We start from the raw sequence: 111,149 nt of genomic DNA on the forward strand, positions 1-111,149 counted from the left end.
CCGGCACCCCCTACAACGAAACAACCGCCTGGCCACAACACACCGAAACCCTCGCAGCTTGACACCCTTAGCTCATGGGATGTCTGTCGAGCTGCCGCGAAGGCCGGGGAAGGTCAGTCTTCGGTTTCGGGGCGGTGGCCGGCTTGGATGGCGGTCCAGCGGCGTTTGCAGTACCAGAGGCCGATCAGGCCGAGGCCGATGCCGGCGACGGGGACCCAGAGCCACCAGTCGAGGCCGTTGGCGTCGAGGCGGTCGCGGAAGATGAACAGGACGACGAGGGCGACGGCCCACAGGACGATGCCGGTGATCACGCTGGGGATGCCGGACAGGTCGAGCGGCTTGACCTCGGCGTGGACCAGCTCGCCGCGGGCCAGCTGACTGGTCGGGTCGGTGCGCTTCTTGGATGCCCCCTGATCCTCCGTCACGCCACTACCTTAGGGCATGCCTCCTGATCCCACGCCTACTGCGCGGCACTCGGCACGGCACCTCGCCGCACCGAGCACCTGCTCGCTACGACGTGGGATCAGGAGACATACCCTAGCTTCGTTTCCGATTAGTGCTCGCAACTGCCCGGCAGGACCTGGCACGATGCGGTCATGAGCTCGTCCCAGGCCGCGACGGCCCGCTCCGGTTCCGGTCCTCTCGACTCGTTCTTCAAGATCACAGAACGCGGATCCACGCTCGGCCGTGAGGTGCGCGGCGGGCTGGTCACCTTCTTCACGATGGCCTACATCGTGGTGCTGAACCCGCTGATCATCGGCACCGTGAAGGACGGCGCCGGTCAGTTCATCGGCGGCGGCACCGATCCGGCGGCGGCGATCGCGAAGGTCGCGGTGGCGACCGCGCTGGTGGCCGGCGTGGTGACGATCCTGATGGGCCTGTTCGCGAACTTCCCGCTGGCGCTGGCCACCGGCCTGGGCCTGAACGCGTTCATCGCGTTCTCGGTCGCGACCAAGATGACCTGGGCGGACGCGATGGGCCTGGTGGTCCTCGAGGGCCTGATCATCCTGGTGCTCGTGCTGACCGGCTTCCGCAAGGCGGTCTTCGAGGCCGTGCCGCTGCAGCTGAAGATCGCGATCAGCGTCGGCATCGGCCTGTTCATCACGTTCATCGGCGTGGTCGACGCGGGCTTCGTACGGCGTCCCGCGGCGCCGGGCGGTCCGCCGGTCGAACTCGGTGTCGGCGGCAACCTGCACGGCTGGCCCGTCCTGGTGTTCGTGGTCGGCCTGCTGCTGATCGTCACGCTGTACGCCCGGAAGGTGAAGGGCGCGATCCTGATCGGCATCCTGGTCTCGACCGTGCTGGCGATCGTGATCGAGTCGATCGCGAGCATCGGCGCCCGCACCGACAAGAACCCGGGCGGCTGGGGCCTGAGCGTGCCGAAGCTGCCGGACCAGTGGTTCACCACACCGAACCTGGACACGATCGGCGAGTTCAACCTGTTCGGCTCGTTCGAGAAGATCGGGGCGGTGTCGGCGCTGCTGCTGATCTTCACGCTGATGCTCGCGGACTTCTTCGACACGATGGGCACGATGACGGCGATCGGCGCCGAGGCCGGCCTGAACGACAAGGACGGCATCCCGCCGAACTCGCAGCGGATCCTGGTCGTGGACAGTCTGGCGGCAGCCGCCGGCGGCGCGGCGTCGGTGTCCAGCAACACGTCGTACATCGAATCCGCGTCGGGTGTCGGCGAGGGTGCGCGGACCGGGCTGGCGAGCGTGGTGACCGGGATCTGCTTCCTGATCTCGATGGTGGTCGCGCCGCTGGTGACGCTGGTTCCGTACGAGGCGGCGACGCCGGCGCTGATCCTGGTCGGGTTCCTGATGATGACGCAGGTGAAGGGCATCGACTTCGACGACCTCGAGGTCGCGTTCCCGGCGTTCCTGACGATCGTGCTGATGCCGTTCACGTACTCGATCTCGGCCGGTATCGGCGCGGGCTTCGTCTCGTACGCCGTGCTCAAGACCGTCCGCGGCAAGGCTCGCGAGGTGCACCCGCTGATGTGGGTGGTGTCGGCGCTGTTCGTGGTCTACTTCGCGATCGGCCCGCTGACCGACTGGCTGACCTGACGCAGCTCGAGGTACTCGGCGCGCGCGGTGAACAGGTCGCGCAGCTCGGCGCCGACGGTGTCGAGGAACTCGGTGCGGTACGTCGAATCGGTGAGCAGCGCGATCGAGTAGTACAGGCCGGTGAAGTTCGCGATGCCGACGGCGACCTTGATCAGCGAGGCGCTGAGGACGAGCGGGTGGTCCAGCAGCGTGAGGTGGTACGACCAGGAGCCGTCGTCGACGCCCCACTGTTCGTAGATGTGTTCGCTGATCGCGAGCATGCCGAAGGCAACGAAGAACAGTCCGACGCCGGCGCTCACCACCAGGACCTGCATCCACTGCCGGATCACCAGGCTGACGCTGACGTTGAAGCGCTGGATCCGGCGCAGCGACGGACCGGACCCGGCGGTGCGCTCGATCGCGTCCACCTCGAGCGGCAGCCGGATCAGCAGGAACACCGTGCTCAGCAGGGTGAAGGCGATCACCGAGAAGACGATGAAGGCGGCGGGCATTCCCGCGAACACCTGCCACATGTCCGCGGTCATGAACAGCACCAGTGAGAAGACCAGCAGGAGCGGCAACGCCCGGATGAAGCTGGCGACCGAGTTGGCCAGCTCGCGGGCCAGCTGACGCATTCCCCAGACGACGGTCGCGATGAAGCCGTAGCCGACCACGACGTACACGGCTCCCAGCAGCACCAGATTGCCGCCGGCGACGCCGAAGAACTGCTTGAGCTGCCCCTGGGTGACCACCGGCAGCAGTGCGGGCAGCAGCACGAACACCGCCAGTTCCGGGATCCCGAACCGGGTCGGCAACGACCAGAACGGCCGGCCGCGCAACCCGTTCAGCAGGCCGAAGCCGACGACGAGCGCGACCAGGCCGCCGATCGCGGCCAGCAGGTTCTGCCACCACAGCCAGTCCAGCGAGGTGGCGCCGAGCATCTCCGCCAGGAAGACCAGCACGAGCAGCGGCGCGGCCCGCGTGTAGATGTCGTGCGTGGGCGAGAAGTCCTCGATGAACAGCGGCAGTCCCGCCCGCCGGAACCGCTGCTCGTACCGCTCCAGCTCGGCCGTCGTCCCCATGACCGCGAACTCTAGGCCATGGCCGTGGCAGGCCTGGGAATACCAGCCGGTGGAAACCGGTTTTAGTTAGCAAAGGTAATGAGTTAAGGTAACGACATGCCCGAAGTCGTAGCGCAGCAGGTGAAGAGTGACGTCGGGCTGGCGAGTGCGCTGCGGTCGTCGACCCTGCGGCTGTCCCGGCAGATCCGGCGGCAGCGCGAGCCCGGTCACGACCTCACCGCGAACCAGCTGAGCGTGCTCGGCGCACTGGCCAAGCACGAGGCGATGACGATCGGCGAGTTGGCCGCGCACGAGCAGGTGAAGCCGCCGTCGATGACGCGGATCGTGACGAACATGGAGGAGGCGGGCCTGGTGGTCCGCCGGCCGCATCCGACCGACAAGCGCCAGATCATGGTCGAGCTCACCGCAAGGGCCGACGAGCTGATCCTGGCGAACCGCCGGCGCCGCGACGAGTGGCTGCAGACCAAGCTGAAGCAATTGACCCCCGAGGAGCGCGACATCCTGCGCAAGGCAGCACCCGTACTGGAACGACTGGCGGCTCGATGAGCCCCACGTTCCGTGCGTTCAAAGTCCGAAATTTCCGTCTGTACGCGTCCGGCGCGATCGTCTCGAACGTCGGCACCTGGATGCAGCGCGTCGCCCAGGACTGGCTGGTCCTGGAGCTGACCCACTCCGGGACGGCGCTCGGTATCGTCACCGGCCTCCAGTTCCTTCCCGCCCTCCTGCTCGGCCCGTACGCCGGGCTGGTCGCCGACCGCTTCCCGAAGCGGCAGGTGCTGACCGTGACCCAGATCGCGATGGCGAGCGTTGCGCTGGTGCTCGGCGGCCTGACGATCGCCGGCGTGGTCCAGCCGTGGCACGTGTATCTGCTGGCTCTGCTGTTCGGTGTAGGCACGGCCTTCGACGCACCGACCCGGCAGGCGTTCGTGGTCGAGATGGTCGGCCGCGACGAACTGTCGAACGCGGTGGGCCTCAACTCCGCGTCCTTCAACGCGGCGCGGCTGCTGGGCCCGGCGCTGGCCGGCCTGCTGATCAACTGGATCGGCACCGGGCCGGTGATCCTGATCAACGGGTTCACCTACTCCGCCGTGATCCTGTCGCTGCGCCTGATGCGGGTGGGCGAGCTGCACACGCCGAAACCCGCGGCCCGGGACAAGGGCATGATCCGCGACGGCATGCGGTACCTGTGGCGCCGGCCGGATCTGATGATGGTGCTGGTGGCGGTGTTCTTCGCCGGCACGTTCGGCCTGAACTTCCAGCTGACCTCGGCCCTGATGGCGACGGAGGTCTTCCACAAGGGCGCGGGGGAGTACGGCATCCTCGGTTCGGTGCTTGCGATCGGCTCGCTGGCCGGTGCCTTGCTGGCCGCCCGCCGGGTCCGGATCCGCGCTCGCCTGGTGATCGGTGCGGCCCTGGCCTTCGGGGTCGCCGAGGTCGTCAGTGCGCTGATGCCGAGCTACCTGGGCTTCGCGCTGGTGCTGCCGTTGGTCGGCCTCGCCTCGCTGACCATGCTGACGTCCGCGAACGCGACGATGCAGCTGAGCATCGAGCCGACGATGCGCGGCCGCGTGATGGCGCTGTACATGACCGTTCTGATGGGCGGCACGCCGATCGGGTCGCCGTTCATCGGCTGGGTCGGGCAGGAGTTCGGCGCCCGCTACTCGCTGATCGTCGGCGGCGGGCTGACCGTGCTCGGAACCGTCGGCTCGGTGCTGTACTTCTCCCGCCGGCGCGGCCTCGCGATCCGGCCGCGGCTGCTGCCGCGCCCGCACCTCGAGGTGCTGCCGCAGACCGAGCTGCTCGGCGAGAAGGCGGTCCTCGACGGCTCCCCCGAGGTGGAGCCCAAGAAGGTGGGCCCGCAGGTCGCCTAGGGCCTGATCCGGGTCAGCAACCGGGTCGCGAAGAAGAGCGCGTCGACGTCCGTGTGCCGCCGGCTCACCATCGCCGCCGGGTCGTGCCCCGGCTTCGGGCGCAGGTCGGGGGTCGCGGCGGTCGCGATCCGGAGGAATCCGCGCGCGCCGAAGCGGCTCTGCTCCGGCATCCACTCGACGTCGACGATCTCGCCGAGCGGCACCGGCCAGAGGTCGCCGTGCGCCTTCTTCTTGCGGCTCGCGAACCGGCGGTAGGTGAACGTGAGGCGCCCGTTCGCCACCACCAGGGTCGCGTCATGGCCCTCGAACTGGTCCGGTGCGGCCGGCGGCGCGACCAGCCACGCGGAGGCGGCGGTCGCGGGTACGTCGCGCCGTACCAGCACCTGGGCGACGTCGCGGGCGATGTTGTCGGCGAGGTCGCGCTCGGCGCCCGGGAAGTCGTAGACGTCGATCAGCCGGGTCACCGACTGCAGCGGGTCGGCGCCGTCGCGCAGGACGAGCCGGAGCCCGGTCTCGGTCACCTCGACCGACCGCAGCGCCTCGACCGGCACGACCCGCTCGTCCAGCCGGGCCCGGACCGCGGCGGCGAGCGGATGGAGCCCGCCCTGCGTACCGTCGTACCGGATCCGCAGAGTGCCGAGGCCGTCCCAGACGACCGTGCCGTGCGTGCTCGTCAGCTCACCACTCACCACGGGTCCTATCTTTCACCGTGGGCGGGTCCAGCGCAGTCCTTGCGGGTGAGAGGGCGCCTGAGGACTCTGCGCCTACTCCGCCGAGCACCTGCTCGCGACGGCGCAGAGTCCTCAGGCACCCTCTAGGGTCACAATGAGGCGTGACCCATTACGACCTCGTCATCACCGGGACCGGCTCCGGCAACACCATCGTCAACCGGCGGTTCGCCGACTGGAAGGTGGCGATCGTCGAGCGCGGCACGTTCGGCGGCACCTGCCTGAACGTCGGCTGCATCCCGACGAAGATGTTCGTGCACGCCGCCGACGTGGCCGCGACCCCGTCGGTGAGCTCGCGGTACGGCGTCGACGAGCAGCTGCTCGGCGTCCGCTGGCCCGAGGTCCGGGACCGGATCTTCGGCCGTATCGACCCGATCGCGGCCGGCGGCTCGGAGTACCGGCATCACAACCCGGACAACGCCAACGTCACCGTGTACGACGGCACCGGGCGGTTCACCGGGTTCAAGGAGCTGACCGTCGACTCCAAGGACGGGTCGTCGAGCGTGTTCAGCGCGGACCGGTTCGTGATCGCGAGCGGCAGCCGGCCGATCGTCCCGCCGATCCCGGGGCTGGCGGACACCGGGTTCCACACGTCGAACACGATCATGCGGCTCGAGCAGTTGCCGCGCCGGCTGGCGATCATCGGCAGCGGGTTCGTGGCCGCCGAGTTCGCGCACGTGTTCGCGTCGTTCGGCGTCGAGGTCACGGTGATCGCCCGCTCGAAGGAGCTGCTCCGGACCGAGGACGCGGAGATCGCCGCGCGCTACACGGAGATCGCGCAGGCGAAGTACGACGTCCGTCTCAACCACGAGACCATCCGGGTCGCGCGCCGCGACGACGGCACGATCCTGCTCGGGATGCTGCACCCGGACGGCTCCGACGAGCTGGAGGTCGACGAGCTGCTGGTCGCCGTCGGCCGGGAGCCGAACTCGGACCTGCTGAACCTGGACGCGACGGGTGTCGAGGTGGACCACGAGGGGCGCGTCGTGGTGGACGCGTACCAGCAGACCACCGTCGACGGCATCTACGCGCTCGGCGACGTGACGAACCCGCACCAGCTGAAGCACGTCGCGAACCACGAGGCCCGGGTGGTTAAGCACAACCTGCTCAACCCCGACGACCGGATCGAGGCCGACCACCGGTTCGTCCCGCACGCGGTGTTCAGCTCGCCGCAGATCGCCTCCGTCGGACTCACCGAGGAGCAGGCGCGGGACCGCGGGATCCCTTATGTGGCAGCGGTTCAGCGGTACGGCGACATCGCCTACGGCTGGGCGATGGAGGACACCACCGGCTTCGCGAAGGTGCTCGCCGACCCGCAGACCGGGCAGATCATCGGCTGCCACGTCATCGGCCCGCAGGCGCCGACCGTGATCCAGCCGGTGATCCAGGCGATGAGCTTCGGCCTGGACGCGTACACGATGGCGCGCGGCCAGTACTGGATCCACCCGGCGATGCCCGAACTGATCGAGAACGCCCTGCTGAAGCTGGATCTACGGCCGGAACGCTGAGATCACGTCGGCCACTGTGTCGAGCGTGTCGAGGTCGGGGAGGCTGATCATCACCTCGGTCACCCCGGCCTCGGACAGTTCGCGGAAGCGGCCGATCTGATCGGCGACGGTGCCTGCGTTCACGTGTTCCGCGTACTTCGCGGGGTTCACGTTCCGCGGCCGGAGCTTGCGAATCAGCTGGTCGAGCTGTGCGTGGTCTTTGCCTACGAGCGTGGTGGACAGATGCGTCAGCTCGGCCCGGCTGTCCTGGAGGTAGCCGGCGGCCTTGCGGACCGCGGCGGCGTCGCCGAACACGTTCACCGCGTCGGCGTAGCGCGCGGCCAGCCGCAGGGTTCGTGGGCCGCTGCCGCCGACCAGCACCGGCAGGTGTTCCTGCAGCGGACGCGGATAACACGTCGTGTCAGGTACGTCGAGAACCTTGCCGCGGAACGGTTTGTTGCCTGGGCCCCATAAGACCGGCAGCAACTGCAACGCGTCTTCGAGCAGCGCGTAGCGGTCGGCGACCGGCGGGAACGGCCAGCCGTAGGCCTTGTGCTCGGCCTCGAACCACGCGAGCCCGACGCCGCAGACCGCCCGCCCACCGCTCAGCACGTCGAGCGTCGCCGCGATCTTCCCGAGGTGCGCGACATTGCGGTACGTGATGCCCGAGACCAGCGTGCCCAACCGGACACGCGTCGTACAGGCGGCGAGGTAGCCGAGTGTCGTCCAGCTCTCCAGGAAGTCCTCCCAGGCCCGCCCCACCTGCGGGATCTGCCGGAAATGGTCCATCACGTAGATGGCGTCGAACCCGGCCGCCTCGGCCCGCTCCGCCACGTTACGAACCCACGCGGCCGTCCCCGCGCGCCCCGCCGGATGCGTGTAACTGCTCAGCTGCAGCCCGAAGCGCAACCCGACCGGCGCCTCCGACTGCCGGGCCTGCGCCGCGGTCGACTCGACGAACACGTTCGGCACCACTCGTGCGGCGGTCGGCTCCAGTACGTCGTCGTACCCCTCCGTCGGCAACTCCTTCTTCACCGTGCCCCATGACCGCAGCTGCGCCGTCAGGGCGTCGGCAGGGATGCGCTTGTCCCGTTGACGATTCCGCCGTCGACACTCCTCAGCAGGTGTATCGAACGCCACCGCAACACAAGCCATCCCGGCATCCCGAGCCAGCGCCAGCCAGGACCTTCGCCGGTCCGCGTCCAGCCCCAAGGTGTCGACGACAGTCGTGAGGCCCCGTCCGATACGGTGCCGCACCACCACGTCCAGTACGGCGAACGCATCCGCGCTCGCCGCGATGTCGTCCTCGCCGGCCCCGACCAACGCCCGCAACCGGTCACTGGACACGATCAGGTCGGCGGCGAAGTGCTCCGCCGCCCAGGTCGACTTCCCCGAGGCCCCCGGACCGGCCAGGATCACCACACACGGCGACGGCAGCTTGAGCTCGGACACAAAAGCAGTTTCCACCACGGATACGCTTTTCGGATGCGATTGTTCGTGGCCGTCGTGCCACCCAGCGAAGTAGTGGAGGATCTGAGCGAGTTCGTCGAACCGCGCCGGCAGCATCCGGACGACGACATCCGATGGGCGTCGGACGAGCACTGGCACCTGACGCTGGCGTTCCTCGGCGAGGTGCCGGACTGGAAGACCGAGGAGCTCGAGGAGCGGCTGGAGCGGGCCGCGAAGCGGCAGAAACCGTTCGCGCTGCAGCTCGCCGGAGCCGGCGCGTTCCCCGGGGTCCCGGACGCCCGGGTGCTGTACGCCGGGGTGCGCGACGAGACCGAGTCGCTCAAACACCTGTCGATGACCACCCGGGCGGCCGCCAACCGGGCCGGCGTCACCGTCGAGGGGCGCAAGTTCAACCCGCACCTGACGCTCGCGCGGCTGCGGCGGCCCGTCGACGTCACCAAATGGGTGCGGATCTTCGACACCTACGAGAGCCCGGTCTGGACCGCGGGCAGTCTCCAGCTGATCGAGTCCAGGCTCGGCCAAGGCCCGGGCCACAGTGCGGCGTACGTCACGGTAGGCGAATGGGACTTCTTAGGTTAACCTCATGAAGGTTAGCCGTACCTAATGTACTGAGAGAGTCCCGCCATGCTCGCGAACTACCTGATCGGACTCCGTGAAGGACTCGAGGCCTCGCTGGTCGTCAGCATCCTCGCCACCTTCCTGGTCAAGTCGGGCCACCGCGATCGACTCAAACTGGTCTGGATCGGTGTCGCCTCGGCGCTAGCCGTGGCGGTCGCCGCCTGGGGTCTGCTCCAGTTCGTCACCGCACTGACCGCGAAGTCCTTCACCACCCAGGAGACTGTCGGCGGCGTGATGTCGATCCTCGCGGTCGGCTTCGTCACCTGGATGATCTTCTGGATGCGCAAGGCGTCCCGGAGCATCGCCAGAGAGCTCCGGGAGCGGATGGGCCAGGCGCTCGAGATGGGGTCGCGCGCGGTCGTGATCCTGGCGTTCCTGGCGGTGTTCCGGGAGAGCATCGAGACCGCGTTCATCGTGTACGCGTCGGCCGCCACCGCGACCACCGCCGTCCCGTTCGTCGGCGTCCTGCTCGGACTCGCGACCGCGGTGCTGCTCGGCGTCGCGATCTACAAGGGCGCGGTGAAGATCAACCTGGCCGTGTTCTTCAAGTGGACCGGCGCGGTGCTGATCCTGGTCGCGGCCGGGATCTTCGCCTACGGCTTCCACGACCTGCAGGAGGCGAACATCCTGCCCGGCCTGCACACGCTGGCCTTCGACATCTCCCACGTGATCCCGCCGGACAGCTGGTACGGCGTCCTGCTCAAGGGCATCTTCAACTTCAACCCGGCCCCGACCGTGGTGGAGGCGACCGCGTGGGTCGTCTATCTCGTCCCGGTGATGGTGCTCTACTTCCGCCCGGTGAAGAGCTCCGCACCGCCCGCCGTACCGGCGACGACCGCTCACAAAGCGGCCTGAATCCCCAGGAGAACCATGCGCACCACTGTGGCCCGCCGGGCCTGTGTCATCGGTGTCGTCCTCGGCCTCGCGGCGCTGACCGCGTGTGCGAAGGAGGCGCCCGCGGCCAAGGACGACGGCACCGGCCCGGTGTCGGTCAAGGCGTCCGACTCCGGCTGTGACCTGAGCCGCCGGGACGTGAAGTCCGGCACCAGCACGTTCTCGGTGGAGAACGCGGGCAGCAAGGTCACCGAGTTCTACGTGTACGCCGACGGCGACCGGGTGATGGGCGAGGTGGAGAACATCGGGCCGGGCCTCAAGCGCGACCTGATCGTCGAGCTGCCGACCGGCAAGTACCAGGCCGTCTGCAAGCCCGGCATGGTCGGCGACGGGATCCGCGGCGACCTCACCGTCACCGGCGACGCGCCCGCGCAGGTCGACACCGACGCCGCGCTGAAGCAGGCGACCGAGAGCTACCAGCGGTACGTGAACTCGCAGACGGTCGCGCTGGAGCAGAAGACCACCGAGTTCGTCGCCGCGGTGAAGGCCGGCGACGTGGCGAAGGCGAAGGCGCTGTTCCCGGTGTCGCGCACGTACTGGGAGCGGATCGAGCCGGTGGCCGAGTCCTTCGGCGACCTGGACCCGAAGATCGACGCGCGCGTCAACGACGTCGAGCCGGGCACCGAGTGGACCGGGTACCACCGGATCGAGCAGGCGCTGTGGGTCGCGAACTCGACCAAGGGCATGGAGAAGTACGCCGACCAGCTGCTCACCGATGTGAAGACGGTGGTCGCGAAGGCGAAGACCGTGAAGCTCACGCCGCTGCAGCTGGCCAACGGCGCCAAGGAACTGCTCGACGAGGTCGCCACCGGCAAGGTCACCGGCGAGGAGGACCGCTACTCGCACACCGACCTGTGGGACTTCCAGGCGAACGTCGAGGGTTCGCAGGCCGCGATCCAGGCGCTCCGCCCGGCCCTGCAGAAGCGCGACGCTGCGCTCGTCACCCAGCTGGACACGCAGTTCAAGGCAGTCTTCGCGTCGCTGGACAAGTACCGCGAAGGCGACGGCTTCAAGCCGTACACGGCCACCGAGCCCGAGAAGAAGGCCCTCGGCGCGGTCGTCGACGGCCTCGCCGAGCCGGTCAGCAAGGTCGCGGCGGTACTGGCCAAGAAATGAGCGAACGCAAGGGATTGTCTCGACGCGGCCTGTTCGGGGCCGCGGGTGCCGCTGTCGCCACCGGAGTCGCGGGGTACGTCGCCCACTCGGCACTGACCGGTGAAGAGTCGCAGGCGGCGGACGACAACGGACCGGTGGAGTTCCACGGACCGCACCAGGCCGGTATCACCACGCCTGTGCAGGACCGGCTGCACTTCGCCGCCTTCGACGTGACCGCGACCAAGCGGGACGACCTGATCGCCCTGCTGAAGGAATGGACCGCCGCGGCCGCGCTGCTCACGGCCGGCCGCGACATCGGGCAGTACGGCGCGGTGAACGGGCCGGGTGAGGCGCCGCCGGAGGACACCGGCGAGGCGGTCGGCCTGCCGCCGGCCCGGCTGACGCTCACGATCGGGTTCGGGCCGTCGCTGTTCGACAAGCGGTTCGGCCTGGCGTCGAAGCGTCCCCAGGCGCTCGTCGACCTGCCGCACTTCATCGGCGACGACCTGGACCCGGCACGGTCCGGCGGCGACATCGCCGTCCAGGCGTGCTCGGACGACCCGCAGGTCGCCGTCCACGCGATCCGGAACCTCGCGCGGATCGGGTTCGGGCGGGTCGCCGTCCGGTACTCGCAGCTCGGATTCGGCCGGACGTCGTCGACGTCGCGGGCGCAGGCGACGCCGCGGAACCTGTTCGGGTTCAAGGACGGGACCAACAATCTGAAGCTCGAGGAAGCCGACAAGCTCGAGCAGCAGCTGTGGGTCCAGCCCGAGGACGGCCCGGACTGGATGGTCGGCGGCGCGTACCTGGTGTCGCGGCGGATCCGGATGAACATCGAGATCTGGGACCGTACGTCGCTCGGCGAGCAGGAGACGATCATCGGCCGCGGCAAGGGCACCGGCGCGCCGCTGGGCAAGGCGGACGAGTTCGACGCGATCGACTTCACCGCGAAGAACGCCGACGGCGCACCGAAGATGCCGATGGACTCGCACGTACGGCTCGCGCATCCGCAGTTCAACAAGGGCGCCGAGCTGCTCCGCCGCGGCTACAACTTCGTCGACGGCTCGGACGGCCTCGGCCGGCTCGATGCGGGCCTGTTCTTCCTCGCCTACCAGCGCGACCCCCGCAAGCAGTTCATCCCGATCCAGAACCAACTGGCCAAGAACGACACGATGAACGAGTACATCCACCACGTGGGCTCCGGCATCTTCGCCTGCCCAGCAGGTGTGACACCCGGCTCATACTGGGGCGAGAAGCTGTTCTCCTGAACCGGTCGGTCACTAGATTGTGGCGGTGAGCAACCAACAGGGCGGTTACCCGGGTCAGCAGCCGCCGTACGGGGGACAGGCCCCGCAGCAGCCGCCGTACCCTCAGCAGTACGGGCAGCAGCAGTACGGCGGCTACCCGCCGCCACCTCCGCCGTCGCGCAAGACGGGGCCGATCGTGGTCGCGATCGTCGGTGCGCTGATGCTCATCGGCGCCGGCGTGTTCGTGGTCACCCGGTTCACCGGCGGCTCGGACGACGCCGCCGACGGTTCGGCCAAGCCGGTCGCGCCGTCGGCGAAGCCCACGGACCGACAGGCGAGCGAGGCCCCGACGGAGGAGCCGAGCACCGGGGGCAGCCCTACCGCTGGTGAGAGCCCCAGCGCCAGTGGCAGCGCCAGCGCACCGGCTGCGCCCTGCAACGGGTGCATCCCGGACGCCACGGTCACCTCACTCGTCACGGCGTTCAAGTCCAAGGGCTACCTGTGCAAGCTGGACCGCCGCTGGGAGTGCAACAAGGGCACCGTGGACGTCTACATCAGTCCTCACTACTCGAACAAGAACTACGCCGAGTACGTCGACGTGAGCGGCAGCAGCAGCGCCCGCGTGCAGAACTGCCCGCAGTGCATCACCGGCGCCGTCGCCTCGCTGAAACAAGGCCTGCCCGGAGCACTGGCGCTGTTCGTCAAAGACGCGTCCGTGCGCCAGCAGATCGTCACGTTCGCGATGCAGGGCGCAGGGATCCCCACCTCCGGACCCAGCTCGACCCGCGACGCCAAGATCGGCGGCTACCGCCTGTCGACCCAGGGCTACAGCGGCGCAACCGTCGGCAAGAACGGCAAGTACGCCAGCTTCTACTCGACCTCGGTCTCCATCCGGGGACTCTCCGAGTACTGAGGCCGGACGGCCAGCAGGTTCAGGACGATGCACGAGAAGACGACCGCATCGTCCTGGTTGAGCAGTTCGGCCCGGGTGCGGACCAGTCCGCGATCGGGCTTCGACTTGCTCGGCCGTGCTTCCAGTACCTCGGTACGCAACCGCAGTACGTCGCCCGGGCGGACCGGCGCGAGCCATCGGAGCTCGTCGACACCCGGTCCGCCGAGGCTGGCGACCTTGGACAGGTACTGGTCGGCGTACAGCCGCATCATCAGCCCGGCGGTGTGCCAGCCGCTCGCGACAAGCCCCTTGAACGGGCCGTCCGCGGCTGCCACGGGGTCGACGTGGAAGTACTGCGGGTCGAACTGCTCCGCGAACTCGATGACGGCGGCCTGGTCGACGGTGAGCGTGGCCGGGTGCTCCGTACGAGCACCCGGCACGTAGTCCTCGAAGTGCATGTGCCCTATTTGACCGCGCCGGCGGTTACCCCGGCGACGAAGTGTCGTTGGGCCAGGAGGAAGCCGATGACGACGGGGACGCTGACGACCAGGGCTGCGGCCATGATCTGGTTCCAGTAGATGTTGGTCTGCGTGGAGTACTGGCGCAGGCCCACCGACAAGGTGCGGTTGGCCTCGGTGGTCATCACGGACGCGAACAGGACCTCGCCCCACGCGGTCATGAACGAGTAGATCGCAACGGCGATCACGCCGGGCCGGGCCGCGGGCAGGACGACCCGCCACAGCGCGCCCATCGGACCGCAGCCGTCCACCAGCGCGGCCTCGTCCAGCTCGCGCGGGATGCTGTCGAAGTATCCGGCCAGCATCCAGATCGAGAACGGCAGGCTGAACGTCAGGTACGTGATGATCAGCCCGAGCCGCGTCCCGACCAGCTGCACCCCGAACTGGTTGTTGATGTTCACGAAGATCAGGAACAACGGCAGCAGGAACAGCACGCCCGGAAACATCTGCGTGGACAGCACCGTCGTGGTGAACACGGTCCGGCCCCGGAACGTGAACCGCGACACCGCGAAAGCGGCCAGGATCGCGATCGCCACCGAGAACACCGTCGCGGCCACCGAGACGATCGTCGAGTTCACGAAGTACTTCGCCAGCGGCACCGTCTTCCACATGTCCACGAACGGCGCCAGTGTGAGGTTCGACGGCCACCAGGTGAACGCGCCCTGCACGTCCTTCAACGGCTTCAGCGACGACGTCGCCATCACGTAGAGCGGGACCAGGACGAACAGCCCGAGCACCGTCAGCGTGACGCCGCGGTAGATCTTGAAACCTCTGGTCTCACGCACGGCGCGACCTCCTTCCGGTGACGAGCAGGTACGCGCCGGTGACGATCATCAAGAAGATCAGCAGCAGCACGGACATCGCCGCACCGGTGCCGAAGTTCCAGGTCAGGAACGACGCGTTGTAGATGTGGAAGGTGATCAGGTCACCGGCCGGCGGCTGCGCCGTACCGAACAGCACGTACGGCGTGTTGAAGTCGCTGAACGTCCACAGGAACAAGACCAGCACGAGTACCAGGTTGACCGGCCGCAGCGACGGCAACGTGATGTTGCGCCACTGCCGGATGTTGCCGGCGCCGTCCACCGACGCGGCCTCGTACAGGTCCCGCGGGATGCTCTGCATACCGGCCATCAGCGTCAGGAACGCGAACGTCCACAGCTTCCAGCCGGCCACCGTGATCAGCGAGATCAGCGCGTTGCCGCCGATCAGCCAGAACGTCCTGCCGTCACTGAGATGCAGCTGCTCCAGGACGTGGTTCACCGCGCCGGTGTCGCGCTGGAGCATGAAGTTCCAGGTCAGGATGCCGGCGTACGCCGGGAGCGCGTACGGCACCAGGAACAGTGTGCGGACCAGTCCCCGGCCGCGGAACTCCGGCTGCAGGGCGACCGCGGCGGCCATGCCGAGCACCCACGAGAACGCGACCGTGACGAGCGAGAAGACGACCGTGACGCCGAAGGACTTCAGCAGCCCCTCACCGACGGCGTTGTTGAAGTCGAGCGCGACCTTGTAGTTGCCGAGCCCGGCGCTGGGCGCGGAGGACCAGTTCGCGATGAAGAACTTGGTCAGTTTGACGAAGCTCATCCAGATCCCGACCAGCATCGGGATGATGTGGATGAACAGTTCCAGCAGCACGGCCGGGGCGAGCAGCGCGTACGGCAGCCAGCGGTTCAGGCCCGGCCGGTGCTCGAGGCGGCTGCGGTTCCTGGCCGGCTTGGCCGGCGCCGGAGCGGCGGTTTCTGTGGCGACGGACATCCGGGGGTGTCGCCTCCTGTCTGTCGGATCGGTCGCTGACATATGCGTTGCGTCCGAAGAACTGCGCAGACGTCTGTGCAGTTCTTCGGACGCAAGCGCTGGGGGCAGGTCAGCTACTCGCGGCGACCTGGTCCTCGGCGGTCTTCAGGGCCGCCTTGACGTCGTCGGCGGTCACCGTCCCGCCGGTCGCGATCTTGGCGAACATCGCGTTCATCGCCTTGCCGACGGTGCTCTCGAACTGGTCCTCGGCCGGCACCAGCGGCAGCGGCTTGGACTTGGTGTTGTAGACGTCCTGGAACGTCGCCGCCTCGGCCGCGTCGGTGGTGAACACCGGCTTGGCGTCCTTCAGCACCGGCAGCGAGGAGAACGGCTTGCCCAGCGTGGTCTGGGTCTGCGCGTCGGTCATGTACTTGACGAACTTCAGCGCCGCGTCCTTGTGCTTGGTGTTCTTGAAGACCGACAGGTTGATGCCGGCCACGTGGCTGGCCACCTGCTCGCCGCCGGCCGGAGCCGGGAACGGTACGACGCCGTACTCGCCGGCCTTCATGCCGTTGGCGACGATCGAGGAGTCGGCGTTGTTCTGGTTGATGACCATCGCGACCTTCTTGGTGGCGAAGTCGTTCACCGACTTGGTGCCGTTGTCGTACTGCGCGTTCGAGGGGTTCGCGACCTTGTCCTTCTGCATCAGGTCGAGGTACCGCAGCACGCCCTGCACGTTGCCGTCACCGGTGAAGGTCGGCTTGCCGTCGCCGTTGAACCAGTCGGCCTTGTTCTGTGCGGCGTTGATGAACGCGAAGTGCACGTTCTCGGTGTAACTGCCGGCGGCCAGCGCCATACCCCACTGGTTCTTCGCCGGGTTGGTCAGCTTCTTCGCGGCCGCGACCATCTCTTCCCAGGTCTTCGGCGGCTGCAGGCCGGCCGCGGCGAACATCGCCTTGTTGTAGTACAGGCCGTAGGCCAGACCGTAGAGCGGGACCGAGGTCGGGTCGGTGCCTTCCTTGCCGCCGGTCGCCAGAGCCGTCGGCACGAACTTGTCCTTGCCGCCGATCGCGGTCATCGCGTCGCCGTCGAACGGCAGGAACGCGTCGGTGGCCTGCAGCGAGGCCGCCCAGGTGTTGCCGATGTTGACCACGTCCGGCGCCTGGCCGGAGGTGATCGCGGTCTGGATCCGGGTCTGCAGGTCGTTCCAGCCGATCACCTCGAGGTTGACCTTGATGCCGGTGTCCTGGGTGAACTTCTGCAGGACCGGGGTCAGCACCTCCTTGTCGTTGTCCAGGCTGGTGCCCTGGTTGCTGGCCCAGTAGGTCAGCGTCTGGTCACCACCGGAACCGCCACCGGACGCATCGTCCGAATCGCCGCCCCCGCAGGCGGCCAGGCTGATTCCCAGGGCGGTCGCCGCCACCGCGGCTACAAGCGAACGCAGTCTCACGTCGGACTCCCTCGTCCCGTCTCGAGCCCCCGCGGACCTGCGGGGGCGGATCGGCCCCATACTGGCCTAACCGGTTAAGTTCCGAAACCCTAACCGGTTCAGTTCAGCGGTCTTCGTTACGACCTCGTGACCCCACAAACCTTCACCCAGTCCCCGGCAAGCGCAATCCAACACTCTCTGAATCCGCCCGATTTCACACAGTCTTCAAACTGCGCCCCCGCCCCTACCGCACCCACCCGCAGCCGCCTCTGCCGCGTTTCAGGGGTTGACCCCTCGGCTTGTGGGTTGGCCCCTCGGAATCTGGTGGCCGAACCCACCGACTCGGGGGTTGACCCCGCAGCGGGGGCGCTGGGCCGGGTGGGGTGGGAGGGCGGGTCAGGAGGGGGCGGGGCCGGAGGATTCGCGGTGGCGGAGTTCGCCGGGCGGCGCCTCCTCGTGGAGGGCGGTGTCCGCGGTGATGGTGCGCAGCAGCAGGTCCGCGGCGGCGCGGCCGCGCTCCATCGTCTTCTGGTCGACCGCGGTGATCCCGGGCCGGGCGAGCTCGCACAGCGGCGAGTCGTCCCAGGCGACGATCGAGACCTCGCCCGGCACCGCCGTCCCGAGATCCATCGCGACCCGGAGCGCCGCGACCGCCATCAGGTCGTTGCCGAGCACGATCGCGGTCGGCGGGTTCGGGCCGGTCAGCAGCCGGCGGGTGAGTTCCGCGCCGTCGTCGTACCGGTAGGTGCCCTCGATGTGCCGCACCGTGATCCCGTGCCGCTCGGCCTGCTGGAGCAGCGTCTGCACCCGCAGCCGCTCGTGGATGAACGTGAACGGCCCGCTGATGTGCGCGATGTCGGTGTGCCCGAGCCCGGCCAGGTGGTCGAGCAGCAGCGCGACGGTCTCGTCGGGCGAGCTGATCAGCCGGCCGACCGAGTCGTCGGGCGCGTTCGAGCTGACCACGACGCACGGCATCCCGAGGTCCTTCAGCAGCTGGATGCGCTGGTCGTCCTCGAGTTCGTCGAACAGGATGAACCCGTCCACGCGACCCTGCCGCGACCAGCGCCGCAGGACGTCGAGATCCTCGCCGTGCTCGCCGGTGAGCCGGAGCAGCAGCGACGAGTCGACCTCGTTGAGGTACTGCTCGATGCCGACCAGTGTGCGCATGTAGAACGCCTCGGTCGAGATCAGCGTGGGGTCCCTGGCGATCACGATCCCGATCGTCCGGGTCCGGCTCGCCGACAGCGCGACGGCGGCGGAGTTCGGGTGGAAGCCCAGCTCCTCGGCCAGGTCGAGCACCCGCTGCCGGGTCTCCTCGCTGACGCCGGCGCGGCCGTTCAGCGCGTACGAGACCGAGGCCTTCGAGATGTGCAGGCGACGCGCCAGGTCGCTGATCGTGACCCGGTGGCTGCGGCGCGTGCCGCCCCCGGGGCCGTCGCCGTCGGCGTCGTCGCCGTCCGCAACGGATCCGCTCGTCGTCATCGCCCGGCCACCCCTCGCGCAGACGGAAAAGTGTTCATGTCAGACGGGAGGTTAGCAGCGGCATTTCGGGGCTGGTCTGTGTCCCGGGAATTGGATAGCGTTTTCCCATGCTGCCCAACGAGCCGTTGCGACTGGATTTCCTGCCGTGGGAGTACGCCCGGAAGGCCTCGGAGCCGGAGCGTGAGCGGCAGGCCGAACGGCAGGCGCGGCTCGGCGGGGCGGTCGAGCTCGCCGCCGACGTGTACGTCGCGGAGTCGGCCGCGGTGTACTGCGACGAGCTACGGATGGGGGACCGCTCGTACATCGCCGCGCACGCCTACGTCACCGGTCACATCGCGCTCGGCGCGGACTCCACGATCAACCCGTTCGCCGCGGTCCGCGGCAAGGTGACGATCGGCGACGGCGTCCGGATCGGGGCGCACACGTCGCTGCTCGCGTTCAACCACGGCACCGCGCCCGGTGAGCCGATCTTCAAGCAGCCGCACACCGCCGTCGGCATCACGATCGGCGACGACGTCTGGATCGGCTCCAACGTCACGATCCTGGACGGCGTCACGGTCGGGCCGCACACGATCATCGGCGCCGGCGCGGTCGTCACGAAGAACATCCCGGCGAACTCGGTCGCGGCCGGGAACCCCGCCCGAATCCTCCGCTCGCGGACAGGAGCGTCCATGTCAGGTGATCTGCCCACCCTGCTGAAGGAGTTCGCCGCCAAGGCCCGGGAGCAGGTCGACGACGTGCTCGTGCGGTGCTGGGACGGCGCCCGGTTCGTCGACCGGCCCGGCATCGACCGGGAGCCGGAGATCCGCCCGTGGTGCGACGCCGTCGAGATCGCGGACCTGCTGGTACGCCGTACCCCGGCCGGCCACACCCGCGACGACCTCGTCCGGCGGCTCCGCGCGCGCCAGGACCCGGCGACCGGACTGGTATCGCCCGGAGACCTGTCCGACGACGGTCTGGGCAAGCCGTCGGATGCCGAACTCGCTGTCCTGGAAGGCCCCGCGAGCTATCACGTCCTGTGTGTCGGCTACGCGCTCCAGGTCCTCGGCAGCAGCTTCGAGCACCCGATCACCACCGACTTCACCCTCGACCAGCTCGACGACTTGCCCTGGGCAAGGAGAGCCTGGTCCGCCGGGTCCGGTATCGACGGCCTCGGTACGGCGCTCGCCTTCAATCCGAAGCCCGGCGAACTCGAGCTCCTGATGGGCTGGCTGCACACCCGCGTCGATCCCGAGACCGGCGCGTGGGGCTCATCGCATCCCGACGACGGGCTGCTGCAGGTCGTGAACGGTTTCTACCGCCTCACGCGCGGCACGTACGCGCAGTTCGGCCTTCCGCTGCCGTACCCCGAGCAGGCCATCGCCACGGTCCTTGCGCACAGCAACGACCGGCGGATGTTCACCGGCGACAACTACAATGCCTGCAACGTTCTCGACGTCATCCACCCGTTGTGGCTGGCCCGCAAACAGACGGTGTACCGCGAGCAGGACGGCCGTCGCTGGGCCGAGGAGCAGCTGCGCGCGATCCTCCCGCGCTGGGTCGACGGCGCCGGATTCGCCTTCGCCCCCGACGGCACCGACGACCGCGCGATCCCCGGCCTGCAGGGCACCGAGATGTGGCTCGCGATCATCTGGCTGCTGTCCGACTACCTCGGCCACTCCGACGCCCTCGGCTACCGCCCACGTGGCGTACACCGCCCGGAGCCGCTGGTCAGCCTGCGCTGAACCCGGGTTGCGGCAGTCCGCGGAGGCCGCGCTGCGGGAGATCGAGCAGCGGGTCGACCCCCACGGGACTCCGGCCGGGAACTTCCCCATACCCTGACCACGTGGACCCCCGCACGCGCCGACTGGTGACCTCGCTCGTACTGGCCGCCCTGGTCGTCATCGTCGTGGTGGCTGCCCTCGTCCGATAACGTCGCCGCATGACGCCCCCCGCCGGTGAACGTTCGTCGTACCTGATGCGGGCCGGTCTGGTCCGTAACGTGCGGTCCGGGGAGCACCTGACCACGTTCGTGGTGTCCGGGGTGGCGACGGTACTGGTGACCCGGCTGATCCTCAGCCTCAGCGGGTACCCGCAGATCGGCGGCAAGGGCCTGCACATCGCGCACGTCCTGCCCGGCGGGCTGCTGATGCTGATCGCGATCTCGCTGCTGCTCGGGTACGTCGGGCCGGTGGTGCGGCCGGCCGCGGCGACGGTCGGCGGGATCGGGTTCGGGCTGTTCATCGACGAGGTCGGGAAATTCGTCACCTCGGACAACAACTACTTCTACAAGCCGACCGCCGCGATCGTGTACGTCGTCTTCGTGCTGATCGTGCTCGGCACCCGCTTCCTCAGCACCCGCCGGCCGATCGACCCGAGGGAGGAGCTCGCGAACGTCGTCGACCACGCCGTCGAAGGTGTCGCGGGCGGTCTGTCCCGGCGCCGCCGGGCCGAGGCGGCGGAGCTGCTCCGCACCGTCCCAGCGCAGATCGAGGGGCGCCGGCAGACGTCCGAGCTGCTGGCCGCCTGTCCGCCTGACGAGGTGGAGCTGGCCGCTCCGGTGGACGCCGCCTGGCGGGCGCTGCAGCGCGGCTTCGAGCGGCTCGCCACACACCCGAAGGCGCCGCCGATCGCCGTCGCCGCACTGGCGATCCAGTTCTTCGCCGCGCTCGTCATCGCCGCGGTGCTGGGTGACGGTCTCGACAACCTCCCGGTGCTCGGCGTGACCGTCGGCAGTTTGCTGTCGGCAACGTTCACCGTGCGCGGCGCGCTGGCGTTGCGGAAGGGAAATCGGGCGCGCGCTGTCCGCTTGTTCGAGCTGGCGGTGCTGGTGTCGTTGCTGATGACGCAGGTCTTCCAGTTCGCAGCCACGCAGTTCGCGGCGGCCGGCGGGATGCTGCTGGACCTGGTGATGCTCGGGCTGCTGCGGGCGGAGCGGGAGCGGATGCGGCGCGAGCTGGACAACGCCACCAAGGCTAGGACGCTCCGACTGCCACCCGATCTCGATCTGCCGCCGTTCCCGGAGGATCCGTCGGACCCGGTGTAGCCCGCCACGTCTCGTGCCGGCCGATCAGCACCGGTGACATCGTCGCGATCAGGTAGATCACACCCCCGGCGAGCAGCGCGGGCGCGAGACCGATGGCCGTCACGGCAGCCCCGGCGACTACGCCGCCCAGCGGTACGCCGGTCCAGCAGGCCGCGTTCGACAGCGAGTTGACCCGTCCGAGCAGGTGGCCTGGGATGCGTTCGATCTGGATCGCGCCGAGCACCGGGTTGATGAAGCCCGCGCCGATGCCGCCGACGGCGTACACCGCCATCAGGGTCCAGATCGGTACGTCGGTGGCCATCGCCACGAAGCGCGGGGCCCCGGCGATCAGGAACGCGACCGTGAAGACCAGTTTGCGCGGGATGCGGTCACCGACGGCCGACGCGAGCAGGGCGAACAGGGTTGCGGTCACTCCGAACGAGGTGAGGATCAGACTGGTGTGACCTGGACCGTAGCCGTGCTCCTTGATCCAGACGGGCAGCAGTACGGTGCTGGTCGCAGCGTCGAGCAGGTTGGTCACCGCGATCATGACGACCAGCGGCAGCAGGAGCCTGTCAGTGCGCAGGAACGTCCAGCCCTCCAGGAGTTGGCGGCCGTAGCCCTGCTCCTTCGGCGCGGACGTGGCGGACCTGGGGACCCAGCGAGTGATCAGTACGGCGCAGACGCCGAACGACACCGCGTCGATCCACAGGGCGTTGACCGCTCCGACCAGGGTGATGAGGCCGCCGGCCAGTGCGTACGCAAAGAAGCCCGCCAGACGTTCCGTCGTACTCTCCAGACCCGTCACGCGCTCCAACGGGACCCTGGCCGCTCGGGCGATGTCGGGGATCAGCGTGGCCTTGGCGGCGTCGCCCGGTCCGCGGAGCGCTCCGGCGATCGCGACCAGCACCAGCAGCGTCGGGAAGTGCAGGAAGCCGAGCGTGTGGAGCAGAGGGACAAGAGCCACCACCGCCGTACTCGCTGTGTCTGCCACGACGCTGATCCGGCGGGCGCCGACCTTGTCGATCAGCGGGCCGCCCATCGCCTTCACCACGACCAGCGGCGCCATCTCGGCCATCGCCACGAGACCGGTCTTCACTGGTGACCCTGTGGTGATCAGTACGAACCACGGGATCGCGATCGCGCTGACCCGGGTCCCGCAGATCGACACGACGTTCGCCACCAGGAACGCAGCCAACGGCGCCCGGTTGCCCTTCTCGCCCATCATTGCCGCACCCCGTGTGCTTACTGGCGCGTTTCGCGCGGGAACGCCTGGATCTGGACCGTGACCTGCTCGGCGCCCTCCGGCAGCGGAGCGGTGAGGTCCGGGGTCTTGTACTTCTCCAGGACCGCCATGACCTCGCGCATCATCGTCGCCAGCTGGTCGGGCCGCAGGTGGAAGAAGTAGTCCGAGAGCATGCTGGCGTCGCGCCAGTCCTCGGGCATCGTCTGCATCGCGTCGATGAACCCGAAGATGTTCTCCGCGTACGTCTGGCCGACGCCGTGCAGGAAGCCCAGCGCCAACTCAGGCTCCTGGTCCAGCAACTCGGCCGCATTGAACTCGGTGCCCTGGTGCGCCGACTTCCACCAGCGGTCGCGGGCGTTGCCGCGGCTGTCGTCCTCGACCACCAGCCCCGCGTCGGCGAGCTGCCGGAGGTGGTAGCTGGTCGCACCCGTGTTCACGCCGAGCCGCCCGGCCAGGGTCGTGGCGGTCTGCGGCCCGTACACGCGGAGCAGACCGAGGATCCGGTTCCGCATCGGGTGCGCCAGCGCGCGCACGAGGTGCCGATCCAGTTGGACGGTGCGGGCCGGCTCCACGCTCTCGTTCTGGTCGCTCATGGCTCAGAGCATAGGACTGCAAAGACTCTTTGCAAAGTGTTTTTGCAAACCAGTTCTGCAGTCTGGTTGTCCACAGCTTCCAAATCGCCGCGCCGGACCGGGCGCGATCAGGGCATCTTCTCTGTCGACCACGAACCCGACGTGCCTACTTGAGGAAAGAGAGATGTCCCGATGATCCGCGTGATGTTCGACGACGCCGACTACTGCGACGTGCCCGCCGACCTGATGACCTTCACCGACGGCGCGGTGATCTTCTGGCTCAAGGGCGAGGAAGTAGGCCGCCATCGCCAGGCCCGCATCCGCTCCCTGGAGCCCGTCAACCCGCACTCGATGACCCGCAAGATCCAGAAGGCCCGCAGAACCCACCCCAACGCCTTCCGCCCGTGGTCCCCCGAAGACGAGCAAACCCTGATCGAGATGCACAACAACGGCGCCCCCATCGACGACCTCAGCGAAGCCCTCGGCCGCCAGGAAGGCGGCATCATCACCCGCCTGAGAAACCTGGGCCTCCTCGACGAAGATTCAGACCCAGCCACCCCCACACCCACCCCGTGACCCCCACGCTCCGTCCCGAAGCCCGCCGTCACATCAAGCGCCACGGACACGCCGTGGTTGCCGCTTGGCGTCCTGTCTGCGGCGGGTCGGAAAACCCCTGTCGCCGCAGACCCGCGACGAATATGGTCGCGTTCATGACCGACGGCGACTGGCGAGACGGTGGTTTCAGACAGCGTCGTCCCTCCGCGGAGACCCTCGCCTGGGTTGCGGCGTCGATGGGCCGAGGCAGCCGCGTCGTCGGTTATCGCCGATTGACCGGTGGCGTCTGCTCCGCCGTGAATCGCCTGACTGTTGAGCGAGGTGGAACGCGAACGTTCGTCGTGCTGCGGCAGTACCCGGCCGGCCTCGACCTGCAGGAACCCTTGAAGAAGGAGATCGCCAACCTGGGTGTGGTGGCCGGAAGCGGGCTCCCGGTTCCGAGCATCCTGGCCACTGATGTTGCCGGTGCTTCGACAGGCGGCGCGCCATCGTTGCTGATGACACGGCTGCCGGGCCATATTCACCTCAGTCCAGCGGAGCCTCGGTCGTGGCTGACGAGGATCGCGGAGATCGCCGTACTGTTGCATTCCCTCGATCTCCCCGCGAGGACGTTCAGACCATGGACAGATTCCTGGATCGCACCTCTGGACGGGTTTCGGGTTCCGGTCGACGCACAGAAGCCGGCGGTGTGGAAGGCGGCATTCGACGCCATGGCCGCGCCGCCACCAAACGACACCGCCGTCTTTCTGCACTGCGATTTCCTGCCGGTCAACATGCTCTGGTCACGCGGAAGAATCACCGGCCTGACCGACTGGAACTCCATCCATCGGGGATCGCGCGCGATCGACATCGGGCACTGCAGGCGATACCTGGCGGTGCTCTACTCGCCCGAGTGGTCGGACCAGCTTCGGTCGCTCTACGAGTCGATCGCCGGGGCGACTCTCGATCCGTGGTGGGACCTGTATGCCCTGCTGCACTACGACGGCAGCGGCTCGAAGTGGATCCGCGATCAGGTCGCCGGGCGCCGACCCGTCGACGTGCCCGGCATGACCTCCCGGGTCGAGCTCGCCATCGAAACAGCCCTGCGGCGCCTCGGCTAACCGCGGGTTCGGTGCTGGCCACCCTTTCCAGTTCTGGCACGCCGCACAGACCCTGCACGAAGGCCGGTCGCACTCACCCCCATGCCCACAGGCTGGGCCCGTCTCCGCAGAACGGTGGGTTGAGCCTGCTATGGCCAGGTGGTGTGCGCTAGGCGCGGCAGGAGGAGAACTCCCAGCGCCATCCCGAGCAAGCACGGCAGGCCGTGATTGTCATGGAGTACCGTGCCGATCACGGCCAGCACCGGCACCACGAACGCCGACCTCCGCAGGTTCCTCGGGAACTCGACGCCGTACCGGCGGGACGCAACCATCACCGTCACCGCCAGCGCACCGAGCAGACCAGCGCTACACATCGAGTTGCCCGCGCCGACAGGGTTCAGCCAGACGTAACTCACAAACTGACCAAACAAGCCGCAGCCGAAGTACAGCAGCAGCCAACGGCCCGTCCGAACACCCGCTCGGCAGCCGTACCCACCACCGCCAGCCAGACCAGATTGACGACCAGACCGGCCGTCCAGCCGTCCTGGAAGAACATCCCGGTGACCAGCCGATACCACTCACCGTCGTCGATCCGCGCCGCGTCCCGAACCACCTGGTCGTACAACGGCCGATGGACGAGCTGGGCAACGCCGCACCCCAGCGTCACCAGAAACACCGCACCAGTCAGAAACGGCCGCCGCGCCCCGGCGCTGAGCGCCGCCAGCGGATGCGGCGCGACGCGTCCGTGGTCACGCCCCAAAACCTAACGTGACCAGAGGTCTACCACGACCGCGTCCACCTGCGAGCCACGCCCGCTGAAGATCAGCCACGACCGCCCACTCGCCCCACCGCCCCGAACCTGGCCAGCAAGCGCCCCCCGCACCTCGTCATCCACGGTCGACCCGAGGCCGGCCAGCGGAGAGCCTGCGCCCCGACCTGCGCGTCCGACCTGCGCGCGGTCGACGTCGGCGTACGACGTGGACGGGCGCGGCCGGCGTACGACGCGGGCGCGCGCAGCGGCGTACGACGTGACGGGCGACGGTGGGCGGGCGACGGTGAGCGGACGACCCGAGCGGACGATGTGGGGTGCGACCTGCGCATACGACCCGGGCGTACGACTCGGGCGTACGACTCGGGCGTACGACGCGGGCGTACGACGTGGGCCGTCCGAGGTGGTCGGGCGACCTGGGGGTGCGACCTACGCACACGACGCAGGTGCACGGCGTGGGCGTCCGAGGTGGGCGTCCGACGTGCGCGTCCGACGTGCGCGTACGACGTGCGCGTACGAGGTGGGCGGCAGACTTGGCCGTCCGACGTGCGCGTACGACGCGGCCGACCGACGCGGCCGATCGACGCGGCCGATCGACGCGGCCGACCGACGTGGACGGGCGACGCGGCCGACCGACGTGGACGGGCGACGTGCGCGCGACCTGCGCGTCCGACCTGCGCGTTCGACGCGGGGCTTGGGAAGCGGGCGTACGACGTGCGCGCACGACGTGACGGGCGACGGTGGGCGGGCGACGGTGGGCGGGCGACCCGAGCGGACGATGTGGGGTGCGACCTGCGCATACGACCCGGGCGTACGACCTGCGCGTTCGACGCGGGGCTTACGAAGCGGGCGTAGGACGTGCGCGTACGACGTGGGCCGTCCGAGGTGGGCGTCCGACGTGGCCGTCCGACGTGCGCGTACAACGCGGCCGACCGACGCGGACGGGCGACGTGCGCGCGACCTGCGCGCGACTGCGCGTCCGACCTGCGCGTCCGACCTGCGCGTCCGGCCTGCACGTCCGGCGTGGGCGTCCCGCGTGGGCGGGCGACCCGAGCGGCGACCGGGGGTGCGACCTACGCATACGACCCGGTGCACGGCGTGGGTGTGCGACCTGTGGGGCGACCTGGGCGGGCGGCCTGGCTGTGCGAGGTGGGTGTGCGAGGTGGGTGTGCGAGGTGGGTGTGCGAGGTGGGTGTGCGAGGTGGGTGTGCGAGGTGGGTGTGCGAGGTGGGTGTGCGAGGTGGGCGGGCGACCCGCGCGTCTGCGCCTTGCGTGCTGTGGGGAGGAGGGGGTTTGTGATGCGGTAATTGCGGTGCGTTGGCGAAGGGTGGGGCTTAGATTGCGTGGGATGACTGCGGACGACGATGTGCTCTCAAGCCTTTCGTTTCTTGGTGTGCCGCGGGGGCCGATGGTTCGTGTGCATGGCGGGTTTGCCAATCGGATGTATCGGCTCGAGACCGACCAAGGGTCGTTTGCGGTGAAGGAGCTGAATCGGGTCGATCGGCGCTGGGTTTATCGCGTCGAGGACGTGTTCAGGTTCGAGCGGGCGGCGTTTGCTGCTGGTGTCCCGATGCCTGAGCCGATCTGGGCCGGCAGTGACCTGCTCGTACACCGGTGGGTCGAGGGGGAGAAGGTGCCTGAAGAGCCGGTGGCGGTGGCTTTTGCGTTCGAGGTCGGGGAGGTTCTCGCGCTCATCCATTCGCTCGACGTCGAGTGGACCCGCGGGGTGGTCGACGAGCCGGCGCCGCGGGACTGGCCGGAGCTTGCCGAGCGGGCGGTGGCGACCGGGCAGCCGTGGGCGGATGAGCTTGCCTCCCGTGTCGAGACGTTTGGTGCGATTGCCCAGTTCGTCGACGCGTGCGAACGGCCTGGTCCTGTTGTGTTGAGCCACAGGGATGTTCAGCCGTGGAACCTGCTTGCTCGCGACGGGCGGCCGGTGGTGCTCGACTGGGAGCTGTCGGGAATGGTCGATCTGTCCGGTGAGCTCGGCTCGACCGCGCTCAGCCTCTCGAAGGGGCGTGGATTCGACGGCGTCGAGCCCGAGGTCTTCCGTGCGGTGCTCGATGGGTACGTCGCAGGGGGTGGGGTGCTGCCGCCGCCGGGGCCGAGCTGGTTCGCGTACACGATCGACGGCTGGTTGGGGCATACGCGGTGGAACATCCTGCGCTGCCTCGCCGGCGTCGAGGCGACCACCGGCCCGGAGTTGGCGCTGTCCCACGAGTCCGTGCGCAACGGTGTGCGTGGTCTACCTGACCTGTTCAGCCGGCTCCCGGAGCTGCAGAAACTCCTCGCCTGACCTGTTCGCGCCCGACGGTCGTCTGGCAGCAGCCGAGCCCACGCCGTCCCCCAGTCGCGTTGTCTCGTGAGTCAACGGTGAGCGTGGGCATCGTGAGCTGGTCGGCCGGCCTGTGGAGTTGGGCGCGTTGTTCGGGTGAGTCGCTTGCACCGTGGCTGTTGTCCGGTGGCCGGCCGCGGTGGTTGTCGGGCCTGGGCGGGCTGTCGCGTGAGGTTGTGGGCAGGGGTGTGGCCGTCGCAAGCTGACGGCTCCCTGCTGTCTGGTGGCAGGACCGCGGTCGGTGCAGGCCCCGCGGCGTGCTCTCTCGTGAGGGCTGCGGTGTTCGTGGTCGTCGCGAGCTGTTCGGCTGGGCTTGCGCGGCTAGAGCGGTTGGCTGGGGCCTCTGCTGCGTCGAACTGTCTAGCGGCGGGCCTAGGTGGGCGTCGGCCTTGGCGGCGTGTTGTCGTGCGCGTAGGTGGGTGGCGATGCAGGTGGTCGTCGCGGGCTGTTGAACTGGGCCGCCCATGGCCTGTGGCTGGCTGGCATGTGGCAGGAGGGCGCGCCGTCGGCAGCAGTGTTGCGTGCTGTTCGGCTGGTTGCGGTGGGGGGCTGGCAGGCCGTTTAGGGGGACAGGTGGCGGGCGATGACGTCTACGCAGCGCCGGAACTGGGCTGGGGTCGCCGGGTTTTTCCAGGCGAGGAGTTCCAGGGTCCAGTCGATGGCGAAGGCGGCGGTCAGGGTGGGGTTGGCCGGGTCGGGGGTGATGACGCGGGCGTAGCCGCGGCGGAGGAGGTCTGGGCGATCGTGGAGCGGGGCGCCGGCAGAGACCTCCCAGCGGGCCAGGTCGAAGGCGGGGGAGGCGGGGCCGGCGAACTCCCAGTCGATGACGCCGGTGAGGGTGCCGTCGTGGATCAGGAGGTTCTTGGGCAGGAAGTCGCCTTGGGCAAGTGAGACGGCAGGCGGCGGAGTGGTCGTCACGACCCGGCGCAGGAAGTCGGCGCCGCGTTCGACAACCTGCGCTGCCGATGAGTCCAGGGTGTCGGTGACGATCCGCAGGATCCGGGGGACGGCGGTCTCCTCGGGCAGCCGCAGGGCGTGCTGGATACCGCGGCCGGCGTCCGGCGTGACGCTGTGTACCCGCGCCAGAATCTCACCAGCGTCCACGGTCAGGCGCTCCACATCAGCCGCGGGCAGCCCGCCCATGAGCTCGTCGAGGGAACGGCCAGGCAGGTACTGCTGGATCGAGAAGGACAGCAGCTCCCCGTCGTGGTCGACGTGCTCGAGGCCGAGCACCTCTGCAGTCGGAACGCCCACAGCGCGCGCTCGCCCCATCAAGTGCGCCTCGTCGATGAACCACGGCGTACTCTGACGCGCGATCCGGACGACCACCGGGCCATCGGCGGCCAGGTCGGCGCGGTAGGTCTCGTTCATCCCCCCGCCGGAGAGCGGCACAAGACACTCGACTTCGCGGCCAGAGACCGACCGAACCACCGAGTCGATGATCGCGCGAGGCGTCGTCACCATCGGCCAAGTCTCACGCAACTCCGACGGCCGGGCATCCGCATTTCGGTCACCCGGAGTAGGCAGTCGGTAGGAGACCCTTTTGTGATCGACCCGAGTGGTCGGCGACAATGGCGCGATGCAGCCAGAGGTGCGGTCGGACGAGCCGGCGCGGCCGGAGGAGTCCGGAGCGCTGGGGGTGATCCGCGCCGCCCTGCTCGATCGGAGCGGTCTGGTGCGCGCGCTGGCCTCGGGGCGGCGGCGAGGGCTGGAGGCGCCGTCGTACCTCCGCGTCGAGGTGCGGTACGTCGATCTGAAGGGGCAGCGGCACCTGCAGATCACCGAGTTCGACGAGCGTCAGGCCCACACGCGGAACGTGCCTGAGGCCGAGCTGGAGAAGGCCGTCGACGAGCTGCTCGACCTGCCGTACGGGTCGTGGCACGTCGAGACGACGACGGAGACGCTGCGGCTGCGCTACACCAAGAAGGGCAAGGAGCTGCTGCACCGGCAGCAGGACCACCGGGAGCAGGCGACCAGCCACGACCGGGTGAAGCGCCGGGTGCTCGACCCGGCCGCGCCGTTTCTGATCGAGCTCGGGATCAGCGACCACCAGGGCCGGGTGAAGCCGTCGCGGCAGGCGAAGTACAAGCAGATCGAGGAGTTCTGCAAGCTGCTCGCACCCGCGCTAGAGGAGGCGGTCTCGGCCGGGCGGATCGCGAAGAACAGGCCGCTGCAGGTCGTCGACCTCGGCTGCGGAAACGCGTACCTCACGCTGGCGGCGTACCACCTGCTCACCGCCGCCGGGCACGACGTCCGGATGACCGGTATCGACCACAACCCGGCGGCCCGGAAGCGGAACACCCGAGTGGTCGAGGCGCTCGGCTGGCAGGAGCACCTGCGGTTCCTCGACGCGACGATCGAGGGCGCGGAGCTGGACGTCCGGCCGGACGTGGTGCTGGCGCTGCATGCCTGCGACACCGCGACCGATGACGCGCTCGCGCGGGCCGTCGGCTGGGAGGCTTCGCTGGTGCTGGCAGCTCCGTGTTGCCATCACGACATCCAAAAGCAGCTCAAGAGCGTCACACCACCGGCGCCTTATGCGCTGATGACGAGATATGGCATCGTTCGTGAGCGGTTCGCCGACGTCCTGACGGATTCCCTGCGGGCGGCGGTGCTGCGACAGGTCGGTTACCGGGTGGAGGTCGTGCAGTTCGTGGACAGTCAGCACACGCCGCGCAATCTGCTGCTCCGCGCTGCGCGGACCGGTGCCAAGCCGACCGCCGACCTGCGCGCCGAGTACCAGGCGATGGTGACCGAGTGGCACGTCACTCCCCGCCTGGCCGAACTGCTCCTTCCACAGACGGATCAGCCGGCGAAGCCCGGCGCCGAGGTGGTGTCGTGAGGCAGCTGCGCACCGCGTTCGCGCTGCTGGCGGCGACGCTCTGCACCCTCACGGGTGTGGCGCTGCCCACATCGACAGCGAGCGCGAGGTCGGCCGCGGGCCCGACGACGCCGGCGCCGAAGAAGCTGTTCACGATCCGGGACAGCCGGATCGAGGAGTCGTCGGGGCTGGCGAAGAGCGTCAACCACCCGGGCGTCTATTGGACCGTGAACGACTCCGGTGACACCGGGCGGGTCTTCGCCGTCGACACCACGGGGAAGGTGAAGGCCGTGCTCCGGTTCGGCGCGAAGGTGGTCGATGTCGAGGCGCTCGGCGTGGACCGGGACGGCACGATCTACATCGCGGACATCGGGGACAACAAGGCGAACCGGGACCAGATCGAGATCTACACGATCCCGGAGCCCGAGACGCTCGAGGACGAGTCGAACGTCAAGTACCACCGGTACGACTTCAAGTACCCGGACGGCGCCCACGACGCCGAGACCCTGCTGATCGAGCCGGGCACCAGCCAGCTGTACATCGTGACGAAGGCGCTGAAGGGCACCGGGGCCATCTACGCGGCGCCGCCCGCCCCGTCCCGCGAGGGCACGAACGACCTCACCAAGCTCGCCCCGGCGCCGGCGGGCGTGATCACCGACGGCACGTTCATGCCGGACGGCCAACGCGTCGTACTGCGGACGTACGCCGACGTCACGACGGTGGCCTGGGGCGAGACGCCGAACGCCATCGCCCGCGGCACCGCGCCGCTGGGGCAGGGGGAGACGGTCGCGGTCGGCCCCACCGACGAGACCGTCCTGGTCGGCAGCGAAGGTTCGAACTCGGCCGTCTACCAGGTCCAGGTCCCCGCGAAAGCCGCCGCTTCCAAGCCGCCCGCGGCCGGCGCCACCCCGAAGCCCGGCAGCGCGACCGAGAGCAACAGCTCCAGCTCGGGCAAGGGCAACAACTTCCGCTGGATCATCGTCGGCGCCGCGCTCTTCGCGCTGATCATCACCGTCGTCACGTTCCCGCCCGGCCGCCGCGAGCGCCAGGACCGCCAGGCCGAGAACGCCCGCCTGACGGGCCAGTCGCCTTCCACCTCCCGCCGCCGGCAACACTCCTGACGCCAGCGCACAACCGCCGCCCCCTGACGGGAGCGGCGGCTGTGAAGGGCAGTGCGGTTACTTGAGGTTCTCGACCACGTAGTCGATCGCCTGGGTCAGCTTCTCGACGTCGTCCGGGTCCACCGCGGGGAACATCGCGACGCGGAGCTGGTTGCGGCCGAGCTTGCGGTACGGCTCGGTGTCGACGATGCCGTTCGCGCGCAGCGTCTTCGCCACCGCGGTGGCGTCGATCGCGTCGTCGAGGTCGATGGTGCCGACCACGAGCGAGCGGGCGTCGGGGTCGGTGACGTACGGCGTGGCGTACTCCGACTTCTCGGCCCAGGTGTACAGCCGGTTGCTGGAGTCCGTCGTCCGGGCGACGCTCCACTCCAGACCGCCCTGGCTGTTGATCCAGTCGGTCTGCTCCGCCATCAGGAACAGCGTGGCCAGCGACGGGGTGTTGTAGGTCTGGTTCTTGCTGGAGTTGTCGACCGCGGTCGCCAGGTCCAGGAACGCCGGGATCCAGCGGCCGGACGCAGCGATCTCCTCGACGCGCGCGAGCGCCGTCGGGCTCATCAGCGCGATCCACAGGCCGCCGTCGGACGCGAAGCCCTTCTGCGGCGCGAAGTAGTAGACGTCGGCCTCGTTGAGGTCGACCGGCAGGCCGGCCGCGCCCGAGGTGGCGTCGATCGCGACCAGCGCGCCCTCGTCGGCGCCCGCCGGGCGCTTGACCGGGGCCATCACGCCGGTGGAGGTCTCGTTGTGCGGCCACGCGTACAGGTCGACGCCGGCCTCGGCCACCGCGACCGAGCGGCTGCCGGGCTCTGCCTTGACGATCGTCGGGTCGGCCAGGTGCGGCGCCAGCTGGGCGGCCTTGGCGAACTTCGACGAGAACTCGCCGAAGCTCAGGTGCTGGCTCTTCTCCCGGATCAGCCCGAAGGTCGCGACGTCCCAGAACGCGGTCGAGCCGCCGTTGCCGAGCACGACCTGGTACCCGTCGGGCAGTTGGAAGAGCTCGGCCACGCCCTCCTGGACGCGCTTCACCAGGTTCTTCACCGGCGCCTGCCGGTGCGAGGTGCCGAGCAGCTTCGCGCCCTCGGTCGCCAGTGCGGCGACGGCTTCCGGACGCACCTTCGACGGGCCGGCGCCGAAGCGGCCGTCGGCGGGCTTGAGCTCTGCAGGAATTTGAATCTCGCTGGTCACCAGCGCGTTCCCTTCGTCGTCTGCCAACTAGTAGGCCGACGACGCTGTCAGCGCACCCCATCTTCGCACACCGCCCCCAGCCCGCCCCGCCAAGGTCCACTTTGTGCATCGGATCCGCGCGCCGGGCGCCCCGCCGTACGGATCCGATGCACAAAGACGGGCTGAAAGACGGGCTGGGGCCGCGGGTTACTCGTGCTTGCGGTCGATGGTCTGGGTGCCGGTGAGGAGGGCTACCGGGCCGTCGGGGGTGTCGGTCCACTCGCCGCACGCGCCGCCGCCCTCGGCCACCTCGAGCGTCAGTTCGGTGCCGTCCATCCGCAGCGCCGGGTGGTAGTACTGCGCGACGCGCTCGGCCTCGCCCTCGATGTAGTGACCGATGAGCGCGCGCCGGAAACGGTCGGTCGTCGTGTTCGGGTTGCTGCCGTGCACCAGCGCGCCGTGGAAGAACAGCACGTCGCCCGGTTCCATCACCACCGGTACGGCGGCCTCGGCCGTCGGCAGCGGGACGGTGACATCGGTGAAGCTGACCGTGGTGTCGGCCTTCTCCGTGCACAGGATCGGCCACCGGTGCGACCCGGGGACGACCTCCAGGCAGCCGTTCGCCTCGTCGACCCGGTCGAGCGCCATCCAGGCCGCGACGCAGGTCCCGGGATCTGCCTTCAGGTAGAAGTTGTCCTGGTGCAGAGCCTGCCCGCGCGAGCCCGGCGGCTTGAAGTAGATCATCGTCTGCACCGCGTACGGCGACCTGCCGAGCAGCGTCGTCATCACGTCGTCGATGCGCGGGTCGATCATCCACTGCAGCGACTCGTCGTCCCACCGGTGCATCTGCGCCATCCGCGGGTACCGCTTGAGCGGGTCCCGGTCGGTGGACGTGTGGCCCGCGAAGTCGTGCGCCCGCGGCCCGTGCTGCCGGACGTCCATGTAGTGGTCCCGCAGTCGCTCGGCCTCGGCGGCGGAGAACAGTCCCCGCACCAGCGTGTACCCGGTCCGCTCGAACTCCGCCCGATGCACCTCGGCGACGTTGTATGAAACGCTCATGCACGACTCCCGCGAAGCTGTCCTAGGATTCCGTCGGCTCCAATTTTCCTGCCGAAGCATGACGCGCGGCCACGGACGATCCACGCGAGGAGTTGAACTTTTGTCGCATCGGCTGCGGATCGAGCGGATGACGGCGCCGACCTTCTGGCGCTGCGAGGCGAGCTGGTCCTGGACGTCGCGCCCGCTGTCCGACCACCTGCTCTGGTGTGTGATGGACGGGCGTGGCGAGCTCGAACTCGCCGGCCGGCGGCGCGAGCTGCGCCCGGGCGTGTGCGCGGTCTTCGAGCCGGGCGACGCGCCGCGGGCAACGCACGACCCGCACCGGCGGCTGCTCGTCTTCGGCATGCACTTCGACGTCAAGCCTGAGCCGGGCGTGACACTCGAGCCGCGCTGGGGCGAGGTGAAGGACCGCGAGTTCCTCGGCGTCCTCGCCCGGACCAGCGACGCGTCGTACCGCCGAGGGGACGCGCCGGGCCTGCACCAGGCCGAACTGTGCCTGGAGCAACTGGTCGCGCTGGTCCGGGACGCCGTCCAGCACCCGGGCCGCAGCACCGCCGACGCCCCGGTCGACGAGATCGCCAGGCAGTTGCGGCAGGACCCGGGTCGCGACTGGACCGTCGCCGAGATGGCACGCCGCGCGTCGCTCAGCAGGGCCCAGTTCACGCGTCGTTTCGTCACGCAGCTCGGGATGTCACCCGCGCAGTACCTGATCCAGGCGCGGATCGACCGCGCGCACCAGTTGCTCACCGAGAGCGGCATGACCGTCACCGAAACGGCCGCCGCCCTCGGCTACACAGACGTTCCCTACTTCAGCCGCCAGTACAAGCAGCGCACCGGCCGCACCCCGAGTCAGGACCGCTAGGCCCAGGAAGGGTTCCAGCCCTCGACCGAGTCGGCCGGACGGGTCGCCGGGCCCGAGTAGATCGCGGACGGGCGGATCAGCCGGCCGGTGCGCTTCTGCTCCAGCACGTGCGCGCTCCAGCCAGCGGTCCGCGCGCAGGTGAACATCGAGGTGAACATCGGCGGCGGCACCTCCGCGAAGTCCAGGACGATCGCCGCCCAGAACTCCACGTTGGTCTCGAGCACCCGGTCCGGTCGCCGCTCGCGCAGCTCGGCCAGCGCGGCCTGCTCCAGCGCCTCGGCCACTTCGTAGCGCGGCGCCGCCAGTTCACGCGCCGTACGCCGGAGCACCCGGGCGCGCGGGTCCTCGGCGCGGTACACGCGGTGCCCGAAGCCCATCAGCCGCTCGCCCGCGTCCAGCAGACCCTTCACGTAGGCGCGGGCGTCGCCGCTGCGCTCCACGCCCTCGATCATCGTCAGCACCCGCGCCGGCGCGCCGCCGTGCAGCGGCCCGGACATCGCGCCGACCGCACCGGACAGCGCCGCGGCGACGTCTGCCCCGGTCGAGGCGATCACCCGCGCGGTGAACGTCGACGCGTTCATGCCGTGCTCGGCCGCGGACGTCCAGTACGCGTCGACCGCCCGCACGTGCTTCGGGTCCGGCTCGCCGCGCCAGCGGATCATGAACCGCTCGGTGATCGTGGTCGCCTTGTCCACCTCGCGTTGCGGCACCATCGGCTGCCCGATGCCGCGCGCCGCCTGCGCGACGTACGACAGCGCCATCACCGCCGCGCGGGACAGGTCCTCGCGGGCCTGGACGTCGTCGATGTCGTACAGCGGCCGCAGTCCCCAGGCAGGTGCGAGCATCGCCAGCGCGGACTGTACGTCGACCCGCACGTCACCGGTGTGCACCGGCAGCGGGAACGGCTCGGCCGGCGGCAGACCCGGCGTGAACGCGCCGTCGACCAGCAGGCCCCAGACGTTCTCGAACGGCACCCGGCCGACCAGGTCCTCGATGTCCACGCCGCGGTAGCGGAGCGCCGAACCTTCCTTGTCCGGCTCGGCGATCTGCGTGTCGAACGCGACCACACCCTCCAGCCCGTGCTGCACCTCGGTCCTCGGATCAGACATGCGACTCCCTCGTCCTCGTATCAGGAGACGGACTCACCAGGAGAGCCCGCGCCCTGGGCGCTCAGGCAGCATATGTCTCAGTGTCGATGCTCGGACAGATTTGTGACCGGTTCGGCCGTCCAGGCCCTAGTCTCGGCTCATGACAAAGCCCCTCCCCGCCCTCGGGCTCGTGATCGGCGTCGTCGCTACCTACATAGCCCTGGGCGCCTCGTCCTACGCGACGCCCCGGTTGATCCGGCGCCTGCAGACGTTCCGCGACAACCTGGGCGATTCGCTGCCCTGGCTCGTGCTGCTGGTCGTCATCGCGGTCGTGCTCGGCCTGCTGATGACGGCGCCGGCCATCGGCGCGGGTGTGACGACCGGGTCCGGGTTGCTGCTCACCGCGGTCGGGGTGGCCACGATGCTGCTGCCGATGCGGCAGTCGTTCGACCTGATGAAGCTCTTCGAGTTCCCGGGGGCCCCGCGCTTCGGCGCGTCGTACTTCCTCTTCGACGGGTCCATGATTCTGCTCGGCATACCGCTGTTGCTGGTCGGCATCCGGCGCTGGACGCAGGAGTCCAAGCAAGCCAGGCTTCCCAAGCCGCCAGGGCTTCAGGACACGTACCCCACCCAGCAGTGGGGCGGCTACCCGGGCCAGCAGCCATATCAGCCGCCACAGCACCCGGGCCAGCAGCAACCACCGCGATAACTTTCCCGGCGGAGCCCGCATCTGGCTCTGCATGGAAACGCTGATCGCCTACACCTTCGCGAACGACAGCACGGCGCGGGCCGCTGCCGGTCGTGCGCGCGTGGAGGCGTACTACGGCGCTCTCTTGCGGAACGAGGCCAAACACCAGGGGTACGACGGCCGCACGGTCGGACTGCACATGTGGGACCGCCATGACGGCTCCTGCCTCTGGCCGTCGTGGCACGACACCGGGGACACCCGCGTGGCCAGTGTGCACGCGCCGCTCGGCTATCAACGGCTGATCGGCGACGTCGAGCCGTACGACGGCCCGGCGCACCTCGCGAAGGCGGTACGGCGTACTCCGGCAAGCTTCCTCGACCTGGCGCCGCCGTTCACGATGGCCGTCCTGGATCCCGCTGCGGAACGCCTCGACCTGTTCACCGACTCGATCGGTGTCGGACGGCTGTTCCAGCTGCGAGTGCGCGACGGATGGGTCTGGAGCAATCGGCCCGTCGCAGCCCTGCTCTTCGCGGGCGTGCCCGCCGCGGCAGCGCCCAGGGGCTGGACCTTTGCCGCGGCCTGCGGCTGGTTCATGGACGACAGCACGCCGTACGACGGAGTGCTGACCGTTCCCGGCGCAACACACATCGTTGCCGACGGCCACCGTCAGCAGCGCACCGTCAGCCGGATCGAGACCACCAGTGTCTGGTCGACGGACAACGCGCACACCGCGGAGGAGACGGCGGCCGCCCTGCAGGACGTGGCGCGATCGGTCGGTCGGCTGTGGCCGGGCAGGCCGACGGTCGACCTGAGCGGCGGCCGTGACTCGCGGGTGGTCGCGGGCGCTTTCCTGGCGGCAGGCGTCGACCTGAAGCTGAACAGCTACGACGCGGTCCCCGGCGAACTGGACGTCGCGGAGTCCCTGGTCCAGTTGCTGCCGCGGCCCGTCGAGCACGTGGTGAGCCGGAAGACACCGGGTCAACCTGTGCCGGCCAAGCCGACCGCCGCACCGCCGTCGCTGGAGATGGTCGATCGAGCGCTGCGCTGGCACCGGTACGCCGAGGGGCTGCGGCCGGCCAGCTACCTCTTCCACACGCCGCCGGCATCGCTCGCGGGCGTCGCCCACCTCGCGATCGGCGGCGCGGGTGGCGAGGTGGCGCACGGCCACTTCTACCCACGCGACGTCCTGCAGCTCGACGCGCTACCGCTGCAATCCAAGCTGCATGCCTTCAGCAACCATCTGCAGGCCCGGCTGGTGCCGGCCGCGGGACCTGCGGGCGATGCACGCTCAGCCGTCGCCGAGCAGGTCGACCGGGTCCTGCGGGCCGCGGTCCACGGCGGCATCGAGAACGCGACGATGCTCGACTACTTCTACGTCGTCGAACGCCTGCGCCGCTGGGGTACGACGGGGGAGCGCACCGGCGTCGTCTCGCCGCTCCTGATTCCGTCGTTCGTCCGGTCGGCCTTCGCGCTCGACCCCGCGCACCGCGTCGAGAACGCCTTGCACCGCGAGCTCGTCCGACGGCTGGTACCCGCGTGGAGCGACGTACCGTTCTTCGCACCGCGTCCGACGGTCAGCACGCGCAGAAGCCCGGCGAAGGTTCGCTGCCTCGCCGACGCAGCTGACCGCGACCTGATCGAGCAGTTGCTCCGCGACGTCGAAGGATTCGAGTCGCTCGACACGCTGTGGGCCGCGTCCGTCGCCGGGGCCAGCTCGGCGGCAGGCGAGGCGACGCTCCGTCAGGCGCTCTGGCGGGCCGCCTTCGACCAGCACGTGGCCGAGGTGAACCGGCACCTACCGAACGCACCCACCAAAGCTCCAGCAGTCACGCCCAAGCCGCCCGCGCCGCGTCGTCGCGGCCCGCTGGTGCGCGCGGTCGGACGCAGCAGGTTGTGGAGGGCCTATCGGCGAATCCAGCGCGGCCGTCAGTAGGCTCGACGTGTGGACCTTGCGGAGATGCGGGAGACGTACGGACTCGGCGAGCTGCTCGAGAGTCAGGTTGCTGCCGACCCGGTCGTGCAGTTCCAGACCTGGCTGGAGCAGGCCAGGGCGGTCGGCATCGCAGAGCCGAACGCGATGGTGCTCGCGACGGCCGACACGGACGGACGTCCGTCGGCGCGGACCGTGCTGCTGAAGCGCGTCGACGAGCGCGGGTTCGTCTTCTACACCAACCAGCAGTCCCGCAAGGCCGATGACCTGGCCGCGAACCCGCACTGCGCTTTGGTGTTCCCGTGGCACGCGATGGAGCGGCAGGTCCGGATCGAGGGCACCGTCTCCAAGCTGCCCGGTGACGAGGTCGACGAGTACTTCGCGAGCCGTCCGCGCGAGTCACAGCTCGGCGCTTGGGCGTCCCAGCAGAGCCAGCCGGTGGAGTCCCGCGAGGAGCTCGACCTGCAGTACGCGTCGTACGAGCGGCAGTGGCCAGAGGGCACCGTGATCTCCACGCCGTACTTCTGGGGCGGCTACCTGGTCGCCCCGGAGGCGTTCGAGTTCTGGCAGGGCCGCACCGGCCGGCTGCACGATCGCCTCGCCTACCGCCGTACCAGCTCGTCCTCGTGGGAGCTGCTCAGGCTCCAGCCCTGAGGCTCCTCGCGGAAACCGTGCCGCGACCACCACTGCGCGAACGGCCGCGGCGCCCACCAGTTCGCCCGGCCGAGCAGCCGCATCGTCGCCGGCACCAGCAGCGCCCGCACGATGGTCGCGTCCAGCGCGATCGCGATCACCAGCCCGACCCCGATCATCTTCACGAACACGATGCCCGAGGTGGAGAACGCGGCCACCACGATGATCAGCAGCAACGCCGCGCTGGTGATGATCCCGCCGGTCCGCTGCAGCCCGAGCGCGACGGCCTGGGTGTTGTCGCCGGTCCGGTCGTACTCCTCCCGGATCCGGCTGAGCAGGAACACCTCGTAGTCCATCGACAGCCCGAACAGGACCGCGAACAGCAGCACCGGGTTGGTCGCGTCCAGGAACCCGGCCGGCGTGAAGTCGAGCAGGCCGGACAGATGCCCGTCCTGGAAGATCCACACCATTGCGCCGAACGCCGCGGACAGCGACAGCACATTCATCAGCAGCGCCTTCGCCGGCAGCACGAACGATCCGAACGCAACGAACAGCAGCGCGAACGTCACCACCACGATGAAGCCGGCCATGTACGGCGCGCGCGCCTTCAGCACGTCGAGCAGGTCGATCACCGCGGCCGTCTCTCCGCCCACCTCGACCCCAGTGTCAACAGGCGCCGGCACCGCCCTTACCCCGTGCACGACGTCCCGCGCCGGCAGCTCCTGCGCGGTGTAGTGCGTGTGCACCACAACCGACGCGACCCCGTCCTGGTAACCACCCAGCCGTACATTCTCCACGTCCCGCACCTGCCGCAACGACGCGATGTACGGCGCCAACGCCGCGGCCGGATCGCTCGGTGGGGAGGAGAACCGCACCGCCGCGTAGATGTCCGACCCGCCGGCGCCCGGGAAGTCGCGCTGCAGCGCCTCGGTGACCGTTCGCGAGGTGGCGCCGGCCGGCAACGACCGGTGATCCACGCCGCCGAGCTGTGCGCTCAGGAACGGAATGCCCAGCACCAGAAGCACCGGCACGAGGATCAGCACGTAGCGCACCGGCCGCCGCATCACGCTGTGCGCCAGCCGGTACCAGGCGCCGTGCTCGGCGGCCGCGCGACGGGTCTTGAAGATCCGCAGGTGGTTGACCCGGTGGCCGAGGACCGCGAGCAACGCCGGCAACGCGGTCAGGGCCGCGAGCATCGCGATCGCCACCGCGGCCGCGCCGCCGTACGCCATCGACTTCAGGAACATCACCGGGAACAGCACCAGGCTGCTGATCGCCACCCCGACGGTCACACCGGAGAACGCCACCGTCCGCCCGGCGGTCGCCATCGTCGCGGTCAGCGCCGTCTCCACGTCGTTGCCGCGAGCAAGCTCCTCGCGGAACCGGGTGACGATGAACAACGCGTAGTCGATGGCCAGCCCGAGACCGATCATCGTGACGATGTTGATCGAGAAGATCGACACGTCGGTGATCGCGGACAGGCCGCGCAGCAGCACGAACGCGCCGAGGATCGCGAGCGCGCCGACGAACAGCGGCAGTGCGGCGGCGACCAGGCCGCCGAACACGACCACCAGCAGCACCAGCACGATCGGCGTCGAGATCGACTCGGCCTTCACGATGTCGTGCTCGGTCTGCGTGTTCACCTCGTCGAAGACCGCGACCTCGCCGCCGACCTTCGTGTCCAGGCCGGCGGGGCCCGTCCGGACCTGCGCGGCGATCCGGTGGAACGTCTCGAGCCGGTCTTCCGGTGTCGCGCCGGCCAGCGTGAGCACGGCGTACGTGCTGTGCTGGTCCTTGGAGACGAAGACCGGCGACTTGGTGGCCCAGTACGTCGAGACCTCGGTCACGTCGGCGGCCGGCAGCCCGGACAGGTGCTGCTCGACCGCTTGCCGGAACGCGGGATCGGCCACGGTCGACGACGGGCTGCGGTAGAGCACGACCACGTCGGTACCGGTGCGGCCGACATTCTGCTCGATGGTCCTGACGGCGTTCGCGGCCTCGGTGTCCGGCGCGTCGAATCCGCCGTTGGCCAGCGAGCCGAACACGCCGGTGCCCCAGGCGAGGCCGAGGACGACGAACAGGCCGGTCAGCGCGAGCACCAGACGGCGCCGCCGGTAGGCGAAATGGCCGAGCGTCTCGAACACGGAACTGTCCCCCAGGGCGTAGATTGAGCGGCAGGAGCTTGAGTGAACAGCGTTAACTGTTAACGGTGTTCACTCTATGCTCGTCCCCTACGGTGATGTCAAGGAGAGTTCTGACGGTGGACAGCCGGGATCGGCGACGCGCGGCGACGGTGGCGGAGATCAAGGCGGCGGCGCGCCGGCTCTTGGTGTCCGGCGGTACGGCGGCGGTCGGCCTGCGCGCCGTGGCGCGTGAGCTCGGCCTCACGCCGCCGGCGCTGTACCGGTACTTCCCGAGCCACGAGGCCCTGATCAGCGCGCTGATCGCCGAGCTGTACGACGAGCTGACCGCGGCGCTGATGGACCTGCAGTCCACGGACGGCGAAGTGGATCTCGGCGCCCGGCTGTACCTGCTCGCCAACGGCCTGCGGGACTGGGGGCTCGCGCACCCGGCCGAGTTCGCGCTGCTGTTCGGGACGGCGGTGCCGAGCCCGGACGCGGAGGACCACGAGGAGACTCCCGGCCATCAGGCGGCGATGCGCTTCGGGTCGGTGTTCAAGGAGCTGGTGGCGCAGATCTGGCACTGGAAGCCGTTCCCGTACCCGCCCGACGAGGTGCTCGGGTCCGAGCTGGTCGCGCAGCTCACCCGGGAGTCGGAGCACTTCGGCGGGATGCCGGCCGGCGCGATCTACCTGTCGCTGACCTACTGGACGCGGCTGTACGGCCTGATCTGCATGGAGATCTTCGGCCAGCTGCACTGGGTGCTGCCCGACGCGGCGGCGTACTTCGAGGCGCAGCTGTTCGAGATCGGCCAGGCGCTCGGGCTGGACTGCCCGGCCCCCGAGTAGCGGTCCGGACAGAAAGAAGCCCGCGAGCGCTTCCAGGGACACGACCGGGTGGCCGAACTCTGGGTCAGGCGGACTGACCTGACTGCCCGCGGGCCCGGTGGCGGCGTTGGATTGGCCGACCACATGCCCACTAACTTGTGGTTGGCGGTTAGCCCGCCGCCACCTCACGAGTCCGATAGCAATTCATGCGTTGGACCACCTCCCTTCGCGTGTACTGCGAACCTACTGCCACGCGGTTCGCCCTTCAACCGTTTTTCGCCCAGGGATGAACCACAATCAGGACATGATCAGACTCGGACTGTCGGCGATCGTGCTGTTGATCGGAACCGCCTGGTTGGCGTGGGCGTCGTACCGCCGGGCTGTGAACGCGGAGCAGGCGCTGACCGAGCTGAACGCCGAGCACCGGGCGCTGATGCACGAGGTCAGGGCGCTGGAGCGGGCGGTCGCGGCTGCGGAGCAGGGCCTGCGTACGCTCAGCTCGCATCCGTCGGTGCCCCGCGACGTCGCGGTCACCGCCGACCTGACCCTCGCCGATGTCCGGCGACTGGTGGAAGAACACAAGGAGCTAGACGACTGATGGCAAAGCTGGGGAACGCTGCTGCGGCGATCAAGCCCAAGGGGGGCGGCAGCGGCAAGGTCAAGGTGGTGGGATTCCTGATCCTCGCCGTGATCGTGGTCATCGTGCTGTTCAACATCTTCAACTTCGCCAACACCGACGCGAACCGGATCGGGCTGCACTACGGCGGCGGCGTGATCGAGGACAAGAAGTTCAAGTCGGTCGTTCCGCCCGGCTCCACGAACAAGCTGATCGGCCCGGGCGACACCTTGTACACGTACCCGATCGACCAGCGCTCGTACATCATCGGCGGCGACGGCGCCGACACCGACGCGGCCGACGAGGTCACCGTGGTCAGTAAGGACAACGTCCGCCTGGGCGTCCGTGTCCAGGTCTACTTCACGCTGAACCGCGACAAGGACGTGCTGAAGTCGTTCCACGAGCGGATCGGCCTGAAGACGGACGCGTACGAGGAGGAGGGCTGGAACGACATGCTGCAGAGCTACTTCCGCCCGCAGATCGACCGGGCGCTGTCCGCGGTCGCGACCAACTACGGTTGGGCGGAGCTCTACAACAACGAGAAGATGAAGTCGCAGTTCCAGTCCGCGGCGGCCAGGGAGTTCACCCGGCTGCTGCCGGCCGCGGTCGGCGGCGACTACTTCTGCGGCCCGGGGTACAACGGCAACAACGACTGCGGTGAGCTGTCGTTCACGGTGCAGAAGCCGATGCCGCTGGACAAGGGCATCATCGACGGCCTGGAGGCCAAGCAGCGCGCCGAACTGGCCCGGGCCACACAGGAGCAGAAGAACCAGCAGGTGAACGTCGAACTGCAGTCGGTCCAGCAGCAGGTCAAGCTTCTCGGGGCGAACGGCTACCTGCTGAAGTCCGCGATCGAGTCGGGCAGCGTCCAGTTCATGGTCATCCCGCAGAACGGCAACATCAGCATCCCGGTGCCGACCACGACCAGCCAGCAGCCGACCACGCAGCCCTCGCAGCCGACCCCGCAGCCCTCGCAGCCTGCGCGGTGACACGATGAGTGCGCTGCCGTCCCATCTCGAGCTGGTGCAGGGCGTCGTCCTGCCGAAGCCGGTCGGCGCGCACCCGGTGCTCGACTTCGTCAACACCCGGTCCGAGTGGACAGGCAGTGGCCCCGCCCGGACCGAGTGGCTGACGTCGTACGAGACCTTCCTGATCTGGAACGCCTACGTCGGCCTGCTGTCAGCGGCGACCGTGCTCCGCCTGACCGAGCAGGCCGGGGCGGGCGAGGCGGCGCGGCGGCTGCAGGCCACGCTCGACTTCCGCGCCGAGCTGTACGACGTCCTCACCGGGCAGGCGACCGATCACGCCTTCGAGGCTGCGGCCCGGCTGATCGAGAAGGCCTCCGGCCGACGGCACCTCGCGCGCTCCGAGGACGGCACACAGATCGTAGGTTGGGAGCTGCCCGAGGATCTGGAGCTCCCGCTGCACAACCTCGCGGTCCTGGCCGGTGAGCTGCTCACTGGTCCGGACCGCGCGCACGTCCGTACCTGCCCTTCGTGCGGGTGGCTGTTCCTGGACCCGCGGGGCCGTCGCCGCTGGTGCTCGATGGCGACCTGCGGCAACCGCGCGAAGGTCCGCGCCCACGCCGCTCGCACAGCAGCTAGTTGAACGCCGCCGGGTCGACCGTGATCCACGTGTGCTTCGCGCGGGCCAGGACGCGGCCGTCCGCGTCGTACAGGGTGCTGGCGGTGTAGGTCTTGCGGCCGTCCTCGCCGAGGTAGCGGCCCAGCGCGACGCACTCCTCGCCGGCTTCCGGGCGGGCGTCGATGCAGGCGGTGAGCTGGCCGAGCACGGACGGGCGTCCTTCGAGATCGATCGTCCAGCCGCCCGGGCAGTCCAGCGCCGCCCACAGGAACACCTCGTCGACCAGGCCATCGGTGGCCAGATCCGCCGCGGGCGTCCAGGTGCACGCCGTCCGGCCGTCGCCGATCGGTCCGGGCTTCAGCTGCAGGCCCTGCCGGTTGGACGGCCCGCAGACGAAGCAGGTCGGGAACGGGTGGCCGTGCAGCCCGCGGTACGACGCCTCGGCCGCGCGGGCCTCGTCGGGCAGCACCGGATCGATCGTCGCGTCCGCGAGGAAGTCGCTGTCGACCGGTACCGCTTCCGCGACCACGGCGTCACCGTCCGTGAGCTTGCCGGCCGTCAGTTCCAGGTCCTTCTCCAGCGGCGGCGGCATCCGCAGAGTCACCTTCGGGACCGACTCCGCCCCGAGCTCCGCTGCGAATGCGGTCCCGACCCGGCCGGCGACGTACCCGCCGTTGCCCGACCGCTCCGGCCCCTGGAACCGCCGCTCGACCCGCACCAAAGTCATGGCTCGCGAGCATAAGGCACTCACAGTTTTCACTCGTTCGCGCACGGGCTGTGGTGGAGGTGTGAAGGAAGAGGTCGGTGGGAAGAAAAGGGTTTCAGAGAAATCTGAGGATTTCTCGGGACAAGTGAGCTGAGCCCTCCAGTTCAAACGACCGTTTGAACTATGCTGACTGCAGGCTACTGCGCGTGAGCAGGTGGGGTGCCTGCGCGAGCGGTAGCCGGGGGGAAGGAGAACTCTGTGGAGACACCGGTCGAGACGACCAGGGAGAGGTTGCTCAACGTCGCCGAGCAACGGTTCGGTGAGGGGGGCTACGAGGGAACGTCGCTGCGGGCCATCACGGTCGCGGCAGCCGCGAACATCGCGGCGGTCAACTATCACTTCGGTTCGAAGGAAGCCCTGCTGCGCGCCGCAGTGGCCCGGGCGATGGCGCCGGTCAACGCCGAACGCCGGCGCCGGCTGGACCAGTTGGAGGCCGGTGGGTCGCCGGCGCCGGAGGCCCTGATCCGGGCCTTCGTCGAACCCGGCCTGGAACTGGTGCTGCGCCGCGGCGAGCGCGGCGCCGTGGTCGCGCGGTTCATCGGCCGGATCGCCTTCGATCCGAGCCGGCGGATCCGGGAGCTGTACGCGGCCGAGTCGGAGCCGATCGAGAGCAGGTACCTGGCGGCCCTGCAGCAGGCACTGCCGCAGGCGTCACCCGACGCCGTCGCCTTCGGGTACGTGAACATGCTCGGCCTGCTCGCGCTGCACCAGTCACAGGCCCTGTCCCCGACGCCGGGTGCCGCCGGCCCCGAGGATCCGGGCAAGCTCGCGGAGAACCTGGTCACCTTCCTGGTGGCCGCGTTCGACCACGGCCTGGGTTCCTGACACCGAAATCGACGGGACCACGTGCGCACTGGTCCGGGTGAGTTTGTCCGGGTTTTGCTCATGGATGTTCGGACTGCCGGGTAACGCTGCATAATGGCGCTCCGTGGACCCCTGTGAAGTCGTGGTTGCCGTCGACCTCGGTGGAACCCGGATGAAGTGCGGCCTGGTCGCCGCGGACGGTGCCGTGCTGCACCGCGAGACCAGGCCGACGCCCCGGGCCGACGTCCGTGACGGCGGCCGCGCCGTGCTCGACGCCCTGCTGGAGACCGTCGTCGAGCTCAGCCAGAAAGCGAACGCGGAGGGGCATCGCGTGCGCGCCATCGGTGTCGTCGTGCCCGGTGTGATCGACGCCGAGCACGGCACCGTGGGCGCCGAGAACCTGGAGTGGGTCGGGACACCGGTGCTCGCCGAGCTGAAGGCGGCGGTCCGGTCGACGGGCGGCGACGACGTACCGATCGTGCTGGCCCACGACGTCCGCGCCGGCGGGTACGCCGAGCTGCGCCAGGGCGCCCTGGCCGGTACCACGAACTCGATGTTCCTGCCGCTCGGCACCGGGATCGCGGCCGCGATGATCGTCGACGGCTCGCTGGTCAGCGGCGACGGGTACGCCGGTGAACTCGGTCACTCGAAGTTCATCCACGGCGACGCCGCCGAGCTCTGCGCCTGCGGTCAGTGGGGCTGTCTCGAGACGGTCGCGTCCGCCGCGGCCCTGGCCCGGCGGTACGCGGCCCGCACCGGGAGGACCGTCGACGGCGCCCGCGAGGTGATGGAGCTGCTCGCGGCCGGGGACCCGGACGCAGCGCAGGTCTGGCAGGACGCTCTGGCTGCGCTCGTCGACGCGCTGGTTCTCTACACGACCCTGGTCGCGCCGACCCGGATCGCGATCGGCGGCGGTCTGGTGGGCGCCGGCGAGACGCTGCTGCAGCCGCTGCGCGAGGGTGTGCACGCGCGCCTGACGTTCCAGCGCGAGCCCGAGATCGTGGCGGCGGTGCTGGGCGAGGAAGCCGGCATGCTCGGCGCGGCGTTGATGGCCTGGGACCGCGCCGAGGAGGCTTCGTGACCACGTACCGCGTAGGCCGGGTGGTGACCCCGGACGACGTTCTGGAGAACGCCTGGATCCAGGTGGACGGCGAGGACATCCGCGCGTTCGGCCGCCGGTCCGAGGGGATGCCGGCCGACGGCAAGCGGCCCGAGGACCTCGGCGACGTGACCGTCGTCCCGGGGTTCGTGGACATCCACACGCACGGCGGCGGCGGGTCGACGTACTCGACCACCGATCCCGAGGAGGCGCGCAAGGTCGCGGCCTTCCACGCCAAGCACGGGACGACGACCACGCTCGCCAGCCTGGTCACGGCGCCGCTCGACGAGCTGGTCGCGCAGACCGACTGTCTGGCGGAGCTGATCGCCGACGGTGTGATCGCGGGCGTCCACCTCGAGGGACCGTTCCTGTCCGAGGCGCGCTGCGGTGCGCACGAGCCGACGCTGCTGCGGCCGCCGCTCGAGGACGACGTCGCGAAGGTGCTGAGCGACGCGGTGAAGATGGTGACGATCGCGCCGGAGCTCGAGAACGGGCTGGACGCGATCCGCCAGGTCGTCGACGCGGGGGCGGTCGCCGCGCTCGGGCACACCGACGCGACGTACGAGCAGATGGTGGCCGGCGCCGACGCCGGCGCCACCGTGGCCACCCACCTGTTCAACGGGATGCGGCCGTTCCACCACCGCGACCCCGGCCCGGTCGGCGCCGCGCTGAACGACGAGCGGCTGCTGCTCGAGGTGATCAACGACGGGATGCACCTCGATCCGCAGGTCGTCCGGGTCGCGCTCGCGGCCGCCGGGGTGAACCGGATCGCGCTGATCACCGACGCGATGGTCGCGACCGGGATGCCGAACGGACGGTACAAGCTCGGCAGCCTCGAGGTCGACGTCACCGACGGCCTCGCGACGCTCGCGCACGGCAGCCACTCGATCGCCGGCAGCACGCTGACCATGGACGTCGCGTTCCGGAACGCGGTCAAGGCCGGGGTCTCGCTGGTGGACGCGTCGCGGATGGCGTCGACGACGCCGGCGCAGACGTTCGGCTGGTACGACGTGGGCTCGATCGAGACCGGGAAGCGGGCCGACCTGGTGCTGCTCGACGACGAGTACGCCGTCCAGAAGGTGATGCGGGCCGGGTCGTGGCTGGACTGATCGGCACCGTCACCCTCAACCTCGCGCTGGACGTCACCTACGAGGTCGACGAGCTGCGGGTCGGCGGCAGCCACCGGGTGGACCGGATCCGCAGGCGTGCGGGCGGGAAGGGCGTGAACGTCGCACGCGTCGCGGCGACCCTCGGGCACCAGGTGCTGGTGCTCGGATTCGTCGGCGGCGTCACCGGTGAGCTGGTCGCCGAGGAGCTGTTCGACGCCGGCCTGACCGCGCTGCTCACCCCGATCGCCGGCGAGACCCGCCGTACCGTTGCCATCGTCAACGACGTGGACGGGGACGCGACGATCTTCAACGAGTCCGGGCCGTCGGTGAGCGCGGACGAGTGGCGCGCGTTCGGCGACCGGATGCCGTGGGGCCGCCTCGGCGTGCTCGCCTGCTCGGGCAGCCTGCCGCCGGGACTGCCCGCCGACGCGTACGCAGAGATCGCGGTGCGCGCCCGGCATCACGACGTCCTGACGGTGATCGACGCCGGCGGTGAGGCGCTGAGCGCCGCGGCCCGCGCCGGGGCGATCGTGCGCGCGAACGCGGCCGAACTGCGTGCCGCCGTCGGTGACGTCGAGGTCGAGGAGGGCGCGTCGGAGCTGGTCGCGCTCGGCGCGACCGCGGCCGTGATCACCGACGGCCCCCGCGGCATGGTTGCTGCGAGCAACGAGGGTGTCTGGCGGGCGCTGCCGGTGGAGACCGTCCGCGGCAATCCGACCGGCGCCGGCGACGCGTGTACGGCGGTCGTCGCCGCGGCGATCGCGGAGTCGCCCGAGCCCGACTGGTCCATCGTCCTCAAGTCCGCGGTGGCCGCGTCCGCCGCTGCGGTTCTGACGCCCGTTGCCGGAGACATCGATCTCGCCGCCTACCGGCGTTGGCAGCCTCAAGTGACTGTGAATGTAGGGGGTGTCTGATGTCCCCGCGCCTACTGCGCGGCACTCGGCACGGCACCTCGCCGCACGGGCACGTCCTCGCTACGGCGTGAAACCATCAGACACCCCCTAGGAGAACTCATGCCATTGGTATCCGGTGCCGAGGTCGTGCTGGCCGCCGCCAAGGCCGGTCGTGGGGTCGGTGCGTTCAACGTGATCCAGCTGGAGCACGCGACCGCGCTGATCGCGGGCGCCGAGCAGGTCGGCGCGCCGGTGATCCTGCAGATCAGCGAGAACGCGGTGAAGTACCACGGCGCGCTGAAGCCGATCGGTGTCGCGACGCTCGCCGCGGCCGCGGCGTCCTCGGTGCCCGTCGTCGTGCACCTGGACCACGCGATGGACCGCGACCTGGTCACGGAAGCCGTGCAGCTCGGTTTCACGTCGGTGATGTACGACGCGTCGAAGCTCGAGTACGCCGACAACGTCGCCGCGACCAGCGAGGTCACCGCCTTCTGCCACGACCACGGGGTGTTCGTCGAAGCCGAGATCGGTGAGGTCGGCGGCAAGGACGGCGTCCACGCGCCCGGCGCCCGCACCCGTCCCGACGAGGCTGTCGCCTTCGCCGAGGCCACCGGCGTCGACGCGCTCGCGGTCGCCGTCGGCTCCTCCCACGCCATGACCGAGCGCACCGCGACCCTGGACTTCGACCTCATCACCCAGCTGAAGGAGGCCGTGGCGGTGCCGCTGGTGCTGCACGGTTCGTCGGGCGTGGCCGACGCCGATCTCACCCGGGCAGTCGAGGCCGGGATGACCAAGGTCAACATCGCCACCCACCTCAACAACGTCTTCACCGGCGTCGTCCGCGACGTCCTCGCTGACAACCCCAAGCTGGTCGACACCCGCAAGTACCTCGGCCCCGCCCGCGACGCGGTAGCAGCCGAGGTCGCCCGCCTCCTCGCCGTACTGAAAGCGGTCTGACCCCCCGCCCCACCACGAGGGGATATCCCCTCGTGGTGGGGGTTCTCGGCTGGTGTGCCAGGGGAGAACCCCCAACTGGAGCAGATATCCCCTCGTGGTGGGCGGGGCTGGAGGCGTGTTGGGCGGCGCTAGAGGGTCGCGCTGCCGCGGGTCCAGTGGGCGCGGAGTTCGTCGCGGGCGCGCTGCACCTCCGCGCGGGCGGCCGGGTCGGGGACCTCGAAGTCCTCGATCAGGCGGGTGAGCGCGAGCTCCAGCGCCGCGACCAGCGCGTCTTCCTCGGTGAGGTCGGCCTCGGCCACGCCGCGCAGGCCGGCCGCCAGCGCGCTGAGCCCGGCCCGCTCCTGGTCGGTGAACCGCACCTGGATCTCGGTCCTGGTGTCCACGCTGTCCTCCTCGACGGTTGGTACAGTCATGGTGCAGTGCAACGACCGTGTTGCACAAGAGTGAGGGGCCGCGGATGACGGTGGCGGTGGACGAGACGCTCCGGACGGCGACCATCGCCGTACTGGCCGAGCACGGCTGGTCCGGCGTGACCCTGGAGCGGGTCGCGGAGAAGGTCGGGCGGTCCCGGGTCACGCTCTGGCGCCAGGGGCTGACCGTCGAGACCCTGCTGGACTCGCTGCTCGACGCGCTGGCCGACGACTACCGGGACACGATGTGGCCGGTGCTGGCCGGCTCCGGGACCGGGCGTGAGGGCCTGGTCCGGACGCTGGAGGCGTTGTTCGACGTGATCGACCGGCACCTGCCGCTGATGCTGTCGTCGGACCTGGTCTTCCACCAGGAGCAGGCGCGCAACGGGCCGGTCTCGTTCCTCGATCCGTTCGAGCGGTTCCTCCGCGAGGGCGAGATCGACGGCACGCTGCACCCGCACGGGCGGGTCAGCGACGTCGCCGAGGTGCTGATGGTGTCGGCGGCCTTCACCTACGTGCACATGCGCGGGCGGCACCACTGGTCGCGGTCCCGGGCCCGGCGCCTGACGCTCGACCTGGTGCTCCGCGGAGTCGTCGAAGCGTGAAACATGCCTGTTGCATTTTCTGCAACGAGCATGTTTCACTGGCGGCATCGACAACCGTTTCTCGCTGGAGGCCGCCATGACACTTCCGTACGCCGAACCGCTGATTCGCCTCGAGCCGCAGCCGCGGGTGATCCCGGAACCGCCCCGCGTCGGTGAACCCGGCGGCCCGCACTGCGGTCTGTGCGACTGGCTCGCCGACTTCGAGCACTCCGAGCACGAGCCGCCGATCTGGTACGACGACAACTGGGCCCTGTGCCGCGCGACCGGAGTCACCATTCCCGGGCTGGTGTGGCTGGCCAGCCGCGGCCACCACGACTCGTTCGCCGACCTGCCCGACGACGTCGCGCAGAGCTACGGCCCGGTCGTCGCCCGGATCGAGCGGGCGATCCTGTCCGTCGGCGACATCGCCCGCGTCCACGTCTACCGCTGGGGCGACGGCTCCGCGCACTTCCACGTCTGGTTCTACCCGCGCCCGCTCGGCATGCTGGAGGCACGCCGTGAGATGCTCCCGCTGTGGGCGGACCTGATGCCCGAAGCTCCGAAGGAGGTCGTCGCCGATGCCGAAGCCAAGATCGCGGCGGCGATGGCGGCAGGCATCTGACGTGAACAACGCCCAGCACGAGGAGCGCCCGGGGCAGGCCAGGTCCGGCGCGGAGCGGCAGGCGTCCCCGGCCGGCGCCGGGTTGGCGCGGCGGTTGGGGCTCGGCGACGCGGTGCTGATCGGGCTGGGGTCGATGGTGGGGGCCGGGGTGTTCGCCGTCTGGTCACCCGCTGCTCGTGCGGCCGGCTCCGGCCTGCTGGTCGGGCTCGTGATCGCCGCGGTTGTTGCCTACTGCAACGCGGTGTCGTCGGCGCAACTGGCGGCGGTCTACCCGGTCTCGGGCGGGACGTACGTGTACGGCCGCGAACGCCTCGGCGAGTGGTGGGGGTTCGCGGCCGGCTGGTGCTTCGTGATCGGGAAGACCGCCTCGTGCGCCGCGATGGCACTCACCTTCGCTACTTACGTTACGGACATCAACTGGTTGCGGCGGCTGATCGCCCTGGCGGCTGTCCTCGCCCTGGCGGCGGTCAACTACCGGGGCGTGACCAGGACGGCGCGCCTCACCAGGATCCTCGTCACCTGCACCCTCGCCATCCTCGCGCTCGTGCTGGTAATCCTGTTCACCGCTGCACCGCAGCAGCACGCGACGACCGGCGCCACGCCGTACGGCGTCCTGCAGTCGGCGGGCCTGCTGTTCTTCGCGTTCGCCGGCTACGCGCGGATCGCGACCATGGGGGAGGAGGTCCGCGAACCGGCGCGCACCATCCCGCGCGCGATCACGATCGCACTCGTCATTGCCATCGGCATCTATCTCGCGGTCGCGCTGGCGCTGCTCCGCTCCGGCGACCCCGCGTCGACCGCGGCGCCCCTCGCGGCCGCGGTCGACGGGGCCGGTGCGGTCTGGGCGGTACCGGTCGTCCGGATCGGTGCCGCGCTCGCCAGTCTCGGCGCCCTGCTCGCCCTGATCGCCGGCGTCGGCCGCACCACGCTCGCCATGGCCCGCAACCGCGACCTGCCGTCCTGGCTGGCCGCGGTCCATCCCCGCTACCAGGTCCCGCACCACGCCGAGCTCGCGCTCGCCGTGGTGGTCGGGATCCTGGTGCTCACCACCGATCTCCGGGGCGTGATCGGCTTCTCGTCCTTCGGCGTCCTGCTCTACTACGCGATCGCGAACGCCTCCGCCTTCACCCAGCCGGCCGAACAGCGCCGCTGGCCGCGCGCCGTCAACGTGCTCGGCCTGACCGGCTGCGTCGTGCTCGCGGTCACGCTGCCCTGGACGTCGGCGTTCGTCGCCGCCGCCTTCCTGGCCGCGGCCCTGGTGGTACGGCGGTTCACGACAGGTCGCGCCGGATCCGCCAGAAGCTGAACCCGCACAGCAGCAGCGCCAGCCCCAGGAACAACCCGAACTCACGCCACTGCAGCGCCCAGAACTTGTCAGCAGTGAAGTACTTGATGTGCTGGTGGTATCCCTCGTCCGCCAGCCGCTGGAAGCAGGCGCCCTGCTCTGCCGGACTTCCGCCGGGGGCGTTCGGGTCGCGCGGCGCACACTTGATCGCCCACGCCGGCAGCGTGCTGATCTCCTTTCCTGAGCTGTCCACGGTCTTGTCGGAGAACTTCCAGGCGCCCGTGGATCCGCTGGCTACCTCCAACTGTTTGAGCACCGGATTGTTCCGATCACCGGACAGCATGAAGCCGCGCACGTTGTCCTTGGTGAGGGTGATGTCCTGCTCGGTCGGTGCCATCAGGAGCGGCCGGACGAAGGGCGGCGTGAGCACCTGGACGAGGATCACCACGGTCAGCGTGACGGCGAGCGCGACGAGGGTACGGCGTACCGCCAGACCGATGGCGACGCCGAGCGCGAACGCGAACGCGGCGTACCCGACCGGCACGAGCCCGCGCGCGGCGAAGACAGGTGGGAACATCCGCGGCAGGTAGTCGTTGGAGTCCTGGCCGGCGTTGACGGCGGCGTCGATCGGGTCGGACCACCGGGTCACCGCGAGACTGAGCAGACCCGTGATCACCATTGCTGCCAGGCCGGTGAAACCGAGCTTGCCTGCCAGCCAGCGCGACCGGGAGATGCTCTGCCCCCACACCAGTCGGTGGGTGCCGGTTTCCAGCTCCCGGGCAATCATCGGTGCGCCCCAGAACGCGCCGATGACCGGCGGCACGGCGTACAGCAGAACCATCCCGATGCGATACAGCCACATCCGGAGCGGCTGGTACGAGAGGTTGTTGATGAAGCTGTCGGTCACGCGGTGGTAGTCGTCGGCGAGAGACCCACCGGTCGCGACCAGCACGGCGGTGGTCGCGAGGATCACTGCCGCGACCACCAGGAACTGCACGCGGAACTGCCGCCAGGTCAACCAGATCATCGCTGCACCTCCAGCGCCGGGCGCTCGGGCTGGACGTCGCGGCCCATGTAGGCCAGCACCAGGTCCTCGAGCGTGAGTTGGGTGACCGTCCAGGCCGGATCGAGGATCGGCTTGTCGGTCCGGATCAGGTACGTCGACTGCCGGTCGGTGTGGCTCGCGGTCACGACGTGCTGATCGCGCGGCAGGTCCTTCTGGTCGCGCCGCGGCCCGGTCAACCGGAAGTGGGTCGCGAGCAGCGTGTCGATCTCACCGCTGACCTGGACGCGGGACTCCACCAGCACGACCAGGTAGTCGCAGGCCCGCTCCACGTCCGAGACGAGATGCGAGGACAGGACGACGCTCAACTCCTGCTCGGCGACCGCCTCCATCAGGTCCTGGAGGAACTCGCGCCGGGCCAGCGGATCGAGCGCGGCCACCGGCTCGTCGAGGATGAGCAACTCGGGACGCTTGGCCAGGCCGAGCGTCAGCGCGAGCTGCGCGCGCTGACCACCCGACAGCCGCCCCGCCCGCTGCTTCGGGTCGAGCTTGAGGTGCTGGATCCGTTGCTGTGCAAGGGATTCGTCCCAGCCGGGGTTGAGTCGCGCGCCGAGCCGCAGATGGTCCGCGACACTCAGACGGCTGTACGTCGGCGTGTCCTGCGCGACGTACCCGACCTTCGCCTGCTGCGTCCCCGCAGCCGCCCCCAGCACCTCCACGGATCCCGCGCTGGGCGTCAACATCCCCACCGCCAGATTCAGCAAGGTGCTCTTACCGGCCCCGTTCGGCCCGACCAGCCCGACGACATGCCCGGCCGGCACCTCCAACTCACAATCGGTCAGCGCCCAGCGCCGCCCGTATTTCTTCCCCAACCCGTGGGCCTGCAGAACGGTGTTCAAGCTATGTCCTCCTGAGCGGCGGACCGAAAGGTGGTCAGGAACAGGGCCTCGATGCTTTCGTCGTCGAGGCCTGCTTTGCGGGCCTTGGCCAGCCAGCGGCGGAGGTCCTGGCGGAGTGGGCCGTGGGCGGCGAGCGTGTTGTCGGTGAGTGTGCGGGTGACGAACGTGCCGCGCCCGGGCCGGGCCTGGACCAGACCCTCGTGCTCGAGTTCGCGGTACGCCTTGAGCACAGTGTTCGGGTTGATCGCCAGCGCCGCCACCACGTCCTTCACGGTCGGCAGCTGGTCGCCCTCCCGCAGCAGTCCGAGCCGCAGCGCGTTCCGGACCTGCTGAACGATCTGCTGGTACGGCGAGACCCCCGACCGGCCGTCCAGATGGAACTCGATCATCCATAACCCCATTCATCTAGGTAACTAGCACTATAGATGTGCGGGGCGAGTAGGCGTCAAGGGGCGGACGCGCAGCACTCACCAACCGCGCGGACCGCGGGGGTGCTGAGCATGAGGTGAGCCGCCAGACGGCAGTTGATGAGTGCCGGCGGTCCGCCTCAGCGGATTGCGTCGTAGCGGCGGAGGGATTCCTGGCGCGCCTCGGCATGATCGACGACAGGAGCGGGATAACCGTCGGCGCCGCCGTGCTTCCACGGTTCGTGCGCGGCCTTGCCCGCGAGGTCCCGCAGTTCCGGGACCCACCGCCGGACGTACTCGCCCTGCGGGTCGAACTTCAGCCCCTGCGTGATCGGGTTGAAGATCCGGAAGTACGGCGCCGCGTCCGCGCCGCAGCCGGCCACCCACTGCCAGTTCAGCGAGTTCGACGCCAGATCGCCGTCCCGCAGCGACTGCATGAACCACCGGGCGCCGTGCTTCCAGTGCACATGCAGGTCCTTCACCAGGAACGAGGCGACGACCATCCGCACCCGGTTGTGCATGAACCCGCTCCCGGCGAGCTGCCGCATTCCCGCGTCGACGAACGGGAAGCCGGTGCGGCCTTCGCGCCACGCGTCGAACAGCTCGTCCGGTTCGTCGTACTGCATCTTGTCGAACTCGGACCGCAGCGGTTTCCAGGCGGCGTGCGGGTTCCGGGACAGCAGGTCGGCGCAGAACTCGCGCCAGGCGAGCTCGCGCGCGTACGCCTTCGCGCCGTCGCTGCGCCGGTGGGACAGGTCCGCGAGCATGGTCCGCGGGTGGATCTCGCCGTACTTCAACGGGATCGACATCCGCGACGTGCTGTCGAGGTCGGGCCTGTCGCGCTGGTCGTCGTACTCCGCGACGGTGTCCAGGTAGTCGTTCCAGTGCTTCAGCGCCGCCTGTTCCCCGGCGCCCTCCGCGTCGCCGTCCGGCAGGTCGTCGCCGTCGGCCTGCACCCAGGTCACCTTCGGCGCCTCGACGGGTTTGCGCCACCCGTGCTCCAGCCAGGCCTTGAAGTACGGCGTGAACACCATGTACGACCGGCCCTGCTGGTTCAGCACCCGCCCGGGCGCGATCGCGTACGGCGAGCCGGTGCGCACCAGCGGACAGTTCAATGCGGCTTCAACTTCTCGGTCACGTTGCTGTCCGTACGGCGCGTAGTCGGCGGCGATGTGGACGCCGGTCGCCCCGACCTCCTCCGCAAGGGCCGGGACAACGGTTGCCGGATCGCCCTTCCGTAGCACGAGCCGCCCGCCCATCGACTTCGACAGGCTGCGCAGCGACGCGGCCAGGTGCTCGCGCCGCGGGTCGCCGGATCGCTCCCAGAGCAACGGATCCAGGACGAAGAGGCCCAGAACCCGGCCGTCGCCCGAGGTCACCGCGTCGAGGAGCGCGGGGTTGTCCGTCAGCCGGAGGTCTCGCCGGAACCACATCACCGATGTCATCGTGCTCATCCTGCACCGGTACCCAGCCGAAATTGGGTAAGGCTTGCCTCAATAGGTGAGAATGGTTGTCGTGAGCGACCTGATCGATACCACCGAGATGTACCTGCGGACCGTCTACGAACTGGAAGAAGAAGGCATCGTGCCGCTGCGGGCGCGGATCGCCGAGCGGTTGCACCAGTCCGGCCCGACGGTCAGTCAGACGGTCGCGCGAATGGAACGTGACGGTCTGATCAAGGTGGAGGGCGACCGCCACCTGGAGCTCACCGACGTCGGCCGCAAGCAGGCGGTCCGGGTGATGCGCAAGCACCGCCTGGCCGAGCGGCTGCTGGTCGACGTGATCGGGCTCGAGTGGGAGGACGTGCACGCCGAGGCCTGCCGCTGGGAGCACGTGATGAGCGACGCGGTCGAGCTGCGACTGCTGCAGCTCCTCGGCAACCCGACCGAGTCGCCGTACGGGAACCCGATCCCCGGCCTGGAGGAGCTGCAGAAGGACCACCAGGTCAGCGACATCGGGGACTTCCGGATCGGCGTCGAGCCGCTCGACCAGGTCCTCGACGCCGCGACCGGCGAGAGCGTGCGGGTGCTGGTGCGGCGGATCGCCGAGCCGGTGCAGACCGACGACGGCGCGATGGCGGTGCTGCGCAAGGCCGGGGCCCTGCCGGGCCGTGAGGTCGACTCCACGTTGGATGCCGAGGGGGTTCTGGTCGGCAGCCGCGAGGCCGGCGGCGTGATCAGCGACGAGACCGCCGGGCACATCTTCGTCAGCCGCGTCTGACAGTCCCACCTGGTCAACTCTGCGTTAACGCAGTGCACCCGATGCGGTACGTCGGGTGTACTGCGGGTAGCGTCGGGCCGCGATGTCTGAGAATCCTGTCGACTGGCCGCAGTACCTGCGGGAGTTCCATACCGCCACCCCGGGCAGCACCGAGGCGTTGCTGTCGCGTGCGGTGGCCGGCGACCACACGCCGTACCGCTGGCTCGTCCGCGCCGTTTCCGGCGAGGCGCGCAGGGTGCTCGACCTGGCCTGCGGCAACGGCCCGGTGGCCCGCGAGCTGTACGGGCGGTGGGTGGTCGGTGTCGACAACAACGCCGCCCAGCTCGAGGGCGCGCCCGGCCCGAAGGTGCAGGCGGACGCGCTGCACCTGCCGTTCGCGAACGAGGTCTTCGACGTCGTCACGTGTTCGATGGGCCTGATGGTGCTGCAGCCGCTGCCGGAGGTGCTCGCCGAGGCGGCCCGGGTGCTGCGGCGCGGCGGCGTCCTGGCCGCGATCGTGCCCGCCGTACGGCCGCTGCGGCGCGGCGACATCCGCACGCTGAGCGGTCTGACCACACGCCTGCGCTCGACGCCGCAGTTCCCGGCCGGTGGTGAGATCACCGAGCTGAAGGATCAGCTGAAGCATGCCGGGTTCGACGTGATGGAGAGCCAGCGCGAGCGGTACGTGTACATGATCCACAGCCGCGACGACGCCACGCGCCTGGTCAACGCCCTGTACCTGCCGGGGACGCCGGACGCCCGCCGCGACACCGCCGCGGCCTGGCTCGCCGACCGCGCCGAGTCCAAGGACGGCCTCGAGGTCGCGATCCCGATCCGCCGGATCACCGCGATGCGGACCAAGGTGGCACTCGCCACCTCCTGACGGCCGTCAGTCGGTACCGTGTGCTCGTGAGTGCGCTGCGCTGGTCCGTCCGGACGCTCGACCGGGCGCTCGACGGTGAGACGGTCTACCGCGAGCTGCTGGCCGGCGAACCGGTCGCGTTCTGGCTCGACGGCAGCCTGACCGATCGCGCGCCCCGGCGGATCTCGGTCCTCGGGACCACGGCCGGCGCCGACGTCGTGGTCCGGAACGTGGCCGACGGCGACGTCTTCGCCGAGCTGAACGAGCTGCTCGCGGCTCGGGCCGCGGAGCCGCCGCCCGAGCTGACCGGGCTGTTCTGCGGAGGGTACGTCGGGTACTTCGGCTACGAGCTCAAGGCCCTGACCGGGGGAGCGGCCGCGCACGAGGCCACGACGCCGGACGCGCTGTGGATCTGGGCGGACCGGTTCCTGGTGATCGACCACGACCGCGACCTCACGTACCTGGTCGCGCTCGACGGCGGCGAGGACTGGCTCGACCGGGCCGAGGAGGCCGCGTCGAACTGGTGGATGGGCGGCGTCGACGTCCCGGCGATCGCCCGGATGGATCTCGAGGCGCACCTGGAACAGGACCGGGCGACGTACCTGGCCGGTATCGCGCGCGTCCTGGCCGAGCTCGAGGCCGGCCAGACGTACGAGGCCAACCTGACGAACCGGATCCGCCTGCCGGCCGTGCCGGACCCGTTCGAGTTCTTCCGCTGGCAACGGTCCGCGAACCCGGCGCCGTACGCCGCCTTCCTCCGGTACGGCGATCTCGCCGTGGCCAGCTCGTCGCCGGAACGGTTCCTGACCGTGGACGCGGACGGGTGGGCCGAGTGCCGGCCGATCAAGGGGACCGCGCCGCGCGACCTCGACCCGGCGCAGGACCAGCTCGCGGCGAAGGCGCTGGCCGAGGACGACAAGACCCGCGCCGAGAACCTGATGATCGTCGACCTGATCCGCAACGACCTCGGCCGGGTCAGCGTGCCGGGGACCGTGACGGTTCCGCAGCTGATGCAGGTCGAGAGCTACCGCACCGTGCATCAGCTGGTGACGACGGTGCGCGGGCGGCTGCGCGACGGCGTGACCGCGGTCGACGCCGTCCGGGCGTGCTTCCCGCCGGGATCGATGACGGGCGCGCCGAAGATTCGCACCATGGAGATCATCGACGAGCTCGAGTCGAGTGCGCGTGGGGTGTACTCGGGCGCGCTCGGCTACCTGGGCGTGGACGGTCGGGCGGATCTCAGCGTGGTGATCCGGACGGCGGTGCTGACGCCGGACGAGACCGTGGTCGGGGCGGGTGGCGCGATCGTGCTCGATTCCGACCCGGTCGCGGAGTACGAGGAAATGGTGCTGAAGGCACAGGCTGCCGTCGGCGGACAAGGTGGGGGAGAATGACGGAACTGCAGGTGGCGGACTCGTTCCTGGTTGCCAATGGCAAGGTTCGGGGGCTGGAACTGCATCGGGAGCGGTTCGTCCGGTCGTGTGTCGCGGCGGGGGTGGCCGCGGAGCGGTTCTGGGACGAGCAGATCGGGCGGCTGCCCGGGTTCGGGCGCTGGTTCCCGCGCTTCGAGCTGCGCGCCTCGGGTGAGCTCGCCGTCCAGCTTCGCCCGGCGCCGCCGATCGGCGGCCGGGTGCGGGTCGCCGTTCACGACGGGCCGGATCCGCGGACCGCGCCGCGGGTGAAGGGGCCGGATCTCGAACTGCTCGGCAAGTTGAAGGAGTCGGCGGCCGACCGCGCCGACGAGATCCTGCTGCTGGACACCGACGGGACGGTCCTCGAGGCCGCGTACTCGGCCGTCGCGTGGTGGGAGGACGACACCCTCTGCTTCCCGGAGTCCGACCGCCCGCTGCTCCCGTCGGTCACCGCCCAACTGCTCCGCCGCATCGCCTCGGCCCAGGGCGTCGAGATCGTCGAACGCTCGATCACACCCCAAGCCCTGCAGAACACCACCGAAGCCTGGCTCCTCAACGCGCTGCACGGCATCCGCCCCATCCATGCCTGGGGTCCGTCGGCCATCGACCCGCTCCCGAACTCGCACTCCACGCTGTGGCAGCCGCACCTCGAATCCCTCGCCACTCGCCTGCCCTGACACCTCCCGTTCCCCGCATCCTGGCGATCGGCTGTTGTAAATGTGATATCACTTTGCTACCTTGGAGCTATTCGAGAGGAGCAAGTGATGGTGGATGTCGCGGTGGAGATGCCGGCCCCGAAGGTCGTCGAGCGGTCCGGGCGGGAGCTGAACGGGTGGCCGATGGCGGGGCTCGCGTTCGTGCTCGCGGTGGTCGGCGTGCTGGTGTTCGTGCTCGGCGCCGGTGATGGGAACGGCGTGCTGATCACGCTCGGGATCCTGGTGTTCCTGGCCGCGCTGGTCGTCGCCGGCGGGCTGACCGCGGTCTCGCCGGGCCGGGCCCGGGTGCTGCAGATCCTCGGGCGGTATGCCGGAACCATCCGGACGGACGGCCTGCGCTGGGTGCACCCGCTGTCCTCGCGGCGGGAGGTCTCCACCCGGATCCGCAACCACGAGACGGCTGTTGCCAAGGTCAACGATGCCGACGGCAACCCGATCGAGATCGCCGCGGTCGTGGTGTGGCAGGTCGAGGACACCGCGCAGGCGACGTTCGAGGTGGACGACTTCGTCGAGTTCGTGGCCATCCAGACCGAGACCGCCGTCCGGCACATCGCCAACAGCTATCCGTACGACGTGCACACCGACGACGGCGGCCTGTCGCTGCGGGACAGCACCGACGAGATCACCGAGAAGCTGTCGGCGGAGATCGCCGCGCGCGTCCAGGCGGCCGGTGTCCGGGTGATCGAGTCCCGCATCACCCACCTGGCGTATGCGCCGGAGATCGCCCAGGCGATGCTGCGCCGCCAGCAGGCCGGCGCGGTCGTCGCGGCCCGCCAGCGGATCGTCGAGGGCGCCGTCGGCATGGTCGAGCTGGCGCTGGACCGGCTGTCGGAGCACGAAGTGGTCGAGCTCGACGAGGAGCGCAAGGCGACCATGGTGAGCAACCTGATGGTGGTGCTGTGCGGCGATCGCGACGCGCAGCCGGTGGTCAATACCGGCTCGCTGTACCAGTGAGCCCGTCGTGTCCGTCGAACGGAAGAAGGTCCTGCTCCGGCTGGATCCCGCGGTGCACGACGCGCTGGCCCGGTGGGCGGCCGACGACCTGCGCAGCACCAACGCCCAGATCGAGTATCTGCTCCGCCGGGCATTGTCCGAGGCCGGCCGCTTGCCGAGCGGCGTGACCAAACAGCGCCGCCCGGGCCGGCCGTCCAAGGAGGAAGCCGATGAGTAGGAAGAGCGTGAGCGCCGAGCCGGGCCCGGCCCGGCGGGAGCCGCGGAGGCCGGCCGGCGTGGGCCGAGGTCCGGCGGACCGGTCGCGGGGTGCCCAGGTTGTTGCTCTTGGCAACACAGCGGCACCGGATTCCACGGCTGCCAAGGTTTTCCTGTTGGCCTACGATCCGCAGCGGGGCCGGCTGACGGGCCGGTCGAAGCTGGGCAAGGTGCTGCGGTCCGCCGTACTGGTCGATCTGCAGCTCAGCGGGAACGTGGTCGACGACGGTGGCCGCGTCCGCGTGACGAACTCGCCGGCTCCTGCGGACGTGGTGGCAGCGGGAGTGCTGGACGAACTGCGCGCGACCGGCCCACGGCGCTGGCGGCACTGGATCGATCGGCGGGGCGGGGTGGCCGTGCGGCAGGTTCGTGACGAGCTCGCCCGCGCGCGACTGATCAAGGTCGAGCCGCGCCGGGTGCTCGGGATCTTCCCGGCGGACCGCATCACGCTGCGCCATCCTCTGGTACGCCGCCACCTCCTGCAGAGCGCCCATGACACGTTGAGACCGTCCCGGCTCGTGTCCCGCGTGGACCTCCGGGACGCGTCCGTCGTCGTCCTGGCGTCGACCGCGGATCTGCGCACGGTGCTGACGAAGGACCAGCGCACCGGTCACAAGGACCGCCTGGCGCAGCTCGCGGTTCGCGTCGGTCCCGTCGTACCGGCGCTGAAGAAGTCTCTCCAGCAGTCGCATACTCCGCGGGTGGGTGACCCGGTCAGGCGCTACGGTTCCTTACTCAGGTAACGAACCGAGGAAGGGGGTGGGTGATGTTCGACGACCGGAGTCCGATCTATCTGCAGATCGCCGAGCAGATCAAGAACGACATCGTGTCCGGCGCGCTGGCCGAGGACGAACAGGTGATGTCGACGAATCAGTACGCCGCCTTCTACCGGATCAACCCGGCGACCGCGGCCAAGGGATTCGCCCAACTGGTCGACGACGGCATCCTCTACAAGAAGCGCGGGATCGGCATGTTCGTCACGCCGAACGCCCGCGACCTGCTCCGCACCGGCCGCCGCGACTCGTTCTTCGCCGACGTCGTCGACCCGATGATCCGCGAGGCGAAGGCGATCGGCATCCCGCTGCAAGACATCGTCCAGCACGTCCGTTCTGGGGGCGGGGTCTGATGACCGCCCTGACTGTCAGGACCGAGAACGTCTCGGTCCGCTTCGCCGGTGTACCCGCGCTGGACCGGCTCGACCTGCGCCTGGCGCCGGGGAAGATCCACGGGCTGCTCGGCCGCAACGGCTCCGGCAAGAGCACGCTCGCCGCGATCCTGGCCGGGTTCCGGCGGCCCGACGACGGGCGTGTGCTGATCGAGGGCGGCGACCTCGGCGCGGCGCAGGAGCCGTACGAGAACGCCGTCGTCACCAGCCGCGTCTGCCTGATCCGCGAGTCCGGCGACCGCCCGGACGCCGTACCGGTGAAGTACGCCGTCGGGCTCGCCGCCGCGCTGCGCCCGTACTGGGACGCCGACCTCGCCGGCGACCTCCTGGACCGCTTCGAGATCCCGCTGAACAAGAAGATCCAGAAGTTGTCCCGCGGTAAGAAGTCCGCGCTGGGCGTCGTCATCGGCATCGCCGGCCGCGCCCCACTGACGATCTTCGACGAGAGCTACCTGGGCATGGACGTGCCGTCGCGGAACCTGTTCTACGACATGCTGCTCGCCGACTACGCCGAAGTGCCGCGCACGATCGTGCTGTCCACCCATCTGGTCAGCGAGGTGAGCACCATGCTCGAGGAGGTCCTGATCCTCGACCGGGGCCGCCTCGTCACCCAGTCCCCGGTGGACGCGCTGCGTGGTCGCGGCGCCTCGATCGTCGGACCGGCCGCGGCGGTCGACGAGTTCGCCGCGGGCCTCACCGTGCTCGCGGAGGAGCGACTGGGCGGGACCAAGTCGACCACCGTCCTCGGTGACCTCGACCCGGCGTTGCTCGCGCAGGCGACCGCGGCCGGCCTCGAGATCGGCCCGGTCGGCCTGCAGGACCTCTTCGTTCACCTCACGGGGGCAAAGGCATGAGCACGGCGGTTCGGAGCAGGGCGTTGCCGCGGGGCGCCACCGACGGACACCGGTTGAAGAACGTGCTGTGGTCGCTGGTCATCGGTCTCCGTCCGATGCTGCTCGGCTACTGGGCCGTGATGGTGGTCGCGCTGTTCCTCGGCGGACTCGCCGTCCAACTCGTCACCAGCGGTGTGACGAGCAGCGCGTGGGACTACGGAACCCAGTCGCCGAAGTACTTCTCGATGGCCGTCGGCATCACCGTCACCCCGGCGTACTTCGCGCTGCTGATCTCCCAGGGCATCACCCGCCGGATGTTTTCGTTTGCCTCCGGCATCTATCTCGCCGGTGCCGCGGCCGGCACCTCGCTGCTCTGGGTGCTGATGTATCAGCTGGAACGCTTGCTTTACGCGGCGCAGGGCTGGCCCGACACGATGACGAACCCGCACCTGTTCACCAGCACGACGCAGGCCGGCCTGATCTTCGCCGAGTTCTTCCTGCTGATCCTGTCGCACGAGGTCACCGGCTGGCTGCTCGGTATCACGTTCGTCCGGTTCGGGGCCTGGCGCGGCATCGTGCTGCTGCCGCTCGCGCTGCTGCCGGCCGCGGCGGCCGAGTTCCTGCTCGTCGCCCAGTGGCTCGCGGACGTGCTCGACACCATCGGGTACCGCCGTCCGCCGCTCGCGATCGCGGTGCCGGCGGTCCTCGTCGTCAGCGCACTCGGGGTGTACGCCGGGTATCGCGTTCTGCGACCGATGGCAGTCAAACCAACGAAAGGTTGAGGACGTTATGCACAGGGGGTGTGCATAACTCGGACGAATTCTGTGGATGGGTGCGCAATCATTGTGGACGACGGAAAACTGCTGCCTGGAAGGGGTTGTGCGGGCCCGTCGGCAGCGGTAGAAATATCGACACGCTACTTCGATCGGGGTGGCGGGTCGAACGGAAACCGAGTGCCCTCGCGGTGGGGATCCCCACCGAGGTAGACCGGTGACGGGGTCTGCCGGCATCTACGGACCCGCTTCGGGAAGCTGGAGACGTCACTTTCCTTCAGCTGTGCGGGCCCCTCCGACTCATACTCGGAGGGGCCCGCTTTCTGGTCCGCTCGAAGACTCCGCAGTGCCGATATCCGGGCAGCACAAGGCCGGCCGGTGCGCGGAACGGTCGCGCACCGGCCGGCCAGGGCTCGGCTCAGGTCCGACTCACTGCAGCGTGATGGTGAGCGTCGTGTGCGCACCGCGCGCCGGCACCCGGACCTCCGTTCCACGGCTGGTCGTGACGAGCTGGTACTTCGCCGCGTGACCGTCGACCGCCACGCTCCGCACCGTCGCGCCCTTCGGGAGTACGGCGCCGACCGTGAGTGCCGCGCCGACGCCCTTCACGGTCACCTCGATCGACAATGCCTTATTTGTAAGGCGTGCCGACACGTCGACGGCTCCATGACCGACCTTGATATTGCGACCGGCAACCTTCTGCTGGCCTTCCGGCAGCTGCGGTACGACGGCGATCCGGCCGTGGCCCACATCGGGGTCGACGCCGAGCTGCTGGTGGATCACCGGCCAGAGGATCCCGTACGCGCCCCAGGCCTGCAGCGCCATCGAGCGGTCGTAGAACGGCCGGCCGATGTTCGCCGGGGAGTCGGGCGACGGGGCGATCTCCGGCATCGCGCCGGGCAGCTCCCAGACCGACGGGTCGAGCTGGATCCGCGCGTTGCCAGTGGTGTAGACCTGCTGCTGCTTCGTGCCCAGCCGCCCGAAGTTGCCCTCAGCAACGGCCATGATGGAGGTGTTCAGGCCGAAGATGCTGCGCTCGCTCTTCACCTGGGAGACGACCGGGTCACAGGACGGGCCCGGGTTGCCGGCCGGGTCGGAGGTCGGACCGGTGCCGGTGTGGTAGAGGCCGAACTCGCCTGTGTAGCAAGCCGTTTCGCGCTGGTCGAGCGCAACGTTCGCGTGCGCGTCCGACGCGAGCGGCGAGGTCTGTCCCGGCCGCGTCAGCACCGCTTCCATCGGCGTGACGCCGATCCAGTGCCGCTGGAAGATCGGCGTGTTGTCGTTGGCCGGATCGGCGGGGTCGTCGATCGAGTCGGCATACCCCTTCGCGGCCGGCACCCACCACTGCGCCTCGAACCGGGACTCGAGGTCGGTCGCCCGGGCGGTCGCCCACTGCTGCACCTTCGCGTCGTGCTTGGACGTGGCCAGGTCGGCCAGGTCCCGCAGGCCGCGGGCCAGGTACACGGTGCTGTCGAGCTTCTCGACACCCATCCCGGCGCGCTCGACGTTCGCCAGACCCTCGGGCCAGCCGTCGTTGTCCTTGTCGAGCTCGCGGTACACGTACTGCAGGTTCCGGACGCTGAAGTCGTACATCTCGTCGCGGAACTTGTCGTCGCCCGTCCACCGCCACAGCAGCGCGACCGTGCTCGGGAACTTGACCGTCTCGTCGGTGTTGCCGGCGCTCTGGTTCGACCCGAAGTACACGTCACCGGTCGGCGTCACCTCGTGCGCGACCTTGCCGCTGCGCTGGTTGAGCAGGTCGCTGACGTCGCGGAGTGCGCGCAGGTGTTGTTTCACGGTGTCGAACTGACCGGCCGCGACGGCCGCGAACGCGGTGTACTCGCCATCGGTCGCGAACAGCCAGGGGTAGTCCGGGAAGCCGGCGCCGAACCAGCGCGCGGCCGGCACGGTCCCGACCGGTGCCGCGTAGTCCTTGCCTTCGTTCACGTCCCGGATCCGCAGGTTGCGCGCCTCCTGCACGGAGTCCGCGAGGTTCTGTTTGCTCCACTCGACGCTCTGCTGCAGCAGCCGGTCACCAGGAAGGTCCACTGCGGACTGCGCGTCGATCTGCTGCCGGGCGGAGGTCTTTGCCCGCAGCAACTTCTCCGGGTTGCTCAGCGCCTTGCCGTACTCGCGTTCCGCGGCCTGGCTGCCCTGATCGGATCCGGCCACCGCGAACCAGATCGTCTGCTGCTGACCCGCGGCCAGCTGCACGTCGTACGTGAGTCGGCCGCCGGTGCCCTTGCCGACGAGCGAGTCGTCGCAGCGCGCGGGCGTCGTACCGTCGGCCGGGCAGATCACCGCCGGGCTCTGTGGCCCGCGGTGATTCGCGCCGAGCTGCGTGGTCGTCGGACGCAGGGACGATCCGACGAAGGCGGCGTAGTCGTGGGCGGTCGCGTTCGGGAACGACGGGGTGCCCTGCTCGCGGAACCGGAGCGCGCCGTTGCTGACGTCGCCGGTGTCCGGCAGGTTCGCGGCAGCGGCGTTCGGGGTGGTCCAGCCCCACGGGTAGGACTGCATCAGCTCCGAGTGCGCGTCGACGTCGAGCTTGACCGTCTTCGCCGTACTCGAGCTGAGCGTGAGGCCGACGAGCGTCGCGCGGATGCCGTCGGGGACGAAGTCGGTCCGGCGGACGTTCACGGCGCCGGTGTAGTCGATCCGGCTGTAGCCGTGCCCGCTGGTGTACTTCGCGGCGGGCAGCTGCTTGCCGAGCCAGTTCCCGTCGAGGCCGAACCAGATGCCGTCGAGCAGCTTGATCGGCTGCGACCAGAAGCCGCCCATCTCACCGCGGACGTGCCACCCGGCCGCGGGGTAGAGGCCGGACTCGTCGCCCATCGCGTAGGCCCGGTCGCCGACCACCAGCGAACGGCGATCGGTCAGGCGGGTCGTCTCGGAAAGCTCGGACCCGCCGGCAGCCACTGCGGTCGGGCTGCTGGTTGTGGAGTGGACCGTCGGGCCGGCGAGCGCGGAGGCGGTGCCGGCCAGGACGGTCGCCGTGGCGAGCAGGGCGATACCGGCGGTCCGGCGTGCCGGTCTGCTTCGGGGTGGGGCGGAGCTACTTCGGTTGGTCGGATAGGGAGTCATGGCGGTTCCTCCTTCTCACGGCGCCCGGGGAGAAGCGCCGAAAATCAGCCAGGGGCCGAGCTGCCCCTGATCACCAGTTCCGGTTGCAGCAGACGTCCGGCCGGTGCGGTGTCACCGGGCCCACCGGTCAGGATCGTGATCAGCTCCTCGGCGATCTGGTCCATCGGTTGCCGGAGGCTGGTCAGGCCGGGGGAGACGACCTCCGCGAGCGGCGAGTCGTCGAAGCCGGTGACGCCGACGTCGCGGCCGGGAGCGAGACCGCGGCGGGTCAGCTCGCGGAGCGCGCCGAGCGCGAGGATGTCGCTCAGGGCAACGATCCCGTCGACGGCGCCGTCGTCGTCGAGCAGCCGCGCGGTGGCGCGGGCGCCGTCCTCGATGGTGTCCTCGCGGCAACGGACCGCCAGCCCGGCGGTCGGCAGTCCGAGGTCCTTGCACGCGTCGCGCCAGCCGCCGGCCCGATCCTCGGCCAGGCCCGACGTCTTCGGCCAGCCCAGGAACGCGATCCGCCGGCGACCGGTCTCGTACAGGTGCCGCACCGCTGTCGCGGAGCCGGCCGCGCCGTCGACGTCGACCCACGGACCGGGCTGGGTGGTCTCCTTCCACACGCGGCCGAAGCTGACGAACGGGATGCCCTGCTGCTTCAGCCACCCGTGCCGCGGGTCGTGCGTCTCGGTCTGCGACAGCACGAACCCGTCGACCAGCCGGCGCGCGTGCAGGTCGTCGTACGTCGGCATGCCGTCGACGCCGCCCGGTGCGGTGAACAGCAGGATGTGCCGGCCGGTGCGTTCCGCGGCGGCGCACAGCGCGTGCAGGAACTGGTCCATCACCAGGTGCGTCTGGTTCGGCCAGCTCGGCACGCAGTAGCCGATCAGTTCGACCGCGCTGGTGCGCAGACTGCGGGCGTTACGATTGGGCCGGTAGTTGAGCAGCTCGATCGAGCGGTTCACCCGTTCGAGCGTGTCCGGGCGGAGGCGGTGCGGAGCGTTCAGCGCGTTCGACACCGTCTGCACGGAGACCTCCGCGTGGGCGGCAACCTGCTTCAAGGTAGCCACGGCGACCTCCCACGGGGGTTTGAACGTTAAAAACATCCGCAGTCTGCCCCCGAGCCGTCGCGCTGTCAACGGTTCAGAGCGCCGGCGGCCCCTGGCGCACGATCGCCAGGGTCTCGTCCGCCGGCATCGGCGCGATCCACCGCCCCCACCACGTGGCACCCGCCGCCGCGAACGCGCCCGGGTCCCCGCCGCTCACCTTCACGTCGGACGCGCCCGCTGCCAACAGCCTGACGACATCAGCGGGCGTGATCTGCTGCGGTGCGTCCGTACTGCCTTTGTAAGCACACGATCCGTCCCACCGCAGGATCCGCCGCCGCACCGCGGGCACAAGAAGGTTGCCTCCGACCCAGATCGGTATCCGCGGCGCCTGCACCGGCCGCGCCGTCAGCTGTGCGTTCCCCAGCGTGTAATGCTTCCCGCGGAAGGTCACCGGCCGGCCCGTCCACAGCTCGTCGATGATCGCCAGCCCTTCGTCGAGCATCTCCGCCAGGACCCGCGGGCTGTTGGCCTCCAGGAACGGATCGCCGGGATCCCCGAGGCCCACTCCGAGGATCAACCGGCCGCCGGACAGGTGGTCCAGCGCCATCGCCTCGGCAGCCACCTTCCACGGCCGCCGCCGGGGCAGTGGAGTGACGGTCGTCCCGATCCGGATCCGCTCGGTGGCCATCGCCATGGCCGCCAGACAGATCCACGGGTCGTACGTCGGGTAGGACGCGTCCCCCTGGTAGACGAGGTAGTCCTCCAGGAACAACCCGTCCCACCCCGAGTCCTCCACCACCCGGGCAAGCTTCGCCAGCCCACGCGGATCCCGCCCGGCGCCTGCCGCCCCCACCGTCACCGAAAACTTCACCCACCCGACGCTAACCCCAGCCACCGACAACCGAGCTCACCTCGGCCCGCCGCCGTTCACCCATCCGAGGGGACAACCCCGCCGATGATGGAGTGGGTGCCGGGTGGGTCAGGCGGTGTGGCCGCCGTCGATGGTCAGTTCGGTGCCGGTGATGTACGCCGCCTGCGGGCCGGCCAGGTAGGCGACCGCGGCGGCCACCTCGGCGGGGGTGCCGAAGCGGTCGAGGGCCAGGTCGGCGATCTGGGGCGCCGCGAACGGGCCGTCGGACGGGTTCATGTCGGTGTCGGTGGGGCCCGGCTGGATGACGTTGGACGTGATGTTGCGCGCGCCGAGCTCGCGGGCGAGGGCCTTGCTCAGGCCCACCAGCGCTGCCTTGCTCATCGCGTACAGCGTCATCCCGGGGCTCGTCACGCGCGCGGCCGCGCAGCTGCCCAGGTGGATCAGGCGGGCCCCGTCGGACAGCAGCGGTACGGCGGCCTGCGTGGCGGCGTACACGCCCCGGATGTTCACGGCGAGCACGCGGTCGACGTCCTGCGGTGTGAGATCGGTGATCGGGGCGATCGCGCCGACGCCCGCGTTGTTGACCAGGATGTCCAGCCCGCCCAGGGATTCCGCGGCCCGGCGGACGCCGTCCGCGACCGCGCCCGCAGCACCCGAGTCGACGGCGTACGCGAACCCGCGCCGCCCGAGTGCCTCGATCTCCTTCAGCACCGCGGTTGCGGCGTCCGCGGACGAGTTGTACGTGATTGCGACGTCCGCTCCGCGCTCCGCGAGCGCCACCGCCGTCGCCGCGCCGATCCCGCGGCTGCCGCCGGTCACCAGGGCCTTCTTGCCAATCAGTTCGTTCATGTCTTCCAGTCCAGCGGCCCGGATCGGCCGACGCTGGCGAGAATCCGCCACCGGGTCCTCGCGTCGCATTCCCGCGACCGGCCCTCCACCTCCATGTCGCAAATCCGCTAGCGACTGTCGGTGGCGGCAGGGATGCTGGAGGGCGTGTACGAGTGCAGGGAGCGATGCGTCCGCGCGGTGCAGTCCAAGGACGCCCGGTTCGACGGGTGGTTCTTCACGGCGGTGCTGACGACCAAGATCTACTGCCGGCCGAGTTGCCCGGTGGTGCCGCCGAAGGTCGAGAACATGCGGTTCTACCCGAGCGCGGCCGCCGCCCAGCAGGCCGGGTTCCGGGCCTGCAAGCGGTGCCGGCCGGACGCGAGCCCGGGTTCGCCGGAGTGGAACGATCGCGCCGACCTGGTCGCGCGGGCGATGCGCCTGATTGCGGACGGCGTCGTCGACCGCGACGGCGTACCGGGCCTGGCCGGCCGGCTCGGCTACAGCGTCCGTCAGGTGCAGCGCCAGCTCCAGGCCGAGCTCGGCGCCGGGCCGCTCGCGCTCGCCCGTGCGCAGCGGGCACAGACCGCGCGCCTGCTGATCGAGACGAGCGAGTTGCAGATGGCGGACGTCGCGTTCGCCGCCGGGTTCTCGAGCGTGCGGACGTTCAACGAGACCGTCCAGGAAGTCTTCGCGCTGGCGCCGACCGAGCTGCGCCGGCGGGCTCGCCGGGGGACGACGACCGCGGCGCCCGGCACGATCTCGCTCCGGCTCCCGTTCCGCTCGCCGTTGACGCCCGACAACCTGTTCGGCCACCTGATCGCGACCGGCGTACCGGGGGTGGAGGAGTGGCGCGACGGTCACTACCGCCGCACGTTGCGGCTCCCGCACGGTCACGGCGTCGTCGCCCTGCGACCGATGCCGGACCACATCGCGTGCCAACTCTCGCTGACCGACCAGCGCGACCTCGCGATCGCGATCAGCCGTTGCCGCCGGATGCTCGACCTGGACGCGGACCCGGTCGCCGTCGACGACCTGCTCGCCACCGATCCGGTGCTCGCTCCGCTGATCGCGAAGGCCCCGGGCCGACGTGTCCCGCACACCGTCGACGGCGAGGAGTTCGCCGTCCGGGCGGTGCTCGGGCAGCAGGTGTCGACGGCAGCGGCCCGGACCCACGCCCAGCGCCTGGTCCTGCAGCACGGCGAGCCGATCGAAGACCCGTCCGGCGGCCTCACGCACTTGTTCCCGACGACGCAGGCGCTGGCCGGGCTCGACCCCGAGTCGCTGGCCTTCCCGAAGTCCCGCCGTACGACGCTCACCACGCTGATCGCGACCCTCGCTGCCGGCGACATCGACCTCGGGGCCGGTGCAGACTGGGATCGTGCGCGCGAGCAGTTGGCCGCACTGCCCGGCATCGGGCCCTGGACGGTGGAGTCGATCGCGATGCGCGCGCTCGGTGATCCGGACGCCTTCGTGGCCAGCGATCTCGGTATCCGTTACGCCGCGCGTGACCTAGGCTTGCCCGAGGCCCCCAAACTCCTGACCGACCACGCCCGCGCGTGGCGGCCTTGGCGTGCGTACGCGGTGCAGTACCTGTGGGCCACCGGTGACCATGCGATCAACACGATCCCCGCGGAGTGACGATGACCGAGCTGACCACCGACCGCCTGCTGCTCCGGAACTGGCGCGATTCCGACCGGGAACCGTTCGCGGCGCTGAACACCGACCCGGCGGTGATGGAGCACTTCCCGGCGCCGCAGACGCGCGAGCAGAGTGACGCACTGATCGACCGGAACCAGCCGCTGATCGACGAGCGCGGCTGGGGGCTGTGGGCGCTGGAGGTCCGGGACACCGGTGAGTTCATCGGGTTCACCGGGTTGTCGGTGCCGAGCTTCGAGGCGCACTTCATGCCGGCCGTGGAGATCGGCTGGCGGCTCGCGAAAGGCGCCTGGGGCAACGGTTATGCGACCGAGGCGGCCCGCGCGGCGCTCGCACACGGGTTCGGCCCGGGCGGGCTGGACGAGGTGGTGTCCTTCACCGCGACCACCAATCTGCCGTCCCAGCGGGTGATGCAGCGGATCGGGATGACGCACGACGAGGCCGGCGACTTCGACCACCCGCGGATCCCGGAAGGCCATCGGCTGCGCCGGCACGTGTTCTACCGGATCGACCGCGCGCAGTGGGAGTCCACCCGGTGACGTACGCCGTCGTCGACAGCCCGCTCGGTCCGCTCACCCTGGTGGGCACCGACGCGGGCGAGCTGACCGGCCTGTTCATGGACAAGCAGCGGTACCGCCCCGATCCGACCAGGTTCGGCGATCGCGACGACTCCGCCCTGTCCGCGGTGGCCGAACAGCTCGACGAGTACTTCCACCACGGCCGCACGACCTTCGACGTACCGCTGCTCCTGGCCGGGACGGACTTCCAGCGCCGGATCTGGGCCGCTCTCCAGGACATCCCGTACGGCGTGACCACGACGTACGGCGGTCTCGCCGCGGACCTCGGGCTGAAGCCGCAGTCGGCCCGCGCGGTCGGACTGGCCAACGGGAAGAACCCGGTCAGCATCATCGTCCCGTGCCACCGGCTGGTCGGATCGACCGGGAGCCTCACCGGGTACGGCGGCGGCATCGAGCGCAAGCGGGCGCTGCTCGCGCACGAACGCGGAGAAAAACCGCTCATTGGATGAGCACTTATCCGGCGAAGCTGGTCCCATGGAGACCTTGGACTGTGTGGATGCGAACGAGTGGCGTGCCTGGCTGGAAGCCAACGGCCGGAGTGAACGATCCGTCTGGCTCGTGGTGCGCCGCGAGGCCGGCGGCCTGAACCTCGCGGCCGCGGTCGAGCACGCGCTGTGCTTCGGGTGGATCGACAGCAAGACGGTCCGGCGCGACGAGTGGACGACGTACCAGTGCTTCACGCCGCGGAACCCGCGCAGCACCTGGAGCAAGGTGAACCGCGAGCGGGTCGAGCGCCTGACCGCGGCCGGCCTGATGCGCGCGCCGGGGGAGGATCTGGTAACGCACGCCCGGCGAACCGGGACGTGGGACCTGCTGGCGGACGCCCAGAACCTGATCGTCCCGCCCGACCTGCAGGCCGCGCTCGCGGCCGACCCGCAGGCGGACGAGCAGTTCCGCGCCTTCCCACCGTCCACCCGCCGCACGATCCTCGAATGGATCACCCTCGCCAAGCGACCCGAAACCCGCGCGCGGCGCATCGCCGACACAGTCACCCAGGCAGCCGCCGGCATCCGCGCACGCTGACGCCTGCTGGTCGGGCGGACGCCCCGCACTCACCAACTGGCGGTGCACGAGTCGACGCACGCTCAAGCCCCGCCGAAGCCGGGCCACGAGCGGTGGTTGGTGAGCGGTGGCGGTCCGCGGCGCCGATCAGTGTGCGGGTGACGAAGGCGCCGTGGCTGTGTCGTCCAGACGCTCCGCGGCCGGGGCTTCGGTCGGCTTCCGCGGTTTGCGGGACAGGTGGCGGGCGAGTGGCTCGGTGTAGCGGGCGGCGATCGGGCCGAGGATGACGAGGATCAGGACGTACGCCGTGGCGAGCGGGCCGAGCTTCGGCTCGACACCCACCGCGAGACCGGCGATGACGATCGAGAACTCGCCGCGCGCAACCAGCGTCCCGCCGGCCCGCCAGCGACCCGCGGGCGAGATGCCGGCCCGCCGGGCGGCGTACCAGCCGGTGGCGATCTTGGTCAGCCCGGTGAGGATCGCCAGCCCGAACGCGACCGCCAGCACCGGCGGGATCTTCGCCGGGTCCGTGCTCAGGCCGAAGAACACGAAGAACACCGCGGCGAAGAGGTCCCGCAGCGGGCTGAGCAGGTTCCGGGCGCCGTGCGCCACCTCGCCGGACAACGCGATCCCGACCAGGAACGCGCCGACCGCCGCCGACACCTGCAGTTGCTGTGCGATCCCCGCGACGAGGAGCGTCAGTCCGAGGACGACGAGCAGCAGCATCTCCGGGTTGTCCGAGGAGACCGCCCGGCTGATCACCCGTCCGTACCGGAGTGCGACGAACAGCACGACACTCACCGTGCCGAGCGAGACCAGCAGCGTCATGCTCCCGCCGGCCAGTCCGACACCGGCCAGCAGCGCGGTGAGGATCGGCAGGTAGACCGCCATCGACAGGTCCTCGAGCACCAGGATCCCGAGCACCACCGGCGTTTCCCGGTTGCCCAGCCGGCCGAGGTCGCCGACGACCTTCGCGATCACGCCGGACGAGGAGATCCAGGTGACACCGGCCAGCGCGACCGCCGCCACCGGGCCCCAGCCGAGCAGCAACGCGACAGCCGCACCGGGCAACGCGTTCAGCAGGAAGTCGACCGCTCCCGAGATGTACTGCGTCTTCAGCGTGCCGACAAGATCCGACGCGGTGTACTCGAGCCCGAGCAGCAACAGCAGCAGGATCACGCCGATCTCGGCGCCGGTGGCAACGAACTCCTCGCTCGCCGCCAGCGGCAGCAGGCCGCCGTGCCCGAACGCGAGCCCGGCCAGCAGGTACAGCGGGATCGGCGAGAACCCGAGCCGGCCGGCGATCCGGCCGAGGATGCCGAGGGCAAGGATGACCGCGCCCAGCTCGATCAGCAGGGCGGTGATGTCCTCGTGCATCTCAGCCCCCGGCGATCAGGTCGGCCACGGCGTCCACGCCTTCGCGGGTGCCGACCACGACGAGCGTGTCGCCGGTCGCGAACCGGAAGTCGGGCGTCGGCGACGGCGTCGCCCCGGTCCGGCGCAGGACCGCGACGATCGACGCGCCGGTCCGGCTGCGGGCCTGGGTGTCACCGAGGGTCCGCCCGGAGTACGGCGACTTGGCGGTGACCGGGACGTGTTCGGTGACCAGGTCGATCTCCATCTCGCCGCGGACCGGGTCGAGCGGTTCCGGGATCAGCAACTGCGCGAGCGCGGCCGCCTCGTCCTGCCCCAGCGGGACGCTGGCCTGGCACTCGTCGTCGTCGTCGGGATTGTGGAAGCCCAGAAAGCGGCGCCCGTCGTTGTGCACCACCACCGAGACGTGTTTGCCGGCGTCGGTGACCAGGTCGTACCGGATGCCGATACCGGGCAACGTCGTCTTCGTCGGGTGGTTCATGGATACTCCGCTCCGGGATAGATGGCGTCTGCAACCATTCTCCCCCAGACCTCATCAACCTTGTCCGGACAAGTGATGTGACCTGGGCTGCAATCAGGTGCACTGCAACGAGTTGCATAGGTACGCTCCGGGAATGGCGCTGGAGCACGCGATTCTGGTTTCGCTGACCGAGCGGGCCGGGTCCGGGTACGAGCTGGCCCGGCGGTTCGACCGGTCGATCGGGTACTTCTGGCCGGCCACGCACCAGCAGATCTACCGGGTGCTGCGGCGGATGGACGAGGCCGGCTGGGTGAAACACACCGAGATCGCGCAGGACGGCCGCCCGGACAAGAAGGTCTACCGGGTCGCGGCGGCCGGGCGCGCCGAGTTGTCGCGCTGGCTGGCCGAGCCGGAGGATCCCGCCATCCTGCGCGACGGGCTCGGCGTGAAGTTGCGCGGCGCCTCGCTCGGCTCGGTCGACCTGGTGCTGCGGGAGATCGAGCGGCACCGGGCCGAGCACGCGACCCGGCGCGAGGTGTACCGCGGGATCCAGAAACGCGACTTCCCGAAGCCGGCCACGCTGCACGGCCGCGACCTGCATCAGTACCTCGTACTGCGTGGCGGGATCCGCGCCGAGGAGTCCTTCGTCGCCTGGTGCGACGAGGTGATCGACGCCCTCCGGAAGGACAGCCGATGAGTTCGTACCCGAAGTTGCTGGAGCCGCTCGACCTCGGCCATGTGGTGCTGCCGAACCGGGTGATCATGGGGTCGATGCACACCGGCCTCGAGGACCGGTCGAGTGATTTGCCCAAGCTCGCCGCGTACTTCGCCGAGCGCGCCCGCGGCGGCGTGGGCCTGATGGTCACGGGCGGCTACGCGCCGAACCGCACCGGCTGGCTCACGCCGTTCGCGTCCACGCTGATGACCAAGCGGCAGGCGCGCCGGCACCGGCTGCTGACCGGCGCCGTGCACGAAGCGGGCGGCCGGATCGCGCTGCAGATCCTGCACGCCGGCCGGTACTCGTACCACCCGTTCAGCGTGTCCGCGTCCGCTCTGAAGGCCCCGATCAACCCGTTCAGGCCGCGCGCGCTGTCCGATCGCGGCGTCCGGAAGCAGATCCAGGCGTACGTCGACTGCGCGGCGCTCGCCCGCGAGGCCGGGTACGACGGCGTCGAGATCATGGGCTCGGAGGGCTACTTCATCAACCAGTTCCTGTCCGAGCGGACGAACCGGCGGACCGACCGCTGGGGCGGCAGCCCGGAGAACCGCCGCCGGCTCGCGGTCGAGATCGTCCGGCGGACCCGCGAACGGGTCGGCGACGACTTCCTGATCATCTACCGGTTGTCGATGGCCGACCTGGTCGAGGGCGGGCAGACCTGGGACGACGTGGTCACGCTCGGCCGCGAGATCGAGGCGGCCGGGGCGTCGATCATCAACACCGGGATCGGCTGGCACGAGGCGCGGGTCCCGACCATCGTCACTTCCGTGCCGCGGGCCGCGTTCACCAGCGTGACCGCCGCGTTCAAGCCGCACGTGAAGATCCCGGTGGTCACGTCGAACCGGATCAACCTGCCGCAGGTCGCCGAGGAGGTGCTGGCCCGCGGCGACGCCGATCTGGTCAGCATGGCCCGGCCGTTCCTGGCCGACCCGGAGTGGGTGCTGAAGGCAACGACCGATCGGGCCGACGAGATCAACGTCTGTATCGCCTGCAACCAGGCGTGCCTCGACCACGTGTTCGCGAAGAAGAAGGCGAGCTGCATGGTCAACCCGCGGGCGGCCCGCGAGACCGAGCTGCGGCTGCTGCCGACCCGGCGGACGAAGAGCATCGCGGTGGTCGGGGCCGGGCCGGCCGGGCTGGCGGCGGCGGTGACGGCGGCCGGGCGCGGGCACCGGGTCGAGCTGTTCGAGGCGGATGCGGAACTCGGCGGGCAGTTCGGGATCGCGCGCCGGATCCCGGGCAAGGAGGAGTTCGCCGAGACGATCCGGTACTACCGGCGGCAGCTCGACCTGACCGGCGTCAAGGTGCACCTCGGCCGCCGGGCGGGCGCCGACGACCTGGCCGGGTTCGACGAGATCGTGCTCGCGACCGGCGTCGTACCGCGGGTGCCGGCGATCCCCGGGATCGACCACCCCAAGGTGCTCTCGTACGTCGAGGTGGTCCGCGACGGCAAGCCGGTCGGGGACTCGGTCGCGGTGATCGGGGCCGGCGGGATCGGCGTCGACGTCAGCGAGTTCCTGACCGGTACGTCGCCGGATCTCGAAGCCTGGAAGGCGGAATGGGGCGTCGGCGATCCGACACAGCTGCCCGGCGCGCTCGCCGTACCGCGGCCGGAACCGTCGCCGCGCAAGGTGTATCTGCTGCAGCGCAAGGCCGGGAAGATCGGCGCCGGGCTCGGGAAGACGACCGGCTGGGTCCATCGGGCCGCGCTGAAGAACAAGCAGGTCGAGCAGTTGCCGGGCGTCAACTACGAGCGGATCGACGACGAAGGCCTGCACATCTCGTTCGGCCCGAAGCGCGAGAAGCCGCGCGTACTGGCGGTCGACACGGTGGTGATCTGCGCCGGCCAGGAACCGGTCCGCGACCTCGCCGAAGCCCTCCGGGCAACCGGCCGCCCCGTCCACCTCGTCGGCGGCGCCGACGTCGCCGCCGAACTCGATGCCAAGCGGGCGATCGAGCAGGCGACCCGGCTGGCCCTCACCCTCTGATCTGGTGCACCACGGCCGGTGTACTAGTGCGCGCTGGCGCCGACTCCTCAACCTAGTGCACCGTGTACGGCGTACGCGCACTAGCTAAGGGGTTGTGAGATGAAGACTGTGCTGATTTCCGGTGGTGGGATCGCGGGGCCGGCGGCGGCGTTCTGGTTGCGGCGGTTCGGGTTCGCGCCGACGGTGGTCGAGATCGCGCCGGGGCCGCGGCCGGGCGGGCAGACCGTGGACCTGCGCGGGGTGTCGCGAGTGGTGGTCGAGCGGATGGGGCTGATGCCGGCGGTCGCCGAGCGGCAGCTGCACGAGCGCGGGCTCGCGTACGTGCGGGCCGACGGGCGGCAGTCCGCCGCGATGCCCGCGGAGCTCCTCGACGGCACGGGGCCGGTCGCCGAGATCGAGATCCTGCGCGGCGACTTGGCCGGGATCCTGGCCGACGCGACGCACGAGGTGGAGTACCTCTACGGCGACTCGGTCGTCGAGCTGACGCAGGACTCGAGCGGCGTCGACGTCACGTTCGCGAGCGGGACCCGGCGGCGGTTCGATCTGGTGCTCGGCGCGGACGGGGTGCACTCCCGGGTCCGGCGGCTCGGGTTCGGGCCGGAGGAGGAGTTCGTGCACCACCTCGGCGGCTACACGTCCTACTTCACGGTCGAGGCACCGGAGGACCTGAAGCACTGGATGAAGCTCTACACCGCGCCGGGTGGGCGCTGGGTCGGCCTGCGGCCGGATCGGGATCCGCGGTTCGCGAAGGCGCTGTTGAGCTTCCGGTCGCCGGTGCTCAGCTACGACCGCCGGGACGTCGAGGCGCAGAAGCAGTTGGTGCGGTCGCGGTTCGAGGGGCTCGGCTGGCACGCCCCGCACATCCTGAACCAGCTGGCCGCGGCCGACGACTTCTACCTCGACTCGACCAGCCGGGTCGTCGTACCGCAGTGGTCCCGCGGGCGGATCGCTCTGGTCGGTGACGCCGGATACTGCGGGTCCCCGATGGCCGGCCACGGTACGGCGCTGTCGCTCGTCGGTGCGTACGTCCTCGCGGGCGAGCTGGCCGCCGCGGACGGCGATCACGCGCGGGCGTTCCCGGCGTACCAGCACCGGATGCGGGCGTACGTCGAGCAGCGGACGGAGCTGCCGCCGGGCGGGATCAAGATGGCGATGCCGATGAGCACGTTCGGGATCGCGTACCGGGATCTCGTGCTGCGCGTGATGACGTCGCGGCTGCTGGCCGGGACCCTGGCGAAGGCAGCGATCGCGAAGCCGGACGCGATCGACCTGCCCCACTACTCAATCCAGCGGGGAGACCCACTCCGGGTTGCGGCCGAGGAGGGCGAGTAGCTGGTCGAAGTCGGGGGTCGTGCCGGAAACCTTGACGCTGCGTTCGAACGCGTAACCGGCGCCGCGGTTCGCGTCGGTGTCGGGGATCCGGCGGGCCAGCTGGAGCGCCTGCTCGACCAGGTCCGGCGGCGGATCGTACGGGACGTCGATCGCGCGGGCCAGGTCCCAGGCGTGTACGACGCAGTCGAGCTGGTGGAAGGTCAGCGCGATCCGGCGCGGGAACGAGCCGAACTCGCGGACCTCCACCAGCCGGTCCAGCGCACCGCCGTCGGCGAACGCGTCCGCGACCCGCACGTTCGAGCGGCGATAGGCGCCGGCCGGGTTGTCGCCGAGGCGGCCGCTGTTCCAGGTGTGGACGGAGGCGGTGCCGTTCAGCGCGGCGGCGGCCAGGCCCTCGTTCTGGCTGACCAGGTGGCGCATCAGGCCCCGGACGGTCCAGTCCGGGCACGGGGTGGGAAACCACAGGTGCTCAGGCCGGACCTGCATCACGACTTCCCCGAGCACCGCACCGGCCCTGCGATCCAGATCCCGGATGTCCATCCGCGCTCCTCCCGTCGCCCTAGTGAGCATAGAGCCGGACAGCGGACTTCGCAGGGAATCTCGTGGAGTACAAGGGACATCCCGCGTCCGGCTGCTACCGATCGGGCGCCGGTGTCTCGGGGATCAGGCCTTGGCGGCCGCCTTCGCCGCCTTCTTGAAGCTGCGCACCTCGCCCAGGGACGCGGCGTCCGTGACGTCGGCGATCGAGCGTCGCGAGCCGCGGTCGCCGTAGTTGCCGGCCGCCTCGCGCCAGCCCTTCGGCGTGACACCGCGCTGCTTGCCGAGCAGCGCGAGGAAGATCTTCGCCTTCTGCTCCCCGAACCCCGGGAGCGCCTTGAGCCGCTTCAGCACCTCGGCGCCGTCCGGCTTCGGGCGGCCGGCCAGCCAGATGTTGGCGGCGTCGCCGTCGTACTTCGCGATGATCTCCTGCGCGAGCGCGTGCACCCGGCGGGCCATCGAGCCGCCGTACCGGTGGATCGCCGGCGGGGTGACGCAGAGCTCGACGAACGTCTCCAGGTCGGTCGCGGCGATCTTGTGCAGGTCGAAACCGTCCATCCGGTTCGCGATCTTCAACGGGCCGGAGAATGCGTGCTCCATCGGGTACTGCTGGTCGAGGAGCATGCCGACCAGCAAGGCGAACGGGTCGTCGTTGAGCAACTTGTCGGCGTCCGGGTTGCCGGTGAGGTGCAGTTCGCGCAGCATGCGGCCCATCTTGACACGAAGTCCAGGTCCGGAGACTAGTGCGCGTACGATGTACGTGCACTAGGGTCAGGAGGGGTGATGGGCGAAGCGCCGTACCAGGTGATCGCCGCCGAGCTGCGGCGGCGGATCGAGGCCGGGGAGCTGCGGCCGGGGGAGCGGGTGCCGTCGACGCGGGCCTTGGTCCGCGACTTCGGAGTGGCGATGGCGACCGCGACCAAGGCGTTGCAGGTGCTGCAGGCCGACCGGCTCGTGCATGCCTCGCCCGGCGTCGGGACCGTGGTCGGACCGCCGCCGCGCTCCCGGCGTACCGCTGCCGGTCCCGACGACCTGCCCGACCTGGACCGCGACGAGATCGTCCGGATGGGGATCGCGATTGCCGACGCCGAAGGGCTCGCGGCGTTGTCCATGCGCCGGATCGCGACCGAGCTCGGAGTGTCGACGATGGCGCTGTACCGCTACGTCGGCGGCAAGGACGCGCTCGTCGTCCAGATGGTCGACGCGGCCATCGGTGAGTTTCCGTTGCGGGAGATCTCCGGGAGCTGGCGAGACGCGGTGACGGCGGTGGCGCGCGTGCACTGGGCGGCGTACCGGCGGCATCTCTGGCTCGCGAGCGCGATCAGTCTGAGCCGGCCGCAGCTGGTGCCGCGGCTGCTGCCGCACACGGATGCGGTCCTGCGGGCGTTACGCGGATTCGGGAAGAGCGCGGCGTTGTCGGCGACGATCAGCCTGTTCGCGTACGTGCGGGGGATCGCGCTGGTGATGGAGTCCGAGGCACAGGCCGAGCAGGACACCGGCGTGACCGCGGACGAGTGGGCCGACCGGCAGGGCGACCAGCTGGCGGCGATGATCGCGGCCGGAAACCTGACGGCGTTTCAGGAACTCCTGGCCGACGGCTTCGACTACGACTACGACCTGGACCAGCTGTTCGAGTTCGGCCTGGCGATCTTCCTCGATGGGCTCGCCGCGCGGGGAAGGGGTGTCTGATGTCCCCGCGCCTACTGCGCGGCACTCGGCACGGCACCTCGCCGCACGGGTGCAAAGGCCACGATGCTCCGCATCGAGACCTTCGCCCCCGCACGCCGATGCACCGCACCGAGCACCTGCTCGCGACGGCGCGGGAACATCAGACACCCCTTACGCTGAGTGCTGACGTCTTCTCCGGAGGTGGCGATGGAGCCTGTGTTCGCGCCGGGTGTGCCGGTCGGCGTACGGCGCTTGTACGAGCGCCGGCCGGAGTTGTTCGTGGCGGCCGACGCGCCGCGGCCGAAGCGGCAGACGTCGTGGTCGGCGGCGCCCGGCAACACGTTCGGGACGCTGCTGGTGTGGCTTGCGGTGTGTGTCGGGGGCTGGATCCTGGCGCTGATCATCATGGCCGCCACGCTGCCGGCGTCCGTTGCCGCGTGGGGATCCGTCGGGCTGGCCGGGGTCGCGGTGCTGGCGACCGGCGGCATCCTGGTGAAGACGGCGGTCGAGGACCGCGGGCACAAGGCGGTCCGGTTGCAGCACCGGAAGTACCTGCTGCCGGAGGACTTCGACGACCGGGCCGCGCGGCTGCTGACCCGGGCGCAGCGCGCGGTGAAAACGGTGCTCGAGGCAACGGTCACCCGGCGCGGTCTGCTCGACGAGGTGAAGAACGAACTGGTTCTGCCGGAGCAGCTGTGGGACATCGCGCAGGTGCTCCGCGAGCAAACCGTACTGCGGGCCAGGCAGGCGGACGTCGCACGCGGCATGGCGACCGCTGAGCTCGACGCCGTCCTTGGCCCGCAGCGTCGCGCACTCGCGCTGTCGGTGGAGGCGATCACCCGCAAGGTGGACCTGCTGAACCAGTACGCCGACCGAGTCCGCTCCGCCGACGCCGCCCTGCGCGCCGAGGCGGCGCTGGAGGACGGCGACCGCTACATCGAACTCCTCGCCCGCACCGAACCCGTAGGCGACACGTCCGTAGTCCAAGGCTTCGCCGACGAGGCAGCCGCCCTGAAAGACACCCTCACCCGCTCCATCAACGCCGCCCGAGACGCCGGCCGCACCCTCGCGCTGCCCGAGTAGGTCGCCCGCCCGAATTTGGCTGGTCAGCCATCGAAATGAGGGGTTCGGTACCCGCAACCAGGGTGCAGAACCCGGAAGTTGGTGGGTCAGCCAGGCAAATTGTGCTGGGCGAGGAGGGTGGCCTCGGCGTCTGGGGTGAGGCCGATGGCGAGGGGTGGGACGCCTCGGCCGCGGTCCCAGCGGAGGACGTCCGCGACTGTCTGGCGGAGGGGTGTGACTGGCATGCCAGCCGCGCGAGCCTTGGCGGGGTTACGGCGACGTTCGCCCCACTCGGCTTCGGGGTCCATCAGCGGGAAGCGGGGCGGGACGGCGTCGAACGGGATCGGGATGATGTCGGCGGCTGTGCCGGACAGGTCTGCCGCGGTGTGGATCAGCTCGGCCATGGTGGAGTCGGGGCCGACGGCGTTGTAGGCGCCGGAGCGGTTGTCGGCGACGAGACGCAGGATCAGGCCGGCGACGTCGCGGCTGTCGACCAGTTGCAGCGGGGCCTCAGGACTGGTCGGGAGGGCGATGCGTCCGCCCTGAGCGCCGCGGCGGATCCAGTACAGCGCCGTACCGGAGGAGTCGCCGGGCCCGGTGACCCGGCCGGGACGGACCAGGGTGGCGCGATCGCCGTACCGCTCGACGACGTCGTCCTCACAGGCGACCTTGCAGGGTCCGTACGTGTCGTTCGTGAGCACGTCGGCGTCGCGCAGCGGCTCGCGGCGCGGCGCGGTCTCGTCGGTCCCGGCCGGCAGGTCCCGGACATAGACCGCGTGGCTCGAGACGAACACGTACCGCCCGACCCGGTCGCCGAGCACGTCCATGGCCTGGTCGACGTCCCGGGTCCGGAACCCGCTGGTGTCCACCACCGCGTCCCACTCACCGGTCCGCAGCGCCGCGTAGTCACCGGCCTCGCGATCCCCGATCAGCTGCGTCACGCCGTCGGGCAGCGGAGCTCCGCTCTTCCCGCGACTGAACGACGTCACCTCGTGGCCCTGGGCCAGCGCGTCGTCCACGATCGCGCGCCCGACAAACCCGTTCCCGCCCAGCATCAGAATCCGCACAACCGCCCAACCTAGTCCCGCCCCGTCACCACCGCGACCTGATTAGACAGGACCTAGGCTGGCCGCCATGACCAACACAGTGGTGGTTGCCGGTGGCACCGGTGCGCTCGGCGTGGCGGTGACCGCGCAGTTCCTGCGCGCGGGGTGGCGGGTCGTCGTCCCCGGGCGGTCCGAGGAGTCGCTGGCCCGGCTCGGCACCGACCCGGCGCTGAACCCGATCGTCGCCGACCCGTTCGACCCGGCCGGTACGGCGGACGTCGTGGCGCTCGCCGCGTCCGACGAGAACGCCCCGCTGACCGCCCTGGTCAACCTCGTCGGCGGGTTCGCGTCCGGCGCGCGGGTGCACGAGACGCCGGTCGAGGACTTCGAGAGCATCCTGCGGCTCAACCTGCGGCCGACGTACCTGATCACCCGGGAGGTCCTGCCGCACCTGGTCGCGGCCGGTGGTGGAGCGATCGTTTGTACGTCGAGCCGCGCGGCGCAGCACCCGTTCTCCGGCGCGGCCGGGTACATCACCGCCAAGGCCGGGGTGATCGCGTTCGCCGACGCCCTGCACGCGGAGTACGCGCGTGACGGCATCCGGGTGAACACCATCCTGCCCGGCACCATCGACACCCCCGCGAACCGCGCCGCGATGCCGGACGCCGACACCAGCCGGTGGACGCCGCCGGACCGGATCGCCGCCGTGGTCCGGTCGCTCGTCGAGACCGAAGGGTTCGACGGCGCTCATCTGACCGTTTGACAACCGATTGACCCTGTAACACGTCTGAACAGGTACAGCGTGCATCCTTCGGGGCACACTGATAGCGGGGGATCGACGGGGAGACAGGGGTGCCGATGGGGACTGCGCGCGCGACGGCGAAGCGGCCGCGGTCGATGCCGAACTTGCTGGGATCCACCCTGTTGGGCGCGCTCCTTCCAGGACTCGGGCTGATCATCGGCGGGCGACGGCGGATCGGTGCGTTCGTGCTCACGCTCTTCCTCGGCCTGGTCGGACTCGGTGTGTACGTCGGTCTGACCCGGCGTGACGAGGTGCTGGCGGCCACTGTCGTACCGAGCCGGCTGCTGATCACGTCGGTGGCGATCGGCGCGCTCGCGTTCGTCTGGATCGTGGTCGTCGTGGCGTCGCACCGGTCGTTGCGCCCGGCAACGGGAGGGGCCGGCGGCCGGGCCTTCGGCGCGCTCTTCGTCGGGCTGTTGTGCTTCGCGATCGCCGCACCGGCCGCGGTCGGCGTCCAGAGCGTGCTGGCGCAGCGGACGCTGGTGCAGGACGTCTTCCAGGCCCAAGGCGAGAGCAAGAGCGCGACCCGGCCGTCGACGGTCAACACCAAGGACCCGTGGGAGAACAAGCAGCGGCTGAATCTACTGTTGCTCGGCGGGGACGACGCGCCCAGTCGTGAGGGTGTGCGCACCGACACCGTGATCGTGGCGAGCATCGACACCAGGACCGGGAACACGGCGCTGATCTCGCTGCCGCGGAATCTGACCTTCATGCCGTTCCCGGCGGACTCGCCGCTGCGCAGGTACTACCCGGACGGTTTCGGCAAGGAAGGTCTGAGTCTGGACGGCCGGCTGGAGTGGATGCTGACCGCGATGTACCAGAACGTCCCGGACGCCCACCCGGGCATCCTCGGGCCGTCGGACAACGAGGGCGCGGACGTGCTGAAGCAGTCGGTCGGCGAGGCGATCGGGCTGAAGCTCGACTACTACCTGCAGGTCAACCTGCAGAGCTTCCCGGAGATCGTCGACGCGCTCGGCGGGATCCGGGTGAACGTCAACGAGCGGGTCGCGATGGGCGGCGTCAGCAGCTCGCACATCCCGCCGAAGGAGTGGATCGAGCCGGGACCCGACCAGCACCTCGACGGGCGGCACGCACTGTGGTTCGCCCGCGGGCGGTACGGCGCCGACGACGACCAGCGGCAGGTCCGGCAGCGGTGCGTGATCAAGAGCATCGTCGACGCCGCCGATCCGCAGACCCTCGTCACGAAGTACAAGGCGATCGCCCGCGCCGGTCAGCACCTGCTGCGGACCGACATCCCGCAGGAGCTGCTGCCCGCGATGGTGCAGCTGGCCCTGAAGGTGAAGTCGGGAACGGTTTCGAACGTCACGCTCGACTCCGAGAAGCTCCGCCTGAAGTACCTGCACCCCGACTACCAGGCCCTCCGCGACACCGTCGAGAACGCCCTCGAGTCCACGCCGCCACCGACGACCACCCCGACGACCACCCCGCCGGCCACCCCGGCCGCGCCGGCCAGCACCCGCAATCCGGCCGCCCCGACGACGACCGCACCCCCGGGCCCGACCCAGAACCTGGCCGACGCCTGCGCCTACAACCCGGCCGGCGACCAGCCCAACTGAAATCACCCGGTGCCGGGTGTCGATCCGGCGGGGACCCGCTCGACGTGAGAGTAAGTGATGAACCGAAACCACGAGGAGCGGCAGCGATGCGCTACATGATCATCAACAAGGCGGACGCCGACAGCGAGGCCGGGAAGTTGCCGGCGCCGGAGGTGGCCGAGGCGGTCGGTGGGGTCGTCGAGGACCTGTCGAAGGCCGGCGTCCTGCTGTTCGCCGAAGGCGTGCACCGCAGCGCGCTCGGCGCCCGGGTCAAGGTCGACGGCGGCAAGCGCACGGTGACCGACGGCCCGTTCGCGGAGACCAAGGAGCTGGTCGGCGGGATGATCGTCGTCGAGGTCCGCAACCGCGACGAGGCGATCGAGTGGGCGGCCCGGCTGGCCGAGGCCCTCGGCCAGGAGGTCGAGGTCCGCCGGGTCGTCGAGGAAGCCGACTTCGGACCGGATGCGGACGTTTAGGTCCTACTCGAACTGACTGTCCATCCGCGGCGGTCCCGTTCGTGGCACTGCCATGAACAACACACTGAAGGTTTCCGACGCAGAGCTGTACTACGAGGTGCGCGGATCAGGACCGCTGGTGGTCCTGGTCGGCGCGCCCATGGACGCGGACGCGTTCGCGCCGCTGGCCGACCTGCTGGCGGCCGACCACACCGTGCTGACGACGGATCCGCGCGGCGTGAAGCGGAGCACGCTCGAGGCCGGCGGTACGTCGCGGCCCGAGCAGCGGGCCGACGACCTGGCCCGGCTGATCCGGCACGTCGACGCGGGCCCCGCCGTCGTCCTCGGCTCCAGTGGGGGCGCGGTCAGCGCGCTGGCGCTGGCGCAGGCCCACCCGGAGCTGGTCCGGACCGTGATCGCCCACGAACCGCCGCTGGACCGGCTGCTGCCGGACGCGGAGGAGCTGCTCGCGAAGTCGGAGAAGCTGATGGCCGACTACCTCGCCGGAGACGTGACCGGCGCCTGGAAGCAGTTCTTCGCGGTCGCGAACATCCAGCTGCCCGCCGAGGTCGTGGAGATGATGTTCGGCGCCGACCGCGACCCCGAGCAGCTGGCGACCGAGCGGTTCTGGTTCGGCCACGAGATGCGCGAGTCGATCAGCTGGCTGCCGGACCTCGACCGGCTCCGCGCGGCCGATGTCGTGGTCGGGATCGGCGAGGAGTCCACCGGTCAGCTCTGCGACCGGACCTCGACCGCGCTGGCGGCCCGCCTGGGCGTCGAGCCGACCCGGTTCCCCGGCGACCACACCGGTTTCGTGGAGCGTCCGGAGGCGTTCGCGAAGACGCTGCGCGACCTGCTGGAAGGCGTCCGCCGGTCGAGGTGAGACTCGCGCGTGGGTTGTCGGGGAGAGTATGTGAAGCTGGGGGTGTTCGGTGCGTACGCCGGGGTGTGCGGGCGGTCGCATCGGGCACCGGTCGGGACGCCGCGTTCGTCCGCGTGGCGACTTGACCTCAACCGTGGTTGAAGTTTCAAGCTGGTGCCGCTGAGACAGGACATCGGAGATATCGGCCTCGTGTGAGGCCCTGACGAAGGAGCAGAGTTGACCACGTACACGCTTCCCGACCTCCCCTACGACTACGGCGCACTCGCGCCGAGCATCGCCGGCGAGATCATGGAGCTGCACCACGACAAGCACCACGCGACCTACGTGAAGGGTCTGAACGACACCCTGGACAAGCTGGCCGAGGCCCGCGAGAAGGGTGACTTCGGCGCGATCGTCGGGCTGGAGAAGACGCTCGCCTTCAACCTCGGCGGTCACGTCAACCACTCGATCTTCTGGAAGAACCTGTCGCCGGACGGTGGCGACAAGCCGGACGGCGAACTGGGTGCGGCGCTCGACGACGCGTTCGGTTCGTTCGACGCCTTCCAGGGCCACTTCACCGCGGCGGCGACCACCATCCAGGGCTCCGGCTGGGCGATCCTCGGCTGGGACGCGCTGGCCGGGAAGCTCCTGGTCCACCAGCTGTACGACCAGCAGGGCAACCTGCCGGCCGGCCAGATCCCGCTGGTGATGCTGGACATGTGGGAGCACGCGTTCTACCTGCAGTACAAGAACGTGAAGCCCGACTACGTCAAGGCGTGGTGGAACGTCGTGAACTGGGCCGACGCCCAGGCTCGCTTCGACGCGGCCCGCGCCGGCGCCGGCGCCCTGATCACCGGCGCCTGACACACCCCGCAGTACGACGAAGGGCGTCCGGCGTGCAGCCGGACGCCCTTCGCGTGTCAGGCACAGAACCCGGCGATCACCGGGGCGATCGCCGCCGCCTTGATGACGTGGTTCTGACCCGGTACCTCGGTGTGCGCGGCGCCCGGTACCGCCGCCGCGAGCGCCCGGGTCGAGTTCTTCATCCAGGTCGGGCTCTTGCCGCCGTTCACGACCAGCACCGGCTGCTCGATCGCGGCCCACTGGGTGGCGTCCATCGGGTCGCCGAAGCAGTTGCCGCCGAGCACCTGGGCGTCGTACGGCAAGGTGTGCGCGATCGCCTTCATCGGCTTCCAGGCCGGCATCAGCTTCATCATCGTGACGAAGATCCCGGGCAGTCCGATGCCCTTGGTGAAGAAGTACCTGATCGCGTCGTCCGGCGCGAGGGCCTGGAGGTCGGACACCCAGCTGCGCGGGATCTGCTTGCGGCTGTCGTCGACGACGTACGGCGGCTCGAACGCGGCCAGCTTCTCGATCGGCAGCCCGGCCGCCGCTGCCCGCAGCGCGAGCGCCGCACCGGACGACGAGCCGTAGACGTACGCCGACCCGCCGGCCGCCTCGATCACGGCGGCCAGGTCCTCGATTTCACGCTCGACGGAGTACTCGTTCGCGTCGCCGGAGTCGCCGCGGCCGCGCCGGTCGTAGTTGTGGACGGTGAACCGGTCCGCCAGCGCCTCGGCGAGCTCGGGCATCGGCCCCTGCGCGCGGGAGCAGAGCGCGCCGTCGACGAGGACCAGGGCCGGGCCGTCGCCGCGCCGGTCGTAGGCGATGGTCGTGCCGTCCTTCGAGACCACGGTGTTCATGATGGTTTCCTCCCGGTGGGTGACGATCTCACCACTGCGTCGAGCGCCGGGTCCGGCCGTTCGACAGGGTGTGACGCAGATCACTTTCGCGCGGATCCGTTGCGTGACGATCGGTGCGGCTGGGTACCGGTGCGCCAATCGAGTACGGGAGGCGGCCATGACCACACGTCCGGAACTGGTCCGGCGCGAGACCGGGCTCACGGAGCTGAACGGCCGGGAGGCGAACATCGGCCGGCTCGTGAGTCAGGCAACCAGCGACCTCAGCCAGTTGGTACGTGACGAGGTGCAACTGGCCAAGGTCGAGCTGAAGGAGAAGGGCAAGGAGGCCGGTGTCGGCGCCGGGTTGTTCGGCGGAGCCGGCGCGATCGCGCTGTACGGCCTCGGCGCCCTGGTCGCGGCGGCGATCCTCGGGCTCGCGACCGCGTTGCCCGCCTGGTTGTCGGCGCTGATCGTCGCAGCAGTCCTGTTCGTGATCGCGGCGATCGCTGCACTGCTCGGCAAGCGGCACGTCGGCCGCGCCGGTCCACCCGTCCCGAAACGTGCCGTCGACGGCGTGCACGAGGATCTTGAAGCGCTCAAGGGCCATCATCAGCCAGAAGGGAAGAGCACCCCATGAGCACCACGAAGAACGCTGCACACCGGGAGCCGATGACGGAGAGCCAGACGCTCCGCGAGGACCTCGACCACACCAGGCAGCACCTGGCCGACACGGTCCAGGAACTCAGCCGGCGGCTCAACATGCCGAACCGGATGAAGGAGACCGCGGCGAGCGCCGGGCATCGCGTCTCGGACGCCGCCGGTCAGACCGGTCAGCTGATGAAGCAGGTACCGGACGCGATGAAGGGCCTGCCCGCAAAGAGCAAGAGCCACCCGAAGATGGCTGCCGCCGTCGGCGGCGCGATGGTTCTCGGCGCGGGCGCGGTGGCCTGGATGGCGCGCCGGCGCAAGTAACACAAGTGGTAGAGGCGTATCTCGAGGGTCAGCAGGCGGCGGCGCGCTCCAGGAGCAGCTTGCGTTCGCGCTCGTTGCGGGTGAGCGCTGCCGCCCTCTCGAATTCTGCCCGCGCCTCGTCGAGCCGGCCGAGCTTGAACAGCAGATCCCCGCGGACGCTCGGCAGCAGGTGATAGTCCTTCAGGGACGGGTCGTCCGCGAGCAGGTCGACCGCCTGCAGGCCTCGTTCCGGGCCGAACGCCATCGAGATCGCGACCGCCTGGTTCAGCTCCACGACGGGTGACGGCGTGACCTGCGCGAGGACGGCGTACAGGCCGGCGATCCGGGCCCAGTCGGTGTCCTCGGGGTCGGCCGCGCGGGCGTGGCAGGCGGCGATGGCGGCCTGCAGCAGGTACGGGCCGGGCGGCTTCTCCAGGGCCCAGGCGCGGTCGATTCCTTCGAGGCCGCGGCGGATCAGCAGCCGGTCCCAGCGGCGGCGGTCCTGGTCGAGCAGCAGCACCGGCTCGCCGTCGGCGCCGACACGCGCGTTCGCCCGCGACGACTGCAGTTCCATCAGCGCCAGCAGGCCGAGGACCTCGGGCTCGGTCGGCATCAGCTCGACGAGCAGCCGGCCCAGCCGCATCGCCTCGTTGCACAACGCCGGCCGCATCCAGTCGTCGCCGGCCGTCGCCGAGTATCCCTCGTTGTAGATCAGGTAGACGACCTCGAGCACGGACTGGAGCCGATCCAGCAGGTCCGGCCCGGACGGCACCTCGAACTGGACCTCGGCCTTGGCCAGGTTGCGCTTGGCGCGGACGATGCGCTGCGCGATCGTCGCCTCCGGGGAGAGGAACGCCCGGGCGATCTCGTCGGTCTTCAGACCGCCGAGCAGCTTGAGCGTCAGCGTCACCCGTGCGTCCATGGTGAGCACCGGGTGGCAGGCGGTGAACACCAGCCGGAGCAGGTCGTCCTCGATGTGGTCCTCGAGGATCGCCTCAACCCTGCTTTCCACGCTGTCCTCGACGCTGTATTGTCCGCCGTCGATCTCCAACTCGTGGCCCATCTCGGCGAGCTTGCGCTGGTAGGTCTCCTTGCGCCGGATCAGGTCGATCGCCCGCCGCTTGGCGATCGCCATCAGCCAGGCGCCCGGGTTGTTCGGTACGCCCGACTCCGGCCACTGCTCCAGCGCGGCCACCAGGGCGTCCTGCGCCAGCTCCTCCGCGAGCCCGACGTCCCGCACGATCCGCGCGACGCCCGCGACGATCCGCGCCGACTCGATCCGCCAGACCGCGTCGACCGCCCCCTGCGCATCCGTTACCGTCACCCGCCGATAGTAGATCCGGGAGATAGCACTAATAGACTTCGCTGCGAGATCCCCCCGACGATGGCTCGAGGTTTGCTGTGCTCACCATGCAGGACGCGCTGCTCGCGCTGACAAAGTACTGGACCGACCGTGGCTGCATGATCGTGCAGCCGTTCAACACCGAGGTCGGTGCCGGGACGCTGAACCCGGCGACGATCCTGCGGGTGCTCGGTCCCGAGCCGTGGCGGGTGGCGTACGTCGAGCCGAGTGTCCGGCCCGACGACAGCCGGTACGGCGAGAACCCGAACCGGCTGCAGACGCACACCCAGTTCCAGGTGGTGCTCAAGCCGGACCCGGGCAACCCGCAGGAGCTCTTCCTGGACAGCCTGACCGCGCTCGGCATCGACGTCGACGCGCACGACGTCCGGTTCGTCGAGGACAACTGGGCGAACCCGGCGACCGGCTCCTGGGGTCTCGGCTGGGAGGTCTGGCTGGACGGCCTGGAGATCACCCAGTTCACGTACTTCCAGCAGGCCGGCGGGATGACGCTGGACCCGGTGTCGGTGGAGATCACCTACGGCATCGAGCGGATCATGATGGCGCTGCAGGGCGTCTCGCACTTCAAGGACATCGCCTACGCGCCGGGCATCTCGTACGGCGAGGCCTTCGGCCAGGCGGAGTACGAGCTGAGCCGCTACTACCTCGACGACGCCGACGTGGAGTCACAGAAGCGTTTGTTCGAGGAGTACGCGAACGAGGCGCGCCGGATGATCGACGACCGGCTCCCGGTGCCCGCGCACATCCAGGTGCTGCGCTGCTCGCACACGTTCAACGTCCTCGACGCCCGCGGCGCGGTCAGTACGACGGAGCGCGCGAAGGCGTTCGGCCGGATGCGCACGCTGGCCCGCGAGGTGTCGCGGCTGTGGGCGGAGCGCCGCGAGGAGCTGAAGCACCCGCTGGGTCTCGCCGAGCTCCCGCCGGCCGCGCCGGAGCCGACCGAGTTCCCGAAGATCAGCGGGACCCGGCAGCTGACGTTCGAGATCGGCACCGAGGAGATGCCGCCGTCGGAGGTCACCAAGACCGCCGCCGCGGTGCAGGCCGCGCTGCAGGAGAAGCTCGCCGCGACGCGGCTCGGCCACGGGAAGATCACGACGTACGCGACGCCGCGCCGGGTGGTGGCGTTCGTCGCCGAGGTGCAGGCCGGTGAGCCGGACGCCGAGCGGGTGGTGCGCGGTCCGCGGAAGTCGGCCGCGTACGACGCCGACGGCACCATCACGAAGGCTGCCGCCGGGTTCGCCCGCGGTCAGAAGGTCGACGAGAGCGAGTTGCACGACCTGGACGTCGACGGCGTCGAGTACGTCGCGGTCACCAAGCCGGACCCGGGCCGCGGTGCGGCCGAGGTGCTGAGCGGCGTCCTGAGCGAGATCGTCGCCGGGCTGCGCTCCGACAAGAACATGCGGTGGAACGACGCCAAGCTGTCGTTCACCCGGCCGATCCGCTGGCTGGTCGCGTTGCTCGGCGACGAGATCGTCCCGGTGTCCGTCTCCAGCCTGGCGGCGGGCCGGACGACCCGGGTGCACCGGACCGCCGCGCAGCCGAAGGTCGAGATCGCCTCCGCCGAGGGGTACCTGGACCTGCTCCGGATCCACGGGATCGAGGCCGATCCGGCGCGTCGCCGCTCGACGGTGGTGGCCGCGGCGACCGAGCTGTCGAAGACCGTCGGCGGCATCGTCGACGTCGAGGGCGAGGCCGCGCTGGTCGACCAGATCGTCAACCTGATCGAGGAGCCGACGCCGATCCTCGGCGGCTTCGCGGCCGACTACCTGGACCTGCCGAGCGAGATCCTCACGACCGTGATGCGCAAGCACCAGCGCTACCTCCCGGTCCGGGACGCCGACGGCAAACTGCTGCCGCATTTCGTTGCCGTGGCCAACGGTGCGGTGGACGAGGACGTCGTGCGGGCCGGCAACGAGGCGGTCCTGCGGGCGCGCTACGAGGACGCCGCGTTCTTCTGGCGGGCCGACCTGGACACGCCGCTGGAGACGATGAAGAACGAGCTGGACAAACTCGCGTTCGAGGAGCGGCTCGGCTCGATGGCCGACCGCGCCGGCCGGATCGCGCGGGTGGCCACGAAGCTCGCCGAGGTCGTGGAGCTGGGCGGCGAGGACCTGACCACACTGCAGCGGGCGGCCGAGCTGGCGAAGTTCGACCTGGGCTCGCAGATGGTGGTCGAGCTGACCAGCCTGGCCGGCACGATGGCCCGCGAGTACGCCCGGCGCGCCGGTGAGACCGAGGCGGTCGCGCAGGCCCTGTTCGACATGGAGCTGCCGCGGTCGGCCGGCGACCCGGTGCCGTCCACGACGCCGGGCGCGCTGCTCGCGCTCGCCGACCGGTTCGACCTGCTGGCCGGCCTGTTCGGGATCGGCGCGAAGCCGACCGGAAGCTCCGACCCGTTCGCGCTCCGGCGCGCCGCGGCCGGTGTCGTCGCGATCCTCCGCGAGCACCCCGAGCTGCGGGCGATCACGCTGCCGGTGGGCCTGCAGGCCGCGGCGGACGAGATCGGCGCGCAAGGCATCGACGTACCGGCGGACTCGCTCGACGAGGTGGCCGACTTCACCGTCCGGCGGTACGAGCAGCAGCTGCTCGACCGCGGCGACGACCATCTGCAGGTGGCCGCGGTGTTGCCGTTGGCAACTGCTCCGGCGGTCGCCGACGAGACCCTGGAGACGCTGCACGGCCTGGTCGGGAACAGCGAGTTCGCCGACCTGGTCGCGGTGCTCCAGCGGGTCCGCCGGATCGTGCCGGAAGGCACCGCGGCGGAGTACGACGCCGGCAAGCTCACCGAGCCCGCCGAGGTCGTGCTGCACGAGGCAGTTCAGAAGATCGGCGCCGCGCCGACCGGGCTGGCCGACTTCGTCGCGTCCGCGACGGTGCTGGTCGAGCCGGTGAACGCGTTCTTCGACGAGATCCTGGTGATGGCCGAGGACCCGGAACTCCGGGCGGCCCGGTTGGGGTTGCTGGCAACCATCAGCAAGCTGGCGGCGCCGGTGCTGGACTGGCAGGCGCTGGGCACCAGCCTGAACCCCACGGACTGATGACTCCCGCAGAGGGTGCCGATCGGGCCGACCGCCGCACGCCGACGTCGGTGGCTGCGCTTGCGTGAGTTCGTCGTGCTCGGGACCGGCAGCCAGGTGCCGTCCCGCGAACGGACGCAGAACGGGTACTTCCTGCGCTGGGACGACGAGGGTTTCCTGTTCGATCCCGGTGAGGGGACGCAGCGGCAGATGATCTTCGCCGGGATCGCGGCCGGCGCGATCACCCGGTTGTGCGTGACGCACTTCCACGGCGATCACTGCCTCGGGGTGCCGGGCGTGGTGCAGCGGCTGTCGCTGGACGACGTACCGCATCCGGTGCGGGCGCACTATCCCGCGTCGGGGCAGACGTACTTCACGCGGTTGCGGTACGCCGCGTCGTTCTACGAGCGGGCCGAGTTGCTCGAGGAGCCGGTCGAAGAGGACGGGTTGTTGTCCGTCGGCTCCTTCGGGCAGTTGTGGGCGCGCCGGCTGGAGCACCCGATCGAGTCCTTCGGGTACCAGTTGATCGAGCCGGACGGCCGCCGGATGCTGCCGGACAAGCTCGCGGCGTACGGCGTCACCGGGCCGGCCGTCGGTCGTCTGCAACGCGCCGGGTCGCTGGAGGTGAACGGCCGTACGGTCAGGGTGGAGGACGTCAGCGAACCGCGGCCCGGCCAACGGTTCGCGTTCGTCATGGACACGCGGCTGTGCGAGAACGTGCTCCGGCTGGCCGACGGCGCCGATCTGCTCGTGATCGAGTCGACGTACCTGTCGTCCGAGGTCGAGCTCGCGCGCCGTTTCGGGCATCTCACCGCCCGGCAGGCCGCCCGCGTCGCCGCCGAGTGCGGTGTCCGGAAGCTGGTGCTGACGCACTTCTCCCAGCGGTATCTGGAGCCCGAGCGTTTCCACGAGGAGGCCGCCGCCGAGTTCGCGGGGGAGATCGTCGTGGCTTCCGATCTCAGCCGGCTCTCAGTTCCGGCCCGTCGTTGAGCTGATCCCGGATCCGAAGGCCGGCGGACCTAGGGCATGTCGTCGCCCTGATCGGCGAGGAAGTCGTCGATCAGCGCGTTGACCTCGTGCGGCGACTCGAGCGCCGCGAGGTGGGCGGACTGCTCGAGGACGACGAACCGCGCGCCCGGGATCGAGTCCGCCATCTCCTCGGTCTCCGCGACCCCGAAGGTGGCGTCCTCGGCCCCCGCGACCACGAGGACCGGCGTCCGGATGCTGCCGAACAGCGCGCGCTGATCGGGCCGGTGCGGGACCACGCTGGTGACGGCGTGCCGGCCGGACGTGATGTCCGCCTTGCGTGCCAGCTCGTTGACCCGGGCAACGACCTCGGGCTTCTCGCGTTTCGCCGTTGGGCCGAGGAAGGCGTCGCGCACCGGCCCGGCGAGCGGTCCGCGGATCCCGCCGAGCAGCCGCGCCGCGCCGACCAGCACGCCGTACTCGAACCGTTGCCGTCGGCCGGCGCGGGAGGCGGTGGCGTTCATCAGGACCGCGATGCCGAGCCGGTCCGGATACCGGGCCGCGAAGGTGCCGCCGATCATCCCGCCCCAGCTGTTGCCGATCAGGTGGATCCGGTCGACGCCGAGGTCGTCGACGATCGCCAGGATCACGTCGGCGCACTGCTCGAACGTGAACGGCCCGGTGAGCGGCGCACTGCCGCCGTGCCCGGGCGGATCGACCAGGATCACCAGGAAACGGTCCGCGAAGTGCGCGGCCTGTGCGGACCACAGGGTGCCGTCCGTCAACAGGCTCGGCCAGAACAGCATCGCGGGCCCCGACCCGTCGACGCGCACCCGGACCCGCCCCAGCACGGTCTCGACGTACCGATCCTTCATGTCTGAACGGTACCGGTCAGGCCCCCGCGATCGATGCTGACAGGCGCGTCGTGAGTTCGCGGATCGCGTCGACCAGCTCCGGCGGGTCCTGGACCTCGAAGGGCAGGCCGAGGATGCCCAGGTGCAGCGCGACCTGGTCGAGCGAGTTCGCGCCGGTCTCCACCAGCGTCGTCGCCTCGTCGATCGGCGTCACCGACGCGACGTTCGGCCCGTAGCGGTCGGCCACCTCCGCGGCGGGTGCGTGCACCAGGACGCGCGCCCGGTAGCGGTAGCCGCCGTACGCGACCCCTTGGTTGGTGGTCGCCAGCTCCGGCACCTCACGCGGGGTGAAGCGCGGGCCGGTCGGGATCCGCGGCGCGATCCGGTCGACGCGGAACGTGCGCCAGTCGTCGCGGTCGACGTCCCACGCGACGAGGTACCACCGGCGCCCGGTGTGCACGAGACGGTGCGGCTCCGTCGTCCGCGTGGTCGCCGTACCGTCGTGGTTGCGATAGTCGAACCGCAACCGCTGATGGTCGCGACTGGCGGCGGCCACGGCCAGCAGCACGTCGGGTTGCACAGATGGGCCGCTCGCTGGTGTGACCGTGATCTGCTGGAGCAGCTCGATGCGATAGCGCAGGCGCGACGGCAGTACCTGCTCCAGCTTCGTCAGCGCGCGCACCGATGCCTCTTCGGTGCCGGCCACGGTTCCTTGGGCGGCCGCGCGCAGCCCGACTGCCACCGCGACGGCCTCCTCGTCGTCGAGCAGCAGCGGGGGAAGTGCGGCGCCCGCGCCGAGGCGATAGCCGGCCACCCCGGGGACGGCGTCGACGGGATAGCCCAGGTTGCGCAGCTTGTCGACGTCGCGCCGTACCGTCCGGACTCCGACGCCGAGCTCGCCGGCCAAAGCGGCGCCGCTCCACTCCTTGGGTTGCTGCAGGAGGCTCAGCAGTTTGAGCAGTCGCGCGGAGGTTTCGATCATGTCGTCAGTCTGCCAGCCAGCTAGGACTGAAGCTGTCCTAAGCGGCTGCCAGAGTGGAGACATGATCAAGCCGTTCAGCATCGACATCCCGCAGAGCACCCTCGACGACCTCGCCGCCAAGCTGGCGAGCGTCCGCCTCCCCGCTGCGTTGCCCGGCGACGATTGGGACACCGGCGTCCCGGTCTCCTGGCTCGCGTCGCTGGTCGACTACTGGCGTACGTCGTACGACTGGCGCGCCGCCGAGAAGGAGCTGAACTCGTACCCGCAGTTCACCGCCGAGATCGAGGGCCAGCGGATCCACTTCCTGCACGTCCGGTCGGCGGAGCCCGACGCGCTGCCGCTGGTGCTCACGCACGGCTGGCCGGGGTCGATCGTCGAGTTCCTCGACCTGATCGGGCCGCTCACGGACCCGGTCTCGTTCGGCGGCCAGGCGTCGGACGCGTTCCACGTGGTGATTCCGTCGCTGCCCGGGTTCGGCTTCTCCGGGCCGACGGCGGACGGTGACTGGACGTTCCCGCGGATCGGGCGCGTCTGGGCGGCGCTGATGGCGGAGCTCGGCTACGAGCGGTACGGCGTACAGGGCGGCGACCTGGGTGGCTCGGTGTCGCCGGAGGTCGGGCGGGCGGCGCCGTCGCACGTCGTCGGCGTCCACACCAACGGCGGGACGAACCTGCCGCCGCTACAGCTGTCCGAGGAGGAGCTGCAGACACTGACTCCGCTGGAGCAGGACAAGATGGCGCGGATCGGCCAGTTCATGAAGAACGAGTTCGGCTACATCTCGATTCAGTCCACCCGGCCGCAGACACTGGCGTACGGGCTGGTCGACTCACCGGTGGCGCAGCTCGCCTGGATCATGGACAAGTTCAAGGCCTGGACGTATCCGACCGAGACCCTGCCGGAGGACGTCATCGGCAAGGATCGGCTGCTGACCAACGTGATGATGTACTGGCTGACCGGCACCGGCGGCTCGGCGGCGTACATCGGCTACGCCCAGCCGCGCTCCTGGGCGCCGCGCCCGAACTCCGGCGTCCCCACCGCGGTCCTGGCCACCGCCCACGACGTCGCGATCCGCCGGTACTGCGAGACGTCGAACACCGTCACCCGCTGGACGGACCTTGACCACGGCGGCCACTTCGCAGCCCTCGAAGTCCCGGGGGAACTGGTCGCAGACGTCCGCGCCTTCTTCCACGACCTCCGCGGCTGACCCGCGCCATCTGGTGGGTTTGCGCCCGAGGTGCTGGGTTCACCAACCGCAGCTCGGGCGCAAACCCAGCTTCTCGGACGTCCACCCACCGCGTCAGCTGAAGTCGGTCGACGTGCTGAGGTGGGCCCAGGCGGCGGCCTCTTCGGCGCGGGAACGCGCGGACGAGTCGGCGAGTGTGAGGGCGTCGGTGCCGAGCAGGAGGCGCAGCGGCGGGTTGTCGAGCGCGACGACCTGGAGGATCGCCTGGGCCGCCTTCGCGGGGTCGCCCGGCTGCTTGCCGTCCATCTCGATCCGGCGCCGGTGCATCTCCCCGACGGTGGTCTCGTAGTCGGGGTGGACGTCGGCGAGCTCCATCGACGACCCGCCCCAGTCGGTCCGGAACCCGCCCGGCTCGACGATCGTCACCTTCACGCCGAACGGGCGCACCTCGTTGTTCAGCACCTCGGAGAAGCCTTCGACGGCGAACTTCGCGGTCTGGTACGCGCCCATCCCCGGTGTCCCGCCGGCCCGGCCGCCGATCGACGAGAACTGCAGGAAGTGCCCGCTGCGCTGCTCGCGGAACACCGGCAGCGCGGCCTTCGTCACGTTCACGACGCCGAACAGGTTCGTCTCGACCTGCGCCCGGAAGTCGTCGTCGGCCATCTCCTCGATCGACGCGCTGTTCGCGTAGCCGGCGTTGTTCGCCACCACGTCCAGCCCGCCGAACTCCTCGACCGCCGTCCGGACGGCGGCCCGCGCGGCGTCGGCATCCGTGACGTCCAGCGCGACCGCGCGGAGTTGGTCGCCGTACGTCGCGGCCAGGTCGTCGAGTTGCTCGGGTTTGCGGGCGGTGCCGACGACGCGGTCGCCGGCCGCGAGCACCGCCTCGGTCAGCGCGCGGCCCAGGCCGCGCGAGCTGCCGGTGACCAGCCAGATCTTGCTCATGTGTCGTTCCTAACTAACCGTTCGGTTGGATCACCTCTATCTAACCAACCGGTTGGTTGTAAATCAACTAACCAGTTGGTTGGTAGGCTCGCCGTATGCAGCAACGGAACGCAGACCGGACCCGGGCCCGCATCCTGGAGGCCGCCACCGAGGAGTTCGCGGCGCGCGGGATCGCCGGCGCGCGGGTGAGCCGGATCGCCGAGGTGGCCGGGTGCAACAAGGCGATGCTCTATGCGTACTTCGGGAACAAGGACGACCTGTTCGACGCGGTGTTCAGCGCCTCGCTGGACAAGTACCTCGACGAGGTCGGGTTCGACGTCGACGACCTGCCGGCGTACGCGGGGCGGGTGTTCGACTACTTCGAGGAGCACCCGGACCGGTTGCGGCTCTCGGTCTGGTACCGGCTCGAGCGGCCGGACGGGCGTCCGCTGGAGGCGATCGTCGCGGTCAACCGGAGCCGGCTGGACGAGCTGCAGCGCGGCATGCGCCGGCGGGTGGTGCCCAAGCGCTTCACCCCGGTCAGCCTGCTGTCGCTGATCCAGGCGATCGCGACGAGCTGGTCGTCGATGAATCCGGAGCTCGGCGTCGACCTGCCGGACCCGGCTGTACGGCGGCGCGCGGTGGTGACGGCGGTGCAGCAGATTCTCAGCTGATTCATTGGCTGGCCCGATGGAGTTCTCAGTCTGGCGAGCTCTACTCGAAGGCAGAGGGAACTGGCCGAGGAGGACGACAGCAGATGAACGACAGCGCTGGACCGGGAGCGTACAACGGGCCGCAGCACGGCGGGCAGCAGTACCCGCAGTACCAGCAGGTGCCGCAGCAGGGGCAGCCGTACGGACCGCAGTACCAGTACGGCCCGCAGTACGGGCCGCAGTACGGTCCCCAGTACGGGCCGCCGCAGTACCCGTTCGGGGGACAGCCTCCGGCGCCGAAGAAGCGCGGGCGGCGGCTGCTCGGTGCCGCGGCGCTCGGGCTGGCCGCGGTGGTCGTCGCCGGTTCGGTTGCCTGGGGCATCGACCAGCGGGCCGGCACGAACAGCTCGCAGCTGTCCCAGAAGGCGTTCGACCCGGCGGCCGTGGCGGCTCAGGTGTCACCGGGCCTGGTCGACGTGAACACCGTCCTCGGCTACGAGAACGCCCGCGCGGCCGGCACCGGCATCGTGCTCACCTCCGACGGCGAGATCCTCACCAACCACCACGTGATCGAGGGTGCGACGTCGATCACCGTGACGGACATCGGCAACGGCAAGACGTACGACGCGAGTGTCGTCGGGTACGACGAGGCGCACGACATCGCCGTCCTGAAGCTGAAGGATGCATCCGGCCTGCAGACCGCGAAGACCGGGAACTCCGACCAGGTGAAGCTCGGCGACCAGGTGGTCGGCGTCGGCAACGCGGGCGGCGTCGGCGGGACGCCGAGTTACGCGGCCGGGAAGGTGACCGGACTCAACCAGGCGATCACCGCGACCGACGAGAACGGGCAGGACCCGGAGAACCTGACGAACCTGATCCAGACCGACGCGAACATCCAGGCCGGCGATTCCGGCGGACCGTTGGCGAACGCGAAGGGTGAGGTGGTCGGCGTCGACGTGGCCGGCAACGGCGGCAACAACGGTGGGCAGGGCCGGCCGGGACAGACCGCGGCGTCCACCGCACAGAGCGCCACCGCGACGCTCGCGGCGTGGGGCGACGGCGGTACCGGCGACCCGAACGGCTTCCCGTTCGGCAACGGCGACGGGACCGGCAACGGCTTCGGCAACGGCAACGGCTTCGGCAACGGGCCGGGCGACGGCTCGGGCCAGGGCAACGGCTCCGGGCAGGGCAACGGCTCCGGGCAGGGCGACGGGAGCGGGACGACGACCGAGGGGTACGCGATCCCGATCAACCAGGCGCTCGACATCGCCGACCAGATCGAGAGCGGGAAGGCGTCGGCCGACGTGCACATCGGTGACTCGGCGATGCTCGGGATCTCGGTCGCGCCGACCACCGGTTTCGGCAACGGTATCTCCGGCGCCGTCGTCGGCGACGTGGTCGCGAACGGCCACGCGGACGAGGCCGGGATCGAGGCGGGCGACGTGATCACCTCGTTCGCCGGGCACACCGTCGAGTCGCCGGACGCGCTGTCCGAGCTGCTCAACCAGCAGCACCCGGGCGACAAGGTCGAGGTCGGCTGGACCGACCAGGCCGGTCAGACCCACAAGGCAACCATCGAACTCATCACCGGCCCGGTCCGCTGATCCCAGCGCCCCCTCGCTGCAGCGGACCGCCGAGATCGGGCCCGAGCGCTCTCTCCCCCTCGGAGCGCCGGGTCCGATCTCTCGTTCGCTACCGGAACCCGTCTCGCCAGCTGGGGTAGTTGGGAATCCAGCCGAGCGACCGGGCGTGGGCGTTGGAGGCGCCGCGTGCCCACGGCGTGCGTGGACCGGCGTACGGCGGGGTGGGCGCGCCGGTCGACTCGGCGAACAGCGGGGCCCATGCATCGGCGGGAGCCGGCTCGTCGTCGACGACGTTGACGGGGCCGGACGGCCAGGACAAGGCGGCGGCAGCCGCGCCGGCGGCGTCGTCGACGTGGAGGAAGCTCGTCACGTCGGGCCCGGCGGGGAGCTTGCCGGCCGCGGCCAGGTCGGCCATCAGACCGCCCTTGGTGTACCAGGTACCGGGCCCGTAGAGCATGCCGTAGCGGAGGACGACCCACTCGGGTGCTTCGGCGGTGATCGCCTCGAGGGTGGTGACGGCTTCGACCGTCGTGCGGCGACGGGGATCAGTGGCGTGCAGGTCCAGCGGGGTGGCCTCGGGCGCGGGCGTCGTGCCGGGCTCGTATGCCCACGCGATGCTCTGCGCCACGACCCGCCGTACGCCGGCGGCAAGTGCGGCGTCGACCAGGTTGCGGGTGCCCTCGCGGCGGAGCCGGCTGTTCGCGGCGAAGTCCCGCGACCCGAGGTCGGTCAGCTGATGCATCACCACCTCCGGCCGGGCCGCCACGACCAAGTTCCGCAGCCGCTCCGCGTCGTACACGTCGCCGGTGACGGTCGTCACGCCGTCGATCGCCGACGCCTGGCGGCTGAGGGCGGTGACCTGATGCCCGTGGGCGACCAGGAGCGGGACGAGGCGGCGGCCGATGGCGCCCGTCGCGCCGGCGACGAAGATCCTCATGCGCACCACCGTAGGTAACTGTCCGCCGGTCACCCTGGTCCAATCGGTGAGCGGTTTCCCGGTCCACTTCCGGATGGGGTGAACGAGCGTTTACGATGCCTCGAGTAAACAACTGTTCACCACCGTGAGGACTCCGCCGACCGTGCCCGCTCGCCCCCGCCTGATCCTCGCCGCGCTCGCGTTCTGCGGCGTCCTGGTCTCGATCAGCCAGACGATCGTCGTCCCGCTGCTCCCCGAACTGCCCGCGATCACCCACAGCCCGGCGTCCGACGTCAGCTGGCTGATCACGGTCACGCTGCTCACCGGCGCGGTGTTCACGCCGTTGCTCGGCCGCGCCGGCGACATGTACGGCAAACGCCGCGTGCTGCTGATCGCCCTGTCCTCGATGGTCGTCGGCTCCCTGCTCTGCGCGAGCAGCTCGAACCTCAGCGTCCTGATCGTCGGCCGCGCGTTCCAGGGCGCCGCGGTCGCGGTCGTACCGCTCGGCATCAGCATCCTGCGCGACGAATTGCCGCCGCGCCGGGTGATCCCGTCGATCGCGATCATGAGCTCGACCCTCGGCATCGGCGCCGCGTTCGGCATCCCGGCCGCGACGCTCGTCGTCGAGTACGCGAACTGGCACACGATGTTCTGGATCAACCTCGGACTCGGCCTGCTCGACATCGTGCTGGTGCTGCTGATCGTGCCGGAGTCGGCCGTTCGCACCAGCGGCCGTTTCGACGTGACCGGCGCGCTCGGCCTGAGCGGGTTCCTGGTCTGCCTGCTGCTCGCGGTGTCGAAGAGCAGCACCTGGAGTACGCCGACGATCGTCGGTCTGTACGGCGCGGCGGTGCTGCTGATCCCGTTGTGGGGTTGGTACGAGCTGCGGACCACCAGCCCACTCGTCGATCTCCGGGTGTCCGCGCGACCCCAGGTGCTGTTCACGAACCTCGGCGCGTTGCTGATCGGCTTCGCGTTCTACGCCAACTCGCTGTCCACGGCCCAACTGGTGCAGGAGCCGACCTGGACGGGGTACGGGCTGGGCGAATCCATCGTGGTCAGTGGCCTGTGTCTGCTGCCCGGCGGTGTCGCGATGGTGCTGCTGTCGCCGGTGTCCGCACGGATCTCCGCCGCCCGCGGGCCGCGGTTCACGTTGGCGATCGCGTCCGTGATCATGGCGGCCGGGTACGTCGTGCGGCTGTTCACCAGCGGCAACGTCGCGGGGATCGTCGTCGGCGCGACGGTGGTGAGCGCCGGAACGGCCGTGGCGTACTCGGCACTTCCGGCGTTGATCATGCATGCTGTGCCGGTGACCGAAACGGCCGCCGCGAACGGACTCAACACGCTGATGCGCACGATCGGGCAGGCGATCTGCAGCACGATCGTCGCGACCGTGCTCGCCAACATCACGCTCACGAACGCGGGCCGGGTCGCGCCGGCGCTGTCGGCGTACCTGATCGTGTTCGTGATCGCGGGCGTCGCGGCCCTGGTCGCCGCCGGGCTGGTGCTGCTGATCCCGGTCCGGCGTCCCGCACCGGCGTACGAGGTCACGACGCCGTGACCGATCCGGGGCGGACGGCGATCCTTCGCGCGGCCCGGAAGGCGTTCGCGCGGGAGCCGTACGACGCGGTCACGTTGCGCGGGGTCGCCGCGGAAGCGGGTGTCAGCGCGGCCCTGATCGTCAAGCATTTCGGCGGCAAGGAGGCGCTGTTCGAGCGGGTCGCCGACTTCACCGAGGCAGCCCAGTTGCTGCTCGCCGCGCCGAACGAGCGACTCGGTGAGCACGCCGTCCGCACCCTGGTCGAGTACCGCCGCGCGAACGACCAGGACCTGCTGGTCCGGGTGGTGTTCGCGGCCGGCAAGGGTGACGAACGGGCCCTGATCCGTGAGCACTTCCGCGATCAGGTCACCCGTGCCTTCGCCGCCCGCCTGACCGGGCCGGACGCCCAGGTGCGCGCCGGCCTGATCACCGCGCAACTGCTCGGCCTGGGTGCGATGCTCGCGATCGACAAGACCGGTCCGATCGCCGCCGCCGACCCGGGAACCGTCGTCGAGCTCTACGCGCCCGCGCTCCAGCGTCTCATCCACTGATTGAACACCCGTCCTAGAATGTGGACGGGGCGCTTGGCGTCAGGTGTGACGCCACTAACATGGAGCATCCAGGCCGAGAGGCGCTGCAACGGACCCAGGTCCGCCACGCTCGACCTGGTCACCGACTGCAAGGGCGCCTCCGGAGAGTTCTTCTTCTGGAGGGGTTGGCAGATGAGTGAAACCGCGCTGCGGGAGCTGCTCGATCAGCGGATCGCGGTCCTCGACGGCGCCTGGGGCACGATGCTGCAGGGCGCCAAGCTGCAGACAGCCGACTTCCAGGGCGATCGGTTCGGCAACCACACGCACGACGTGACCGGTGACCCGGACCTGCTGAACCTGACCCGGCCGGACCTGATCCTCGACGTCCACCGGCAGTACCTGGCGGCCGGCGCCGACATCACCACCACGAACACGTTCACCGCGACCAGCATCGGCCAGGCCGACTACGGCCTGCAGGAGTACGTCCGCGAGATGAACGTCGCCGGCGCGCGACTGGCCCGCCAGGCCGCCGACGAGGCCGGCGACAAGTTCGTCGCCGGGTCGATCGGCCCGCTGAACGTGACGCTGTCGCTGAGCCCGCGGGTCGAGGACCCGGCGTACCGTGCGGTGTCCTTCCAGCAGGTGAAGGACGCGTACGCCGAGCAGATCGCGGCGCTCGCCGAGGGCGGCGTCGACCTGCTGCTGATCGAGACGATCTTCGACACGCTGAACGCCAAGGCCGCCGTCGCCGCGGCCCGCGAGGTCGCGCCGCACCTGCCGCTGTGGATCTCGGTGACCATTGTCGACCTGAGCGGCCGGACCCTGAGCGGGCAGACCGTCGAGGCGTTCTGGAGCTCGGTCGAGCACGCCGCCCCGCTGGTCGTCGGCGTCAACTGCTCGCTCGGCGCCGCGCAGCTGCGCCCGCACGTCGCCGACCTCGCGCGGTTCGCCGGCACGTACGTCGCCTCGCACCCGAACGCCGGCCTCCCGAACGCGTTCGGCGGGTACGACGAGACGCCCGACCAGACCTCGGCGCTGCTGCAGGAATTCGCGGAGTCCGGCCTGGTCAACATCGTCGGCGGCTGCTGCGGTACGACGCCCGCGCACATCGAGCGGATCGCGGAGTCGGTGCGCGGCCTCGCGCCGCGCGACGTCGTACGGACCGACCACACCACCCGGTTCTCCGGGCTCGAGCCGTTCAGGATCGGGCCGGACACCGGGTTCGTGATGATCGGCGAGCGGACCAACGTCACCGGGTCGGCGAAGTTCCGCCGGCTGATCGAGGGCGACGACCACCAGGCCGCGGTCGACGTGGCACTGGAGCAGGTCCGCGGCGGCGCGAACCTGCTGGACGTGAACATGGACGCCGACCTGCTGGACAGCGAGCAGGCGATGACCACGTTCCTGAACCTGATCGCGACCGAGCCCGAGGTGGCCCGGATCCCGATCATGATCGACAGCTCGAAGTGGTCGGTGCTGGAGACCGGGCTGAAACACGTGCAGGGCAAGGGCGTGGTGAACTCGATCAGCCTGAAGGAGGGCGAGGAGGAGTTCCTCGATCACGCCCGGCGGATCCGCGACTACGGCGCCGGCGCGGTCGTGATGGCCTTCGACGAGCAGGGCCAGGCCGACACGGTCGCGCGCAAGGTGGAGATCTGCGGGCGGGCGTACGACCTGCTGACCGGGATCGGGTTCCCGGCCGAGGACATCATCTTCGACCCGAACGTGCTGGCCGTCGCCACCGGCATGGCCGAGCACAACGACTACGCGAAGAACTTCATCGACTCGCTGCCGCTGATCAAGGCGCGCTGCCCGGGCGTGCACATCAGCGGCGGGATCTCGAACCTGTCCTTCGCGTTCCGCGGCAACGACATCGTCCGCGAGGCGATGCACTCCGCGTTCCTGTACCACGCCGGCAAGGTCGGCCTGGACATGGGCATCGTGAACGCCGGCCAGCTCGCGGTCTACGAGGACATCCCGAAGGACCTGCTGGAGCTGGTCGAGGACGTCATCTTCAACCGCCGCGACGACGCCACCGACCGGCTGGTCGCGTTCGCCGAGAACGTGAAGGGCAAGGGCAAGCAGCGCGAGGTCGACCTGAGCTGGCGCGAGGGCCCGGTCGAGGAGCGGCTGTCGCACGCGCTCGTGCACGGCATCGTCGACTACATCGAGGACGACACCGAGGAGGCGCGGCGGCAGTTGCCGCGTCCGCTGGACGTGATCGAGGGTCCGCTGATGGCCGGCATGAAGGTCGTCGGCGACCTGTTCGGCGCGGGCAAGATGTTCCTGCCGCAGGTGGTGAAGAGCGCGCGGGTGATGAAGCGCTCGGTGGCCTACCTCGAGCCGTTCATGGAGGAGGAGAAGGAGCAGGCCCGCCGCGAGGGCCGCGCGGAGATGGTCCGCGGCCAGGGCAAGGTCGTGCTCGCGACCGTGAAGGGCGACGTCCACGACATCGGCAAGAACATCGTCGGCGTGGTGCTCGGCTGCAACAACTACGAGGTGATCGACCTCGGCGTGATGGTGCCGGCGGCACGGATCCTGGACACCGCGGTGGCCGAGGGCGCGGACGCGGTCGGCCTGTCCGGGCTGATCACGCCGTCCCTCGACGAGATGGTGTCGGTGGCCGACGAGATGCAGCGGCGCGGGCTGAAGCTGCCGCTGCTGATCGGCGGCGCGACGACATCGAAACAGCACACCGCGGTCCGGATCGCCCCGGCGTACGAGAACACCACGGTGCACGTGCTGGACGCGTCACGGGTGGTCGGCGTGGTGTCCGACCTGCTCGACGCCGACCGCGCCGTAGAGCTTGCCAAGAGCAACAGTATCGAGCAGGAGCGGCTGCGCGAGCAGCACGCGAACAAGCAGCGCGCCCCGATGCTGACGCTGGCCGAGGCGCGGGCGAACAAGGAGCCGGTGGAGTACGGCGAACTACCGGTGCCGGCGTTCACCGGGCTGCGGCACGTGTCGCCGTCGATCGAGACCCTGCGAGCGATGGTCGACTGGCAGTTCCTGTTTCTGGCCTGGGAGCTGAAGGGGAAGTACCCGGCGATCCTGGAGCAGCCGGTCGCGCGGGAGTTGTTCGACGACGCGAACACCCTGCTGGACGAGATCATCGCCGACGGGTCGTTCACCGCCGAGGGTGTTTACGGGTTCTGGCCGGCGCACAGCGAGGGCGACGACATCGTCCTGGACGGACTGGGCCGGTCGTTCCCGATGCTGCGGCAGCAGACCGAGAAGCCCGCCGGCCGCGCCAATCGCTGCCTGGCGGACTACATCGCCCCGGCCGGCGACCACCTCGGCGGGTTCGGTGTCGCGATCCACGGCGCCGAGGCGCTGGCGAAGTCGTACGAGGACCGCAACGACGACTACCGGGCGATCATGGTGAAGGCGCTGGCCGACCGGCTCGCGGAGGCGTTCGCGGAGTGGATCCACCTGGAGGCGCGGCGGGCGTGGTTCGAGCCCGGCGCGGAGCCGGTGCTGGAGGACCTGCACGCAGAGCGGTTCCGCGGTATCCGGCCAGCGCTCGGCTACCCGGCCAGCCCGGACCACACCGAGAAGCTGGACCTGTTCGAGCTGCTCGGCGCGGACAAGATCGGGCTCGGGCTGACCGAGTCGTTCGCGATGACGCCGGCGGCCGCGGTGAGCGGGCTGATCTTCGCGCACCCGGCGTCACGGTACTTCAGCGTCGGACGTCTCGGCCGCGATCAGATCGAGGATTACGCCGTCCGTCGGGGGCTCCCGGTCGCGGAGGTGGAGCGGTGGCTGCGGCCGAACCTGGCGTACGACCCGGAGTGAGCGGCGTCATCGCGGGGTCCTGAGTGAGCCGCCTGAGCAGCGGATCCACCTTCGCGGCGACCGTCCGGACGGACTCGGCCGCGAGCTCCGGCTTGCCCTGCTCGACGGCCGCGGAGAAGTCGCGCCGCAGAGTGCCGAGCGCCCGCCAGCGCTCGCCCTCGGACAGTTCGTCGGTGCCCGGAAGCAGTGAGATCACTGCTTCCCAGCGCTGGTCGGACTTCACCGACAGCATCCAGTCGGAGAGTGCGGCGAAGTCCTCGGGACCGGCCGGCGTCCCGCCTTGCTGCCGGACGACTTCGGTCAGCAGCGCCCGGGTCGCCGCCGCGGCCGCCGGATCCCGGCCGGGAAAGGTGAGGTTCGGCATCTGGTCGGCGGGGAGGAACTTCGCGGACTCGGTCTTCGGCCAGACCTCGGCCAATCGTTCCTGCGGATCGAGTCGGCCTGGTCTTCGGGCAGGAAGAGCGGAATGCTCAGCTGCCGCAGGTCGTCCTTGGGGTCGCGCGGTGTCCATCCCGCCGGCTTCTGCACGATGTCGATGCCGCGCCAGCGGATGGGACGGTTCGTGGTTTCACTGACCGCTTCGGCGACCGAGTCCGTCCAGGAGAAACACGGATCGTCGGGGTGGATCAGACCAATAGCCATTGTTCTCGTCGATGAGCCCGGCGCAGTCAGCGTAGGGTCGCGCCGGGTTCATCGCGGCGATGTCACACTTCGCCGCCCGGAAACCTCATCAGCGGTATGAACCCAACGGAGGAGTTCCTCGAGCATCGGGAGCTGCTGTTCTCGATCGTGTACAACGTGCTGGGCAGCGTCGCGGACACCGAGGACGTGCTGCAGGAGACCTGGCTCGCCTGGTCGGGGCGGTCCGGCGTCCAGAACCCGCGCGCGTACCTCGTGCGCGTCGCGGTGAACGCCGCACTGGCCCGCCGTACGTCGATCAGCCGCCGCAGGGAGGAGTACGTCGGGCCGTGGCTGCCGGAGCCCGTCGTGACGCCGATCGACCCGGTGGAACGCACCGAGGCAGTGTCGCTCGCGATGCTCGTCGTCCTGGAGACGCTGTCGCCTCTGGAGCGGGCGGTGTTCGTGCTGCACGAGGTGTTCGGGTACCAGCTGACCGAGGTCGCGGAGATCCTCGGGCGTACGCCGGCCGCCGTACGGCAGCTCGCCCACCGCGCCCGCGAGCACGTCCAGGCGCGCCGGCCGCGGTTCGTCGCGGATCCGCAGGTGCGGCTCGAGGTGACGCAGCGTTTCGTCGAGGCGGTCGTCGGCGGCGACCTCGACGCGTTGCTGGAGGTGCTCGCGCCGGACGTCACGCTGTGGGCCGACGGCGGCGGCAAGGCGCGCGCGGCCGGGCTGCACCCGGTGCTCGGCCGGGACCGGATCGGCCCGCTGCTGATCGGCGACCGGGTCCGGCGCCCGGTGCCGTCCCTCGACGTGCGCTACCGAAGGGTGAACGGCGATCCGTCCGCGTTGCTGCTGTCCGGCGACACGCCGTTCGCCGTCGTCGTACTCGATGTCGAGGGCAACCAGGTCACTGGCATCTACGCGATCACCAACCCCGACAAGCTCAGCCACGTGGAGATCTGATGTCGCTACAGCTCGTCGTCCTGGTGACCGTCGCGATCAACGCGTTCTCCGGCATCGCCGCCCTCCTGCACTGGAAGGCGATCCTGCCCGGGATGGTGAAGGCCGGTGTCCCGGAGTCCTGGCTCAGCTTCCCGATCGGGACAATGAAGACGGCCGGTGCGCTGGGCCTGCTCGCCGGTCTGCTGGTGGGGTCGCCGGCGCTCATGGCCGCCGCCGCGATCGGGCTGGTGCTGTTCTTCGTCTGCGCGCTGTACACGCATGTGCGCGTCACGGACTACACGGCACAGTTCTTCCTCGCGGTCTTCTTCCTGGGCATGGCGTGCGCCTCGTTGGTGCTTACCCTGACGGCATGACTGTGAGACCTGCTGTTGCCGGGGACGCGGAGGCGGTGGCCGCGATCTGGTACGCCGGCTGGCGTGACGGGCACCTGGGGCATGTGCCGGACGAGCTGGTCGCCGTACGGACCGAGGAATCGTTCTGGACCCGTGCGGCAGAACGGATCGCGGACACCACGGTGGCCGTCGTCGGTGACGAGGTCGCGGGATTCGTGATGGTGGTGGGGGACGAGGTCGAGCAGGTGTACGTCGCGGGCGCGCATCGCGGATCGGGCGTAGCCGGCACGCTACTCACCGAAGCCGAGCGCCAGGTGCGCGCAGCGGGCCACCAAGAGGCCTGGCTCGCCGTTGCGACGGGTAACGCGCGGGCCCGCCGGTTCTACGAGCGCAACGGCTGGCGGGACGGCGGCGCGTTCGACTACCCGGCGGCCGTGGGCACCGGCAGCATCCCGGTCCCGTGCCACCGCTACGTCAAGCCTGTCTGAACGCAGGTTTCCCCTGGAGTTGCGGCGTGCGGCAGGTACATCGGCGGCGGATGGAGTTAGCGTGCCTTCGCAAGCTTTTCCCGTTTTGGAGGGGTCACCATGACATTCCGGGCATTCCGTTCCTGGCGCCGGCCGTCCCGCCGCATGGTTCTGAGCAGCGTCGCGGCGGTCGCGATGACGTCGGTCGTCGGCGGGGTCGCGTACTCGGCCGGTGTCGCGACGCAGCA

Annotated in this window: 108 protein-coding genes, 1 pseudogene and 1 riboswitch (1 of these 110 running past the window's edge); of the genes and pseudogenes, 70 read left to right on the top strand and 39 right to left on the bottom strand. The window is 70.0% G+C overall.

The features are described from left to right. Nucleotides 1-113: 113 nt before the first annotated feature. A complete protein-coding gene (locus ABZX12_RS42055) occupies nucleotides 114-425 on the bottom strand; it encodes a DUF2530 domain-containing protein (protein WP_355701087.1) in 312 nt (103 codons plus the stop codon). Nucleotides 426-596: 171 nt separating this feature from the next. On the opposite strand from ABZX12_RS42055, the gene ABZX12_RS42060 reads away from it, so the two are divergent. Next, complete coding sequence (locus ABZX12_RS42060; RefSeq protein WP_355701088.1) at nucleotides 597-2,069, top strand: NCS2 family permease; 1,473 nt, start codon at nucleotides 597-599, stop codon at nucleotides 2,067-2,069. Here ABZX12_RS42060 and ABZX12_RS42065 read toward each other — a convergent pair. Further along, a complete protein-coding gene (locus tag ABZX12_RS42065; RefSeq protein ID WP_355701089.1) occupies nucleotides 2,030-3,130 on the bottom strand; it encodes a hypothetical protein in 1,101 nt (366 codons plus the stop codon). The genes ABZX12_RS42060 and ABZX12_RS42065 overlap by 40 nt on opposite strands. Nucleotides 3,131-3,226: 96 nt before the next feature. Between ABZX12_RS42065 and ABZX12_RS42070 the strand changes: the two genes are divergently transcribed. Then, entirely contained in the window at nucleotides 3,227-3,676 is a 450-nt protein-coding gene (locus ABZX12_RS42070) for a MarR family transcriptional regulator (RefSeq protein ID WP_355701090.1), read from the top strand. Next, nucleotides 3,673-5,001, top strand: coding sequence for an MFS transporter (locus ABZX12_RS42075; protein WP_355701091.1), 1,329 nt, complete (start codon nucleotides 3,673-3,675; stop codon nucleotides 4,999-5,001). Before ABZX12_RS42070 ends, ABZX12_RS42075 begins: the two co-directional genes overlap by 4 nt. Here ABZX12_RS42075 and ABZX12_RS42080 read toward each other — a convergent pair. Next, on the bottom strand, nucleotides 4,998-5,690 hold the full coding sequence (locus tag ABZX12_RS42080) for a DUF4429 domain-containing protein (RefSeq protein WP_355701092.1): 693 nt from the start codon (nucleotides 5,688-5,690) through the stop codon (nucleotides 4,998-5,000). The two genes, ABZX12_RS42075 and ABZX12_RS42080, sit on opposite strands and share 4 nt — an antisense overlap. Before the next feature lie 143 nt (nucleotides 5,691-5,833). Here ABZX12_RS42080 and ABZX12_RS42085 point away from each other — a divergent pair, with 143 nt between their 5' ends. Next, on the top strand, nucleotides 5,834-7,237 hold the full coding sequence (locus tag ABZX12_RS42085) for a mycothione reductase (RefSeq protein ID WP_355701093.1): 1,404 nt from the start codon (nucleotides 5,834-5,836) through the stop codon (nucleotides 7,235-7,237). On the opposite strand, the gene ABZX12_RS42090 is transcribed toward ABZX12_RS42085, so the two are convergent. Continuing rightward, nucleotides 7,220-8,668 carry an LLM class flavin-dependent oxidoreductase gene (locus ABZX12_RS42090; RefSeq protein ID WP_355701094.1) on the bottom strand — a complete coding sequence of 483 codons (1,449 nt, stop codon included), beginning with the start codon at nucleotides 8,666-8,668 and terminating at the stop codon, nucleotides 7,220-7,222. The genes ABZX12_RS42085 and ABZX12_RS42090 overlap by 18 nt on opposite strands. A 33-nt stretch (nucleotides 8,669-8,701) precedes the next feature. Between ABZX12_RS42090 and thpR the strand changes: the two genes are divergently transcribed. From thpR to ABZX12_RS42115, 5 genes are read left to right on the top strand one after another with little or no spacing between them, the layout of a single operon-like run. Then, nucleotides 8,702-9,265 carry an RNA 2',3'-cyclic phosphodiesterase gene (gene thpR, locus ABZX12_RS42095; RefSeq protein WP_355701095.1) on the top strand — a complete coding sequence of 188 codons (564 nt, stop codon included), beginning with the start codon at nucleotides 8,702-8,704 and terminating at the stop codon, nucleotides 9,263-9,265. Between the two features lie 45 nt (nucleotides 9,266-9,310). After that, a complete protein-coding gene (gene efeU, locus ABZX12_RS42100) occupies nucleotides 9,311-10,159 on the top strand; it encodes an iron uptake transporter permease EfeU (protein WP_355701096.1) in 849 nt (282 codons plus the stop codon). 15 nt (nucleotides 10,160-10,174) lie between these two features. After that, a complete protein-coding gene (gene efeO / locus ABZX12_RS42105) occupies nucleotides 10,175-11,314 on the top strand; it encodes an iron uptake system protein EfeO (protein ID WP_355701097.1) in 1,140 nt (379 codons plus the stop codon). Further along, nucleotides 11,311-12,561: an iron uptake transporter deferrochelatase/peroxidase subunit gene (gene efeB / locus ABZX12_RS42110; RefSeq protein WP_355701098.1), complete on the top strand. Its 1,251-nt coding sequence runs from the start codon at nucleotides 11,311-11,313 to the stop codon at nucleotides 12,559-12,561. Before efeO ends, efeB begins: the two co-directional genes overlap by 4 nt. Nucleotides 12,562-12,586: 25 nt before the next feature. Next, on the top strand, nucleotides 12,587-13,453 hold the full coding sequence (locus ABZX12_RS42115; protein WP_355701099.1) for a hypothetical protein: 867 nt from the start codon (nucleotides 12,587-12,589) through the stop codon (nucleotides 13,451-13,453). Here the strand turns inward: ABZX12_RS42115 and ABZX12_RS42120 are convergent. The 5 genes from ABZX12_RS42120 to ABZX12_RS42140 form a co-directional block, all read right to left on the bottom strand. Beyond that, entirely contained in the window at nucleotides 13,411-13,890 is a 480-nt protein-coding gene (locus ABZX12_RS42120) for a MaoC family dehydratase (RefSeq protein WP_355701100.1), read from the bottom strand. The genes ABZX12_RS42115 and ABZX12_RS42120 overlap by 43 nt on opposite strands. Before the next feature lie 5 nt (nucleotides 13,891-13,895). Continuing rightward, nucleotides 13,896-14,735, bottom strand: a complete 840-nt coding sequence (locus ABZX12_RS42125; RefSeq protein WP_355701101.1) for a carbohydrate ABC transporter permease — start codon at nucleotides 14,733-14,735, stop codon at nucleotides 13,896-13,898. Further along, on the bottom strand, nucleotides 14,728-15,702 hold the full coding sequence (locus tag ABZX12_RS42130) for a sugar ABC transporter permease (protein ID WP_355701102.1): 975 nt from the start codon (nucleotides 15,700-15,702) through the stop codon (nucleotides 14,728-14,730). Before ABZX12_RS42130 ends, ABZX12_RS42125 begins: the two co-directional genes overlap by 8 nt. Nucleotides 15,703-15,811: 109 nt before the next feature. Further along, nucleotides 15,812-17,131, bottom strand: a complete 1,320-nt coding sequence (locus ABZX12_RS42135; RefSeq protein WP_355701103.1) for a sugar ABC transporter substrate-binding protein — start codon at nucleotides 17,129-17,131, stop codon at nucleotides 15,812-15,814. A gap of 375 nt (nucleotides 17,132-17,506) precedes the next feature. Continuing rightward, on the bottom strand, nucleotides 17,507-18,592 hold the full coding sequence (locus ABZX12_RS42140; RefSeq protein WP_355701104.1) for a LacI family DNA-binding transcriptional regulator: 1,086 nt from the start codon (nucleotides 18,590-18,592) through the stop codon (nucleotides 17,507-17,509). A 107-nt stretch (nucleotides 18,593-18,699) separates the two neighbouring features. Between ABZX12_RS42140 and ABZX12_RS42145 the strand changes: the two genes are divergently transcribed. After that, on the top strand, nucleotides 18,700-20,316 hold the full coding sequence (locus ABZX12_RS42145) for an acyltransferase (RefSeq protein WP_355701105.1): 1,617 nt from the start codon (nucleotides 18,700-18,702) through the stop codon (nucleotides 20,314-20,316). A 197-nt stretch (nucleotides 20,317-20,513) separates the two neighbouring features. Continuing rightward, complete coding sequence (locus tag ABZX12_RS42150; protein ID WP_355701106.1) at nucleotides 20,514-21,617, top strand: hypothetical protein; 1,104 nt, start codon at nucleotides 20,514-20,516, stop codon at nucleotides 21,615-21,617. Here ABZX12_RS42150 and ABZX12_RS42155 read toward each other — a convergent pair. Together ABZX12_RS42155 and ABZX12_RS42160 are read right to left on the bottom strand one after the other, a co-directional pair. Further along, nucleotides 21,547-22,824, bottom strand: coding sequence for an MFS transporter (locus ABZX12_RS42155; RefSeq protein WP_355701107.1), 1,278 nt, complete (start codon nucleotides 22,822-22,824; stop codon nucleotides 21,547-21,549). The two genes, ABZX12_RS42150 and ABZX12_RS42155, sit on opposite strands and share 71 nt — an antisense overlap. Before the next feature lie 17 nt (nucleotides 22,825-22,841). Further along, complete coding sequence (locus ABZX12_RS42160; RefSeq protein WP_355701108.1) at nucleotides 22,842-23,435, bottom strand: helix-turn-helix domain-containing protein; 594 nt, start codon at nucleotides 23,433-23,435, stop codon at nucleotides 22,842-22,844. A 171-nt stretch (nucleotides 23,436-23,606) separates the two neighbouring features. Here ABZX12_RS42160 and ABZX12_RS42165 point away from each other — a divergent pair, with 171 nt between their 5' ends. Further along, a complete protein-coding gene (locus tag ABZX12_RS42165) occupies nucleotides 23,607-23,990 on the top strand; it encodes a hypothetical protein (protein WP_355701109.1) in 384 nt (127 codons plus the stop codon). 134 nt (nucleotides 23,991-24,124) lie between these two features. Next, nucleotides 24,125-25,069: an aminoglycoside phosphotransferase family protein gene (locus ABZX12_RS42170; RefSeq protein ID WP_355701110.1), complete on the top strand. Its 945-nt coding sequence runs from the start codon at nucleotides 24,125-24,127 to the stop codon at nucleotides 25,067-25,069. A gap of 128 nt (nucleotides 25,070-25,197) precedes the next feature. On the opposite strand, the pseudogene ABZX12_RS42175 reads toward ABZX12_RS42170, so the two are convergent. Continuing rightward, a pseudogene (locus ABZX12_RS42175) lies at nucleotides 25,198-25,604 on the bottom strand (rhomboid family intramembrane serine protease). 1,561 nt (nucleotides 25,605-27,165) lie between these two features. On the opposite strand from ABZX12_RS42175, the gene ABZX12_RS42180 reads away from it, so the two are divergent. Then, nucleotides 27,166-28,113 carry a phosphotransferase gene (locus tag ABZX12_RS42180; protein ID WP_355701111.1) on the top strand — a complete coding sequence of 316 codons (948 nt, stop codon included), beginning with the start codon at nucleotides 27,166-27,168 and terminating at the stop codon, nucleotides 28,111-28,113. Nucleotides 28,114-28,713: 600 nt separating this feature from the next. Here ABZX12_RS42180 and ABZX12_RS42185 read toward each other — a convergent pair. Further along, complete coding sequence (locus ABZX12_RS42185; RefSeq protein WP_355701112.1) at nucleotides 28,714-29,616, bottom strand: phosphotransferase; 903 nt, start codon at nucleotides 29,614-29,616, stop codon at nucleotides 28,714-28,716. A gap of 115 nt (nucleotides 29,617-29,731) precedes the next feature. Here ABZX12_RS42185 and ABZX12_RS42190 point away from each other — a divergent pair, with 115 nt between their 5' ends. Both ABZX12_RS42190 and ABZX12_RS42195 read left to right on the top strand, forming a co-directional pair. After that, on the top strand, nucleotides 29,732-30,994 hold the full coding sequence (locus ABZX12_RS42190; protein WP_355701113.1) for an SAM-dependent methyltransferase: 1,263 nt from the start codon (nucleotides 29,732-29,734) through the stop codon (nucleotides 30,992-30,994). Then, entirely contained in the window at nucleotides 30,991-32,094 is a 1,104-nt protein-coding gene (locus ABZX12_RS42195) for a hypothetical protein (RefSeq protein ID WP_355701114.1), read from the top strand. Before ABZX12_RS42190 ends, ABZX12_RS42195 begins: the two co-directional genes overlap by 4 nt. 57 nt (nucleotides 32,095-32,151) lie before the next feature. Here the strand turns inward: ABZX12_RS42195 and serC are convergent, their stop codons facing one another. Further along, nucleotides 32,152-33,279: a phosphoserine transaminase gene (serC, locus tag ABZX12_RS42200; RefSeq protein WP_355701197.1), complete on the bottom strand. Its 1,128-nt coding sequence runs from the start codon at nucleotides 33,277-33,279 to the stop codon at nucleotides 32,152-32,154. A 183-nt stretch (nucleotides 33,280-33,462) separates the two neighbouring features. Continuing rightward, entirely contained in the window at nucleotides 33,463-34,314 is an 852-nt protein-coding gene (locus ABZX12_RS42205; protein ID WP_355701115.1) for a phytanoyl-CoA dioxygenase family protein, read from the bottom strand. A 100-nt stretch (nucleotides 34,315-34,414) separates the two neighbouring features. Here ABZX12_RS42205 and ABZX12_RS42210 point away from each other — a divergent pair, with 100 nt between their 5' ends. After that, complete coding sequence (locus ABZX12_RS42210; protein ID WP_355701116.1) at nucleotides 34,415-35,176, top strand: AraC family transcriptional regulator; 762 nt, start codon at nucleotides 34,415-34,417, stop codon at nucleotides 35,174-35,176. Here ABZX12_RS42210 and ABZX12_RS42215 read toward each other — a convergent pair. Then, a complete protein-coding gene (locus ABZX12_RS42215; RefSeq protein WP_355701117.1) occupies nucleotides 35,173-36,285 on the bottom strand; it encodes a citrate synthase 2 in 1,113 nt (370 codons plus the stop codon). The genes ABZX12_RS42210 and ABZX12_RS42215 overlap by 4 nt on opposite strands. A gap of 139 nt (nucleotides 36,286-36,424) precedes the next feature. On the opposite strand from ABZX12_RS42215, the gene ABZX12_RS42220 reads away from it, so the two are divergent. The 3 genes from ABZX12_RS42220 to pdxH are packed head-to-tail and all read left to right on the top strand — an operon-like array spanning nucleotide 36,425 to nucleotide 39,536. Then, a complete protein-coding gene (locus tag ABZX12_RS42220) occupies nucleotides 36,425-36,973 on the top strand; it encodes a hypothetical protein (RefSeq protein WP_355701118.1) in 549 nt (182 codons plus the stop codon). A 31-nt stretch (nucleotides 36,974-37,004) separates the two neighbouring features. Then, nucleotides 37,005-38,885: a hypothetical protein gene (locus ABZX12_RS42225; protein WP_355701119.1), complete on the top strand. Its 1,881-nt coding sequence runs from the start codon at nucleotides 37,005-37,007 to the stop codon at nucleotides 38,883-38,885. Between the two features lie 9 nt (nucleotides 38,886-38,894). Continuing rightward, complete coding sequence (gene pdxH / locus ABZX12_RS42230) at nucleotides 38,895-39,536, top strand: pyridoxamine 5'-phosphate oxidase (RefSeq protein ID WP_355701120.1); 642 nt, start codon at nucleotides 38,895-38,897, stop codon at nucleotides 39,534-39,536. Here pdxH and ABZX12_RS42235 read toward each other — a convergent pair. Then, nucleotides 39,485-41,659 (bottom strand): MMPL family transporter, encoded by a 2,175-nt coding sequence (locus ABZX12_RS42235; protein ID WP_355701121.1) that lies wholly within the window; start codon nucleotides 41,657-41,659, stop codon nucleotides 39,485-39,487. The two genes, pdxH and ABZX12_RS42235, sit on opposite strands and share 52 nt — an antisense overlap. A gap of 116 nt (nucleotides 41,660-41,775) precedes the next feature. On the opposite strand from ABZX12_RS42235, the gene ABZX12_RS42240 reads away from it, so the two are divergent. The 4 genes from ABZX12_RS42240 to ABZX12_RS42255 all read left to right on the top strand — a co-directional run bounded on the left by ABZX12_RS42240 (nucleotide 41,776) and on the right by ABZX12_RS42255 (nucleotide 44,686). Then, nucleotides 41,776-42,483, top strand: a complete 708-nt coding sequence (locus ABZX12_RS42240; protein ID WP_355701122.1) for a TetR/AcrR family transcriptional regulator — start codon at nucleotides 41,776-41,778, stop codon at nucleotides 42,481-42,483. 283 nt (nucleotides 42,484-42,766) lie between these two features. Then, entirely contained in the window at nucleotides 42,767-43,060 is a 294-nt protein-coding gene (locus ABZX12_RS42245; protein ID WP_355701123.1) for a hypothetical protein, read from the top strand. Continuing rightward, entirely contained in the window at nucleotides 43,060-44,067 is a 1,008-nt protein-coding gene (locus tag ABZX12_RS42250; protein WP_355701124.1) for an SPFH domain-containing protein, read from the top strand. Before ABZX12_RS42245 ends, ABZX12_RS42250 begins: the two co-directional genes overlap by 1 nt. Before the next feature lie 4 nt (nucleotides 44,068-44,071). Then, entirely contained in the window at nucleotides 44,072-44,686 is a 615-nt protein-coding gene (locus ABZX12_RS42255; protein WP_355701125.1) for a CGNR zinc finger domain-containing protein, read from the top strand. Here ABZX12_RS42255 and ABZX12_RS42260 read toward each other — a convergent pair. Further along, the gene (locus tag ABZX12_RS42260) at nucleotides 44,679-45,389 is read right to left on the bottom strand and encodes a hypothetical protein (RefSeq protein ID WP_355701126.1); all 711 of its coding nucleotides are present in this window, start codon (nucleotides 45,387-45,389) and stop codon (nucleotides 44,679-44,681) included. The genes ABZX12_RS42255 and ABZX12_RS42260 overlap by 8 nt on opposite strands. Nucleotides 45,390-45,626: 237 nt before the next feature. Here ABZX12_RS42260 and ABZX12_RS42265 point away from each other — a divergent pair, with 237 nt between their 5' ends. The 5 genes from ABZX12_RS42265 to ABZX12_RS42285 all read left to right on the top strand — a co-directional run bounded on the left by ABZX12_RS42265 (nucleotide 45,627) and on the right by ABZX12_RS42285 (nucleotide 50,290). Then, nucleotides 45,627-46,253 (top strand): TetR family transcriptional regulator, encoded by a 627-nt coding sequence (locus ABZX12_RS42265; RefSeq protein ID WP_355701127.1) that lies wholly within the window; start codon nucleotides 45,627-45,629, stop codon nucleotides 46,251-46,253. A gap of 103 nt (nucleotides 46,254-46,356) precedes the next feature. After that, nucleotides 46,357-47,313: an ROK family protein gene (locus ABZX12_RS42270; RefSeq protein WP_355701128.1), complete on the top strand. Its 957-nt coding sequence runs from the start codon at nucleotides 46,357-46,359 to the stop codon at nucleotides 47,311-47,313. Then, nucleotides 47,310-48,440, top strand: a complete 1,131-nt coding sequence (gene nagA, locus ABZX12_RS42275) for an N-acetylglucosamine-6-phosphate deacetylase (RefSeq protein ID WP_355701129.1) — start codon at nucleotides 47,310-47,312, stop codon at nucleotides 48,438-48,440. Before ABZX12_RS42270 ends, nagA begins: the two co-directional genes overlap by 4 nt. Continuing rightward, complete coding sequence (locus ABZX12_RS42280; RefSeq protein ID WP_355701130.1) at nucleotides 48,428-49,354, top strand: hexose kinase; 927 nt, start codon at nucleotides 48,428-48,430, stop codon at nucleotides 49,352-49,354. The genes nagA and ABZX12_RS42280 overlap by 13 nt, the downstream gene beginning before the upstream one ends. A 99-nt stretch (nucleotides 49,355-49,453) precedes the next feature. Next, a complete protein-coding gene (locus tag ABZX12_RS42285; protein ID WP_355701131.1) occupies nucleotides 49,454-50,290 on the top strand; it encodes a class II fructose-bisphosphate aldolase in 837 nt (278 codons plus the stop codon). A gap of 128 nt (nucleotides 50,291-50,418) precedes the next feature. Here ABZX12_RS42285 and ABZX12_RS42290 read toward each other — a convergent pair whose 3' ends face one another. Beyond that, nucleotides 50,419-50,703, bottom strand: coding sequence for a hypothetical protein (locus ABZX12_RS42290; RefSeq protein ID WP_355701132.1), 285 nt, complete (start codon nucleotides 50,701-50,703; stop codon nucleotides 50,419-50,421). Between the two features lie 44 nt (nucleotides 50,704-50,747). Between ABZX12_RS42290 and ABZX12_RS42295 the strand changes: the two genes are divergently transcribed. From ABZX12_RS42295 to ABZX12_RS42305, 3 genes are all read left to right on the top strand, one after another. Then, nucleotides 50,748-51,305 (top strand): hypothetical protein, encoded by a 558-nt coding sequence (locus tag ABZX12_RS42295; RefSeq protein WP_355701133.1) that lies wholly within the window; start codon nucleotides 50,748-50,750, stop codon nucleotides 51,303-51,305. A gap of 76 nt (nucleotides 51,306-51,381) precedes the next feature. Beyond that, nucleotides 51,382-51,906, top strand: a complete 525-nt coding sequence (locus tag ABZX12_RS42300; RefSeq protein ID WP_355701134.1) for a hypothetical protein — start codon at nucleotides 51,382-51,384, stop codon at nucleotides 51,904-51,906. Continuing rightward, the gene (locus tag ABZX12_RS42305; protein WP_355701135.1) at nucleotides 51,863-53,212 is read left to right on the top strand and encodes an APC family permease; all 1,350 of its coding nucleotides are present in this window, start codon (nucleotides 51,863-51,865) and stop codon (nucleotides 53,210-53,212) included. Before ABZX12_RS42300 ends, ABZX12_RS42305 begins: the two co-directional genes overlap by 44 nt. Here the strand turns inward: ABZX12_RS42305 and ABZX12_RS42310 are convergent. The 4 genes from ABZX12_RS42310 to ABZX12_RS42325 all read right to left on the bottom strand — a co-directional run bounded on the left by ABZX12_RS42310 (nucleotide 53,178) and on the right by ABZX12_RS42325 (nucleotide 56,954). Further along, a complete protein-coding gene (locus ABZX12_RS42310) occupies nucleotides 53,178-54,218 on the bottom strand; it encodes an ABC transporter permease subunit (protein WP_355701136.1) in 1,041 nt (346 codons plus the stop codon). The two genes, ABZX12_RS42305 and ABZX12_RS42310, sit on opposite strands and share 35 nt — an antisense overlap. Then, nucleotides 54,215-55,093: an ABC transporter ATP-binding protein gene (locus ABZX12_RS42315; protein ID WP_355701137.1), complete on the bottom strand. Its 879-nt coding sequence runs from the start codon at nucleotides 55,091-55,093 to the stop codon at nucleotides 54,215-54,217. The genes ABZX12_RS42310 and ABZX12_RS42315 overlap by 4 nt, the downstream gene beginning before the upstream one ends. Next, the gene (locus ABZX12_RS42320) at nucleotides 55,090-55,482 is read right to left on the bottom strand and encodes a GntR family transcriptional regulator (RefSeq protein ID WP_165549724.1); all 393 of its coding nucleotides are present in this window, start codon (nucleotides 55,480-55,482) and stop codon (nucleotides 55,090-55,092) included. Before ABZX12_RS42320 ends, ABZX12_RS42315 begins: the two co-directional genes overlap by 4 nt. A 158-nt stretch (nucleotides 55,483-55,640) precedes the next feature. Continuing rightward, nucleotides 55,641-56,954, bottom strand: coding sequence for a deoxyribodipyrimidine photo-lyase (locus ABZX12_RS42325; RefSeq protein ID WP_355701138.1), 1,314 nt, complete (start codon nucleotides 56,952-56,954; stop codon nucleotides 55,641-55,643). A gap of 61 nt (nucleotides 56,955-57,015) precedes the next feature. Between ABZX12_RS42325 and ABZX12_RS42330 the strand changes: the two genes are divergently transcribed. The 10 genes from ABZX12_RS42330 (at nucleotide 57,016) to ABZX12_RS42375 (ending at nucleotide 64,678) form a co-directional block, all read left to right on the top strand. After that, on the top strand, nucleotides 57,016-57,720 hold the full coding sequence (locus ABZX12_RS42330; protein ID WP_355701139.1) for a metal-dependent transcriptional regulator: 705 nt from the start codon (nucleotides 57,016-57,018) through the stop codon (nucleotides 57,718-57,720). Nucleotides 57,721-57,802: 82 nt separating this feature from the next. Then, on the top strand, nucleotides 57,803-58,582 hold the full coding sequence (locus ABZX12_RS42335) for a methyltransferase domain-containing protein (RefSeq protein WP_355701140.1): 780 nt from the start codon (nucleotides 57,803-57,805) through the stop codon (nucleotides 58,580-58,582). Nucleotides 58,583-58,608: 26 nt separating this feature from the next. Further along, entirely contained in the window at nucleotides 58,609-59,955 is a 1,347-nt protein-coding gene (gene pabB, locus ABZX12_RS42340) for an aminodeoxychorismate synthase component I (RefSeq protein ID WP_355701141.1), read from the top strand. Next, on the top strand, nucleotides 59,952-60,650 hold the full coding sequence (locus ABZX12_RS42345; RefSeq protein ID WP_355701142.1) for an aminotransferase class IV: 699 nt from the start codon (nucleotides 59,952-59,954) through the stop codon (nucleotides 60,648-60,650). Before pabB ends, ABZX12_RS42345 begins: the two co-directional genes overlap by 4 nt. A gap of 87 nt (nucleotides 60,651-60,737) precedes the next feature. After that, entirely contained in the window at nucleotides 60,738-61,643 is a 906-nt protein-coding gene (locus ABZX12_RS42350) for an SPFH domain-containing protein (protein WP_355701143.1), read from the top strand. Between the two features lie 7 nt (nucleotides 61,644-61,650). Next, nucleotides 61,651-61,860: a hypothetical protein gene (locus ABZX12_RS42355; RefSeq protein ID WP_355701144.1), complete on the top strand. Its 210-nt coding sequence runs from the start codon at nucleotides 61,651-61,653 to the stop codon at nucleotides 61,858-61,860. Beyond that, the gene (locus ABZX12_RS42360; RefSeq protein ID WP_355701145.1) at nucleotides 61,853-62,641 is read left to right on the top strand and encodes a GPP34 family phosphoprotein; all 789 of its coding nucleotides are present in this window, start codon (nucleotides 61,853-61,855) and stop codon (nucleotides 62,639-62,641) included. Before ABZX12_RS42355 ends, ABZX12_RS42360 begins: the two co-directional genes overlap by 8 nt. 23 nt (nucleotides 62,642-62,664) lie before the next feature. Further along, the gene (locus ABZX12_RS42365) at nucleotides 62,665-63,024 is read left to right on the top strand and encodes a GntR family transcriptional regulator (RefSeq protein WP_355701146.1); all 360 of its coding nucleotides are present in this window, start codon (nucleotides 62,665-62,667) and stop codon (nucleotides 63,022-63,024) included. After that, a complete protein-coding gene (locus ABZX12_RS42370) occupies nucleotides 63,024-63,917 on the top strand; it encodes an ABC transporter ATP-binding protein (RefSeq protein ID WP_355701147.1) in 894 nt (297 codons plus the stop codon). The genes ABZX12_RS42365 and ABZX12_RS42370 overlap by 1 nt, the downstream gene beginning before the upstream one ends. Continuing rightward, the gene (locus ABZX12_RS42375) at nucleotides 63,914-64,678 is read left to right on the top strand and encodes a hypothetical protein (RefSeq protein ID WP_355701148.1); all 765 of its coding nucleotides are present in this window, start codon (nucleotides 63,914-63,916) and stop codon (nucleotides 64,676-64,678) included. Before ABZX12_RS42370 ends, ABZX12_RS42375 begins: the two co-directional genes overlap by 4 nt. A 420-nt stretch (nucleotides 64,679-65,098) precedes the next feature. Here ABZX12_RS42375 and ABZX12_RS42380 read toward each other — a convergent pair whose 3' ends face one another. The 4 genes from ABZX12_RS42380 to ABZX12_RS42395 all read right to left on the bottom strand — a co-directional run bounded on the left by ABZX12_RS42380 (nucleotide 65,099) and on the right by ABZX12_RS42395 (nucleotide 70,504). After that, a complete protein-coding gene (locus ABZX12_RS42380; RefSeq protein ID WP_355701149.1) occupies nucleotides 65,099-67,753 on the bottom strand; it encodes a glycogen debranching protein in 2,655 nt (884 codons plus the stop codon). A 44-nt stretch (nucleotides 67,754-67,797) separates the two neighbouring features. Beyond that, a complete protein-coding gene (locus tag ABZX12_RS42385) occupies nucleotides 67,798-68,805 on the bottom strand; it encodes a LacI family DNA-binding transcriptional regulator (protein WP_355701150.1) in 1,008 nt (335 codons plus the stop codon). Nucleotides 68,806-68,878: 73 nt separating this feature from the next. Then, nucleotides 68,879-69,655 (bottom strand): LLM class flavin-dependent oxidoreductase, encoded by a 777-nt coding sequence (locus ABZX12_RS42390; protein ID WP_355701151.1) that lies wholly within the window; start codon nucleotides 69,653-69,655, stop codon nucleotides 68,879-68,881. Nucleotides 69,656-69,763: 108 nt separating this feature from the next. Beyond that, nucleotides 69,764-70,504 carry an SDR family oxidoreductase gene (locus ABZX12_RS42395; protein ID WP_355701152.1) on the bottom strand — a complete coding sequence of 247 codons (741 nt, stop codon included), beginning with the start codon at nucleotides 70,502-70,504 and terminating at the stop codon, nucleotides 69,764-69,766. Between the two features lie 120 nt (nucleotides 70,505-70,624). On the opposite strand from ABZX12_RS42395, the gene ABZX12_RS42400 reads away from it, so the two are divergent. The 4 genes from ABZX12_RS42400 to ABZX12_RS42415 are packed head-to-tail and all read left to right on the top strand — an operon-like array spanning nucleotide 70,625 to nucleotide 73,740. Then, the gene (locus ABZX12_RS42400; protein WP_355701153.1) at nucleotides 70,625-72,121 is read left to right on the top strand and encodes an AlkA N-terminal domain-containing protein; all 1,497 of its coding nucleotides are present in this window, start codon (nucleotides 70,625-70,627) and stop codon (nucleotides 72,119-72,121) included. Nucleotides 72,122-72,123: 2 nt separating this feature from the next. Next, nucleotides 72,124-72,678 carry a GNAT family N-acetyltransferase gene (locus tag ABZX12_RS42405; protein WP_355701154.1) on the top strand — a complete coding sequence of 185 codons (555 nt, stop codon included), beginning with the start codon at nucleotides 72,124-72,126 and terminating at the stop codon, nucleotides 72,676-72,678. Beyond that, nucleotides 72,675-73,166, top strand: coding sequence for a methylated-DNA--[protein]-cysteine S-methyltransferase (locus ABZX12_RS42410; RefSeq protein WP_355701155.1), 492 nt, complete (start codon nucleotides 72,675-72,677; stop codon nucleotides 73,164-73,166). The genes ABZX12_RS42405 and ABZX12_RS42410 overlap by 4 nt, the downstream gene beginning before the upstream one ends. 25 nt (nucleotides 73,167-73,191) lie before the next feature. Next, nucleotides 73,192-73,740 (top strand): YdeI/OmpD-associated family protein, encoded by a 549-nt coding sequence (locus ABZX12_RS42415; RefSeq protein WP_355701156.1) that lies wholly within the window; start codon nucleotides 73,192-73,194, stop codon nucleotides 73,738-73,740. A 126-nt stretch (nucleotides 73,741-73,866) separates the two neighbouring features. Here ABZX12_RS42415 and ABZX12_RS42420 read toward each other — a convergent pair whose 3' ends face one another. Continuing rightward, entirely contained in the window at nucleotides 73,867-75,096 is a 1,230-nt protein-coding gene (locus ABZX12_RS42420; RefSeq protein ID WP_355701157.1) for a cation:proton antiporter, read from the bottom strand. Nucleotide 75,097: 1 nt separating this feature from the next. Continuing rightward, nucleotides 75,098-75,574, bottom strand: coding sequence for a TrkA C-terminal domain-containing protein (locus ABZX12_RS42425; RefSeq protein ID WP_355701158.1), 477 nt, complete (start codon nucleotides 75,572-75,574; stop codon nucleotides 75,098-75,100). Nucleotides 75,575-75,707: 133 nt separating this feature from the next. Between ABZX12_RS42425 and ABZX12_RS42430 the strand changes: the two genes are divergently transcribed. From ABZX12_RS42430 to ABZX12_RS42440, 3 genes are all read left to right on the top strand, one after another. Then, nucleotides 75,708-76,250: a PadR family transcriptional regulator gene (locus ABZX12_RS42430; RefSeq protein WP_355701159.1), complete on the top strand. Its 543-nt coding sequence runs from the start codon at nucleotides 75,708-75,710 to the stop codon at nucleotides 76,248-76,250. Continuing rightward, nucleotides 76,247-78,259, top strand: coding sequence for an NADPH-dependent 2,4-dienoyl-CoA reductase (locus ABZX12_RS42435; protein WP_355701160.1), 2,013 nt, complete (start codon nucleotides 76,247-76,249; stop codon nucleotides 78,257-78,259). The genes ABZX12_RS42430 and ABZX12_RS42435 overlap by 4 nt, the downstream gene beginning before the upstream one ends. Before the next feature lie 99 nt (nucleotides 78,260-78,358). Then, complete coding sequence (locus ABZX12_RS42440; protein WP_355701161.1) at nucleotides 78,359-79,591, top strand: FAD-dependent monooxygenase; 1,233 nt, start codon at nucleotides 78,359-78,361, stop codon at nucleotides 79,589-79,591. On the opposite strand, the gene ABZX12_RS42445 is transcribed toward ABZX12_RS42440, so the two are convergent. Both ABZX12_RS42445 and ABZX12_RS42450 read right to left on the bottom strand, forming a co-directional pair. Further along, nucleotides 79,541-80,131: a TIGR03086 family metal-binding protein gene (locus ABZX12_RS42445; RefSeq protein WP_355701162.1), complete on the bottom strand. Its 591-nt coding sequence runs from the start codon at nucleotides 80,129-80,131 to the stop codon at nucleotides 79,541-79,543. The genes ABZX12_RS42440 and ABZX12_RS42445 overlap by 51 nt on opposite strands. A gap of 123 nt (nucleotides 80,132-80,254) precedes the next feature. Further along, on the bottom strand, nucleotides 80,255-80,833 hold the full coding sequence (locus tag ABZX12_RS42450; protein ID WP_355701163.1) for an HhH-GPD-type base excision DNA repair protein: 579 nt from the start codon (nucleotides 80,831-80,833) through the stop codon (nucleotides 80,255-80,257). A gap of 78 nt (nucleotides 80,834-80,911) precedes the next feature. On the opposite strand from ABZX12_RS42450, the gene ABZX12_RS42455 reads away from it, so the two are divergent. Together ABZX12_RS42455 and ABZX12_RS42460 are read left to right on the top strand one after the other, a co-directional pair. Then, nucleotides 80,912-81,817: a GntR family transcriptional regulator gene (locus tag ABZX12_RS42455; RefSeq protein ID WP_355701164.1), complete on the top strand. Its 906-nt coding sequence runs from the start codon at nucleotides 80,912-80,914 to the stop codon at nucleotides 81,815-81,817. Between the two features lie 186 nt (nucleotides 81,818-82,003). Next, nucleotides 82,004-82,879, top strand: a complete 876-nt coding sequence (locus ABZX12_RS42460) for a hypothetical protein (RefSeq protein ID WP_355701165.1) — start codon at nucleotides 82,004-82,006, stop codon at nucleotides 82,877-82,879. A gap of 86 nt (nucleotides 82,880-82,965) precedes the next feature. Here the strand turns inward: ABZX12_RS42460 and ABZX12_RS42465 are convergent, their stop codons facing one another. Beyond that, nucleotides 82,966-83,925 carry an NAD-dependent epimerase/dehydratase family protein gene (locus ABZX12_RS42465; protein ID WP_355701166.1) on the bottom strand — a complete coding sequence of 320 codons (960 nt, stop codon included), beginning with the start codon at nucleotides 83,923-83,925 and terminating at the stop codon, nucleotides 82,966-82,968. 67 nt (nucleotides 83,926-83,992) lie between these two features. On the opposite strand from ABZX12_RS42465, the gene ABZX12_RS42470 reads away from it, so the two are divergent. The 5 genes from ABZX12_RS42470 (at nucleotide 83,993) to ABZX12_RS42490 (ending at nucleotide 88,443) form a co-directional block, all read left to right on the top strand. Continuing rightward, entirely contained in the window at nucleotides 83,993-84,667 is a 675-nt protein-coding gene (locus ABZX12_RS42470) for an SDR family NAD(P)-dependent oxidoreductase (protein ID WP_355701167.1), read from the top strand. A gap of 95 nt (nucleotides 84,668-84,762) precedes the next feature. Next, complete coding sequence (locus ABZX12_RS42475; protein WP_355701168.1) at nucleotides 84,763-86,283, top strand: LCP family protein; 1,521 nt, start codon at nucleotides 84,763-84,765, stop codon at nucleotides 86,281-86,283. Between the two features lie 86 nt (nucleotides 86,284-86,369). Next, the gene (locus tag ABZX12_RS42480) at nucleotides 86,370-86,738 is read left to right on the top strand and encodes a YciI family protein (RefSeq protein ID WP_355701169.1); all 369 of its coding nucleotides are present in this window, start codon (nucleotides 86,370-86,372) and stop codon (nucleotides 86,736-86,738) included. 52 nt (nucleotides 86,739-86,790) lie between these two features. Next, nucleotides 86,791-87,600 carry an alpha/beta hydrolase gene (locus ABZX12_RS42485; protein WP_355701170.1) on the top strand — a complete coding sequence of 270 codons (810 nt, stop codon included), beginning with the start codon at nucleotides 86,791-86,793 and terminating at the stop codon, nucleotides 87,598-87,600. 216 nt (nucleotides 87,601-87,816) lie between these two features. Continuing rightward, nucleotides 87,817-88,443, top strand: coding sequence for a superoxide dismutase (locus ABZX12_RS42490; RefSeq protein WP_355701171.1), 627 nt, complete (start codon nucleotides 87,817-87,819; stop codon nucleotides 88,441-88,443). A gap of 56 nt (nucleotides 88,444-88,499) precedes the next feature. On the opposite strand, the gene ABZX12_RS42495 is transcribed toward ABZX12_RS42490, so the two are convergent. After that, entirely contained in the window at nucleotides 88,500-89,282 is a 783-nt protein-coding gene (locus ABZX12_RS42495) for an alpha/beta hydrolase (protein ID WP_355701172.1), read from the bottom strand. A 157-nt stretch (nucleotides 89,283-89,439) separates the two neighbouring features. On the opposite strand from ABZX12_RS42495, the gene ABZX12_RS42500 reads away from it, so the two are divergent. Next, nucleotides 89,440-89,898, top strand: a complete 459-nt coding sequence (locus tag ABZX12_RS42500) for a phage holin family protein (protein ID WP_355701173.1) — start codon at nucleotides 89,440-89,442, stop codon at nucleotides 89,896-89,898. After that, entirely contained in the window at nucleotides 89,895-90,233 is a 339-nt protein-coding gene (locus tag ABZX12_RS42505; protein ID WP_355701174.1) for a DUF3618 domain-containing protein, read from the top strand. The genes ABZX12_RS42500 and ABZX12_RS42505 overlap by 4 nt, the downstream gene beginning before the upstream one ends. 28 nt (nucleotides 90,234-90,261) lie before the next feature. Here ABZX12_RS42505 and ABZX12_RS42510 read toward each other — a convergent pair whose 3' ends face one another. Continuing rightward, nucleotides 90,262-91,536: an RNA polymerase sigma factor gene (locus tag ABZX12_RS42510; RefSeq protein WP_355701175.1), complete on the bottom strand. Its 1,275-nt coding sequence runs from the start codon at nucleotides 91,534-91,536 to the stop codon at nucleotides 90,262-90,264. A gap of 86 nt (nucleotides 91,537-91,622) precedes the next feature. Here ABZX12_RS42510 and ABZX12_RS42515 point away from each other — a divergent pair, with 86 nt between their 5' ends. Beyond that, on the top strand, nucleotides 91,623-94,610 hold the full coding sequence (locus ABZX12_RS42515) for a glycine--tRNA ligase (RefSeq protein WP_355701198.1): 2,988 nt from the start codon (nucleotides 91,623-91,625) through the stop codon (nucleotides 94,608-94,610). A 60-nt stretch (nucleotides 94,611-94,670) separates the two neighbouring features. Then, nucleotides 94,671-95,579 (top strand): ribonuclease Z, encoded by a 909-nt coding sequence (locus ABZX12_RS42520; protein WP_355701176.1) that lies wholly within the window; start codon nucleotides 94,671-94,673, stop codon nucleotides 95,577-95,579. 29 nt (nucleotides 95,580-95,608) lie between these two features. On the opposite strand, the gene ABZX12_RS42525 is transcribed toward ABZX12_RS42520, so the two are convergent. Beyond that, complete coding sequence (locus tag ABZX12_RS42525) at nucleotides 95,609-96,430, bottom strand: alpha/beta hydrolase (protein ID WP_355701177.1); 822 nt, start codon at nucleotides 96,428-96,430, stop codon at nucleotides 95,609-95,611. Between the two features lie 16 nt (nucleotides 96,431-96,446). Beyond that, nucleotides 96,447-97,391 (bottom strand): YafY family protein, encoded by a 945-nt coding sequence (locus ABZX12_RS42530; RefSeq protein WP_355701178.1) that lies wholly within the window; start codon nucleotides 97,389-97,391, stop codon nucleotides 96,447-96,449. A 61-nt stretch (nucleotides 97,392-97,452) separates the two neighbouring features. Between ABZX12_RS42530 and ABZX12_RS42535 the strand changes: the two genes are divergently transcribed. After that, nucleotides 97,453-98,595, top strand: a complete 1,143-nt coding sequence (locus ABZX12_RS42535; protein WP_355701179.1) for an epoxide hydrolase family protein — start codon at nucleotides 97,453-97,455, stop codon at nucleotides 98,593-98,595. Between the two features lie 93 nt (nucleotides 98,596-98,688). On the opposite strand, the gene ABZX12_RS42540 is transcribed toward ABZX12_RS42535, so the two are convergent. Then, nucleotides 98,689-99,519, bottom strand: coding sequence for an oxidoreductase (locus ABZX12_RS42540; protein WP_355701180.1), 831 nt, complete (start codon nucleotides 99,517-99,519; stop codon nucleotides 98,689-98,691). A gap of 95 nt (nucleotides 99,520-99,614) precedes the next feature. On the opposite strand from ABZX12_RS42540, the gene ABZX12_RS42545 reads away from it, so the two are divergent. Together ABZX12_RS42545 and ABZX12_RS42550 are read left to right on the top strand one after the other, a co-directional pair. Further along, a complete protein-coding gene (locus ABZX12_RS42545; protein ID WP_355701181.1) occupies nucleotides 99,615-100,172 on the top strand; it encodes a TetR family transcriptional regulator in 558 nt (185 codons plus the stop codon). 83 nt (nucleotides 100,173-100,255) lie between these two features. Beyond that, nucleotides 100,256-101,755 (top strand): trypsin-like peptidase domain-containing protein, encoded by a 1,500-nt coding sequence (locus ABZX12_RS42550; protein ID WP_355701182.1) that lies wholly within the window; start codon nucleotides 100,256-100,258, stop codon nucleotides 101,753-101,755. A gap of 88 nt (nucleotides 101,756-101,843) precedes the next feature. Here the strand turns inward: ABZX12_RS42550 and ABZX12_RS42555 are convergent, their stop codons facing one another. Continuing rightward, on the bottom strand, nucleotides 101,844-102,671 hold the full coding sequence (locus ABZX12_RS42555) for an NAD-dependent epimerase/dehydratase family protein (RefSeq protein WP_355701183.1): 828 nt from the start codon (nucleotides 102,669-102,671) through the stop codon (nucleotides 101,844-101,846). A gap of 142 nt (nucleotides 102,672-102,813) precedes the next feature. Here ABZX12_RS42555 and ABZX12_RS42560 point away from each other — a divergent pair, with 142 nt between their 5' ends. The 3 genes from ABZX12_RS42560 to metH all read left to right on the top strand — a co-directional run bounded on the left by ABZX12_RS42560 (nucleotide 102,814) and on the right by metH (nucleotide 108,515). Then, nucleotides 102,814-104,211, top strand: coding sequence for an MFS transporter (locus ABZX12_RS42560; RefSeq protein WP_355701184.1), 1,398 nt, complete (start codon nucleotides 102,814-102,816; stop codon nucleotides 104,209-104,211). Next, on the top strand, nucleotides 104,208-104,741 hold the full coding sequence (locus ABZX12_RS42565; protein ID WP_355701185.1) for a TetR family transcriptional regulator: 534 nt from the start codon (nucleotides 104,208-104,210) through the stop codon (nucleotides 104,739-104,741). Before ABZX12_RS42560 ends, ABZX12_RS42565 begins: the two co-directional genes overlap by 4 nt. A gap of 69 nt (nucleotides 104,742-104,810) precedes the next feature. Then, nucleotides 104,811-104,887, top strand: a riboswitch (S-adenosyl-L-homocysteine riboswitch). Between the two features lie 25 nt (nucleotides 104,888-104,912). Continuing rightward, on the top strand, nucleotides 104,913-108,515 hold the full coding sequence (gene metH, locus ABZX12_RS42570) for a methionine synthase (protein ID WP_355701186.1): 3,603 nt from the start codon (nucleotides 104,913-104,915) through the stop codon (nucleotides 108,513-108,515). On the opposite strand, the gene ABZX12_RS42575 is transcribed toward metH, so the two are convergent. After that, nucleotides 108,400-108,933 carry a hypothetical protein gene (locus ABZX12_RS42575; protein WP_355701187.1) on the bottom strand — a complete coding sequence of 178 codons (534 nt, stop codon included), beginning with the start codon at nucleotides 108,931-108,933 and terminating at the stop codon, nucleotides 108,400-108,402. The two genes, metH and ABZX12_RS42575, sit on opposite strands and share 116 nt — an antisense overlap. Before the next feature lie 320 nt (nucleotides 108,934-109,253). Between ABZX12_RS42575 and sigJ the strand changes: the two genes are divergently transcribed. The 4 genes from sigJ to ABZX12_RS42595 all read left to right on the top strand — a co-directional run. Continuing rightward, nucleotides 109,254-110,102: an RNA polymerase sigma factor SigJ gene (gene sigJ, locus ABZX12_RS42580; protein ID WP_355701188.1), complete on the top strand. Its 849-nt coding sequence runs from the start codon at nucleotides 109,254-109,256 to the stop codon at nucleotides 110,100-110,102. Beyond that, entirely contained in the window at nucleotides 110,102-110,455 is a 354-nt protein-coding gene (locus ABZX12_RS42585; RefSeq protein ID WP_355701189.1) for a DoxX family protein, read from the top strand. Before sigJ ends, ABZX12_RS42585 begins: the two co-directional genes overlap by 1 nt. Beyond that, nucleotides 110,452-110,922 carry a GNAT family N-acetyltransferase gene (locus ABZX12_RS42590; RefSeq protein ID WP_355701190.1) on the top strand — a complete coding sequence of 157 codons (471 nt, stop codon included), beginning with the start codon at nucleotides 110,452-110,454 and terminating at the stop codon, nucleotides 110,920-110,922. Before ABZX12_RS42585 ends, ABZX12_RS42590 begins: the two co-directional genes overlap by 4 nt. Before the next feature lie 99 nt (nucleotides 110,923-111,021). Then, a protein-coding gene (locus tag ABZX12_RS42595) for an HAD family acid phosphatase (RefSeq protein WP_355701191.1) crosses the window boundary here: on the top strand, nucleotides 111,022-111,149 show its beginning. 736 nt of this gene lie beyond the right edge of the window; 128 of the gene's 864 nt are visible here — the first part of the coding sequence; the start codon lies at nucleotides 111,022-111,024; its stop codon lies beyond the right edge, outside the window.

Source organism: Kribbella sp. NPDC003505 (assembly GCF_040610875.1).
Classification (GTDB): Bacteria; Actinomycetota; Actinomycetes; order Propionibacteriales; family Kribbellaceae; genus Kribbella.

Excerpts from the sequence above, each read along its gene's own strand:
- ABZX12_RS42060 (WP_355701088.1), top strand. The coding sequence starts at position 597 with ATGAGCTCGTCCCAGGCCGCGACGGCCCGCTCCGGTTCCGGTCCTCTC.
- ABZX12_RS42065 (WP_355701089.1), bottom strand. The coding sequence starts at position 3,130 with ATGGGGACGACGGCCGAGCTGGAGCGGTACGAGCAGCGGTTCCGGCGG.
- ABZX12_RS42070 (WP_355701090.1), top strand. The coding sequence starts at position 3,227 with ATGCCCGAAGTCGTAGCGCAGCAGGTGAAGAGTGACGTCGGGCTGGCG.
- ABZX12_RS42075 (WP_355701091.1), top strand. The coding sequence starts at position 3,673 with ATGAGCCCCACGTTCCGTGCGTTCAAAGTCCGAAATTTCCGTCTGTAC.
- thpR (WP_355701095.1), top strand. The coding sequence starts at position 8,702 with ATGCGATTGTTCGTGGCCGTCGTGCCACCCAGCGAAGTAGTGGAGGAT.
- efeU (WP_355701096.1), top strand. The coding sequence starts at position 9,311 with ATGCTCGCGAACTACCTGATCGGACTCCGTGAAGGACTCGAGGCCTCG.
- efeO (WP_355701097.1), top strand. The coding sequence starts at position 10,175 with ATGCGCACCACTGTGGCCCGCCGGGCCTGTGTCATCGGTGTCGTCCTC.
- efeB (WP_355701098.1), top strand. The coding sequence starts at position 11,311 with ATGAGCGAACGCAAGGGATTGTCTCGACGCGGCCTGTTCGGGGCCGCG.
- ABZX12_RS42120 (WP_355701100.1), bottom strand. The coding sequence starts at position 13,890 with ATGCACTTCGAGGACTACGTGCCGGGTGCTCGTACGGAGCACCCGGCC.
- ABZX12_RS42130 (WP_355701102.1), bottom strand. The coding sequence starts at position 15,702 with ATGTCCGTCGCCACAGAAACCGCCGCTCCGGCGCCGGCCAAGCCGGCC.
- ABZX12_RS42140 (WP_355701104.1), bottom strand. The coding sequence starts at position 18,592 with ATGACGACGAGCGGATCCGTTGCGGACGGCGACGACGCCGACGGCGAC.
- ABZX12_RS42145 (WP_355701105.1), top strand. The coding sequence starts at position 18,700 with ATGCTGCCCAACGAGCCGTTGCGACTGGATTTCCTGCCGTGGGAGTAC.
- ABZX12_RS42150 (WP_355701106.1), top strand. The coding sequence starts at position 20,514 with ATGACGCCCCCCGCCGGTGAACGTTCGTCGTACCTGATGCGGGCCGGT.
- ABZX12_RS42155 (WP_355701107.1), bottom strand. The coding sequence starts at position 22,824 with ATGATGGGCGAGAAGGGCAACCGGGCGCCGTTGGCTGCGTTCCTGGTG.
- ABZX12_RS42160 (WP_355701108.1), bottom strand. The coding sequence starts at position 23,435 with ATGAGCGACCAGAACGAGAGCGTGGAGCCGGCCCGCACCGTCCAACTG.
- ABZX12_RS42165 (WP_355701109.1), top strand. The coding sequence starts at position 23,607 with ATGATCCGCGTGATGTTCGACGACGCCGACTACTGCGACGTGCCCGCC.
- ABZX12_RS42170 (WP_355701110.1), top strand. The coding sequence starts at position 24,125 with ATGACCGACGGCGACTGGCGAGACGGTGGTTTCAGACAGCGTCGTCCC.
- ABZX12_RS42180 (WP_355701111.1), top strand. The coding sequence starts at position 27,166 with ATGACTGCGGACGACGATGTGCTCTCAAGCCTTTCGTTTCTTGGTGTG.
- ABZX12_RS42185 (WP_355701112.1), bottom strand. The coding sequence starts at position 29,616 with ATGGTGACGACGCCTCGCGCGATCATCGACTCGGTGGTTCGGTCGGTC.
- ABZX12_RS42190 (WP_355701113.1), top strand. The coding sequence starts at position 29,732 with ATGCAGCCAGAGGTGCGGTCGGACGAGCCGGCGCGGCCGGAGGAGTCC.
- ABZX12_RS42205 (WP_355701115.1), bottom strand. The coding sequence starts at position 34,314 with ATGAGCGTTTCATACAACGTCGCCGAGGTGCATCGGGCGGAGTTCGAG.
- ABZX12_RS42215 (WP_355701117.1), bottom strand. The coding sequence starts at position 36,285 with ATGTCTGATCCGAGGACCGAGGTGCAGCACGGGCTGGAGGGTGTGGTC.
- ABZX12_RS42220 (WP_355701118.1), top strand. The coding sequence starts at position 36,425 with ATGACAAAGCCCCTCCCCGCCCTCGGGCTCGTGATCGGCGTCGTCGCT.
- ABZX12_RS42225 (WP_355701119.1), top strand. The coding sequence starts at position 37,005 with ATGGAAACGCTGATCGCCTACACCTTCGCGAACGACAGCACGGCGCGG.
- ABZX12_RS42245 (WP_355701123.1), top strand. The coding sequence starts at position 42,767 with ATGATCAGACTCGGACTGTCGGCGATCGTGCTGTTGATCGGAACCGCC.
- ABZX12_RS42250 (WP_355701124.1), top strand. The coding sequence starts at position 43,060 with ATGGCAAAGCTGGGGAACGCTGCTGCGGCGATCAAGCCCAAGGGGGGC.
- ABZX12_RS42255 (WP_355701125.1), top strand. The coding sequence starts at position 44,072 with ATGAGTGCGCTGCCGTCCCATCTCGAGCTGGTGCAGGGCGTCGTCCTG.
- ABZX12_RS42260 (WP_355701126.1), bottom strand. The coding sequence starts at position 45,389 with ATGACTTTGGTGCGGGTCGAGCGGCGGTTCCAGGGGCCGGAGCGGTCG.
- ABZX12_RS42285 (WP_355701131.1), top strand. The coding sequence starts at position 49,454 with ATGCCATTGGTATCCGGTGCCGAGGTCGTGCTGGCCGCCGCCAAGGCC.
- ABZX12_RS42290 (WP_355701132.1), bottom strand. The coding sequence starts at position 50,703 with ATGACTGTACCAACCGTCGAGGAGGACAGCGTGGACACCAGGACCGAG.
- ABZX12_RS42295 (WP_355701133.1), top strand. The coding sequence starts at position 50,748 with ATGACGGTGGCGGTGGACGAGACGCTCCGGACGGCGACCATCGCCGTA.
- ABZX12_RS42300 (WP_355701134.1), top strand. The coding sequence starts at position 51,382 with ATGACACTTCCGTACGCCGAACCGCTGATTCGCCTCGAGCCGCAGCCG.
- ABZX12_RS42305 (WP_355701135.1), top strand. The coding sequence starts at position 51,863 with ATGCCGAAGCCAAGATCGCGGCGGCGATGGCGGCAGGCATCTGACGTG.
- ABZX12_RS42310 (WP_355701136.1), bottom strand. The coding sequence starts at position 54,218 with ATGATCTGGTTGACCTGGCGGCAGTTCCGCGTGCAGTTCCTGGTGGTC.
- ABZX12_RS42320 (WP_165549724.1), bottom strand. The coding sequence starts at position 55,482 with ATGATCGAGTTCCATCTGGACGGCCGGTCGGGGGTCTCGCCGTACCAG.
- ABZX12_RS42325 (WP_355701138.1), bottom strand. The coding sequence starts at position 56,954 with ATGAGCACGATGACATCGGTGATGTGGTTCCGGCGAGACCTCCGGCTG.
- ABZX12_RS42335 (WP_355701140.1), top strand. The coding sequence starts at position 57,803 with ATGTCTGAGAATCCTGTCGACTGGCCGCAGTACCTGCGGGAGTTCCAT.
- ABZX12_RS42345 (WP_355701142.1), top strand. The coding sequence starts at position 59,952 with ATGACGGAACTGCAGGTGGCGGACTCGTTCCTGGTTGCCAATGGCAAG.
- ABZX12_RS42350 (WP_355701143.1), top strand. The coding sequence starts at position 60,738 with ATGGTGGATGTCGCGGTGGAGATGCCGGCCCCGAAGGTCGTCGAGCGG.
- ABZX12_RS42360 (WP_355701145.1), top strand. The coding sequence starts at position 61,853 with ATGAGTAGGAAGAGCGTGAGCGCCGAGCCGGGCCCGGCCCGGCGGGAG.
- ABZX12_RS42365 (WP_355701146.1), top strand. The coding sequence starts at position 62,665 with ATGTTCGACGACCGGAGTCCGATCTATCTGCAGATCGCCGAGCAGATC.
- ABZX12_RS42370 (WP_355701147.1), top strand. The coding sequence starts at position 63,024 with ATGACCGCCCTGACTGTCAGGACCGAGAACGTCTCGGTCCGCTTCGCC.
- ABZX12_RS42375 (WP_355701148.1), top strand. The coding sequence starts at position 63,914 with ATGAGCACGGCGGTTCGGAGCAGGGCGTTGCCGCGGGGCGCCACCGAC.
- ABZX12_RS42380 (WP_355701149.1), bottom strand. The coding sequence starts at position 67,753 with ATGACTCCCTATCCGACCAACCGAAGTAGCTCCGCCCCACCCCGAAGC.
- ABZX12_RS42395 (WP_355701152.1), bottom strand. The coding sequence starts at position 70,504 with ATGAACGAACTGATTGGCAAGAAGGCCCTGGTGACCGGCGGCAGCCGC.
- ABZX12_RS42405 (WP_355701154.1), top strand. The coding sequence starts at position 72,124 with ATGACCGAGCTGACCACCGACCGCCTGCTGCTCCGGAACTGGCGCGAT.
- ABZX12_RS42415 (WP_355701156.1), top strand. The coding sequence starts at position 73,192 with ATGGAGACCTTGGACTGTGTGGATGCGAACGAGTGGCGTGCCTGGCTG.
- ABZX12_RS42420 (WP_355701157.1), bottom strand. The coding sequence starts at position 75,096 with ATGCACGAGGACATCACCGCCCTGCTGATCGAGCTGGGCGCGGTCATC.
- ABZX12_RS42425 (WP_355701158.1), bottom strand. The coding sequence starts at position 75,574 with ATGAACCACCCGACGAAGACGACGTTGCCCGGTATCGGCATCCGGTAC.
- ABZX12_RS42430 (WP_355701159.1), top strand. The coding sequence starts at position 75,708 with ATGGCGCTGGAGCACGCGATTCTGGTTTCGCTGACCGAGCGGGCCGGG.
- ABZX12_RS42435 (WP_355701160.1), top strand. The coding sequence starts at position 76,247 with ATGAGTTCGTACCCGAAGTTGCTGGAGCCGCTCGACCTCGGCCATGTG.
- ABZX12_RS42440 (WP_355701161.1), top strand. The coding sequence starts at position 78,359 with ATGAAGACTGTGCTGATTTCCGGTGGTGGGATCGCGGGGCCGGCGGCG.
- ABZX12_RS42445 (WP_355701162.1), bottom strand. The coding sequence starts at position 80,131 with ATGGACATCCGGGATCTGGATCGCAGGGCCGGTGCGGTGCTCGGGGAA.
- ABZX12_RS42450 (WP_355701163.1), bottom strand. The coding sequence starts at position 80,833 with ATGCTGCGCGAACTGCACCTCACCGGCAACCCGGACGCCGACAAGTTG.
- ABZX12_RS42455 (WP_355701164.1), top strand. The coding sequence starts at position 80,912 with ATGGGCGAAGCGCCGTACCAGGTGATCGCCGCCGAGCTGCGGCGGCGG.
- ABZX12_RS42460 (WP_355701165.1), top strand. The coding sequence starts at position 82,004 with ATGGAGCCTGTGTTCGCGCCGGGTGTGCCGGTCGGCGTACGGCGCTTG.
- ABZX12_RS42470 (WP_355701167.1), top strand. The coding sequence starts at position 83,993 with ATGACCAACACAGTGGTGGTTGCCGGTGGCACCGGTGCGCTCGGCGTG.
- ABZX12_RS42475 (WP_355701168.1), top strand. The coding sequence starts at position 84,763 with ATGGGGACTGCGCGCGCGACGGCGAAGCGGCCGCGGTCGATGCCGAAC.
- ABZX12_RS42480 (WP_355701169.1), top strand. The coding sequence starts at position 86,370 with ATGCGCTACATGATCATCAACAAGGCGGACGCCGACAGCGAGGCCGGG.
- ABZX12_RS42485 (WP_355701170.1), top strand. The coding sequence starts at position 86,791 with ATGAACAACACACTGAAGGTTTCCGACGCAGAGCTGTACTACGAGGTG.
- ABZX12_RS42495 (WP_355701172.1), bottom strand. The coding sequence starts at position 89,282 with ATGAACACCGTGGTCTCGAAGGACGGCACGACCATCGCCTACGACCGG.
- ABZX12_RS42500 (WP_355701173.1), top strand. The coding sequence starts at position 89,440 with ATGACCACACGTCCGGAACTGGTCCGGCGCGAGACCGGGCTCACGGAG.
- ABZX12_RS42505 (WP_355701174.1), top strand. The coding sequence starts at position 89,895 with ATGAGCACCACGAAGAACGCTGCACACCGGGAGCCGATGACGGAGAGC.
- ABZX12_RS42515 (WP_355701198.1), top strand. The coding sequence starts at position 91,623 with ATGCAGGACGCGCTGCTCGCGCTGACAAAGTACTGGACCGACCGTGGC.
- ABZX12_RS42525 (WP_355701177.1), bottom strand. The coding sequence starts at position 96,430 with ATGAAGGATCGGTACGTCGAGACCGTGCTGGGGCGGGTCCGGGTGCGC.
- ABZX12_RS42530 (WP_355701178.1), bottom strand. The coding sequence starts at position 97,391 with ATGATCGAAACCTCCGCGCGACTGCTCAAACTGCTGAGCCTCCTGCAG.
- ABZX12_RS42535 (WP_355701179.1), top strand. The coding sequence starts at position 97,453 with ATGATCAAGCCGTTCAGCATCGACATCCCGCAGAGCACCCTCGACGAC.
- ABZX12_RS42540 (WP_355701180.1), bottom strand. The coding sequence starts at position 99,519 with ATGAGCAAGATCTGGCTGGTCACCGGCAGCTCGCGCGGCCTGGGCCGC.
- ABZX12_RS42545 (WP_355701181.1), top strand. The coding sequence starts at position 99,615 with ATGCAGCAACGGAACGCAGACCGGACCCGGGCCCGCATCCTGGAGGCC.
- ABZX12_RS42550 (WP_355701182.1), top strand. The coding sequence starts at position 100,256 with ATGAACGACAGCGCTGGACCGGGAGCGTACAACGGGCCGCAGCACGGC.
- ABZX12_RS42555 (WP_355701183.1), bottom strand. The coding sequence starts at position 102,671 with ATGAGGATCTTCGTCGCCGGCGCGACGGGCGCCATCGGCCGCCGCCTC.
- metH (WP_355701186.1), top strand. The coding sequence starts at position 104,913 with ATGAGTGAAACCGCGCTGCGGGAGCTGCTCGATCAGCGGATCGCGGTC.
- sigJ (WP_355701188.1), top strand. The coding sequence starts at position 109,254 with ATGAACCCAACGGAGGAGTTCCTCGAGCATCGGGAGCTGCTGTTCTCG.
- ABZX12_RS42585 (WP_355701189.1), top strand. The coding sequence starts at position 110,102 with ATGTCGCTACAGCTCGTCGTCCTGGTGACCGTCGCGATCAACGCGTTC.
- ABZX12_RS42590 (WP_355701190.1), top strand. The coding sequence starts at position 110,452 with ATGACTGTGAGACCTGCTGTTGCCGGGGACGCGGAGGCGGTGGCCGCG.